This is a genomic window from Streptomyces sp. CNB091 (assembly GCF_000377965.1).
The window spans coordinates 1-112954 of record NZ_KB898993.1; the positions used below are offsets into that span (position 1 = coordinate 1).

The following is a 112954-nucleotide window of genomic DNA, read 5'->3' on the forward strand; positions in this document are numbered from 1 at the left end:
GTGAGAGTCGACGCCGCCGAACACGTCCTGGTCCGCGGTGTCGTCCTCGATCGCTGATGTCATGCTGATGCTGCCTTCCCAGCCGAAGGTGGGCGCCGGCCGGGTGGCGCAGACAGGACATTGAGGGGGCTTCTGACCAAGCTCCTATCAGGTCATGTTCCGCCCGGCCGGAGCCATGAGAACAGGTCCCGGCAGCCGGACAGAACAGCACGAGGACAGCCCAGCAGGGCGTCAGTCAGTGGTCGAGCCACGACCACCGGGACCTGAGTACCAGCATCAATGTCAGTGGTGGCACGTAAGCTGTGCGCATGGCTTTACTCCCGGACAGCTCCCGCCCCGCAGACCGCCCCGCGCCCGCCGCCGAGCACGCCAACGAGGCAATCCGCGCCCTCGTCGACGCCTCCGGACAGGACTGGTCCGAGGTGGAGGCGGCGACCTACGAAGTGCTGCTCATCGAGTGGGCGGCGGCGACCCGGGGCGGCCCCGACATCATCGAAGCCGCTTGACCCGCCCCTGCCACGCTCCGTCCGCTCAGCTTGTTCTTCGACCTTCCGCCCCAGGAGAAGGAATCGGCGCCGTCCTCGTCCACAGGTCGTGACCGTAGCGGTCGGTCGCCAACGCTCATAACCTCGTCGTGGAAGTCGAATCCGGGAGTCGGACCAGGAGGGCCGGGAACGGGTGTCGGGGCACCGTCCCCGCACAGTGAGCCAATCAGGGGTACCCGGAGGTGCCGCAGACGTTTCCGGTGCACACTGGGCACCAAGAGGCGTCGAATCCTCTCTGGAGGCGGAAGAGTGAACGCCGGCAGTGGTAGACGGCGCCTGCCCGGCCGGGGCTCCGCCGGGCGGCGCTCGGCCGGCGCGAACGTGCGGTTCCGCCGGAGCAGAGGCGTCCTGCCACCGGACCGGTTCACCACGCGCAGCCGTCTCGCCTGGCTGAATTCCGCCAGCTCCCGCATCGGCACGACCCTGGACCTGGAGCGCACCGCACAGGAACTCGCCGAGTTCACCGTGCCCAGTTTCGCCGACGGGGCGGCCGTGGACATCCTCGAGAGCATCCTGCGGGGCGACGAGGGCTCCCGGAAGACCGAGCCCGGCGTCCCGCAGATGCGGGCCACGGCGCTGTGCGCCATCGAGGAGCTCTCCAACCTGGAGCCGACCCCGGTGGGCGAGATCTTCGTGCACGCCGAGCAGTCGCACGAGACGCTGCTCCACCGGTACGTCCTCCGGCAGGGCAAGCCGGTGCTGCTGAGCAGGGTGCGCGACGACGACTTCATCCACGTCGCACCCACCGCGAGCGCCGCCGCGCAGTTGCGTGCCGCCGGCGTGCACAGCTACCTGGCCGTGCCCCTGATCGCCCGTGGGCTGCTGCTCGGCAGCGCCGACTTCGTGCGCGGCCGCGGAACCCCGCCGTTCTCCACCACCGACCTGGCGCTGGCGGAGCAGCTCGCCTCCAAGGCGGCGGTCTTCATCGACAACGCGCGTCTGTACGGGCGGGAGCGCGAGCACGTCGTCTCGTTGCAGCGCTCCCTGCTGCCGCGCGTCACCCCGGCGACGCCGGGCCTGCTGGTGCACTCCGAGTACGCGCCCGCGGCGGCGTATCACGGCGTGGGCGGGGACTGGTACGACGTGATGGCCCTGCCCGGCGGACGGACGGCCCTGATGGTGGGCGACGTGATGGGGCACGGGCTGCCCGCCGCCGCCACCATGGGGCGCCTGCGGACGGTGGCCCGCACGCTGATGACCCTGGACATGGCCCCCGAGCGGATCCTCGCCCGGCTCGACCTGGCCACCCGCGACCTGGAGGACGAGCAGGTATCCACCTGCCTGTGCGCGGTCTACGACCCCGCCGACTCCTCCTACACCCTGGCGAGCGCCGGGCACCTGCCGCCGCTGCTCCTCGACGGGCAGGGCGCCGCCGAACTCGTCCCGGTGCCGACCGGCGCGCCGCTGGGGGCGGGCGTGATCCCGTACGACCCCCTGCGGCTGCGCGTCCCGGACGGCGCCCACCTGGTCATGTACACGGACGGCCTGATCAAGTCCCGGGACGAGGACGTGGACGCCCAGTTGGACCGGCTGCGTGCGGCGGCGCTGAGCCTGCCGCCCGGGTCGCTGGAGAAGGGCGGTCTGGTGGAGCGCGCCCCGGCCGCCGCCGCCCGGTTCGACGAGGCGGTGCTCCTCGTCACCACGAGCGCCGCGGTCCCGGCGGGGGACCTGCGGGTGTGGGAGCTGCCGCAGGACGGCCGGGCCGCCTCGGTCGCCCGTGGTCTCGTCACCGGCCAGCTCGCCGCATGGGGGCTCGATGAACTCGCCGACGTCTCGGAGCTCGTCGTCTCCGAACTGGTCGGCAACGCACTGCGCTACGGGAACGGCCCCGGCGAGCTGCGGCTGCTGCGCGGGGAACGCTTCGTCGTGGAGGTGTCGGACACCGGCCCCGACCTGCCCCAGATCCAGCACGCGGGCCTCAGCGACGAGGGCGGACGGGGCCTTCAGCTCATCAACATGCTGTGCCGCCGCTGGGGTTCGTCCCGCACGGTCACCGGCAAGGTGGTCTGGGCGGAACAGAACATGCCGTCCTCGGTCTCGGACCGCAGCTCATAGCGGTGGGCCCGGTCTCGCGCCGAGTATTCAGTCCGCGTACGCCTCGCGCAGTTCGATCTTGCGGACCTTCCCGCTCACCGTCATCGGGAAGGTCTCCAGGATCCGCAGCCTGCGCGGGATCTTGTAGTGCGCGAGCCGCTCCCGGCAGTACGCGGAGATCTCCTCCAGGGTGGGCGGGTCGGCGGGGTCCCTGGGGATGACGCAGGCCAGGATCTCCTCGCCGTAGCGCTCGTCCGGCACCCCGACCACCTGGACGTCGGCGACCTTCGGATGGCCGTACAGGAACTCCTCGATCTCCCGGGGGTACACGTTCTCGCCGCCCCGGATGATCATGTCCTTGATCCGGCCGACGACCTGGACGTATCCGTCCTCGCGCATCACCGCGAGGTCCCCCGTGTGCATCCACCGGCCGGCGTCGACGACCTCGGCGGTGCGGTCGGGCTGGTCCCAGTAGCCGAGCATCACGCTGTAGCCGCGGGTGCGCAGCTCGCCGGCGGTGCCGCGCGGCAGTGTGACGCCGGTGACGGGGTCGACGACCTTGACCTCGATGTGCGGCAGCGCGCGGCCCACCGTGCCGGTACGGCGGTCCAGGTCGTCGTCGCGACGGGTCTGGGTGGAGACCGGGGACGTCTCCGTCATCCCGTAGCAGATGGACACCTCGGCCATGTGCATCTCGGCGACGACCCGCTTCATCACCTCGACCGGGCAGGGCGAACCGGCCATGATCCCGGTGCGCAGCGAGGAGAGGTCGTACCCGGCGAAGTCCGGCAGGTTCAGCTCGGCGATGAACATGGTGGGCACGCCGTACAGCGAGGTGCAGCGCTCCTGCTGGACGGCGGTCAGCACGGCTGCGGGCTCGAAGGACGGACCCGGGATCACGATGCAGGCGCCGTGCGAGGTGCTGGCGAGGTTGCCCATCACCATGCCGAAGCAGTGGTAGAAGGGGACCGGGAGACAGACCCGGTCGGCCTCCGTGTACGCGATCGTCTCCCCGACGAAATACCCGTTGTTGAGGATGTTGTGGTGGGAGAGCGTCGCCCCCTTGGGGAAGCCCGTGGTGCCGGAGGTGTACTGGATGTTGATCGGGTCGTCGCAGGACAACTCCGCCTCGCGGGCGGCCAGTTGCTCCCGGGTGACGGCGGGCGCGGCCGCGGTCAGCTCGTCCCAGGTCGGGTCGCCGATGTAGTGGACGGCGCGCAGGTCGGGGCAGGCGGACCGGACCTGTTCGACGAGGGCGCGGTAGTCGCTGGTGCGGTGGGAGAGGGAAGCGACCAGCAGGGAGACGCCGGCCTGCTGGAGGACGAACTCCACCTCGTGGGCGCGGTAGGCGGGGTTGATGGTGACCATGACGGCCCCGATCCGGGCCGTGGCGTACTGAACGAGCACCCACTCCGGGCAGTTGACCGCCCAGATGCCGACCCGGTCGCCCTTCGCCACCCCCGACGCCATCAGGGCGCGGGCCAGCACGTCGACCTCCGCGATGAGTTCGGTGTACGTCCAGCGCCGGCCCGAGGCCACGTCGACCAGCGCCTCGCGGTCGCCGTGTGCCGCGGCCGTCCGGTCGAGGTTGCGGCCGATGGTGTCGCCGAGCAGCGCGGTGTCGCCGACGCCGTGCGCGTACGACTGGGTGCTCATGTGAGGTCCCCCTCGTCGAACTCGGCGCCGGAGCCCAGGGCGGTGCGTTCCCGCAGTTCGATGCGGCGGATCTTGCCCGACACGGTCTTGGGCAGCTCCGCGAACTCCAGCCTGCGGATGCGTTTGTACGGGGCGAGGACCGCCCGGGAGTGCTCGAAGAGGACCTTCGCGGTGTCCGGCCCGGGGTCCCAGCCCTCCGCCAGTACGACGTACGCCTTCGGGACGGCGAGGCGAAGCGGGTCGGGGGCGGGCACGACGGCGGCCTCGGCGACCGCCTCGTGCTCCAGCAGGGCGCTCTCCAGCTCGAACGGGGAGATCTTGTAGTCGGAGGCCTTGAACACGTCGTCGGCGCGGCCCACATAGGTGATGTAGCCGTCCGCGTCCCGTGCGCCGATGTCCCCGGTGCGGTAGTAGCCGCCCGCCATCGCCTCGGCGGTGCGGTCCGGGTCGCCGTGGTAGCCGGTCATCAGGCCGACGGGGTGGTCGGCCAGATCGAGGGAGATCTCGCCCTCGGCCGCCCCGGGCCGGCCGGTGACCGGGTCGAGCAGTTCGACGGTGAAGCCGGGACTCGGCCGGCCCATGGAGCCGGTCTTGAGGAGCTGGCCGGGGGTGTTGGCGACCTGGACGGCGGTCTCCGTCTGGCCGAACCCGTCGCGGATGGTGACGCCCCACTCCCGCCGGACCGTCTCGATGACCTCGGGGTTCAGCGGCTCACCGGCCGCGACGACCTCGCGCGGCGGGGCCTGCAACTGGCTCAGGTCGGCCTGGATGAGCATGCGCCAGACGGTCGGCGGGGCGCAGAAGCTCGTGATGCCCGAGCGGTCCATCTCGGCCATCAGGCGGCCCGCGTCGAAGCGGGTGTAGTTGAAGATGAAGACGGTGGCCTCGGCCGTCCACGGGGCGAAGAGGTTGGACCAGGCGTGCTTGGCCCAGCCGGGCGAGGAGATGTTCAGATGGACGTCGCCCGGCCTGAGCCCGATCCAGTACATCGTCGACAGGTGGCCCACCGGGTAGGACACATGGGTGTGCTCGACCAGCTTGGGGCTGGCGGTGGTGCCGGAGGTGAAATAGAGCATCAGCGGCTCGTCCGCGTCCGTCTCCCGGCCCGGTGTGAACGTGGCGGACGCCTCGGCCACTCCCGCGTACGGCAGCCAGCCCGCCACCTCCTCGCCGACCGCGATCCGGGTGTAGTTCCCGGGGACCTCGTCGAACTTCGCGGTGTCCGCGTCCCGCACCAGCACATGGCGCACCCGGCCGCGCTCCACGCGGTCGCGCAGGTCGGCGGGGCCGAGGAGCGGGGTGGCGGGGATGACGACGGCGCGCAGCTTCATCGCGGCGAGGGCGGTCTCCCACAGCTCGACCTGGTTGCCGAGCATCACCAGGACGCGGTCGCCCGCCCGTACGCCCTGTCCCTTCAGCCAGTTGGCGGCCCGGTCGGAGCGCTCCGACATCGCCGCGAAGGACACCTCGGTGCGCCGGCCGTCCTCCTCCACGATGTGCAGGGCGGTGCGGTCGTTGTCCTCGGCGATGACGTCGAACCAGTCCAGGGCCCAGTTGAAGTGGTCCGCACGGGGCCAGCGGAAGCCCGCGTAGGCCCGCTCGTAGTCCTCGCGGTGCTCCAGCAGGAAGTCCCGGGCGGCCCGGAACGTCTCGGTAGCGCTGGTTGCCGACATGTGCCCTCCTCATTACGGACCGGTCGCCTAACATCATGTAAACAGTGACCCAGGTCTCACCACCCCCGGACGGGGGTGGTCCGCTCCCCCGTGCGGGGGAGAGCGGCACGGGCCGGGTGGGAGGACGTCGGAGTGCCGGAACCGGTCGACGCGGTCGAGATGCAGGCCGCGCTGTTGAGGCTGCGCCGCACGAGCGGGCTTCCCGTGGTGTTCGGCGGCCTGCTGTCCGACGCGCGCCATGCCCGGATCGCCGAGCTGAACGGGGCGCAGACCAGTGCGCTGCGGGGGCTGGTGATCTCCGCCGGGAGCGGTCTGGGCGGCAAGGCCATCGCGCTGTCCCGGCCCTGTGCCGTGACGGACTACGCCTCTTCGCGCCACATCAGCCACGAGTACGACGCGGCGGTTGCGGCGGAGGGGCTGCGCTCGGTCGTCGCGGTCCCCGTCGTCGTACGGCGTTCGGTGCGGGGCGTGCTGTACGGGGCGCTGCGCACGCCGGTCACGCTGGGCGACCGGACGTTCGACGCGGTGGTGGCGGCGGCCCGTGACGTGGAGCAGTCGCTCGCGGTGCGGGACGAGGTGCGGCGGTTGCTGGCGGCGGGCCGGGAGCAGGTGACCGATCCGGACACGGCGCCCGGCGTTTGGGAGGACGTGCGCGAGGCCCACCGCGAACTGCGCGCACTGGTCCCGAGGGTCCTGGACCCGGCCCTGCGCGACGAGTTGCTGGACGTCTGCGGGCGGCTGGCCTCGGCGGCGGGGGCCAAGGTGCCCGCGGCCCGGGAGGTCCGCCTCGCACCGCGCGAGGTGGACGTGGTGGCGTGTGTGGCGGCGGGCGCGACGAACGCGGCCGCCGCCGAGCGGCTGGGGCTGCGGCCGGAGACGGTGAAGGGGTATCTGCGGTCCGCGATGCGGAAGTTGGGGGCGCACACGCGGCTGGAGGCCGTGGTGGCGGCCCGCCGGGCGGGGCTGCTGCCCTGACCCCTGCCCCCTGACCTGCGGGCACACGGGGCCACGGGGCCGCAGGGCTCAGTCGCCGTAGTCCAGGAACGTGCCGAACCGGACGTCGTGGTCCGTCGCGTCCGTCATCACGGTCAGCATCCGCGCCGCCTCCTCGGTGATCTCCGCGCGCTCGGCGCGGACCAGGCTCCGCAGCGGCTGGACGGTCAGGATCGCGGTTGCGCCCTCGCGTTCGACGCGCCAGACCGCGTCGAAGAAACCGTCGATCAGCACGGACCCGTATGCCTGGTTGCCGACCCCGTTGCGCCCCTTGTTCGCCGCGGGAATCACCCGGGTGCGGTCGGCGTGGCCGAGGAGAAGGTTGTCGAACTCGGGCAGGAGGCGCGGCGGGGCCGGGGTGCCGGGGTCGGGGCGCGGGGCGTCCGGGAGGTCGAAGAGCTCGACGCCCCTCTCGTCCCGGAAGGTGAGCAGCCGGGGCCTGAGCCGTTCGAAGACCTCCTTCGTGCGGGTGAGGCCCGCCCATGACTGGAAGTCCATCACCGAGGCGGGGCCGAACGCGCCCAGGTAGCGCAGCACGGTGGCGTCGGGTGCGGGCACCGGTTCGGCGGGCCGGCCCAGCCAGTGCTCCACGGTGGTCAGGGCGACCTGTCCACCGCGTCCCCACAGTCCACGTGGGGTGACCTGGACCAGGGGCAGCAGACAGCGGGCGGCGACGGTGAGGGCGAGGGGGTCGGCGTCCGGCCAGCGGGCGAGGAGCTCCTCCCGCAGCTCCTTCACCGGACGCGGGCGCTCCACGACCAGCTCCTCGGCCACCGCGGCGAGCCGGTCCAGGTCCACTCCTGCCAGCCCTCGCCGGAAGGTCTTCAGCTCCCGCTCGCGCGCGGCCTGCACCAGGGGGCGCAGGGTGAGCGCGTCGTCCGCCGTATGGGTGTGGAGGGTGGAGCGGAGGGTGACGATCCGGACCACCTCGCGGGACGCCATCAGGGCGGAAAGCTCTTCGGGGTCGAAGTCCGCGAGCCGGGCGTACAGCTGGAAGTACGGGGGCTTGGTGTTCTGGGCCTGGAGCCCGAGGAGGTGGGCGACGGCGTCCTTCGCGGACATCGGCGACCGGTGCAGCAGGAGCTGTCGGTCCAGGGTCGCCCGGTTCAGCGCCCGCGCGGAGAGGACGGTGGGCTGTGCGGCGGTGCGGTGCGTCTTCGCTGCCATGGTCCGCACGGTACCGGGGCTTGCGGACAGCTACGGTCCGCCAGGACCCGGTCCTCCTGATCCGCCGGACGCGCCCAAGGGGTGACGGGCGCGCGTCCACGTCCGCCGGACCCGTGCGCCGGGAGCCCCGGTCAGGCGGCGGCCACCGGGGTGACCCGCTCGCCCGGGGGCACCGGGCCCGGGGGTGTGCCGTCGCCGAAGGGGCGGCCGCCGAGTTGTTCGCGGTGGTGCGGAGCGGTCCAGCCGGAGAGGTCGGGGCCGGCGGGGACGATGCCGGTGGGGTTGATGCCCGTGTGCACCTGGTAGTAGTGCCGCTTGATGTGGTCGAAGTCGACCGTGTCGCCGAATCCGGGTGTCTGGTAGAGGTCGCGGACGTAACCCCACAGGACGGGGTCCTCGGTCAGTTTGTTCCGGTTGCACTTGAAGTGGCCGTGGTAGACGGCGTCGAAGCGGACCAGGGTGGTGAAGAGCCGGATGTCGGCCTCGGTGATGGTGTCGCCGACCAGGTAGCGGCGGTCCGCGAGGCGGGCGGAGACGAGGTCGAGGCGGCGGAACAGGGCGGCGTACGCCTCCTCGTACTCCTCCTGGGAGCTGGCGAACCCCGCGCGGTACACGCCGTTGTTGACGTCCCGGTAGACGCCCTCCATGACCTCGTCGATCTCGTCGCGCAGCGGTTCGGGGTAGAGGTCGGGGGCGCCGGGGCGGTGCAGGGCGGTCCATTCGGTGGCGAGGTCGAGGGTGATCCGCTGGTAGTCGTTGGTGACCAGTTTCCCGCTCGGTACGTCCACGATCGCGGGCACGCTGACGCCTCCGGGATAGCCGCGCTCCCGGGCGTCGTAGGCCTCGCTCAGATAGTGGATGCCGAGGACCGGGTCCTTGCCGCCCGGGTCGAGGGTGAAGCGCCAGCTGCGGTCGTCCTGGATCGGGTCGGCCACGGCGAGCGGCAGCGATTCTTCAAGGCCGAGGAGCCGCCGGGAGACCAGCGCGCGGCTCGCCCAGGGGCAGGCGCGGCTGACGACGAGGCGGTAGCGGCCCGGCTCCACGGGCCAGCCGTCGCGTCCGTCGGCGGTGATCCGGTCGGCGAAGTGGCTCCGGGACCGTTTGAAGGGCTTGTGGCCGTAGGAGGTGTTGCCGTCGCTCCCGGCGCTGTCCGCTGTCGTGTCGCTCATGCCGCGCTCCTCGATGCTTCGTTCGGTTCGTGTGCTGTGCGTCGTCTGCCCCGTCGGTCGGCTCCGACCTCCGCCAGCGCCACGATCAGGGCGGCCAGGACGAAGGCGACGGAGACGACGAGCCCGTGGTCGTAGGCGTCGGCCCAGCCGTCCGGGCCGACCTGGGCGAAGAACACGGCGCCGACGGCGGCGATCCCGATCGCGGAGCCGACCCGCTGGCCGGTCTGCAGGGTGCCCCCGGCGCTGCCGGCCCGGTTCACCGGGACCTCCGCGAGGGTCAGCGTCTGGTTCGGGGCGATGACCAGGCCGCTGCCGATTCCGGCGAGGAGCAGCGGGGCGGCCATCGCCCAGCCCGCGCCGGTGCCGGGGACCAGGTGGACGGCGAGGGCGGTGCCGGCGAGGCCGAGCGCGACCATGGCCAGGCCCGCCACCACGAGGGGGCGGCCGAAGCGCCCGACGAGCCGGCCGCCGATGGACGCGGCGACGCCGGAGCCGAGGGCGAAGGGGGTGATGGCGAGTCCGGCCAGGAGGGCGGAGTAGCCCAGACCGGACTGGAGGTAGAGGGTCGTGACGAAGAAGATCGAGGTGAACCCGGCGAAGTAGAGCAGGATCAGCAGGCAGCCCAGCCAGTAGGTGCGCAGCCGGAACAGCGACAGGTCCAGGACCGGGTGGGTGCGTCCGCCCGTGCACCGCGACTCCCAGACCATGAACGCGGTCAGTAGGGCCCCGGCCAGGACGAGCAGCAGCCACTTTCCGTTTCCGGGCCACTGCTGGGCCTGGACGAACGGCAGCAGCAGCGCGAGCAGTCCGGCCCCGAGCAGGGCGACGCCCACCGGGTCCAGGTCGCGTGGCCTCACCCGGCCGGCCGACGGGGTGTCCGGGAGCAGCCGGTGGGCGAGCAGGAGGCAGACGGCGCCGAGCGGGAGGTTGACGTAGAAGACCCAGCGCCAGCCGTGGTCCGGTCCGGCGGCCTGGATGAGGAGGCCGCCGAGCAGCGGACCCACGGCGGTGGAGATGCCGACGACGGTGCCGAACATGCCGAACGCCCGGCCGCGCTCGCGCCCGGAGAACATCTGCTGGATCAGGGCGGAGATCTGTGGGGAGATCAGACCGCCCGCGATGCCCTGCACCAGGCGGGCGATCACCAGCCACAGGCTGGACTGGGCGGCCCCGCAGGCGGCGGAGGCCAGGGTGAAGAGGGCGAGCCCCGCCATGAAGACCGCCCGGCGGCCCCGCGCGTCGCCCAGGCGTCCGGCGGGGATGAGGAAGAGCCCGAAGGCGAGGGCGTAGCCGGAGAGCACCCATTGGAGGTCGGACTCGGGGGTGTTCAGGCCCTCCCGGATTGAGGGAAGGGCCACGTTGACGATGGAGACGTCCAGCAGGGTCATGAAGCCCGCCACCAGGCAGACGGCCAGGGCCCGCCAACGCCGGGGGTCGGGTCCGTCCGGGGCGGCGTCGCCGCCGGCCGGCCCGGGATGCTCCGCGCTCCGTGCCATGGTTCGCACCTTAGGTCGCGTGGGGTGATTCCTCATCCGGGACGCGTCCGCACCGGTGGCCCGGATTCCGGATTCCCGGGCGGGCCCGTGGCGGCGTGGCAGCGCCCGGTGGGGGTACTGGTTCCCGCATGACTGTGGAGAAAACGAGCGTCCTCGTCCTTGACTGCGCCGAACCCATCGAACTGGCCGAGTTCTACGCGGCTCTGCTCGACGCGGAGATACGGATCGGCTCCGACCCCGATTTCGTCGAGATCGTCGGCAACGACGGCGTCCGGCTGGCGATCCGCCGCGACCACGGCTACGCCCCGCCGAGCTGGCCGCGCCCGGAGGACTCGCAGCAGGCGCATCTGCGGATCCTGGTCGGTTCCGAGAACATCGACGAGGCCGAGCGGGAGGCGATCGGGCTGGGGGCCCGGCCCGTCGACACCGGCGACAGCAACAGCGGCCCCCGGGACGTGAGGGTGTACGGGGACCCGGCGGGCCACTCGTTCTCGCTGGCGGTCTACCCGCTGCCCCAGGGCTGAGCGGTCCGGGAGGGCCGGGCGAGAAACGGGACACGGGCATATCGGCGCACAAGGGAGCGCGCTCGGCGGAAGGTCCCAACAGGCCCTTCCGCCAAGCGCGTTAATAGGCAGGAAAGTTTCCCAACGCTGTTGACGACAATTGGAAGGAAGCTTTACTTTCAGTTCTGCCGACATGGCGCCTCCCACCCCCTCCGAAGGGAGCACCACCATGCACCAGCGCACCACTCCCCCCACCGGTTCCACCCCCACGACCGGCCGACGCGGAATGGCCCGCAAGGCCCTGCTCGCCGCGTCCGCGCTCGGTGTCGTCACCGCACTCATGGCTCCCGTCCGGGCGGGTGCCGCCCCGGCCCCCGTCTCCCCCACCGCCGCCACCCCGCTCGCCGCCAACGGACAGCTCTCCGTCTGCGGCCGCCAGCTCTGCAACGACTCCGGCCAGGCCGTCGCCCTCAACGGGATGAGCACGCACGGCACCCAGTGGTACGCCCAGTGCGTCACGGACGGATCGCTCAACGCCCTGGCCCAGGACTGGCGCGCCGACGTACTGCGCGTCTCCACCTACGTACAGGAGGGCGGGTACGAGACCGACCCGGCCGGATTCACCGCCCGTGCGCAGAAGTTCGTCGACGCGGCGCACGCACGCGGCATGTACGCGGTCATCGACTGGCACATGCTCTCCCCGGGCGACCCGAACGCCAACCTGGCGCGGGCGAAGACCTTCTTCACGGCGATGGCGAAGAAGTACAGGAACCACCCGGGTGTGCTCTACGAGATCGCCAACGAGCCCTCGGGGGTGAGCTGGTCGCGCATCAAGTCGTACGCCGAGCAGATCATTCCGGTGATCCGGGCCCAGGACCCCGACGCGGTGGTCCTGGTCGGGACGCGCGCCTGGTCCTCCTTCGGTGTTTCCGAGGGCTCCGACGAGTCGGAGGTCGTGAACAACCCCGTCCGCGCCTCGAACATCATGTACACCTTCCACTTCTACGCGGCCTCGCACCGCGAGGAGTATCTGAGCGCGCTCGACCGGGCCTCGAACAAATTGCCCGTGTTCGTCACCGAGTTCGGCACGCAGAACTACGCGGGCGAGGGTGCCAACGACTTCGCCATGTCGCAGCGTTACCTCGACCTGATGAAGCGCAAGAAGATCTCGTGGACCAACTGGAACTACTCCGACGACCACCGTTCCGGGGCGGTCTTCAAGACCGGCACCTGCGACGGGACCAACTGGACGGGGACCGGGGTCCTGAAGGAGGCCGGGGTCTGGATCCGCGACCGCATCCGCCAGTGACCCCGGCCGTCCGGCCGGGACGCACACGCTCATGACCCGCCCGGTGCGGTCCTCCCCCGGACCGCACCGGGCGCCGGTTCGCGGTGCTCACCCGGGATACGCCCGGAATTAACCTCCAACGCCTTGTCATGCCTGTTCTACGCGCATAGCTTTTGCCCCTCCTACTCAGTTCAGTTGGGGGCACCTCCCGTGCAGATACACAGATCCGGTTCCGTTCTGCTGACCGGCGCCGTCGCCGCCGCTCTCGCGGTGACCGCCCTGCCCGCCGCCCAGGCGGCCCCGTCGGCCACCGCCGTCATCTCCGAGGTGTACGGCGGCGGGGGCAACTCCGGCGCGACGCTGACCCGGGACTTCGTCGAGCTGGCCAACGCCGGCTCAGCGCCCTTCGAGGTCGGCGGCCTCAGCGTCCAGTACCTGCCGGGCAGCCCGTCGGCCGGCTCACGGTGGCAGGTCTCCGAGCTGTCCGGGTCGATCGCGCCCCGCGGCCGCTACCTCGTCGCCCAGGCCGCGGGCACCGGTGGAACCGTCGCGCTGCCCACCGCCGACGCCACCGGCACGGTCTCCATGGCGGCGGGGAGCGGCACCGTCGCCCTGGTCTCCGGAACGGCCCCGCTCACCTGCAAGTCGGCGGCGGACTGTGCGGCGGACACCCGGATCGTCGACCTGGTCGGTTACGGTTCCGCGGTCGTCCGGGAGGGCGGCGGCCCGGTCCCCGGCGCGTCGGCCACCGCGTCCGTCGCGCGGGCCGCCTCGCTCGCCGACACCGACGACAACGCGGCCGACCTCGCCGCGGGCGCACCGACGCCGGTCAACGCCCAGGGCGAGACGTCCGGCGGCGGGCAGGAGCCGGAGGAGCCCGGCCCCACCGAGCCCGGCGACGTACGGATCCACGACATCCAGGGCACCACCCGGGTCTCCCCGCTCGACGGCACGGCGGTGACCGGCGTCCCGGGCGTCGTCACCGGAGTGCGGGCCAGTGGCTCGCGGGGCTTCTGGATCCAGGACACGGCCCCCGACGGCGACGCGCGCACCGGCGAGGGCCTGTTCGTCTACACCGGGTCCACCGCGCCCGCCGTAAAGGCCGGCGACGCGGTCCTGGTCAGCGGAAAGGTAGCCGAGTACTACCCGGGCACCGGCACCCAGTCCCTCACCCAGATCACCGCGCCCCGCACCACCGTGCTGTCCTCCGGCAACGCGCTGCCCGCCCCGGTCGTCCTCGACGCCCGCTCGGTGCCCGGCCGTTACGTGCCCTCGGCGGGCGGCGGGGCGATCGACGCGCTGCCCCTGGACCCGTCCCGGTACGCCCTGGACCTGTACGAGGCGCTGGAGGGCTCCCGGGTCGAGTTCGCCGACACCCGGGTGACCGGGGCGACGACCGCGTACGACGAGATCTGGGTGACCGTGAAGCCGCGGGAGAACCCGACCCGGCGCGGCGGCACGCGCTACGCCTCGTACGAGGACCAGAACACCGGCCGCCTCAAGGTGATGTCGCTGGACCCGGCGCGGCCGGTCCCGACGGCGAACGTCGGGGACGTGCTGGAGGGCCGCACCACCGGCGTACTCGACTACGCGAGCTACGGCGGATACAACGTGCAGGCCACCGCGCTGGGCACGGTCGTCGACAACAAGCTGCGGCGCGAGGTGACCCGCAAGCAGAAGAAGAACGAGCTGGCGGTCGCCACGTACAACGTGGAGAACCTCGACGCGGGCGACGACCAGGCGAAGTTCGACACCCTGGCCGAGGGCGTCGCGGTGAACCTGTCCTCCCCCGACATCGTCTCGCTGGAGGAGATCCAGGACGACAACGGTGCGGTGAACGACGGCACGGTGGGCTCCGAGGCGACGCTGAAGCGTTTCGCCGACGCGATCGTCGCGAAGGGCGGGCCGCGCTACGCCTGGCGCTACATCGCCCCCGAGAACAACGAGGACGGCGGCCAGCCCGGCGGCAACATCCGCAACGTCTTCCTCTACAACCCCGAGCGGGTGTCCTTCACCGGCCGCGCGGGCGGCGACGCGACCACGCCGGTACGCGCCGTCGACACCTGGAAGGGCGTCGAGCTCTCCGCCTCCCCGGGCCGGATCAACCCGGCGAGCCCGGCATGGGACGACAGCCGCAAGCCGCTGGTGGGCGAGTTCGTCTTCCGGGGCAGGCCCGTCTTCGTCATCGGCAACCACTTCGCGTCCAAGGGCGGTGACCAGCCGCTGCACGGCCGACACCAGGAGCCGACGCGTTCCTCGGAGACCCAGCGGATCCAGCAGGCCGCCGAGGTCAACGCCTTCGTCGCCTCCCTGCTGAAGGCGGACAAATCCGCGCGGGTCATCACGCTCGGGGACATCAACGACTTCGAGTTCTCTCCGACGATGAAGGCACTGACCAGGAACGGGGCGCTCAAGCCGCTGATCACGACGCTTCCCCCGTCGGACCGGTACAGCTATGTCTTCGACGGCAACTCGCAGACGCTGGACCACATCCTGACGAGCCCCGGCGTCCGGCGCCCCGACTACGACGTGGTGCACATCAACGCCGAGTTCGCCGACCAGGCGAGCGACCACGACCCGCAGGTGGTGCGGATCAAGGTCGGCGGCTCCTGGCACTGACATGACGGCGCAGCCCCCGGCGGGGCGGACCGGGGATCTCCGGTCCCCCCGGCCGGGGCCGCTCAGGTCCCTGCGACCGGGGCCCCGCTCAGGACCGCCCGGCCGGGGCCCCGCTCAGGTCCGCCCGGCCGGGGCGCCCGCCTGGCGCGGCAGGGTGACGGCAGCGGCCTCGTCGGCCACCGGCTCCCGCCCGGTGAGGAACCGGGAGACCAGTGCGGCCACTTCGTCGGCCCGCTCCAGGATCACCCAGTGGTCGGACTCCCCGATCGTCAGGAACCGGCTGCCCTCGATCGTCTCGGCGAACTCCCGCTGCCGCGCGGGTGGCGTCACCGTGTCGTGCTCCCCGGCGAAGACCAGTGCCGGTACGCCGGTGAGACCGCCGGAGAAGTCGGGCCGGTCGGCCAGCGCCCGGTAGAGCGAGTCCGCCACGTGCGGCGAGTGGGTGGCCACGTGAAGGAAGGAGCGCCGCACATAGCGGCGGGCCAGCTCCCGGCGGTGTACGGCGCGTTCCGGGTCCAGGCACATCAGGGCGTCGGCAGCGGTCGCGGCGAACCCCTCGCGGTCTCCTGCGGCCAGCAGCTGCCTGGCGTGCTCCCAGGCGGCGACCTGGACCGCGTCGATGTGGACCGGGACGCCGCCGAGGGCGAGGCGTGCCACCCGTTCCCGGTGGCGGCGGGCGAAGCCGAAGGCGATGGCGGTGCCGTAGGAGAAGCCGAAGATGTTGAGCCGGGGTGCGCCGAGGTCGTCGGCGATGCCGAGCACGGCCCGGCGCAGCAGGTCGGCGCTGGGGCCGGGCGGGAGCGGGTCGGCGCTGCCCATGCCGGGCAGGTCGGCGGTGACCACGTCGGTGGCAGGGCCCAGGTGGTCGTCCATCTGGGGCCAGCCGTACATGCCCTGGAGCGCGCCGCCGAGAATGAGCGTCGGTTCGGTGGCCGGGGGCTCGCCGGGGTGGGCGCCCGGCAGGACGCGGTAGCTGTAGCGCACTCCGTCGACCGACAGGGTCCGGATGATCTCCTCGGGCATGTGCTCCTGCGTTCCCTTCCGTTCAGGTCCTGGTGAGGACGAGTGCCGCGTTGTGGCCGCCGAAGCCGAGCGAGGTCTTGACGGCGCAGTCGAAGGTGGCGCCGCGGGCTTCCTTGGCCACCACGTCGATCGTGATCTCCGGGTCGGGTGCGTCCAGGTTGACGGTGGGCGGCACCAGTTGGTGCTGGAGGGCGAGCACGGTGAGCGCGGTCTCGATGCCGCCCGCCGCGCCGAGGGTGTGGCCGGTCATCGCCTTGGTGGAGGTCACCAGAGGGCTCTCGCCGAGGACCCGGCGGAGCATCGTCGCCTCGATCAGGTCGTTGGAGAGCGTCGAGGTGCCGTGCGCGTTGACGTGCCCGACGTCGGCCGGGGAGAGGCCCGCGTCGGCGAGCGCGGTGCGCAGGGCGCGCTCGATACCGAGGCCCTCGGGGTCGGGGGCGACGGCGGAGTGGGCGTCGCTGGAGGCCCCGTACCCGCTGACATGGGCGCGGACGGCGGCGCCCCGGGCGCGGGCATGGTCCGGGTGTTCCATGACGATCAGCCCGGCGCCCTCGCCGACGACGAAGCCGTCGCGGTGGGTGTCGAAGGGCCGGCAGGCGGCCGCGGGGTCCTCGCGGCGGGTGGAGGCGGCCTTGAGGCTGCAGGCGCTGGCGATCAGCAGGCGGGTGCAGGTGGATTCCGCGCCCCCCGCGATGACGATGTCGCAGGCCCCGGAGCGGAGCATCTGGTGGGCGGTTCCGATGGCGACGGTGCCGGAGGAGCAGGCGGTGGAGACGGCCTGGCTGGGCCCGTGGACGCCGAGGTCCAGGCTGACGCTGCTGGCCGCGCCGTTGACGACGCTGAGCGGGGCGAGCTTCGGGGAGACCCGGCGGGGCCCGCGCCCGGCGAGCGCGGCGTGCTGCTCGTCGTAGAAGGGCAGCCCGCCGTGGGCGGAGCCGACGACGACGCCGACGCGGCCGCTGTCCCAGACGGACGGGTCGAGTCCGGCGTCGGCGACGGCCTCGCGGGCGGCGATGACGGCGAGCTGGGCGAAGCGGTCCATCAGCCGCTGGGCGGCCACCCCGAGGACGGCTCCCGGGTCGCAGTCGGTGACGGAGTAGAAGAAGTCGCAGGGCAGCCCGTCCAGTTCGGGTCGCGGGCCGGCGGAGGGCGCGAGGCCCTCGGTGACGCCGTGCCAGGCGGCGTTCGCTCCCGTACCGGCCGCGGTGACCAGGCCGACGCCGGTGACGGCGGCGGCGAACGGGGCGAGCGGCGCCCGGCGGTAGGGCCGACCTGGGGCCGCGCTCATGCGGAGACCTTCCCGTCCACGGCCTCGACGAGGCGGTCGAAGGTGTCGCGCGAGGTGAGCGTGACGTCCTCCAGGTCCACGTCCAGCCGGTCCTCGATGTGCAGCCGCAGCTCTTCCAGCGCGAGGGAGTCCAGCCGCAGCCGGTGCAGCGGAACACCGGGGCGGATGGCCCCGGGGTCGGTTCCGAACTTCGCTACCAGCAGGGCGCTGATCTCTTCCGAAGTGCTCATTGGCGCTCCTGGGATCGGTGACGCGGTGACGCCGGCCGCGTGAGGGAGGTGGGGGGAGGGGCCATCGGGGGACGCCGGCTGCTCCGGAAGGACCCTTTATACGCCTTCCCGGGCGGGTTCCCGGCCCGCGTTCCCCCGTGCGGTGGGAGGGCTGTCCAGGTGTACGAATCCCGGGGGCGACTCGGGTGGGTGCCAGGATGGGGGCGCAGCCCGTACGGGACGGCACGAGAGAAGGAGAAAACCATGACGGCCGAGCAGGACGCCAACGCGGAGGTCGCGCTGAGCCCCGCCGACTGGGTCGCCCGGCAGGCCGAGCTGTACGAGTCCTCCGGCGGCACGAAGGGCACCACTCAGCTGGGTGTGCCCTGCCTGCTGATGGACTACGTCGGCCGGCGCAGCGGGACGGTGCGGCGCACGGTGCTCATGTACGGGCGGGACGGCGAGGACTATCTGATCGTGGCGTCCAACGGCGGCTCGGACCGCCCGCCGCTGTGGTACCTGAACCTCCAGTCCACCCCGGAGGTCGAGCTCCGCGTGAACACCGAGCGGTTCGGGGCCGTCGCGACGACGCTCCCGGCCGAGGAGAAGGCGCGGGTCTGGCCGGGGCTGGTGGAGCTGTTCCCGCGCTACGGGGAGTACCAGGCGGGCACCGAGCGGGACATCCCGGTGGTCCGGCTGACGCGGCGCTGACCCGTCGTCCGGCTGACGCGGCGCTAACCCGTCGTCCGGCTGACGCGATGCTGACCCGTCGTCCGGCTGACGCGGCGCTGACCCGTCGTCCGGCTGACGCGGTGCCGAGTCGTGGGGGCCAGGGGTGTCCGTCATGTCCCCGCGCGGAGTGTGTCAGACACCCCTGGGCGCGCCGGTCCGTGCCGAGCGCCGGGTTCACCGCTCCGGGAGCAGGTGGGCGAGCAGCAGCTTGATCACCAGGACGGGGGCGAACCAGGCCAGCTCGCCGGGGACGGCCACCGAGGTCGTCACGGCGGTGATCGCCAGGGCGGAGACGGCGAAGGCGACCGGTCGCCGGAGCTCCGCGGGGGTGATCAGGACGCATGCCGCCCCGGCGAGCGTGAGGGCGTAGACGACGCCGGCGGAGATCCAGCCGAACCCGGGGACGAGCAGGGCCAAGGCGAACGGCTGGATGTGGGCGGCCACGAACGCGAAGTGGTGGCGCCGGGAGCGCCCCGGCCGGTGGAACCGGCGCTTGGCCGACCGGGTGGCGTTGACGACCGTGCCACCGAACAGATCGAAGGCCACCACGGCGATCACGGTCAGCGTCGGCCACGCGTACGGGCCGCGCAGGGCGAGGGCTGTCGCGAACACGGCGCCGGCGAGCGCCCCCGCGTAACAGATGATCCGCTCGCCCCGCTCGGCGTCCGGGGCCACCAGCAGCGCGTCGAGCCGACGGGCCGCCGTGACCCCCGCGGCCCTCATTCCGCTCCCCCGCGGCGCAGCCCCTCGACGCACACGTCGAGGAGAGGCTCCGTCAGCTCCGCGACCGGCAGGGTGGGGTCGACGATCCACTGCACCAGACAGCCCTCGATCGCCCCGACGACGACCACCGCGTGCCCCGCGCCCACCCCGGCGCGGCAGACCCCCTCGGCCTCGGCGTCGGCGAGCAGCTCGGCGATCACCGCGCGGTACTCCCGGTACACGGCCGCGATGTCGACGCCGGCGGGGGCGCCCTGCCGTCCGGCGGCCCACAGGTCGATGAGGATCCGGGCGAGTTCGGGCTCGGCCACGACCATGTCCAGCACCGACCGCACCAGCCGGGCGAGCCGCTCCAGTCCGTCTCCCGGACCGGTGCGGGCCTGCTGGAGCACCGCCCGCGCGTGGGCCCTGTACTCCTCGAAGGCGGCCGTGAGCAAGGCGTCCCGGCTGTCGAAGTGGAGATAGACGCTGCCCTTGGCGACGCCCGCTTCTCCGGCGACGTCGTCCACCCGGGTCGCGGCGAACCCCTGCCGGGCGAACACCCGCACCGCGGCCTTCAGGATCAGGTCCCGGCGCGCCGCCGGGTCGGCTCTCCTGGCCATGCCGTGGCCCCTCTGTCGAATGACTGACTGGTCAGTCATTGTAGGGCACCGCGCGACGCCAACCGCCGCCATCGCAGCGGAGATCGGGCCGGGCCGCACCTTCGCACGCAGGGTGGGAGACACCGGCGGAGGAGCCCGCCTAAACTCCGCGATCATGACCATGGAAACGGTTCAGGCCGACCCGTCCGCCCTCGGCGGCCCCGCTCTCTTCGACACCATGTCCACCATGCGCGCCATGCGCCGCCTCAAGCCGGACGCGGTGCCGGACGAGACGATCGAGCAGCTGATCCAGGCCGCCGTCTGGGGACCCAGCGGCGGCAACATGCAGTGTTACGAGTACGTGGTGGTGACCGACCGCCAGGTGATGGCGCGGCTCGCCCCGCTGTGGAAGCGGTGCGTCGACGCGTATCTGGCGACGACCGGGAAGTACGCCCCCGCGGGCATGGACGAGGCGGCGTACGGCCGGATGGTCGCGGCGATCGAGCATCAGCGCGACCACTTCGCCGACACCCCGGTGCTGATCGTGCCGTGCTACCGGTTCCCGGAGCCGCGCCTGGACGAGGAGGGGCTGGCCGCGTCGGCGCGGGCGCTCGGCCCGGCGGGCACGGAGCACATGATGAACACGCAGACGCGTTTCCAGGCGCTGGCCGAGGGCTCCTGCGTCTATCCGGGAGTACAGAACCTGCTGCTCGCGGCCAGGGGGCTGGGGCTCGCGGCGAACATCACCATCTGGCACCTGATGCTGGAGCAGGAGTGGAAGCGGGAACTGGGCATCCCGGAGGAGATGGCGACGTTCGCCGCCGTGCCGGTGGGGTGGCCCGCGGGCAACTTCGGCGCGGTCCGGCGCCGGCCGGTGGCGGACGTCATCCACCGCGACCGCTGGTAGGGCGTCTTTCGAAAGCCCCGCCCGCTGGGCGGCGTCCGGCCCGCACCGCCCTCGCCGGCACCCCCTGTCGGGTGACACTCGACATCACCCGACGGGGCGGCGGCGGCTCACAACTCCCGTAATTTTGCAGGATGTTGCCAGCAGAATCACCCCCTCGACTCTTTGTCATGCCCACTCCATCTCGATAGCCTGACCGTGTTCGGCATCCCTCTGGCCCGCCCCGGGCCCGAGGGCTTTTCTCTTCCCTCCACGCCCACCCCACAGAGCAGGAGCCCTCATGCCCCTACGCACCGCCGCCCGAACCCGGGCCCGCGCCTGTGCCGTGGCGGCCGTCATGGCCACGGCCCTCCTCGCGGCCGGGCACCCGGCGACCGCCGCCCCGCGAGCGGACACGCCCGACCCGATGAACCGCGCGTTCGCCGAAGCGGCGGACGCGTACGGCGTACCGCGCGATCTGCTGGCCGCCGTCGGCTACGGCGAGAGCCGTCTCGACGGCCACGCGGGCGCGCCCAGTCAGGCGAACGGCTACGGCGTGATGCATCTGGCGAGCAACCCGGCCAACCGCTCCCTGGAGAAGGCCTCCGAGCTGACCGGCGAGAGCGCGGCCCGGCTGCGCCGGGACACGACGGCCAACATCCTCGGCGGCGCGGCCGTCCTGCGCGACCACGCCGACGCGCTGGGCCTGGACGCCGCCGAGCGCCGGGACGTGAACTCCTGGTATCCGGCGGTGGCCCGCTACAGCGCCGCCCAGGGTCCGGCCGCCGCGCTCTACGCGGACGCGGTCTTCACGTCCCTCGCCGAGGGCGTGTCCGCCACGGCGCCCGGCGGCGAGGAGGTCCTCGTACCCTCCCGGCCGGTCGACCCGGACAAGCGTGCGCTGGCGGCGTCCGACGGCTACGCCGCGAGCCCGGACTACCCCTCGGCGCGCTGGGTTCCCGCGTACTCCGGGAACTTCGTCGTCGGCCGCAAGGCCGCCATCGACAAGGTGGTCATCCACACCACCCAGGGGTCGTACGCCGGTTCCATCAGCTGGTACCAGAACCCGGCCTCGGAGGTCAGCGCGCACTACACGATCCGCTCCTCGGACGGTGAGGTGACCCAGTCGGTCCTGGAGAAGGACACCGCCTGGCACGCCGGCGGCACCAACTCCTCGTCCGTCGGGATCGAGCACGAGGGCTACGTCGACAACCCGGCCTGGTACACGGAGGCGATGTACCGGTCCTCCGCCGCCCTCACCAAACACCTGGCGGCGCGGTACGGCATCCCGAAGAACCGGTCGCACATCATCGGCCACAGCGAGGCGCCCGGCGCCGACCACACGGACCCCGGCCCCAACTGGGACTGGAACCACTACATGGAGCTGATCGACGGCGACCCGGGCAGCGGCGGCGACGGCCTGACCTTCCCCACGTACACGACCCAGCGGTCCGGCTCCACCGGCCCGCAGGTCAAGGCCGTGCAGACGCTGCTCAACGCGCAGGGTTACCAGGCGGGCGCGGCGGACGGCAGCTTCGGGCCCACCACGCAGAGCGCGGTGCAGGCGTTCCAGCGGGCCCGCGCACTGGAGGCCGACGGGGTGGTCGGCCCGAAGAGCTGGACGGCCCTGCTGTCGGCGGGCACGACCCCGGCCCTGTCGCGGGGCAGTTCGGGCGACGCGGTGAAGCGGCTCCAGCGGTCCCTGACGGCGGCGCTCGGGACCACCGTCGGCGTGGACGGCGGTTTCGGCCCGGCCACGGAGACGGCGGTACGCGGCTACCAGACCAACCGGAAGCTCTCGGTCGACGGCAAGGTGGGCCCGGCCACGTGGAAGGCGTTGCAGAGCGGGAAGTGAGCGCGGGCCCGGGCGGGCCCTCCCCTGCTCCGGAGGGGCCGCCGGGGCCTGCCGGGCCGCGCCCGGGGCCGGTACCGTCGTGGTGTGTGCTACTACGCGATGACGCACTACAAGCTGCACTTCGCCTGCGTTCCCTGCCGCGTCAGCTTCAAGCGGCATCCCTCGGGCGACCGGGAGCAGCCGTGCCCGAACTGCGGTCGCGCCCTCGTCTGCGCGGGCCACGACTTCGCACCCCCGCCGCACCGTGACACCGCGGCCTGGGGCGCGGTGGCGGCCGTCCTGGGGGCGGGCCTGCGCTACGAGGGGCTGGAGCCGTGCGGCTGCGGCAAGCTGCCGCGTTTCCGGCCCCGGAGGCGCGCGGAGGTCCGGGCCCGGCTGGCCGTGGCGGCCCGGACGGGTCTGCCGGTCGCCGAGGCGCTGGCCCGCCGCGACCCGGCGACCCCGGAGGCGGACTGACCGCCACGGGCACGAGGCGCACGGCGTCCGGGGCGCGGCCTACTCCCCCGTGCCGACGGGGTACCCGATCTCCTTGACGTCCTCGGCCAGTTCGGCGGGGATCCGCTCGGGGGCGAGGGCGGCGATCACCTCGTCGGTCAGCGGTCGCAGCGCATAGACGTGGCGTACGGCTTCGAGGTCCACGGAGACCTCGAAATGGTCCTCGGCCCACTCCTGGTAGGACTCGGGGGTGCCCGTGACGAGGAGCTGGAAGAGCCAGTCGGCCCCGTCCGAGTCCTCACCGTCCTCCGGGAAGTCGACGGCGCCGGCCCGCCAGCGGTCGTCGTCGCTCGCGCGCCAGAGGCAGGCGGTGACGACGGGCATGCCGAACTCGTCGGTGAACGAGGGCTCGTCGACGTAACGGCGGAACACGGCGGGCACCTCGTCGAGCACCCCGGGCCAGGGGCCGTCGTCCACGTACGGGCTCATCGGCGACTCGTGGTCGAAGCCGCGCGCGTACGCCCCGTCGGCGGAGAAGACCACGGAGTACTCGCCGCCCGAACCGTCCCGCATCGAGGCCATCGCCTCCGTCGGCGACCAGTGCGCGTCGTAGCTGTGCCAGCGGTGGTCCCACTCGGGACACAGGATCGCGTCGAGCATCGCCAGGGAACGGCAGAGGTCGGTGAGGGCGGATATGCCCGGCAGCCTGCGGGCCACGTCGTGAACGCTCATGGTCATATCCAACCGCACCGGCCCGGCGGGGCCGTTCGCACGCTCCCCCGAACACCCGCCGGGCGGACGGCGCCCCCGCGCCGGGGTCAGGGGCGCCAGTCGAAGGGGAAGTGCTTGCTGGATCCACCGCGGTACTCGTGCGAGAAGTCGAACCCTTCCGCGCGATCACTCTCGACGACGCCCCACGTGGCGATCTGTCCGGGGCCGACCTCGGAGCCCGGAGCGTTGACCAGCTGAACGCGGCGGGAGGGGTCGGCCGTGGGACCGGTGAGGGCGGTCGCGCCGACGGAGACCTTGTCGTCGACCCGGGCCCGCCAGTACGAGAGATCCTCGGCGGCGTCGAAGTGGACCGGTGCGTGCCGCACCTCGCGCAGTTCGCTGATGAGCGAGCCGAACTGGCCCGGCCAGCCGCCGACATGACCGGCGAAGATCTGCTCCAGCGCTCCACGCTGGGCCTGGTCGCCCTTGGCGTCGATGTAGAGCATCACCTTCATCGTGGCCTCCGGGTCGCCCACCCACATGTTCCCGGCGAACTCGCCCAGCGCCACCACGCCCAGGCCGTCCAGGGAGACGTCCCCGAAGTGCCCCTCGTGGACCTGCCAGACCAGCGTGAAGAGGCAGTCTCCATGGGTCGGCGTCTGGGCGAACGTGCAGGGGCAGGGCAGCGCACAGCTGCACACGTCGAACCATTCACCCCGCAGGTGCCAGTCGGGGAGCGTGCCGTCGTTCGTGCCCGCCCGGACGACGGCGGGGGCGCTCTGCGATGCGGCGGAAGTGGTGCACATGGGGGTCCCTCCAGATCATGTATCACGTATACCCCTAGGGGGTATCTTGCTCACAAGGGAGAGACTAGAGTCCGACCCGCTTCCTGGTCAACTACCCCCATGGGGTATACAAATCGACTCACTGACGCATGTTGGTCCCGCACTCCGGAGGAGGGAGTGCGGGACCACGTCAGCAGGTCACTTCAGGCCGAAGGCCCGGATGATCTCCTGGTCGACGACGAGCCCGCCGGGCCCCTCCGCGTGCGCCTTGAGCGAGACCGAGGTCGCGCCCTTCGACGGAGTGCGGAACGTGGCGGTCCACTCGCCGGTCCTCTTCTTGCGGAGGTCCACCTTCGTCCAGTGCTCGCCGTCGTCGTAACTGACGGACATCGAGGCCTTGTTGGCCTTCACCGCGCCCGGCAGCCACTCCTGGGTGGTGGAGGAGAGGCCGATCTCCGTCGTACGGCCGGCCCGGACGTCGCCCGCCAGGTCGGTGTCGACGGCGTAGTCCAGCTGGAGCATCGGGATGTCGGCCTGGGACGGGCCGTCCTCGTCCAGAGCGCCCGAGACGAAGCCCCACTCGGAGTGGGTGCGGGTCGACGTCTTCCAGGTCTCCGCGTCCCGCTCCGAGTCGATGACCAGGCGGTACGGGAGCTCCTCGGCGGGGAGGTCCCAGACGTATCCGGCCCTGCCCGCACCCTTCTTCAGCTCCTTGTCGCCCTGGTAGACGGCGTAGGAGGTGGTGTCGTACTCGTCCTCGGGCATCGCGCCGGAGTGGCCCGCGCCCGCGTCCGTCCACGGCGTGACGTTGAACTGGACGTCGTTGGAGACCGTGCGGAACGGACCCCAGTAGCCGGTGCCGAGACGGGGGCGGACCACCGGGGCGAACCACTCGGCGCGGTACTCCTCGCCCGCCCGGTAGTCCAGATCGGCGCTGCGCATCTCGTGCGCCCGGCCCGACTGCTCCGCGTCCAGGACCGCGTGGCTCTCGTACCAGAAGGAGTCGCCCGGCAGCGGGTTGACCCATTCGGTGCGGACGTCCGGGAACTGCTCGTACTCCTCGAAGCCGAGGCCGGGCCCGTACTCCGGGATGTCGTAGCGGTAACCGCCGCCGAGCGTCTTCTCGTGGCCGTAGAACGTGTTCTCCACCTTGGCGAGCTGACGGGGCGAGGGGGCGAACGTCAGCGAACGGTCCGGGATCGTGCCGTCGTGGCGGTCCACCAGGTCGTACAGGTAGTCCGCGAACTTCTTCTGGTCGACCTGGACCTTCTTGCCGCGCTGCGCCGCCCTGATCAGGCTCTCGCCCGCGGAGGCCTGGACCGAGGCGACCGGGATGGTGGTCTCCTCGCCGTACGGGGTGTAGCTCTCCATCGCCACGCCACGCTCGTCGTTGACGACGAACAGGGCCTCGGCGCCGGCCGCCAGCGCCGCCGCGAGACGTTCGGCGGGAGCGACGTCGGCGCTGCGGGTGATGACCACGGCCTTGCCGCGCGCGTTCACACCCCGGTACTCCGCCGGCGCGCCCTGGCCCGCGTACACCGCCTTCAGCTTCTGCCTGCTGTCCTCGGCGACGGCCGCGCCGCCCTGGACGTAGACCGGCACGTCCCGGCCGTCGGCTTCGACGTCGATCAGCTCCTCGCCCTGTCGCCAGCGGGTCAGGAAGCTGAAGCTGCCCTGCGTGACCTTCTCGGTGGGGCTCGCCCACAGCTGGTCGTACGTCAGCGGGATTTGGTACGCGTCACGCTGGACGGTGCCGTCCGGGGCGGTGCGCGCCATGTCGTAGCGGAGCTGGCGGGTCTCGGTCTCCTTGGGCGTGCGCACGTCGATCCTGCGGGCCTCGGAGGCGTCGAGGGTGACGGTGGTGGAGCCGGTGAGGATCGTCTCGGGGGCCGCGAGGAACGCGACCGCCCTGGAGTCGGGGCGGTCGCCGTCGATGTCCACGGTGGCCCAGGTGGTGTAGTTGCCGGGCGGCAGGCGCAGGGTGGTCTCGCCGCCGCTGACCTGGACGAGGCCGAGCTGCGGGTCGCCCAGCTCGGCGAGGACGACGACGCCGTCCATCGGCTTGCCCGACCGGTCGCGGAGCTTCACCGTCAGGTCGTGCAGCTCCTTCTCCTTGGTGAGCGCGAAACCGGTGTGCGCGACCGTCGTGCCCGCCGCGTCGGTCGCGACGACCTGGCCGGAGAAGGTGGTGTCGTTGGCGACCTTCGCCGGGTCCAGTGACAGGACGGCCTCGGCGGTGCCGCCCGCCGGGACGGTCAGCGTGTCGGTGGACAGCGTGTACGCGGCCTCGTCCGTGTCGGTGGCCAGGTTCAGCGTGATGTCCGTGTCACCCGCGTTGCGGTAGGTGACGGTGCGCTCGGCGACCTGGTCGGACGGGCTGTGCGGCCAGTCGTAGGAGGCGACCTCGACCGAGCCGGTGGCCTCGATCGTCGTGTCGATCGCCGCCTTCACATCCAGCCGGCCGGTGCCCTGCTCGTACGGGGTGTAGGCGTCGAGCTTCCTGGACGAGGTCATCAGCGCGTTCTTGATGCGCTGACCGGACCAGTCGGGGTGACGCTGTTTCAGGATCGCCGCCGCGCCCGCGACGTGGGGCGTGGCCATCGAGGTGCCGGACAGCGACTGGTACATGTCCTCGATGCCGGGGATCGACTGCGAGGCCGCCGCGCTGATGTCGACTCCGGGGGCCGACAGGTCGGGCTTCAGGCCGTGGGAGCGGACCAGCGGTCCCATCGAGGAGAAGGGGGCCCGGCCGTCCTGTTTGTCGACGGCAGCGATGGTGAGCGCCTGCTCCGCCGAGCCGGGCGAGCCGATGGTGCCCGCCCCGTACGCGTTGCCCGCCGCGATCACGAACAGCGGACCGCCGGCCGCCGAGAGGGAGTTAACCGCCTGGGACATCGGGTCGGTGCCGTCGTCGGGCACCGGGGAGCCGAGGCTCATGGAGACGACGTCGGCCCCTTCGGCCTTGGCCCACTCCATGGCCTCGATGATCCCGGAGTCCGCGCCGGAGCCCTCGTCGCCGAGGACCTTGCCGACGAGCAGTTCGGCGGCCGGGGCGACGCCCTTGTTGGCGCCGTCGGAGGCGGCGCCGGATCCGGCGATGGTGGAGGCGACGTGCGTGCCGTGACCGTTCTTGTCGTCGACCTCCTCGCCCGGGACGAAGCTGCGGGCGCCGACGACGCGGTCCTTGACGTCCGGGTGGTCGGCGTCGATGCCGGTGTCCAGGACGGCGACCTTGGCGCCCTTGCCGTCGAAGCCGTCGGCCCACGCCCGCGGAGCGCCCACCTGCGGCACCGACTCGGTCAGCAGCGCTTCGGAGCGGCCGTCCAGCCAGAGCTTCGCGATCCCGCCGTCGAGCGAACGGGCCTTGCTCGAACGGGTGATGGAGCTCCAGAACGTCCGCGCGTCGTCCTTGTCGGCCGTGAGCGCGGTCCCGTTGACGGATGCGAGGGTGCGGACCTTCTTCGCGCCGCGCGGGGCCGTGGGCAGGGCCTTGGCGCGGGCGGGCGGATAGGTGGCGATGAGCGGGACGGAGCCGGTGCCCTCGTCGTCGTAGCCCATCCGCACCAGGGCCGAGACGTTGAACAGCCGCCGGTCCAGGACGCCGGACGCGATCAGCGTGGTGGCCTCGTCGGGCAGGACGTACACGTCCTCGCCCGCCTGCTGGACGCGGACGCCGCCGTCGGCGCCGTGGGGGCGGTCCACGGTGACGGTGTCCTGGTCGCCGGGGCCGTCCCCGTAGCGCACGACGTCACCGGTGATCAGGGTGACGGTGTGGCTCTCGGTTCGTACGTCGGAGCGCGGAGTTTCGGCGCGGGGTGCGGGGGCGGCGCCGGCGGTGCCCGCGAAGGGGACCAGCATGCCGCCCAGCAGGGCCGCCGAGGTCGCCAGGAGCAGGGCTCTGCGTCCCGGGCGAGCGGGTCTCGCCCGGCCGAGAACGGAGGAGGGGGAAGAAGTCATGCAGCTGATCTACCGGCAAATCCGGGGCGACCGCTGCGTATCCGACGGGCGGGAAACCGCCGTGGCGGCAACCCGCCCGGGACGGACGGGGTGTTGACGGGAGGTTGACGGACGTTTCAGGCCACCGAGACGAGCGGCTGTCCGCTGCTGTCGTGATGGATGGGGGTATGCGCCCCGGTGAGCGGTACGCCGCTGCCGCCGCGCCGGACCGCGACGATCTCGGCGGCGATGGACAGCGCCGTCTCCTCCGGCGTACGGGCGCCGAGGTCGAGGCCGATCGGCGAGTGCAGCCGGCCCAGTTCACGGTCGGTGAGGCCGGCCTCGCGCAGCCGGTCGTTACGGTCCAGGTGGGTGCGGCGGGAGCCCATCGCGCCGACGTAGGCGACCGGGAGGCGCAGGGCGGCCTCCAGCAGCGGAATGTCGAACTTGGCGTCGTGGGTCAGGACGCAGAGCACGGTACGCGCGTCGGTCGCGGTCGTGGCGAGGTAGCGGTGGGGCCAGTCGACGACGATCTCGTCGGCCTCGGGGAAGCGGGCCGCGGTGGCGAAGACCGGGCGGGCGTCGCAGACGGTGACCCGGTAGCCGAGGAACTTCCCGGCACGGACCAGCGCGGCGGCGAAGTCGATGGCGCCGAACACGATCATGCGGGGCGGCTCCACGCTGGACTCGACCAGCAGCTCGATGGGCCGGCCGCAGCGGGAGCCTTCCGCGCCGATGGCGAGCGGCCCGGTGCGGCCCGCGTCCAGCAGGGCGCGGGCCTCGGCGGCGGCGGTCCGGTCGAGCGCCGGATGGCCGCCGAGCCCGCCCTCGTGGCTGCCGTCGGCGCGGACCAGGAGCGGGAGTCCGAGCAGTTCCGCGGGTCCGTCCGTGACCCGCGCCAGCGCGGCCGCCGTCCCCTCCGCGGCGGCCGCGAGCGCGGCGGCGAACACCGGGCGGGCGGGGTCGTCCGCCCGTACCGGTGTCACCAGGATGTCGATGACGCCGCCGCAGGTCAGACCGACCGCGAAGGCGTCCTCGTCGCTGTAGCCGAAGCGCTCGCGGACGGATACCCCGTCGTCCAGGGCCTGTTGGCACAGTTCGTAGACGGCCCCCTCCACGCATCCGCCGGACACCGAACCGATGGCCGTGCCGTCGCGGTCGACGGCGAGGGCGGCTCCTGGCTGCCGGGGCGCGCTGCCGCCGACCGCCACGACGGTGGCGACGGCGAACTCGCGTCCCTGCGAGACCCACCGGTGCAGCTCTTCGGCGATGTCCAGCATGGCGTATCTCCTTAGGCGGGAAGGGGGCCCGGGCGTCAGTGGACGCCCAGCCAGCTCTCGATCGGGTTGAGGGCGAAGAAGACGATGAAGATCACCGTCAGCCCCCACATGAAGGCCCCGACCTCGCGGGCCCGGCCCTGGGCGAGCTTGATGGCGCTGTACGCGATGACGCCCGCGGCGACACCGGTGGTGATGGTGTACGTGAAGGGCATCAGGACCACGGTCAGGAAGACCGGGATGGCGACCGATCGGTCGCTCCAGTCCACGTGCCGGGCGTTCTGCATCATCATCGCGCCGATGACGACGAGGGCGGCGGAGGCCACCTCGGTCGGCACGATCGCGGTGAGCGGGGTGAAGAAGAGACAGGCGGCGAAGAAGAGTCCCGTGACGGCGGAGGCGAGCCCGGTCCGGGCCCCTTCGCCGACGCCGGTGGCCGACTCCACGAAGACCGTCTGGCCGGAGCCCGATGCGACACCGCCGATGACGCCGCCGGCGCCGTCGATGAACAGCGCCTTGGACAGGCCCGGCATGCGGCCCTTGTCGTCGGCGAGCTTGGCCTCGGTGCCGACGCCGATGATGGTGGCCATCGCGTCGAAGAAGCCGGCCAGCACCAGGGTGAAGACGATCATGCCGACCGTCATCACACCGACGTCGCCCCAGCCGCCGAACTCGACGTTCCCGAAGAGCGAGAAGTCGGGGGCGGAGACCGCGCTGCCCTCCAGCTCCGGCGGGCCGCTGCTCCACTTCTTGGGGTCGATGTCGACGATCGCGTTGATGACGATGGCGACCAGGGTGCCGACGGCGATGCCGATCAGGATCGCGCCGGGGATGTTGCGCGCCTGGAGCATGAAGATGAGCAGGAGGGTCACGCAGAAGATCAGGACGGGCCAGCCGGCGAGTTCACCGGCCGGACCGAGGGAGACCGGGGTCGCCGCGCCCTTGTGGACGAACCCGGCCTTGTAGAGGCCGATGAGGGCGATGAAGAGCCCGATGCCCATGGTGATGCCGTGCTTGAGCGCGAGCGGAATCGCGTTCATGATCAGCTCGCGGAGGCCGGTGACCACCAGAAGACAGATCACCACACCGTAGATCACACACATGCCCATGGCCTGCGGCCAGGTCATGTTGGGCGCGACCTGCGAGGCGAGTACACCGGAGACGCTGAGCCCGGCGGCGAGCGCCAGGGGCACCTTCCCGACGAAGCCCATGAGCAGGGTCGTGGCGGCCGCCGCGAACGCGGTCGCGGTGATCAGGCCGGGCTGGCTGAGGAGGTTGCCGTTGACGTCCTCCCCGCCCAGGATCAGCGGGTTGAGCAGGAGGATGTACGCCATGGCCATGAAGGTCGTGACGCCGCCGCGCAGCTCGCGCGCGACGGTGGATCCTCGTTCGGATATGTGGAAGTACCGGTCGAGCCATGATCTTCCGGCGGGAACGCGCGAGCCTGGGCCCGCACCTTCCGGACTGGTCTTCGGTTCCACTGACTGCTGGGTCATGATGCCTGACTCCCAAGGTTCACAGGGGCACCCGCTTGGAGATTCCTGAATGCGGGATTTGGGATGACTGCGTCGGCTGCACGACCCGGGGACGGCCGGGACGGACTGTTGAAGCAGAACGGATGTGCCGGCGGCACGGATGGTCCGTGAGGCGTTGCCGTGCGCTCGGCACGGCGAAGAACCGCGAGCGGTGCGGTACTTGGTGCCTCCGGACGGTGCGGGGTGCGGAAAGGTGTGACGTTCTCGGCGCTGCGCACCGCCCGGAGAGTTCGGGGGGCTGCTCGGAGTCCGGGGCCGCTCGGAGTCCGGGACTGCTCGGAGTCTGCCGGGCGACGACCGGTGGGAGGTCGCCCGGCAGGTCTCTCAGGTGCTGGTGAGGTGTTCGGGCCGCACCGGCGTCCTGTTGAGCTCAAGACCCGTCGCGTTCCGGATCGCCGCGAGGACGGCCGGGGTGGACGACAGGGTGGGGGCCTCGCCGATGCCGCGGAGCCCGTACGGGGCGTTCTCGTCGGCGAGTTCGAGCACGTCGACCGGGATCGTCGGCGTGTCGAGGATGGTGGGCAGGAGGTAGTCCGTGAAGGACGGGTTGCGCACCTTCGCGGTCTTCGGGTCGACGATGATCTCCTCCATCACGGCGACCCCCATGCCCTGGAGGGTGCCGCCCTGGATCTGGCCGAGGACGGAGAGCGGGTTGAGCGCCTTGCCGACGTCCTGGGCGCAGGCCAGTTCGATGACCTTGACCAGGCCCAGTTCGGTGTCGACCTCGACGACCGCGCGGTGCGCGGCGAAGGAGTACTGGACGTGGCCGTTGCCCTGTCCGGTGCGCAGGTCGAACGCCTCGGTGGGCCGGTGGCGCCACTCCAGCTCGATGTCGATCGCCTCGTCCTCCAGGACGTCGGCGAGGTCGGCCAGCACCTCGCCGCCGTCGGTGACGACCTTGCCGCCCTCCAGGAGGAGTTCGGCGGTGGCCCAGGCCGGGTGGTAGGTGCCGAACTTGGTGCGGCCCAGCTCCAGGACCTTCTCCCGTACGGCTTCGCAGGAGTTCTTGACCGCGCCGCCGGTGACGTACGTCTGGCGGGAGGCGGAGGTGGATCCGGCGGAGCCGACCCGGGTGTCGGCGGGGTGGATGGTGACCTGGTTGACGCCGAGTTCGGTACGGGCGATCTGGGCGTGGACGGTGACGCCGCCCTGGCCGACCTCGGCCATCGCGGTGTGCACGGTCGCGACCGGTTCGCCGTTGATGACCTCCATCCGGACCCGGGCGGTGGAGTAGTCGTCGAAGCCTTCGGAGAAGCCGACGTTCTTCAGGCCGACCGCGTAGCCGACACCCCGCACGACGCCTTCGCCGTGGGTGGTGTTGGAGAGCCCGCCGGGCAGCGCGCGGACGTCGACGGAGGTGCCCTCGCTGCCTGCCGCCAGCCACTGCTGTTCGGGCGGCAGCGGCCGGGACTTGACCCGGCGCAGCAGTTCGGCGACCGGGGCCGGCGAGTCGCAGGGCTGTCCGGTGGGCAGCAGGGTGCCCTGTTCCATGGCGTTGAGCTGCCGGAACTCCACCGGGTCCATGTCCAGCTTCGCGGCGAGCTTGTCCATCTGCGCCTCGTAGGCGAAGCACGCCTGGACCGCGCCGAAGCCTCGCATCGCGCCGCAGGGCGGGTTGTTGGTGTAGAGCGCGATCGCCTCGATGTCGACGTCCTCGATGACGTACGGGCCGACGGAGAGCGAGGAGGCGTTGCCGACGACCGCCGGGGAGGCGGAGGCGTAGGCCCCGCCGTCCAGGACGATGCGGCACTTCATGTGCGTGAGCTTGCCGTCCTTGGTGGCGCCGTGCTCGTAGTGGAGCTTCGCCGGGTGCCGGTGGACGTGGCCGAAGAAGGACTCGAACCGGTTGTAGACGATCTTGACCGGCTTGCCGGTGCGGAGCGCCAGCAAGCAGGCGTGGATCTGCATCGAGATGTCCTCGCGGCCGCCGAAGGCCCCGCCGACGCCGGAGAGCGTCATACGGACCTTCTCCTCGGGCAGGCCGAGGACGGGGGCGATCTGGCCGAGGTCCGAGTGCAGCCACTGGGTGGCGACGTACAGCTCGACGCCGCCGTCCTCGGAGGGCACCGCGAGGCCGGACTCGGGGCCGAGGAAGGCCTGGTCCTGCATGCCGAAGGTGTAGTCGCCGGTGACGATGACGTCGGCGCGCTTCGCGGCCTCGTCGGCGTCGCCGCGGATGATCGGCTGGCGGTGCACGATGTTGGGGTGCGGGACGTGGCCGATGTGGTGGTCGTCGCGGCCCTCGTGGACGAGCACGGCGTCGGGAGCGGTCGCCGAGGCCTCGTCGGTGACGAGGGGCAGCTCGCGGTACTCGATCCTGATCTTGGCGGCGGCGCGGCGCGCGGTCTCCGGGTGGTCGGCGGCCACGATGGCGACCGGCTCGCCGTGGTGACGGACCTTGCCGTGGGCGAGAACCGGGGTGTCCTGGATCTCCAGGCCGTAGTTCTTCATCTCGGCGGGCAGGTCGTCGTAGGTCATCACGGCGTAGACGCCGGACGTCGCCAGCGCCTCGGAGGTGTCGATGGAGACGATCTCGGCGTGCGCGACGGTGGAGCGCAGCGTCTGGCCCCACAGCATGTCCTCGTGCCACATGTCGGAGGAGTACGCGAACTCACCGGTGACCTTGAGGGTGCCGTCGGGGCGGAGCGTGGACTCGCCGATGCCGCCCTTGGTGGGCGACCCCTGGGTGATCTTGGTGGGCGTCCCGGCCGGTACGGTCCGGTCCTTGGGGGGCGTCGTCATGACTGGACCGCCTCTTCCTGACGGGCGGCCGCGAGGCGGACCGCGTCGAGGATCTTCTCGTAGCCGGTGCAGCGGCAGAGGTTGCCGGAGAGCGCCTCACGGATGTCCTGGTCGGACGGCGAGGGGGTGTTCTCCAGCAGCTCGTCGGCGGCGACCAGCAGGCCGGGGGTGCAGAAGCCGCACTGGACGGCTCCGGCGTCGATGAACGCCTGCTGGATCGGGGAGAGTTCGACGGCCTCGCCGGTCTGGCCGTCGGTGGGCCTGGACTGCCAGCGCTTGGCGGCGTCCAGGCTGGTGCCGCAGGCGCCGGAGGCGCAGCCGCCGCCGGGGTGGGCGTCCTCGCGGTGCTTGGCGTAGTCGGCCAAGCCCTCGACGGTGACGACCTCGCGGTCCTGCACCTGGCCGGCGGCGACGAGGCACGCGCAGACCGGGACGCCGTCGAGGCGGACGGTGCAGGATCCGCACTCGCCCTGCTCGCAGGCGTTCTTGGAGCCGGGCAGGCCCATGCGCTCGCGCAGGACGTACAGGAGGGACTCGCCCTCCCACACGTCGTCGGCTTCCTGCTGACGGCCGTTGACCGTGAAATTGACTCGCATGGTTACGCAGCTCCTTCCAGCGTGCGGCCCGCGCCGCGGTACTGCTCCCAGGTCCAGCCGAGCGTGCGGCGGGCCATGATGCCGACCGCGTGCCTGCGGTACTTCGCCGTGCCGCGCACGTCGTCGATCGGGTTGCAGGCGCCGGACGCGAGGGTGGCGAACTGCTGGGCGATCGCGGGGGTGATGATCTTGCCGTTCTCCCAGAACCCGCCCTCTTCGAGCGCGGCGTTCAGGAACTCCTCGGCCTCCTTGGCCCGGACCGGGGTCGGGGCGGCCGAGCCGATGCCGGTGCGCACGGTGCGGGTCTCGGGGTGCAGGGCGATGCCGAACGCGCAGACGGCGATGACCATGGCGTTGCGGGTGCCGACCTTGGAGTACTGCTGGGGTCCGTCGGCCTTCCTGATGTGCACCGCGCGGATCAGCTCGTCCGGCTCCAGGGCGTTGCGCTTGACCCCGGTGTAGAAGGCGTCGATGGGGATCAGCCGCGTTCCGCGTACGGATGCGGCCTCGACCTCGCAGCCGGCCGCGAGCAGGGCCGGGTGGGCGTCACCCGCCGGCGACGCGGTGCCGAGGTTGCCGCCGACGCCGCCGCGGTTGCGGATCTGCGGGGAGGCGACGGTGTGCGAGGCGAGCGCCAGGCCGGGCAGCTCGGTGCGCAGGTGCTCCATGATGCCGCTGTACGGCACGGAGGCGCCGAGCCGCACGCTCTCCTGGCCCACCTCCCACTCGGACAGCTCACCGATGCGGTTCAGGTCCAGGAGGTACTCGGGCCGCCGGTGGTCGAAGTTGATCTCGACCATCACATCGGTGCCGCCCGCGATGGGCACAGCGGTGGGGTGCTCGGCCTTGGCGGCGAGCGCCTCCTCCCAGCTGGCGGGGCGAAGGAAGTCCATGAGTGGCTCTCTTCTTCTCAATCGGTTCGTTCGCCGGGGCTGGGGACGGCCGGCCCTCGACTGGCTCGTTCATGTGGTGTTCACGTGGTGTGTGGCCCAGTACACAAGCCCTGCTCCTACCGGTGCAGTCACCGAAACACTGAAGGAGTTGGCTGGTGTCCGTCCTCGTCTTGTAGATTCGAACGAATGGCGGGAATCAGTAACCTCGCCGCAATCAACAGATACCCGTATCCCTCACGGCTCCCCCCACCTCACGGCCTCCTTCACCCACTGCCACCCCCACCTGCTCCTTCACGAACTTCACCTGCTCCCCCTACGGAAAGATCGGCGGCGACGAGATGCGGCTGCGCGCACTGCTGGAGAACGACGCGCTGGGCCTGCGGCTGCTCGGCGGCGAGGACGAGCTGGACCGCTCGGTCCGGGGCGTCATGACGACCGACCTGCGCGATCCCAGCCGCTACCTCTCCGGCGGGGAGCTGGTGCTCACGGGCCTCGCCTGGCGCCGGGACGCCGCGGACTCCGAACCGTTCGTCCGGATCCTGGCGGGCGCCGGGGTGGCCGGCCTCGCGGCCGGTGAGGCGGAGCTCGGCGACATCCCCGGCGATCTGGTCGAGGCGTGCGCGCAGCACCGCCTCCCCCTCTTCGCCGTGAACGAGACCGTTGCTTTCGCGACGATCACCGAGTACGTCGTCCGCCAGGTCTCCGGGGAGCGGGCGGGCGACCTGGCAGCCGTGGTGGACCGGCACCGACGGCTGATGACCTCGGGCCCGGCGGGCGGCGGCCCCGAGGTGGTCCTGGACCTCCTCACCTCCGACCTGGACCTGCGGGCCTGGGTCCTCTCCCCCACCGGCCGCCAGATCGCGGGGGCGGGCGCCCCGCTGCCCGGACCGCTGGGCGCGGCGCTGGCCGGGCACCACCTGGCCGCGACCCGTACCGGCCGCCGGGGCCCGCACCGGGCGGCGGTCGCCGGCACGACGTATTCGCTCTTCCCGATCCGGAACACCGGGAGGGGTGCGGTGCCGGCCGCCCGCGACGTACGGGAGTCGGTGCTCTCCGACTGGCTGCTGGCGGTCGAGGCGGACGCCTCGGACTGGCCCGCCGCCCGGCTCGACCTGCTCCAGGGCGTCACCCAGCTGATCGCGGTCGAGCGCGACCGCCGCGACGCGGCCCGTACGGTACGCCGCAGGCTCGCCCAGGAGGTCCTGGAGCTGGTCCAAGCGGGCGCCGCCCCCGCCGAGATCGCGGCCAGGCTGCGGGTCGCCGCACCGGTCCTGCTGCCCGGCCTCGGCGTGGCCCCGCAGTGGCAGGTCGTGGTGGCCCGGGTCGACTGGAGCGCCGGGGGCCAGGCGGCCGCCGCGGGCGGCATCGCGAGCGGTCCGGTGGCCCAGGCGCTGCTGGAGGAGATCCTCGTCGACCCGGCGGTCAGCGGCCCCGACTCGGCCGACCGGATCGCCGTCGCCCACACGGGCGAGGAGGCCGTCGCCCTGGTGCCGCTGCCCACGGCCACCACCGCGACCGCGGGCTCCGGGGAGGGCGCTTCGGGCGAAGCCACGCGGGCGGACGTCGAGGACGCCGACGCCCTCGACGAGGAACCCGGGCTGCACGCCGACGCGCTGCTCGACTCCGTGCGCGAACCGCTCTCCGCGGGACTCGCCGACGACGGCCGGCTGACACTGGGTGTCAGCGCGGCCGTGCATTCCGCCGAAGGCCTGCGCGGCGCGCTGGAGGAGGCCCGGCACGCCCGCCGGGTGGCCGCGGCCCGTCCGGGGCGGGTCTGCGCGGCCGGGCACCACGAGCTGGCCTCGCACGTGCTGCTGCTGCCGTTCGTCCCCGACGACGTCCGGCGTGCCTTCACCGCCCGGCTGCTGGACCCGCTGCGCGACTACGACCGGCGCCATCGGGCGGAGCTGATCGAGACGCTGGAGGCCTTCCTGGACTGCGACGGGTCCTGGACCCGCTGCGCGGCCCGGCTGCACCTGCACGTCAACACGTTGCGCTATCGCGTCGGGCGAATCGAGCAGTTGACGGGGCGTGACCTTTCGCGCCTGGAGGACAAGCTCGACTTCTTCCTCGCCCTGCGCATGAGCTGACCTTCGGGCCGCGCGGCGGGGCCCGGCGGGCCCCGTCGCGCCCCGGCCGATTGTGAAATCTTTCACCTGACATTGTCCGGACCCCTTGGCCCGGCGTGCCAATCCGTGCTGAGATGCGCCGTACCCAACAGCACAATGGCGCGCTCGGGGAGGGCAATGTGGCGCATACCGCCATGTCTGGTTCCGGAACGACAGCAGATGACGATCCTCCGCTCCAGACCGCGGTATGGCGGCTGCGCTCACGCGCCTGCTGGACGGACGCGGCCGCACTGCTGGAGCACGACGCGAGCACGGAACCGGCAGCCGCTCTCCAGCGCACCGCGCTGCTGACCGAGCGGTGTCTCTACACGGGAGAGGGCTGGACCGACGCCGAGGACGCCCTGCGCACGGCGGAGGCCATCGCCCGCACCGACGACGAGCGCGGGTCCGCCGCCTCCGAGCGGGGCCATCTGGCGTACGCCTCGACCCTCCTGGCGGTACGGGACCGGGCCGACGAGGCGAGCGTGGCGCTGAGCCGGTCGGCGGCCCTGCTGGCGCCCGCTTCCCCGGCCCGGCCGCTGCTGGACTTCCGGCGCGGGCTGATCGCCCAGAACATCGCGGAGTCGCCGGAGTCGGCGCGCGCCGCGTTCCGCCGGGCGCACGCCGGTGCGGCGAACCGGGGCGACGAACTGCTCCTCTCGTCCACCTGGCGGCATCTGGCGGCGCTCGCCCTGCGCGAGGGGGAGCTGGCCGAGGCCCGGCACGGCTTCGCGGAGTCCCTGCGGATCCGGGAGGAGCTGGGGTTCCTGGTCGGTACGGCCCCGGCGCTGATCTCCCTCGCGAAGACGGAGGAGGAGCCGGAGGCGGCGCGGCTGCGGGCCGAGGCAGGCCGGCTGTTCCGGCTGCTGGGCGGCGTGCCCACCTGGCTGGCGCCCCACCTGGGCCCCCCGGCCCCGCGCACCGCCGGGGCGAGCTGAGGCAGCGGCGGCCCCAGCATCCCGGGGCCGCGGACACCGCCCCGCTCAGCCGTCGGCGCCGGCGAAGTGTTCGCGGACCAGGGCCTGGACGACGGCGAGGTCCTGGGAGACGAGGGCGTCGAGCAGGGCGGTGTGCTCGGAGGCGTCGGCCAGCAGGTCGGCCCGCCTGGTCGCGGGGCCCGAGACCAGGGGCCACTGGGAGCGCCGGTGCAGTTCGTCGGCGACGGTCACGAGCTGCTCGTTGCCCGACAGCATGAGGACCGCGCGGTGGAAGGCCCGGTCCGACTCGGCGTAGGCGGCCCGGTCGCCGACGGCCGCCGCGGTGACCGTGGCCTCCGCCAGCGGGCGCAGGCCGCTCCAGCGGTGCGCCGGGACCGTACGGGCCAGGCTCAGCATCACCGGGACCTCGATCAGCGCCCGTACCTCGGCCAGTTCGGCCAGTTCGCGGGGGCCGCGTTCGCTGACCCGGAAGCCGCGGTTCGGCACGACCTCGACGGCTCCCTCGACGGCCAGCCGCTGCATGGCCTCGCGCACCGGCGTGGCGGAGACCCCGAAGCGGGCGCCGAGGGCGGGGGCGGAGTACACCTGGCCGGGCACCAGCTCACCGCCGACGAGGGCGGCGCGCAGGGCGTCCAGGATCTGGCCGCGGACGGAGTGGCGCTGGACGACGGCACGCGGCGCGGGCGGCTCGCTGTGGGTGTGTTCGCCCCGGGCCGCCTGTTCCCCCTCGGCCGGTCGCCCGCCGGTCCGCCGGGCTCCCGCCTGCTCGCATCCGGCCTGCTCGCCCCGGGCCTGTTCCGGCACCCGGCACTCCGGCATCCGGCCTTCCGCCGGGGTGCGCGGGAACGCTCCCAGGGCGTACGCCGGACGTGCGCTCTCGCGCGCGCTGCCCTGCTCCACCCGGACCTCCTCCGCCTGCCACGGGCCGACTCGCGTGCGCCGGACCTCCTGTGCACGATAGAGGGAGGAGGCTGCGGTTCAAACATCGATGGCATCGGGTAAGGTAAGCCTTACCTGCAAACGATCCCGATTCGGTGGTCCCCTGCATGACCCTCTCCCCGCCGTTCACCGGCACCGCGACGTCCCCCGTGACCGCCGCGTACACCCGCCTGACCGAGGTGTTCCCCGGGCTGCGGGCCGACGTGCTCGACGGCGACGCCGTGGCCCCGTCCGGAGCGGGCTGGGTCGGCGCGGCGGAGCTGGCCGCCGGTGGCCCCGCCGTGGACGCCTTCCTCGCCTGGGACAATGCCCAGGTGCTGCGCGACTACGGTCAGCAGGCCCGTCCGGACGTGGTGGCGAGCTTCGGTCTCCACCGGTACGCCTGGCCCGCCTGTCTGCTGGTGACCGTGCCCTGGTTCCTGCAGCGCCGGGTGCCACGGATCCCGGTCGAGGACGTTGCCTTCCAGCGGGCGCTGGGGCATCTGACCGTGCGGGTCCGGGAATTCGCCTGCCTGCCGGACGACCCGGCCGCCACCCTGCCCGGGGCCCGGGTCGTCGCGGACGAGGCGGCGCTGCGGGCCGAGGTCCTGACCTCCCTGACCGAGCACCTCGGCCCGGTACTGGAGGGCTTCGGGCCGCGCATGCGGCGCGGGAAGCGGGCCCTGTGGGGGATGGCGACCGACGAGATCGTCGAGGGCCTCTGGTACATCGCGCATCTGCTCGGCGAGGAGCGCCGCGCCATGGCCGAGCTGGAGCTGCTGCTGCCCGGCACGACCAAGCCGTACGTCGGCACCGCCGGCTTCCGCGAGCTGACCGGACCCGACGGCCGGTCGCTGCCGACCCGGGACCGGGCGAGCTGCTGCCTCTTCTACACCCTGCGCCCCGAGGACACCTGCGTGACCTGTCCGCGTACCTGTGACACGGACCGGGTGCGGAAACTCGCCGCGGCTTCCTGATCCACACCGCCCGTCCGGATGACGCGGAATCGAACGCGACCCGCCTCGACCGAGCGGCCGTTCGAGAAGATTCCACCCATCGATAGCCTCTCCCACCCCCATGGCGTGCTCTTGTCCCGAAACCACCGGAGCGGGACGGGAATTCCGTCACGATGGCGCACGAAACGCCCTACGTGACGCAAGGGACCGCGCATGAGACTGACCGACATATCGCTTGACTGGCTGCTTCCGGGCGCCGTACTGCTCGTGGGGGTCATGGCGGCGGTGACGGTGGTCGCACGCGGCAAGCGTGCCGCCGGCAAGGCCGCGGCCGACGACTCCTGGGAACGCAGCGAGGAGCGCCGCAGACGCAAGGAAGCGCTGTACGCCACCGCCAGTTACGTCCTGCTGTTCTGCTGCGCGGCGGTCGCCGCCGCGCTCTCCTTCCATGGGCTCGTCGGCTTCGGCCGGCAGAACCTGAACCTCACCGGAGGCTGGGAGTATCTGGTCCCGTTCGGGCTGGACGGGGCCGCGATGTTCTGTTCCGTGCTGGCCGTACGGGAGGCGAGCCACGGAGACGCGGCGCTCGGCTCCCGGCTGCTGGTGTGGACGTTCGCCGGGGCCGCCGCCTGGTTCAACTGGGTGCACGCCCCCCGGGGCATGGACCACGCGGGCGCTCCGCACTTCTTCGCGGGGATGTCCCTCTCGGCCGCGGTGCTCTTCGACCGCGCGCTGAAGCAGACCCGCCGCGCCGCGCTGCGCGAACAGGGCCTGGTGCCCCGGCCGTTGCCGCAGATCCGGATCGTCCGCTGGCTGCGGGCGCCCAGGGAGACCTTCGGCGCCTGGTCGCTGATGCTCCTGGAGGGCGTCCGCACCCTGGACGAGGCGGTGGACGAGGTGCGGGAGGACCGCAGGGAGCGTGAGCGGGACCGGCTCCGCCGACGCGACCAGGAGAAGCTGGACCGGGCCCGTATCAAGGCCCTGAACCGGCAGAACCGGGTCTGGGGGCGCGGTGGACGGGGCGACCGGCAGCTGGACGTGCCCGCCATCGCCGCGGGCGGCGCGGCGCCGGCCGTCGCGGAGCCCGCCATAGCAGAGCCGGGTCAGCTGCCTCTGCGACCCCGGCCATCCCTGCAAGCCGTCGGCCCGAAGCGGGCGGACGGTTCGAGCTCGAAGAACCTGGACGCTTCGAGCCGGGGAAGTGACCCGCGGACCGTCGACCTCACCGCCGAGGACGACCCCCAGACACTCCCCCGGCTCGACTCGCTGGAACAGAAACTGAAGGATCTGGAGCAGCAGTTCGGCTGAGAGCGCCGTGCGGCGGAGGGCCCCTCAGGGGCTTCCGCCGTGCAGCTCGAACCAGACGACCTTGCCCAGGGCCTGTGCCTCCACGCCCCAGGCGTCGGCCAGGCTCCGGACCAGGATCAGGCCCCTGCCGTGCGTACCGTCGTCGGCGTTCGGTACGTACGGCGCGGGCAGATCCTCCGAGGCGAAGTCCTGGACCTCCACCCGCAGTCGGGCCGGCGTCGCCGTGGCGGTGACCACGGCCCCGTGGCGGGTGTGGATGAGAGCGTTGGTCACCAGCTCGCTCACCAGCAGCTCCGCCGCCTCGGTCCGCTCCTCGTCGGAGCTGTCCCGGAGGAACTCCCGCAGCTCCCGGCGCACTTCGCCCACCGCCGACCGTTCGGCGTGGCCCACCCTGCGGCGCATCCGGGTCGGCGGTGGCCCCTCGCCCGGTCTCCGGCCACGGGGGCCACGCCCCTCGATGACCGCGGTCCTTCTCTGACGCTTCGCCATTTCCCCCGCCCGCACAGTGGACCGACCTCCTCTGATCCGGCCGCTCGTCGAACAGCCTCACGAGATGCATGCCCCTGTACGTACACGGTCACGCTTGTCGACTCGTCAAGAGGTGAACGGTCAGGAGCGGCGAGGGGCGCACGGAACATCCCACCCGCGCACGCCATCACCGCGTAGGCGCAGCTCCGGTCAACGTGCGGCCCGTGCACCTGAGTTGGCATGGGCACCGGCCCCACGGGGTCGGGCCGGCCCCCGCCGACTCAAGGACGGGGAACGTTACGGAGGTTGGAGCGGGCCATCTGGAGCATCCGGCCCACTCCGCCGTCGAGCACGATCTTGCTCGCGGAGAGCGCGAAGCCGGTGACCATGTCCGCGCTGATCTTCGGCGGGATGGAGAGCGCGTTCGGGTCGGTGACCACGTCGACGAGCGCGGGTCCCTTGTGCTTGAAGGCGTCCTTGAGCGCGCCCTGCAACTGCTTGGGCTTCTCCACGCGTACGCCGTAGGCGCCGGCCGCACGGGCGATGGCGGCGTAGTCGGTGTTCGCGTGTCCCGTCCCGTACGACGGCAGGCCCGCCACCAGCATCTCCAACTCGACCATGCCGAGCGAGGAGTTGTTGAACAGGACGACCTTCACCGGCAGGTCGTGCTGGACCAGGGTGAGGAAGTCGCCCATCAGCATGGAGAATCCGCCGTCCCCGGACATCGCGACGACCTGCCGGTTACGGTCGGTGAACTGGGCGCCGATCGCCTGCGGCAGGGCGTTGGCCATCGAGCCGTGGCTGAACGAACCGATCACCCGCCGCTTGCCGTTGGGCGTCAGATAGCGGGCGGCCCACACGTTGTTCATGCCGGTGTCGACGGTGAACACGGCGTCCTCGTCGGCCATCTCGTCCAGCACCGAGGCGACGTACTCGGGGTGGATCGGGACGTGCTTGTCGACCTTGCGGGTGTAGGCCTTGACCACGCCCTCCAGGGCGTTCGCGTGCTTCTTCAGCATCCGGTCGAGGAACTTGCGGTCGGACTTGGGCTTCACCCGGGGCGTCAGGCAGCGCAGCGTCTCACGCACATCGCCCCAGACCGCGAGGTCGAGCTTGGAGCGGCGGCCGAGGTGCTCGGGGCGCACATCGACCTGGACGATCTTCACGTCGTCCGGGAGGAAGGCGTTGTACGGGAAGTCCGTGCCGAGCAGGACGAGGAGGTCGCACTCGTTGGTCGCCTCGTACGCGGCGCCGTAGCCGAGCAGCCCGCTCATCCCGACGTCGTACGGGTTGTCGTACTGGATCCACTCCTTGCCGCGCAGCGCGTGCCCGACCGGGGACTTGATCTTCTCGGCGAACTCCATGACCTCGGCGTGCGCCCCGGCCGTGCCGCTGCCGCAGAACAGTGTCACCCGTTTGGCCTCGTCGACCATGCGGCAGAGCTTGTCGATCTCGTCGTCGCCGGGCCGTACGGTCGGCCGTGCGGTGACGAGGGCGTGCTCGATGCTCTTCTCGGGGGCGGGCTTGGAGGCGATGTCGCCCGGCATCGAGACGACGCTGACGCCGCCGCGCCCGATGGCGTGCTGGATCGCCGTCTGGAGCAGCCTCGGCATCTGCTCCGGGTTGGAGATCATCTCGTTGTAGTGGCTGCACTCCTGGAACAGCAGCTCCGGATGGGTCGCCTGGAAGTAGCCGAGACCGATCTCGCTGGAGGGGATGTGCGAGGCGAGGGCCAGCACCGGGGCCATCGAGCGGTGCGCGTCGTACAGGCCGTTGATGAGGTGCAGGTTGCCCGGCCCGCAGGAGCCGGCGCAGGCCGCGAGCTCGCCGGTCACCTGCGCCTCCGCACCGGCCGCGAAGGCGGCGGTCTCCTCGTGGCGGACGGGGATCCAGTCGATGGCCGGGTTACGCCGGATGGCGTCCACGACGGGGTTCAGGCTGTCGCCGACGACGCCGTACAGGCGTTTGACGCCTGCCCTGGCGAGGATGTCGACGAACTGCTCCGCCACGTTCTGCTTGGCCATGGGTGCGCGCCCTTTCCTTGCCCGTGCTCCGTGCACTTCGGTTGTCCGGACTCCGGAGCCCGAAACACCGTGTCGCCCGGCTCCGGAATCCATCAACCCACGGTGTGCGCGGTTACGCCTCCCAGACCGCGGCGCAGGTGCGGTCGTCGGCGTACCCCTTGATCCGGAGCTGGGTGTCGGCGAGGAAGGCGGGCAGTCCGGGCGGTCCGGCGCTCCCCCAGCGCTCGGCGAGCTCGCCGGGGAGCGCCGGCTCGCCGCGCATCGGCTCGGCGAGTCCGTCGCTGCACAGCAGCAGCGTGTCGCCGGGGCGCGCCACGGAGGCCCGGAAGCGGAAGGGCTCGGCGGGCTGCCGGACGGGGCCGTCCGCGTGCGGGGACGGAGGTGTGGCGATCTGGAGATCCATGGTCAGCCGGTCCCCGTCCGGACCCTCCTCCTCCTCATCACCCGCCGACGGGCCGCCGCCCTCCGGGACGTGGGGCTCCAGGTCCTGCCAGCGTCCGTCGCGGAGGCGGAAGAGGCCGCCGCTGCCGACGCCGAAGAAGACCCGGGTGCGGCAGTCCGGGTCGGCAGGCAGCAGGAGGCACCGGAGGCTCGCGGTGTACGCGTCCGGTGCCACGCCGAGTTCGGCGGCGCGGGCGCGCAGCTTGCCGTACGTACGGTCGGTGAGCCGGTGCAGCCCGGCCCTCAGGTCGTCCCGGCGGCCCGCTCTTATGTCCTCGGAGAGCCGGAGATGGCTGCGGGCGACGGCACCGCCGATCCAGCGGCAGGCGTCGGCCGCGGCGAGGTGCGCCGCTTCGCCGGCCCGGTCGCCGCCGGCCACGGCGACGAGGACGAGGGCGCTCTCGGCCGCGCCGAAGCGGGCGGTGAGCAGCCCGTCGCGCCGGGGTTCTCCGCGGAAGCGGGCGGAGTCACCGCGTACGGAGGCGGTGCGCAGGGTGTACGTTCCGTACCGCGCGCCGTCCAGGACGGTGTCGGGGGCGAGGCCGTCCAGGTTCTCCGAGGTGGCGGAGGGCAGGGCGGCGGGCTCGGCGTCGTAGGTCGGCGGCCGGTCCCCGAGGTGCCCGACGGACGGCCGGCCGCCGGTCGCTTCGTCGTCGGCGGGATCCGGCGGAAGTGCGTGCAGGGCGCTGGGGTCGGGCGCGAGGGCGGGCGCGGGCGCTTCCGGCACGCGCGGCGCGGCGAACGTCCGGGGCCCCGGCTGCCCGACGGGCGCCTCCCAGGGGGCGGGAACGGCGGTGGTGCGGGGGGCGGCCGGCTCCGGCTGCCGGTCGCGCTTCGCGTACGGGTCCTCGTGGCGGTCCGCGTCCGGCTCCTCGTAGCGGTCGGCGTAGGGGTCCTCGTACGCGTCGCCGTACCGGTCCCGGACGGTCTCGCCCACGGGGTCCCGGTGGTCGCCCGCCGGGGTGCTCAGCGTGTCCGACACGGAGTCGAAGCGGTCGTCGAGGCTGTCGGCCGCACGGCCGGGACCGGTGTCGTACGCGGTCTCGTCGTACAGCTTGCGCCACCAGTCGTCCTCGTGGGCGGCGGGCTTCTCCCCCTGCTGACTCATGCCCCTATAGTCCACCGCGAAGGCGGCCCGAAAACGGGACATCGGGAAAATGTGGCGCGCAGATGGGGAGTGAGCGGCGTCCCGGCGTTACGGCCGTTCGTACGACCGGCCGATCGCCGGTTCAGTCGATATCGGGCGCATCGCTCTCCCCAGGTCAATCCGGCACGAAGCAGCCCAAGGGGCCGCATCCCGGCGGTAGTTGGTGCTGCGGTGGCGTCACAGTGGCAGAGGGGCCGGGGGTACAGGGGATGATGTGGGCGGCGGGTTTGCGCCGTGGCCTCTTCCCGCCACCCGGGACCCGTCGCAGGGGCGCCTCGATGCGCGATCACCACACCCGGGGAGGTCGGAGAATGCTGGGGGCCATAGGTCTCGACGAGAGACAGGAAACCGCGTACCGCGCGCTCGTCGCGGCGGGAGCCGCGGAGCTCGCCGATCTCGCGCACCGGCTGGCGCTGACCGAGGCGGACACCGAACGGGTGCTGCGGCGGCTGGAGCAGCAGGGCCTGGCCGCACAGTCCTCGGCCCGGCCGGGCCGCTGGGTGGCGGCGCCGCCCGGTGTGGCGCTCGGTGCGCTGCTGATCCAGCAGCGGCACGAGCTGGAGCAGGCGGAGCTGGCGTCCGCGCTGCTCGCCGAGGAGTACCGGGCCGAGGCGAGCGAACCGGCGGTGCACGACCTGGTGGAGGTGGTGACGGGCGCGAGCGCCGTCGCCCAGCGCTTCCACCAGTTGCAGCTGGGGGCGGTGTCGGAGGTGTGCGCCCTGGTGACGGGCAAGCCGATCGCGGTGACCGGGATGGAGAACGAATCCGAGGAGCGGGCGACGTCGCGCGGGGTGAGCTACCGGGTGGTGGTCGAGCGTGAGGTGCTGTCGACGCCGTTCGGGATCCTGGAGCTGTCGGCGGCGCTGAGCCGGGACGAGCAGTGCCGGGTGGTGGACCGGGTGCCGACGAAGCTGGTGGTGGCCGACGGGAGCCTCGCGATGGTCCCGCTGACCGCTCGGGGCGCGGAGCCCGCCGCTCTGGTCGTGCACGCCAGCGGTCTGCTGGAGTCGCTGATGGGCCTCTTCGAGGCGGTGTGGCGAGAGGCGATGCCGCTGCGGCTGGGCGAGGGCGGCGGCGGGGTGCGCGAGGACGAGGTCGGGCCGGATCCGACGGATCTGGAGATCCTGTCGCTGCTGTTGGCGGGGCTGACGGACGCCAGCGTGGCCAAGCAGCTGGATCTGGGGCTGCGGACCGTGCAGCGCCGCGTCAAGGGCCTGATGGAGCTCACGGGGGTCTCGACGCGGCTCCAGCTGGGCTGGCACGCGTACGAGCGTGGCTGGGTGGCCCGTACCGGGTCGGCCTGATACCGCGTCGGCGCAGGTCGACGCGGGTGGGCGGGGTGCGCTGACGGGCGGAGCGGGGCACTCTCCGGCAGGCTGGTCAGATGAGTGTGTGGCAGCTCGTCGCCGTGGGCCTGGTCATGCTGCTGGGCCTGGTCGGGGTGCTGGTGCCGGGCGTGCCGGGTCAGGCGATCGTCTGGGCGGCGGTGCTGTGGTGGGCGCTGACGGACATGACGCCGGCCGCCTGGGGCGTCCTGATCGGCGCGACGGCGCTGATGCTGCTGAACCAGGCGCTCAAAGCGCTGCTGCCACCGCGCCGCCCGGGTGAGTCCGGGGCGCCTCGCCGGACCTTGATGATCGGCGGGGTCGCCGGGATCGTGGGCTTCTTCGTCGTGCCCGTGGTCGGCGGGGTCCTCGGGTACGTGGGGGCCATCTTCGGCGCCGAGCGGCTGCGGCTGAGGAGCCGCGGCGCGGGGTGGGCGTCGGTGCGCTCGGTCATGCGGGCGACGGGCTACGCGGTGCTGGTGGAGCTGTTCTGCTGTCTGCTGGTGGCGGGCGCCTGGCTGGGCGCGGTGCTCTGGGGCTGACCGGAGCGCCCCGGGGCCCGGGTCAGCCGGGGACCGCCGCCCACGCCTGCTCCGGGGCCCCGGTCAGCCGGGGACCGCTGCCCCCGCCGCCTCCAGATGACGTACCGCGTAGGAGCGCCAGGGCCGCCACCTTTCCGCGCCCGGCGTTCCGTACGGGTCCACGTCGGGGTCTCCGAGCGCCCGCATCCGGATCAGGGCGGCGGTGCGGCGGCCGATCCCGGGCAGGGTCAGCAGCGTCCGTTCCGCCTCGTCGCGGTCGGCCCCGGCGTCCAGCCGCAGCCCTCCGTCGGCGAGCGCGGCGGCCAGGGCGGCGAGGGCCGGGTCATCGGCGGAACCGGCGAGCGCGTCCGGCTCCGGAAACACATGGGTGAGCCCGCCGCACGGCACGTCCAGCGCCTTCCCGTACCGCTCGACCAGCTCCCCGGCGGCCTCGCGCCCGACCAGGGTCCGCACCGCGGCCTCCTCCGGGTCGGCCGCGCCCGGCGACCGCAGCCCGGGGCGGGCGGCGACCAGCGGGGCGAGCCGGGGGTCGGCGGCCAGCGCCTCGTCCACGGCGTACGGGTCGGCGTCCAGGTCGAACAGGCGGCGCACCCGCTGGACGGCGGTGGTCAGGTCGCGGAGGTCGGTGAGCTGGATCCGGGCTTCCAGCCAGGGGCCGCCGGGCGAGGCCTCGTCGACCGCGACGAGCCCGGCCCCGTACGGCAGTCGCAGGGTGCGCCGGTAGACGCGGCGGCCGGGCGGGCCCGTCACCTCCTCGACCCGGGCGACCGCGCCGGCGGCCAGCAGGTCGAACAGGGCGGCGGTGGCGTACGGGCCCCGGTGGGCGAGCCGCAGCGGGATTCCGGCCCTGGTCCCCTCGCGGCGTGCGCCGCCGAGTCCCGTACCGGCCTCGGCGCGCAGGGCGCTGGGCGTGCGGGCGTAGATCTGCCGGACGGTGTCGTTGAACTGCCGGACGCTGGCGAACCCCGCGGCGAAGGCGATCTCGGTGACCGGCAGCCCGGTGGTCTGGAGGAGCACCCGGGCGGTGTGGGAACGCTGGGCGCGGGCGAGCGCGACGGGTCCCGCGCCCAGCTCGGCGTTGAGCTGGCGCTGGACCTGCCGGGCACTGTAGCCGAGCCGCCCGGCGAGGCCGGGGACGCCCTCGCGGTCCACCACGCCGTCGCCGATGAGGCGCATGGCCCGGCCGACGATGTCCGCGCGGACGTTCCAGTCGGCGGAGCCGGGCACGGCGTCCGGCCGGCAGCGGCGGCAGGCCCGGAAGCCGCCGGCCTGGGCCGCCGCCGCGGTCGGGTAGAAGCGCACGTTGGCGCGTTTGGGCGTGACGGCGGGGCAGCTCGGCCGGCAGTAGATGCCGGTGGTCACGACGGCGAAGAAGAACGCGCCGTCGAACCGCGCGTCGCGGCTGCTGACCGCCTCGTACCTGGTCCGTTCGTCCATCACACCGTCCAGTGTGCGGCAGCCGGGGTCGCCGCACTCGCGGTTTTCGGACGTCGAACCGGTCGCTCCGGGCTACCGCACCCGGCCGCGCTTGGCCTGCATGGCCGCGCGCCCCTCCGCGCCCTTGCGCTTCCAGTCCCGCAGGATCTCGGAGCGCACCCGGGCGTCGGTCTTGGCGACGATCCGCTGGTTCTCGCGGATCAGTTTGCGGTAGCTGTCGAGCCGCCGCTCGGGCAGGACCCCGTCCGCCAGCGCGCCGAGGACGGCGCACCCCGGTTCGGACTGGTGGGCGCAGTCGTGGAACCGGCATCGGGTGGCCAGCTCCTCGATCTCGGAGAACACCTCGCCGACCCCGGTCCCGGCGTCGTACAGGCCCACTCCGCGGAGCCCGGGGGTGTCGATGAGGACGCCCCCGTGCGGCAGGACGAGCAGGTTGCGGGTGGTCGTGGTGTGCCGGCCCTTGCCGTCGACGTCCCGGGCGGCCTGTACGTCCATGACGTCCTGGCCGAGCAGGGTGTTGGCCAGGGTCGACTTGCCCGCGCCGGAGATGCCGAGCAGCACGCTCGTACCACCGGAGACGACGGCGCCGAAGACGTCGAGCCCCTCGCCCGTGGTGGAGCTGACCGGCAGCACCTGGACCCCGGGGGCGATCGCCTCGACGTCCCCGACGAGGTGGGCCAACGTGACCGCGTCGGGCAACAGGTCCGCCTTGGTGAGCAGCACGATCGGTTCGGGGGTGTGGCCCGCGCCCCGGCCGTCACCGAGCAGGGCGGCGCCGCTGGAGCTGGAAAGGGCGAGCGCGAGGAAGCGCTCCAGGCGGCCGAGGTCCAGCTCGACGGCGAGCGAGACGCAGATGGCGATGTGGTCGATGTTGGTGGCGAGCACCTGCCCCTCGGACCGCTGGGAGGAGGTGGAGCGGACGAAGGCGGTGCGGCGGGGCAGCAGCGTACGGACGAAGCGCGGATCGCCGCCGGCGTCGAGCGCCACCCAGTCACCGGTGCAGACGATCCGCATGGGGTCACGGGGCACGACGAACGCGGTGTCGGCGCGGACGGTGCCGTCGGCGGTGATCACGTCGCACTGACCGCGGTCCACGCGCACGACGCGTCCCGGCACGAGCCCCTGCTCGGCGTACGGGGAGAAGGCGGCCGCCCAGTCCTCGTCCCAGCCGTACGGAGTCAGCGGGTGCGAGGAGGAACGAGCGGTGAGGAACGAGAAAGACAAGGGAAACCCTTCACAGGGTGGCCCCGGCGCGCGCGCTCGGCGCGGGAGTGAGGGAAGTCGGTCAGCCGGTGGCCACGGGGATGAGGACGATGCTCTTCCGGTTGTGGGCAGTGCCCATCGCAACGACAGTCATCAATGTCCTCACCTCCTGGTTCTTTCCGCTTCCATGCCGCGGGCGTCATGGCGACGCCCGGAACAGTGGCCAGATTAGCCGGACCTCAGGGAGCGGCGTCAACAGCTTTTCCGCGCACCTCCGATGGAGGCGGCCCGGCCGGGGTGTTCGCCGGAGTTGGGCACAGATCTCCCTCGATCGGGTGATACGCATGCATAGAGCCTGGTCCGGGGCCGTTAGGGTGCCGAGCATGACCACACCCCAGGCCTCCACCGGCACGTTCACTCAGGCCCAGTTGGGCACGCAGATCCTGATCGGCTGGAGCGGCCGGCAGCCCGACGCCGACCAGGACACCGCCTTCCTCCTCGCCTATTCGCTGGGCGACGGGCAGGACGGCCCGGTGGTCGGCCGCGAGGCCATGCGCGCCATGCTGGAGCGCGCGGGCCTCCGCGTCGGCGGCCCGATCCAGGACGCGGGCGAGACCCCGGCCATCCAGGCGAAGCTCCTCGTCCAGGCGGGGCAGGCCGTCCTGACGCTTCCTCACCTCTCGGCGCAGTACCCGGCCCCCGAGGAGTGGCTGGCCGCCGCGCAGGCACAGGGCCAGGTGTACGGGATGTTCGCCACCAGCCCCTGGCCGGACGCCGTGCCCGGGCAGCCGGTCAGCGAGGACCGGCTGCGGGCCTTCGCCACCGACGTGGAGGTCGTCCGCACCGCCGCCCACTGCCTGCTCCCGGTCCGCTCCCTGGGCTGAGGAGCCCTTCCGCCGCCCCGGACACACGACGAGGCCCACCACCCCCGTGGAGTGGTGGGCCTCACCCGTACGGTGCGCGACGCGCGGCGCCCGAGGGGGCCGTTGCCGCGAAACGGGGACGGGCGGCCCGGAGTGTGATCTCCGGACCGCCCGCACTCAACACCTCAGGCTGTGGTGCGTCAGTTGTTGCCGACGCCGTTGCCCGAGAGGACCGGGATGTCGTCCAGGATGTGCGACAGCGGCTCGTCGCCCTTGGCCTGGGTGGAGTTGTCGGTGCACTGCTGGTTCTGCGGGTTGGACAGGACGTTGATGTCCTGGGCCGTGATCGGCACGACGCCGATGAGCGAACCGACGTTGGCCTTGAGGGGCAGGCCGACGCAGAGCTTGTTCAGGGTGCCCTGGACGAGCTGGTTCTGCGGGCTCCAGTTGCCCTCCGTCTCGGCGTTGCCGATCTCCGACTCGGCACCGTTGCCGTTGACCGTGGTGGTGCCACCGTCGTTGCCGATCGCCATGGCCGTGGGAGCCGCGACTGCGGACAGACCGAGCAGGGACACGGCCACTGCAGCGCCGGCCATCATCTTCTTCATCAACTTCACCTTTCGGAGCGTCCCGTTGTGGAACGTACTGATCAACTGCCACCACCCCTGATCGGTTGCGCAGCACCACTCAAATGGGTTCGTTCCGGCGCAAGGTCGACGCCACTCCCCGGTGCGCGGGGCCTCATCCTCCAGCGGCCTCCGGTCCGGAGCCCTCGTCCGACGTGCGCGCCGCCGGCACGAAACCGCCGCACCGGGGCGCCTGGTCCCGGTGCGGTTCCGGCAGGCGGCGAACGCCTCCGGCCGCCTGCCACTCGGCGACGAGCCGGTCGTAGATCGGTGTGCCGCCCGACGCGGGCGACCGCTCTCCGCCCTGGGGGGTCTGACTGTCGTACGGATCCATACGGAGGCCCTACCCGGCCCGGACCGGATCGTCAGCCGGCGCTGCGGCATCCGGCCCAACGGGACAACCCGGCCGGAGGCGTTGGCACACGACGAAGGGCCAGCCCACCCGGTCCGGCGAAGAACGATCGCCGTACGGCTGGACTGGCCCCACGCGGGTCGGCCGGAGCAGACCCGGTCTACCCGGTCTCAGTTGTTGCCGGCGCCGTTGCCGGAGAGGATCGGGATGTCGTTCAGCAGGTGCGACAGCGCCTCGTCACCCTTGGCCTGGGTGGAGTTCTCGGTGCACTGCTGGTTCTGCGGGGAGGACAGGACGTTGATGTCCTGGAGCGAGATCGGCACGACGCCGATGAGCGAGCCGAGGTTCGCCTTGGCCGGCAGGGCGATGCAGGGCTTGTTCAGCGAGCCCTGGATCAGCGCGAACTGCGGGCTCCAGTCACCGTGGGTCTCGGAGTTGCCGTACGCCTGCGAGGCGCCGTTGCCGTTGACCGTGGTGGTGCCGCCGTCGTTGGCGATGGCCATGGCGGGTGCGGCGGCAGCGGCGGAGACACCGACGATCGAGGCGGCAACGGCGGCCGAGGCCATGATCTTCTTGAACATGAAGGAGCCCTTCTGAGGGAGTGATACGGATCGGTGAAAGAACCAAATGGAAAGGGTGTGCTGCGGCGGTCAGCCGCCGAGGGGAACTCCGCCCAGCAGCGGAGCGGCGCCCTCGGCCACCCCGGTTGCCTGGCCCGCCAGCTTGCCGACCGTGCCGTCCTTCGAGACCGTCTCGGCGGTCTCGGCGACCGCGCCCACCACCGGGTCCACGACCTGCGGGGCGCTGGCCATCACCTGGTTGAGGCCGCTGTCGAGGCTGAAGTTGGGGGCCGTGGGCGTAGTGACGGCGAAGGCGGGGGCGGCCGCTCCGAGGGCAGCCACGGAACCGGCAACAAGGGCGGCGGTCTTCGCGTACTTCACTTTTCTGGTTCCCTTCTGCGCGGCATCTGTTTCGGTCACGTTCCCGTGCCGCACACAAGCTTTCTTTACCTGTGACTTCTGCCGCTTTCTCCCTGATCAACGATCCGGTCGCATGCGGGAAACTGCGGTGGGACGACTTTCTCCGGCGCCTTCCGCGATTCCGATCCCCCTAAGGGCTGCGAAAGGGTCCAGGACGGTATCCACCGTCCGGGGCCCACCGATTGCGGGCACGGGGCCCGGCCGCCCAGGGGGTTACTTGTTGATGCGGGGAAACCCGTGCGCGTGTCCCGGAACGGCGACGGGCCCGAGCCGCTCGGTGGAGGAACTCCGAGGACTCGGGCCCGAGTAGGGCGGCTGCGGATCAGTTGTTGCCGGCGCCGTTGCCGGAGAGGATCGGGATGTCCTCCAGGATGTGCGACAGCGCCTCGTCACCCTTGGCCTGGGTGGAGTTCTCGGTGCACTGCTGGTTCTGCGGGGAGGACAGGACGTTGATGTCCTGGACCGTGATCGGCACAATGCCGATGAGCGAGCCGAGGTTCGCCTTGGCCGGCAGGGCGATGCAGGGCTTGTTCAGCGAGCCCTGGATCAGCGCGAACTGCGGGCTCCAGTCACCGTGGGTCTCGGAGTTGCCGTACGCCTGCGAGGCGCCGTTGCCATTGACCGTGGTGGTGCCGCCGTCGTTGGCGATGGCCATGGCCTGCGTCGAGCCGAGACCGAGGATGGAGGCGGCGACAGCGCCCGTAGCCAGAACCTTCTTGATCACGATTAACCCTTCTCGTACCGATCGCCCCGTAGCGGAGCCCCCTGGTCAACTCGCCGCCCGGCATTAGGTTCTGCCCATTCACCCGAATGCCGGACGCGGGACCGCCCCCCCATATCTGTTCGTACGACCCCCTGTTCGTGAAGGAATTGCGCACACCCCTCCGGCGCTCCTCGCCCGAACGGGCGGACGGGCGGACGGGCGGACGAGGGCGAGCGGCTCCGAGGCCGTGGCCTCTACGGAAGAGGGCACTTCTCTGCCGTCAACACGTGCGATAGCCCATGCAGGTGGCGGCGAATCGTTTCTCTCCATCCGTGAAACGGGATGCTCGGGGTTCGACGGCACCACCCGTTCAGGTGATTACACAATTTCCACGCACATCCGAGTTTCCCACCTGAACCCGGGTCGTTATGGCAGTCGTCCAGCGCGCACGTCTTCATCACTTTCACCATGGCTTCACCGCAGGGTCCGGCTGTGCCGCGGCTCCTCCCGACGGCTGCCCGTCATCCCCGCGCGAAGCACCCACGCGAAGTCCTCGCGAATGTCCTAAGGAAGGGCAAGTAATGCGACAGGTCTTGAACAAGAGCGTTATCGTCATGGCGGCCGCATCCGGTCTCCTGGCGGCGGTCGGCGGCACCGCGCACGCCGACGCGTCGGCCGAGGGCGCGGCCGTCGGTTCACCGGGGGTCGGTTCGGGCAACGCGGTGCAGGTGCCGGTGCACGTCCCGGTCAACGTGTGCGGGAACACCGTCAATGTGATCGCTCTGCTGAACCCGGCCTTCGGCAACAAGTGCGTGAACGCCGACGGGCCGAAGCACAACCACCCGCCGGTGGACAAGCCGCCGGTGGACAAGCCGCCGGTCGACGAGCCCCCGGTCGACGAACCGCCGGTGGACGAGCCCCCCGTGGACGAGCCCCCGGTCGACGAACCGCCGGTGGACCAGCCGCCCGTCGATGAGCCGCCCGTGGACAAGCCCCCGGTGGACGAACCGCCGGTGGACGAGCCCCCCGTGGACCAGCCCCCGGTCGATGAGCCGCCGGTGGACCAGCCGCCCGTTGACGAGCCGCCGACCGGCACGCCCGGTACCGACACGCCCGGCTCGGGTACGCCCGGGTCCGGTACGCCCGGGTCCGGGGGCCCGGGCGCGCACCTGGCCGACACCGGTGCCGCCGACCTGGGCCTGGCCGCCGGCGCGAGCGCCGCGCTGCTGCTCGGCGGTGCGGTGCTGATGCGCCGTACCCGCAACGCACGGGACTGACAGACCTCCTGCGGGAGAACGAGGTCCGGCCGGACAGCGGGGACTGTCCGGCCGGACCTTTGCGTCTGCGCCTGCGGCAGTCGTTTCGACGTGGTCGGGTTACGGGCCCAGACTCCAGAGAAGGTCGCGCAGCCCGTCCGGATCTCGCCCCGAGCCGCTCTGCACGTGCCGCCGTTCAGCGGTGATCCTCGCGCACTGCACGTAGCCCTCGCCCGATCGGGAGCTCAGGCGGACGATGACGAAGGAATCTCGCCACTTCTCGTCCACACCCGAGCTGTCGAAGACTTCCCGGAACTCTTCCTCGTCCACGGAACGCAGCTGCAACGCCTCGTAGCGCATGGCGAGCCGCATGGCAGCGACTCCTTCGAAAAGGATGTCCACCCCTTCGCCCTCGGACTCGTCCGAGGCGGATCGAAGCAGAAGCTGCGAGTGTCCGATCCCGTACTTCCACACCCGGAACGTGAGGTCGGATGCGAAGATCACGGCAGCCGGATCGTTGTTGCCCAAGGGATTCCTGTCCTTCAGTCCGCGATGCGTTCGAAGATCGCGGCGAGGCCCTGGCCGCCGCCGACACACATCGTCTCCACTCCGTACCGGCCCTCGCGGCGGTGGAGTTCGCGGGTGAGGGTGGCGAGGATGCGGGCTCCGGTGGCGCCGACCGGGTGGCCCAGCGAGATGCCCGAGCCGTTGACGTTGATCCGCTCGTCGTGATCCTTCTCGCCGAGGCCCAACTCCCGGGTGCAGGCCAGCACCTGGGCGGCGAACGCCTCGTTCAGCTCGATCAGGTCGAGGTCGGCGAGGGTGAGGCCTGCCCGGTCGAGCGCGGTGCGGGTGGCGGCGACGGGGGCGATGCCCATCGTCGCGGCGGGCACCCCCGCGCGGGCGAAGGAGACGAGGCGGACGAGCGGGGTGAGGTCGAGGCGTTCGGCGGTCGCGGCGCTGGTGACCAGGCAGGCGGCGGCCGCGTCGTTCTGGCCGCTGGCGTTGCCCGCGGTGACCGTGGCGTCCGGGTCGGATTTCGCCATCACCGGCCGGAGGGCCGCGAGTTGTTCTGCGGTGGTCTCGGGCCGGGGGTGCTCGTCGGCGGTGACGGTCGTCTCGCCCTTGCGGGTGCGTACGGTGACGGGCATGGTCTCCGCGTCGTAGCGGCCCTCGGCGGCGGCGCGGGCGGCGCGCTGCTGGGAGCGCAGGGCCAGGGCGTCCTGGTCGGCCCGGCTGATCCCGTACTCCCGGCGCAGGTTCTCCGCCGTCTCGATCATGCCGCCGGGCACCGGATGGTTGACGCCTCCGGCGGTGACGCGGCCCCGGGCGAGCGCGTCGTGGAGCTGGAGGCCGGGGCCCTTGATGCCCCAGCGTCCGTCGTGGGTGTAGTAGGGGGCGGCGCTCATCACGTCGACGCCGCCCGCGATCACCACGTCGCTGAATCCGGCCCGGATCTGCATCGCCGCGTCCAGCACCGCCTGGAGTCCGGAGCCGCAGCGGCGGTCGATCTGGGAGCCGGTGACCGTGGCGGGCAGTCCGGCGTCCAGGGCCGCGACCCGGCCGATGGCGGGGGCCTCGCTGGTGGGGTAGGCGTGGCCGAGGATCACCTCGTCGACCCGGGTGGGGTCGACGCCGGTGCGGGCGACGATCTCCGCGATGACCTGTGCGGCCAGCGCGGCCGGGGTCTGCTGGGCGAAGGCCCCGCCGAACCGGCCGATGGGGGTGCGCAGGGGTTCGCAGATGACGACGTCGAGCGGCACGGCGGGGCCTTTCCTTCAGGGCGACCAGGGCGACCAGGGCGGCGGGAGGGGCGCGGGTGGTGGGGTGACCTTCGCATCCGGTGACTGAGCGGGTCCAATACCGGATGTGCCCCCTTTTCAGAGGCCCGGCGTCTCAATCGGTCCTCCGCCCGGTCCGCGTACGGGGGTCGGCAGGGCGGCCCGGGCGACGGCGAGCACGGCGTGCAGGGCGGCGGAGGGGTTGTCGGCACGCCAGGCGAGGGCCGCCTGGCGGCGGATGGGCGGTCCGGTGAGAGGCCGGTAGACCAGTCCGCTCTGCTGGATGTGGCGTACGGAGGTGACCGTGAGGGTGACGCCGACCCCGGCGGCGACGAGCGCCATGATCGTGTACGAGTCGGGGGCCTCCTGGACGACACGCGGGGTGAACCCGGCGCTCTCGCAGGCCTCGGTCATGGCGTCGCGCACGGTGGAGCCGGAGTTGGCGGGGAAGGAGACGAACGGTTCGTCCGCCAGCGCGCCGAGCGGCACCGCCGTGCGCCGGGCGAGCGGGTGGTCGAACGGCAGGGCGCACAGCAGCTCCTCCTCGTCGATCACCCGGTGCTCCACTCCGGGCCGGGTCACCGGCAGCCGGACGAAGCCCAGGTCGAGGGAGCCGTCACCGACCCGGTCCAGCGCGACGTTGGCGTAGGTCTGACCGGTCATGACCAGTTCGAGGCCGGGGTGTGCGGCGCGCACGGCGCGGGTGAGGCGGGGCAGCGTCTCGTGGCTGGAGGCGCCGGCGAAGCCGATGGTCACCCGGCCGTACTCGCCCCGGCCCGCCGAGCGGGCGGCCCGGACGGCGGTGTCGAGGTCGTCGAGGACGGTCCGTACGGGGTCGAGGAAGGTCTCCCCCGCGCCGGTGAGCCGGACGGAACGCGTGTTGCGGCGGAACAGCTGGACGCCGAGTTCCTTCTCCAGCTGCCGGATCTGCTGGCTCAGGGGCGGCTGTGCCATCCGGAGGCGTTGGGCGGCCCGGCCGAAGTGCAGCTCCTCGGCCACGGCGAGGAAGGCCTTCAGGTGGCGCAGTTCCATGGACACCCCCTCGCTCCATTGATATGCCCCGGGTCTTGATCCGACCCTAATTCGGTATTGGACAGCCATCAATGGGTGCTGACACCGTGGGGTCCGCGGATGCGGACGATGAGGAGAACCGTGGACCGGACGGCCGGCAAGGTCATGTCGATGAGGGAGGCCGTCGCCGCCTTCGTCCGCGACGGGGACACCGTGAGCCTCGAAGGGTTCACCCATCTCATCCCGACCGCCGCCGGTCACGAGATCATCCGGCAGGGCCGCCGGAATCTCACGGTGGTCCGGATGACGGCGGACATCGTGGTGGACCAGATGCTGGCGGCCGGGTGCGTGACGCGGCTGGTCTCCTCCTTCGTGGGGAACTCGTCCGCCGGTTCGCTCGGGGAGCTCCGGCGGCGGATCGAGCACGCCGACCCGGAGCCGCTGGCGTTCGAGGAGTACAGCCACTACGGGATGGTGTGCCGCTATCTCGCGGGGGCGCAGCGGCTGCCGTTCTACCCGCTGCGCTCGTACGCGGGCAGCGACCTGCCGTCCGTCAACCCCGGCATCCGCAAGGTCGTCTCGCCCTACCCGGCCGCCGACGGGGGCGCCGAGCAGATCTACGTCGTACCGCCCGTCAACCCGGACGTGACGATCGTCCACGCGCAGCGCGCCGACCGCCGGGGCAACACCCAGGTCTGGGGGCTGACCGGCGTCCAGGCGGAGGCGGTGTACGCGGCGGAGAAGGCGGTCGTGGTGGTGGAGGAGCTGGTGGCGGACGAGGTGGTCCGCTCGGACCCGAACCGCACACTGGTTCCGGCCCACGCGGTCAACGCGGTGGTGGTCTGCCCGCGCGGGGCGCACCCCTCGTTCGCGCAGGGCTACTACGACCGGGACAACGCCTTCTACCGCTCCTGGTCCGCGATCAGCAAGGACCCGGCTCGGCTGCGGGCGTGGCTGGAGGAGTGGGTGTACGGCACCGCCGACCACGCCGAGTACGTGGCGAAGCTGGGCGAGAAGTTCTGGGCGGGGCTGGCGGTCGGCGAGGCGCTGAGCGAGCCGGTGAACTACGGGAGGCGGCTGTGAGCGAGCAGGACCCGAAAGCCACGCGGCCCGTCACCTCCTCGGAGTTGCTGTCGGTCATCGCCTCGCGTGAACTGGCCGGACGCCACGCGGTGTTCGCGGGGATCGGGCTGCCGACGCTGGCGGCCGAGCTGGCGCGGCTGACCGTCGCGCCGGGCATCGAGGTGGTGTACGAGTCCGGGGTCTGCGGGGCGCACCCTTCCCGGCTGCCGGAGACCATCGCGGACGCCGTCCTGATCACCGGGGCCGAAGCGGTGGTGTCGATGCCCGCCCTGTTCGGCTCGGTGCTTCAGGGCGGGCACATCGACGTGGGTTTCCTGGGTGCCGCGCAGATCGACCGGTGGGGCAGCCTCAACACCTCGGTCATCGGGGACTGGGACCGCCCGTCGGTCCGGCTGCCGGGTTCCGGTGGGGCGGTCGAGGTGATGGCGAACGCCCGGGAGGTGTTCGTGGTGATGCGCCGCCACACACCGCGCTCGTTCGCCGAGGCCCTCGACTTCTGCACCACGCCGGGGCCGGACCGGGCGCTGGCGGACGGGATCCGCCCGCTGGGCGTCGGCGTCACCCGGGTCGTCACCGAACTGGGCGTCCTCGCCAGGGAGGGGGTCGGCGACGAACTGCGGCTGGTCGCCGTCCATCCCGGGGTCACCGTCGAACAGGTGCGGGCCGCGACCGGGTGGGAGCTGAGGACGGCCGGCTCGGTGGCGACGACGGCCCCGCCGACCGCCGCCGAGCTGCGGCTCCTGCGGGAGGATGTCGACCCCGACCGCGTCTACCTCCGCTGAGGACGGCGTCCGCCCCCGTGGAGGCACCGTTTCTGTCCCCCGTCGGCCAACCGCCTCTGTCCCCGTCGAAGAAATGTCTCTGTCTCCCGTTGAGAATCGTCTCTGTGTCTGTCTCCGTCTCCGTCTCCGTCTCCGTTGAGAATCGTCTCTGTCGCCGCTGAAAGGGCTCCCACCGCCATGCGTATCAGGATCGTCGGAGCCGGGGCCATGGGCCGCGGCATCGCCCAGTGGGCGGCGAGCGCCGGTCACACCGTCGAGCTCGGGGACGTACGGCCCGAGGCGGTGACGGACGCCCTGGACTTCGTCGCCTCGATGCTGGACCGGGCCGTCGCCAAGGGCAGGATGCCGGCCGCCGAGCGGGACGCGGCCGTGGCCCGGCTGGTGCCGCTCGCCGAGCCGTGGGCGGCGGGCCCGGAGGTGGAGCTGGTGATCGAGGCGGTACGGGAGGACCTGGCGACCAAGGCCGAGGTGTTCGGGAAGCTGGAGCGGGCGCTGCCCTCCTCCGCCGTCTTCGCGACCAACACCTCCTCCCTGTCGGTGACCCGGATCGCCGCTACGCTCCGGGACCCCTCGCGCCTGGCCGGGCTGCACTTCTTCAACCCGGTGCCGCTGATGAGGATCGTCGAGGTGGTGCCGGGCGCGGCCACCCGACCGGAGATCCCGGCCCTGCTGACCGAACTGGTGGAGGGCTGCGGACACCGGGCGGTGACCGTCGCCGACACCCCCGGCTTCCTGGTCAACCACGCCGGGCGGGGGCTGGTGACCGAGGCGCTGGCGCTGCTGGAGGAGTCGGTGGCGGACCCGGCGGAGATCGACCGGATCGCCCGGGACGTGCTGGGGCTGCGGATGGGCCCCTTCGAGCTGATGGACCTGACCGGTCTCGACGTGACGGCCGCGGTGATCGACTCGATCTGGGAGGGCTTCCGGTACGAGGACCGGCTGCGTCCGTCCTTCCTGACCCCGAACCGGGTGGTGGCGGGGCTGCACGGCCGTAAGACGGGCCGTGGCTGGTACGCGTACGGCGAGGGGGCGTCCGGCCCCGCGCCGGAGAGCGCGGTCACCGGGGACGCGGAGCGCCCGGTGTTCCTGGTCCGGGGCGGGCGGCCGGAGACCGTCGCGTACGAGGAGGCCCTGGCCGGGTCCCTGGAGGCGGCGGGGGTCCGGGTCGAGCGGGGCGCGGGGCCGTCCGCGCGGGCCGTGGTGCTGGTGCCCGTCTGGGGGACGCCGGTGTCGGCGGCGGTCGCGGAGGGCGCGTGGCCCCGGGAGCGTACGTTCGGCGTGGAGGTGCTTCCCCCGGCGGGGCGGCGGCGGGTCCTCGCGGTGACGGCGGCCGGCGACCCGGTGGCCGCCCGGGACGCGCGGGCGGTGCTGGCGCGGGCCGCCGAGGGCGACGATCCGTACGCGGTGTCGGTGGTGCGGGACACCGCGGGCACGGTCGCGCAGCGGCTGCTGTCCTCCGTCGTCGCGGTCGGCTGCTCGATCGCGGAGCGCTCGCTCGCCGCGCCCGGTGACATCGATCTGGCGGTGACGACGGGGCTCGGCTATCCGTGCGGGCCGCTGGCCTGGGGTGAGCGGGTCGGGGCGGCGAGGCTGCTGGAGCTCCAGCGGTCGCTGCACGCGACGACGGGCGACCCGCGCCACCGGCCGACGCGGTGGCTCACGGAGCGGGCCGCCCTGGGCCTGGCCGTGACCGACCCGGGGACCTCTCCGGCCGACTGCCTGGGGTGAGGTCCCGGCGCGGGCGACCGATTCGTACAAGACCATCGGGGCACCGCGTGCGTACGGTCGGGGCATGACTCCACGACTTGACGCGATCAGCATCATCACGGCGGACCTGGCGGCCTCGCTCGCCTTCTACCGCAGGCTCGGCCTCGACATCCCCGAAGGGGCCGAGTCCGCACCGCATGTCGAAGTGACCCTGCCGGGCGGGCGGCGGCTGCTGTGGGACACGGAGGAGGTCATCGCCTCGTTCGATCCGGACTGGAAGCGCCCGGCGGGCGGTGAGCGGGTCGGCCTGGCCTTCGTCTGCGACAGCCCGCGGGAGGTGGACTCGGTGTACGCGGAGCTGGTCGACGCCGGGTACACCGGGCATCTGAAGCCCTGGGACGCGGTGTGGGGGCAGCGCTACGCGGTCGTCCTGGACCCGGACGGCTGCGGGGTGTCGCTGTTCGCTTCCGCGTCGCCCGCCGAGAAGTAGGCCCCGAGCGTCGTCCCGGCGAGGGCGCGCATCTCGCGGGCCAGGTGCGCCTGGTCGACGCAGCCCGCCGCGCAGGCCGCCTCGGCGTACGGCAGGCCCGCGCGGACGAGGGACAGGGCGCGCTGGAGGCGGAGGATCCGGGCCAGGGTCTTGGGGCCGTAGCCGAAGGCTGCCAGGGAGCGGCGGTGCAGTTGGCGGGCGCCCAGGCCGACCTCGGCGGCCGTCGCCGCGACGGAGCCGCCGCGCCGCAGCCGGTCGGCGACCGCCGCCGTGAGCGGGTCCGGGGGGCCGGTCCCGGCGGCCAGGCCCAGGGCGTAGTCCTCCAGGGCGGCCGCGGGGTCGGCGGCCCGGTCGATCCGGTCGACGAGCCCGCGGACGGCGGCCCGGGGCCAGAGGTCGGCGAGCTCGACCCGGTGGTCGCGCAGTTCGTCGGCCGGTACGCCGAGGAGGCCGGGGGCGGTACCGGGCGGGAAGCGGATCGCGGCGCAGGAGGCGCGGTCGCGGGGGTCGACCCGGAAGGCGTGGGTGTCGGGTCCGGCGACGACCAGGCGGCCGGCGGACCAGATCAGGTCCATGCAGCCGTCGGGAAGGACGGACCGGGCGGCGCCCGGCGGTCCGGGCGGGACGTCCAGGGTCCAGACGACGGCCCCGGCCAGCCGGGACGGCCGTTCCTGGTAGTGCTGCCGTTCCTGGTAGTGCTGCCGTTGCTGGTCGCGCTGATGTCGCTGGTTTCGCTGGTGTTCCCGGGGCATGCTTCCACGCTAAGGGCTGTCCCGTCCGGCCTCTCGGGGCCGCCCTCCGGGCGACGACGGGAGTTCGACGACAGGGCCTAACGCGGCCGGCGGGAGGAGGGGTCCTCCGACGACGTGGGCTCCTTGGACTCCTTGGGCTCCCTGCTCTCCTTCGTGTCCCTGGGATCCTTCTCCCAGGTCGCGTGCAGCCGGGACTTCACGTCGTCGGGCGGCAGGAAGCGGGACCAGCGCTCGGGGAACTCGGAGGGCATGTACGCGGGGCCGTCGTCCTCGTCTTCCTCGTCGTCCGCTCCGGCATGGGCGGCCGAGCGGGTACGGGCGACGAACTCGGCGGCCTGCGCGGCCCGGACGCGTTCGGTGGCCTCGCGGGCGGCGGCCGTGGCGAGCGAGGGCCACACCCGGTCGATGGCCGCGTTGACCGCGGCGCCGACCAGGACCGCGAAGGCGGAGATGCCGATCCACAGCAGGACGGCGATCGGCGCCGCCAAGGAGCCGTAGATGGTGGGGCCTTCGACCGTGTTGGTCAGGTAGATCCGGAGCAGGAAGCTGCCGAGGACCCACATGCCGAGCGCCATCAGGGCCCCGGGGACGTCCTCGATCCAGGGCGAACGCACCGGCACGGACACGTGGTACAGCGTCGTGAGGAAGGCGACGCCCAGCAGGATCACGAGCGGCCAGTACAGGACGGCTATGACCTCGGTGCCCCACGGCACCAGCTGGACCACCCGGTCCGGGCCGACGACCAGCAGCGGCAGCACCACCGCACCGATCAGCAGGGCGACGACGTACAGCAGGAAGGCGAGCAGCCGGGTCTTGACGATGCCGCGGTGGCCGTCGAGTCCGTACATGACGGTGATGGTGTCGATGAAGACGTTCACCGCGCGGGAGCCGGACCACAGGGCGATGGCGAAGCCGATGGAGATGATGTCGGGGCGGGCCCCGGTCGTGACGTCGGCGAGCAGCGGTTTGGCGAAGTCGTTGACCCCGCGCTCGGACAGCACCGTCTGTGCGGCGGAGAGGATGTTGCGCTCGATGGAGGCGACGGTGGTGGTCGTGGTCCACTCGTCGACGTAACCGAGCAGTCCGATCATGCCGAGCAGCAGCGGGGGCAGGGAGAGCAGGGTGAAGAACGCCGCCTCGGCCGCGAGTCCCAGAATGCGGTACTCGATGCACGAGTTGACGGTGTCCTTGAGCAAGTGCCACGCCATCCGTCGTTTGGAGACGTTGCGGTAGAGCACTCGCGCCCGGTGGAGCCGGCCCGGTGGCCGCTCGGGTGTTTCATTTGCTGCCTGCACGTCCTTACCGTATCGGCATGGCAGCCACCCCCCGCACCGTGACCGTTCAGGTTCCACCGCTGGTCGGCCATGACGTCTTCGCCGCGGACCGGGGCCTGTGCGAGGCCGTTGGACGGCATGTCGCGCCCGGGGTCCTGCCCGTGGCGCTGGAGGCGCTCGGCGAGCTCGGCCGGGCGTCGGTGGTGACACGGGCCCGGCCGGGAGTCGCGTAGCGAGGGAGGGTGGGAAGCGACGGAGGGTGGTGCTGCGCCGACACGGCACCACCCTCCATGCTTCTGCGACACCGGGCGACCGGGACGGGCCCGGCGCACAGTGTTCCTGCCACTCTTGTACGGAGCCGCGGGATCTGGCCAGAGTTGCAAAGGGTTGCAACGATTATGTGGACTGAGTGGACTGAGTGGACTGATCGGCGGTCCGGCCAGGTGACCGGCAGGATGGGCCGGGCGGGAAGCGTTCGGGGGGAACGGGGACCATGACGGAGACAGGTTCTGCGGGGGTGGTGCGGGTGACGGGCCAGGGGGCGGGCCGCCAGGCGACCCGGTCGCTCCACCGGGCGCGGGAGGCGCGGCTGGCGGGGGCCCGGTCCGAGGTCGCGCCCCGGGTGGAGATCGACGCCTCCTGGGACCGGGTGGTGCGCAGCGGTATCGACCCCGACCAGTCGCCGGAGAGTGAGCTGTTACAGGCGGACGAGATCGAGCACCGGCGCCACAGCACGGCGCTCGGCGAGCTGATGCCGTTGCTGCGGGCGGGGCTGGCCTCGATAGCGGATGCCGCGCAGCAGATCCTGGTGGTGACCGACGCCGAGGGCCGTGTGCTGTGGCGGCAGGGCCATCCGGGGGTGCTGCGCCGGGCCCACGCCATCTGCCTGGAGGAAGGGGCGGACTGGGCCGAGGCGGCGACCGGGACGAACGCGATCGGGACGGCGCTGGCCGCCCGGGTCCCCGTCCAGGTCCACTCGGCCGAGCACTTCATCCGGGCCCTGCACGGCTGGACCTGTGCGGCGGCCCCGGTCCGGGATCCGCGCGACGGCCGGCTGATCGGGATCGTGGACATCAGCGGTCCGGCGTCCACGTTCCATCCGGCGACGCTGGCCCTGGTCGATTCGGTGGCCCGGCTCGCCGAGGGTGAGATCCGCACCCGTCACCTGGCGGAGATCGAGCGGCTGCGCGCGGTGGCCGCGCCGATCCTGTGCCGGATCGGCGGGCGGGCGCTGGCTGTGGACGTGCACGGGCGGCTGGCGGCGGTGACGGGGATGGCTCCGGTGGACCGGCTGCCGCTGCCGAAGTCGCTGGGGCCGGGTCCGGTGTGGCTGCCCTCGCTCGGTATGTGCCGGGTCGAGCCGCTGCCGGGCGGCTGGCTGGTACAGGTGGACGACGGCGGCACGGAGGGGGCGCCGCGACGGGTGGTGCTGGACCTGAGCCGGCCCCGGGCTCTCGTCGTGCGGGTGACCGGTCCGCTGGGGAGCCGCACCGAGCGGCTCTCGCCGCGTCACGCGGAGCTGTTGTACGCGCTGGCGGTGCACCGGCAGGGGCGGTCGGCCTCGGAGCTGGCGCGGGACATCTTCGGGGACGGGACCCGGACGGTGACGGTCCGGGCCGAGGTCTCCCGGCTGCGGCGTCAGCTGGCGGAGGTGCTGGCCCACCGCCCGTACCGCTTCGGGGACGGGGTGGAGGTGGAGGTGATCCACCCGGAGGACCGCGCGGATCTGCTGCCGCACTCCAGGGCGCCCGTGGTGACGGAGTCCCGCGCGGCGGCTCCGCTCGCCTGAGGGGTGCGGCCGATGGGGGCGTGCTGTCCCCGGGCGGGGGCTTCCCGGGCGGGGCTTCCCGGGCGGGGCTTCCCGGGCGGGGGCCGCCGTGCGGGAGTGGGCGGCGGCATGGTTCTCTGGCCGTCATGAGCGATACCCCGCAGCCCGCAGCCCCGACCACCGAGGTGACCGTCTGGTCGCTGGAGCAGACCTCTCCCGACGATCTCCGTCCCGCCGCCGTACCGGAGGGCGATCTGCGCATCGTCCGGTCCGAGGTGGTGCTGCCGGAGTTCAGCCGGTTCCTCTACTCCGCCGTGGGCGGCGACATCCAGTGGACCGACCGGCTGGGCATGACGTACGCCCAGTGGCAGGAACTCCTTCAGCGGCCCGGGGCGGAGACCTGGGTGGCGTACGAGAACGGGACGCCGGCCGGGTACGTCCAGTTGGACGCGCAGGACGACGGCGTGGTCGAGATCATGTACTTCGGGCTGATCCCGGCGTTCCGGGGGCGGCGGATCGGCGGGCACCTCCTCAGTTACGGGGTGGCGCGCGCGTGGGACCTGGCGGAGCGCTGGCCGGAGCGGCCGGCGACGAAGCGGGTGTGGCTGCACACCTGTTCGAAGGACGGCCCGCACGCGATGGACAACTATCTCCGGCGCGGTTTCCGGCTCTTCGACACGAAGACCGAGGTGGAGCCGGACGTGGCGACGCCGGGGCCCTGGCCCGGGGCGTACTCCTGATCACCCGTGACCTCTGAGGGCGGTGGAGCGGTGGCTCCACCGCCCTCAGGGCTGCCAGGTGGGTGTTTTGTCGTCATTACGGGTGCCGTACTCCGTGACCAGCACCACATCGTCCCATGCTTCGAGACTCAGTCGTCCACATAGCGGATAGTGGTGGACTGCCCCGAGATGCGCGTGACACGCTTCCGCCATGCCTGGAACTGGAATTGCCTTGGTGAGTCGACGCCACGTCGACCTCTGCCGCATGTCCAGCGCCATCTGTCCGGCGAGCTGAGAGTCCCAGCGCCGCCGCCCCCTCTCTCCCTCTGAACCGCCCCGCGCACCGCCGCGCCTCAGCGCGAGTGTGCCGCTCAGAGCCGCCCTCCCGCAGTCCCGAAGGACGTATTGTCATGGCCGCTACCCCGGAACAGCCTGCGACCACCACGCCCCGCCGCAAGGCCGGACGCCACCGCGGCGAGGGCCAGTGGGCCGTGGGCCACCACACCCCCCTGAACGGGAACGAGCAGTTCAAGAAGGACGACGACGGTCTCAACGTACGGACACGTATTGAGACGATCTACTCCAAGCGCGGCTTCGACTCCATCGACCCGAACGACCTGCGCGGACGCATGCGCTGGTGGGGGCTGTACACCCAGCGCAAGCCCGGCATCGACGGCGGCAAGACGGCCGTGCTGGAGCCGGAGGAGCTGGACGACGAGTACTTCATGCTGCGCGTCCGCATCGACGGCGGCCGGCTGACCACCCAGCAGCTGCGGGTGATCGGGGAGATCTCCCAGGAGTTCGCGCGGGGCACCGCCGACCTCACCGACCGGCAGAACGTGCAGTACCACTGGATCCGCATCGAGGACGTGCCGGAGATCTGGCGGCGGCTCGAAGAGGTGGGCCTGTCCACCACCGAGGCCTGCGGTGACACGCCCCGCACCATCCTCGGCTCGCCCGTCGCGGGCGTTGCGGAGAACGAGATCATCGACGGCACGCCCGCCATCGACGAGATCCAGCGGCGGTTCATCGGCAACCCCGACTTCTCCAACCTGCCCCGCAAGTTCAAGACGGCGATCTCCGGCTCCCCGCACCTGGACGTGGCGCACGAGATCAACGACATCGCCTTCGTCGGCGTGAACCACCCGGAGCACGGGCCCGGCTTCGACCTCTGGGTCGGCGGCGGTCTCTCCACCAACCCGAAGCTCGGGGTGCGGCTCGGCGCCTGGGTGCCGCTCGACGAGGTGCCCGACGTGTACGGCGGGGTCATCGCGATCTTCCGCGACTACGGCTACCGGCGGCTGCGCACCCGCGCCCGTCTGAAGTTCCTGGTCGCGGACTGGGGCCCGGAGAAGTTCCGCCAGGTCCTTCAGGACGAGTACCTCAAGCGTGAGCTGATCGACGGCCCCGCGCCCGAGGAGCCCGCCCAGACCTGGCGCGACCACCTCGGGGTGCACCGGCAGCAGGACGGCCGCTTCTACGTCGGCTTCGCCGCGCGGGTCGGCCGGGTCGACGGATCCACGCTCACCAAGATCGCCGAGCTGGCCGACGCGCACGGCTCCGGCCGGGTGCGGACCACCGCCGAGCAGAAGATGATCGTGCTCGACGTGGCCGAGGAGCAGGTGGAGTCCCTGGTCTCCGGGCTGGAGGCGCTCGACCTCAAGGTCACCCCGTCCCCGTTCCGGCGCGGCACGATGGCCTGCACCGGCATCGAGTTCTGCAAGCTGGCGATCGTCGAGACGAAGGCGCGCGGAGCCGCCCTCATCGACGAACTGGAGCGCCGAATCCCGGAGTTCGACCACCCGATCACCATCAACATCAACGGCTGCCCGAACGCCTGCGCCCGCATCCAGGTCGCGGACATCGGCCTCAAGGGCCAGTTGATGCTGGACGAGAGCGGCAACCAGGTCGAGGGCTACCAGGTGCACCTCGGGGGGGCGCTCGGCCTGGAGGCCGGGTTCGGCCGCAAGGTCCGAGGCCTGAAGGTCACCTCGGCCGAACTGCCCGACTACGTCGAGCGGGTGCTCGGCCGCTTCCAGGAGGAGCGCGAGGACGGCGAGCGCTTCGCGACCTGGGCGGCCCGGGCCAGTGCGGAGTCGCTGTCATGAGCGAGCGAGCCGCCCCGTTCCACTGCCCGTACTGCGGCGACGAGGACCTGCGCCCCAACGAGACCGGTCACGGCGCCTGGGAATGTGCTTCCTGCAACCGTGCGTTCCAGCTGAAGTTCCTGGGTCTGCTGGCCCGGGGCGTTCGGCGCAACGACGGTGAGGGAGACGGGATATGACGGACGCTCTGCTGATCGGACAACTCGGCGACGAGGACCTCCGGGATCTGGCCGAGGAGGCCGGACGGGAGTTGGAGGACGCCTCCGCACCTACGATCCTGAAGTGGGCGACCGACACCTTCGGGCCGCGCTTCTGCGTCACCTCCTCGATGGAGGACGCCGTGGTCGCGCACCTGGCCTCACGGGTGATGCCGGGCGTGGACGTGGTCTTCCTGGACACCGGCTACCACTTCCCGGAGACCATCGGGACCCGGGACGCGGTGGACGCGGTGATGGACGTCAACGTCATCACGCTCACCCCCCGGCGCACCGTGGCCGAGCAGGACGCCGAGCACGGCGCGAGGCTGCACGACCGCGACCCCGACCTGTGCTGCGCGCTGCGCAAGATCAAGCCGTTGGAGGACGGCCTGACCACGTACGCCGCGTGGGCGACGGGCCTGCGCCGCGACGAGTCCCCGACCCGGGCGAACACCCCGGTCGTCGGCTGGGACGCCAAGCGCCGCAAGGTGAAGGTCTCCCCCATCGCCCGCTGGACCCAGGACGACGTGGACGCCTACGTCGCCGAGCACGGGGTGCTCACCAACCCGCTGCTGATGGACGGTTACGCCTCCGTCGGCTGCGCGCCCTGCACCCGCCGGGTGCTGGAGGGCGAGGACGCACGGGCCGGCCGCTGGGCCGGACGGGGCAAGACCGAATGCGGGCTGCACGGCTGATGACGACTGATCAGGAGAGTTCGATGAGCGTGACGGAGACAGGAGCCACGATCTGGCTGACCGGTCTGCCGAGCGCGGGCAAGACCACCATCGCGTACGAGCTGGCGGGCCGGCTGCGGACCGAGGGACACCGGGTGGAGGTGCTCGACGGCGACGAGATCCGCGAGTTCCTCTCCGCGGGCCTCGGCTTCTCCCGCGAGGACCGGCACACCAACGTGGCCCGGATCGGCTTCGTCGCCGAGCTTCTCGCCGCCAACGGCGTGAAGGTGCTGGTCCCCGTCATCGCCCCGTTCGCCGACAGCCGCGAGGCCGTCCGCAAGCGGCACGCCACCGAGTCCACGACGTATCTGGAGGTGCACGTCGCGACCCCCGTCGAGGTGTGCTCCGTACGCGATGTGAAGGGGCTGTACGCCAAGCAGGCGGCCGGCGAGATCAGCGGTCTCACCGGGGTCGACGACCCCTACGAGGCGCCCGAATCGCCCGACCTGCGGATCGAGTCGCACCAGCAGACCGTGCAGGAGTCCGCAGCGGCGCTCCACGCGCTGCTCACCGAGAGGGGCCTGGCGTGAGCACCGTCGCCACCGTGCCGGAAGGCACCGTCAACCCGTACGCGCTCAGCCACCTGGACTCCCTGGAGTCGGAGGCGGTCCACATCTTCCGTGAGGTGGCGGGAGAGTTCGAGCGGCCGGTGATCCTGTTCTCCGGCGGCAAGGACTCCATCGTGATGCTGCACCTGGCGCTCAAGGCGTTCGCGCCCGCGCCGGTGCCGTTCACCCTGCTGCACGTGGACACCGGGCACAACTTCCCCGAGGTCCTGGAGTACCGCGACCGCACGGTGAAGAAGCACGGGCTGCGGCTGCACGTCGCCTCCGTGCAGGAGTACATCGATGCCGGGAAGCTCCGCGAGCGCCCCGACGGCACCCGCAACCCGCTCCAGACGGTCCCGCTCACCGAGGCGATCCAGCAGCACCGCTTCGACGCGGTCTTCGGCGGCGGGCGGCGCGACGAGGAGAAGGCGCGGGCCAAGGAGCGGGTCTTCTCGCTGCGCGACGAGTTCTCCCAGTGGGACCCGCGCCGGCAGCGGCCCGAACTGTGGCAGCTCTACAACGGCCGGCACGCCCCGGGCGAGCACGTCCGCGTCTTCCCGATCTCCAACTGGACCGAGCTGGACGTCTGGCAGTACATCGAGCGCGAGGGGATCGAGCTCCCGGAGATCTACTTCGCCCATGAGCGCGAGGTCTTCGACCGCAACGGCATGTGGCTGACCGCCGGGCACTGGGGCGGCCCCAAGGAGCACGAGTCCACCCAGACCCGTCTGGTGCGCTACCGCACGGTCGGCGACATGTCCTGCACCGGCGCCGTCGACTCCGACGCCACCACGCTGGACGCCGTGATCACCGAGATCGCCGCCTCCCGGCTCACCGAGCGGGGCGCGACCCGCGCCGACGACAAGATGTCCGAGGCCGCGATGGAAGACCGCAAGCGCGAGGGGTACTTCTAACCATGACCACGACCACCGAGCAGTTCGCCGACGTGTCGGCCACCACCCTGCTGCGCTTCGCCACGGCCGGGTCGGTCGACGACGGCAAGTCCACCCTCGTGGGACGGCTGCTGCACGACTCCAAGTCGATCCTCACCGACCAGTTGGAGGCCGTCGAGCAGGCCTCGCTGAAAAGAGGTCAGGAAGCGCCGGACCTCGCGCTGCTGACCGACGGGCTGCGGGCCGAGCGCGAGCAGGGCATCACCATCGACGTCGCCTACCGCTACTTCGCCACCGCCCGCCGCCGGTTCATCCTCGCCGACACCCCGGGCCATGTGCAGTACACCCGCAACATGGTGACCGGCGCCTCCACGGCGGAGCTGGCCGTGGTCCTGGTGGACGCCCGTAACGGCGTCGTCGAGCAGACCCGCCGGCACGCCGCCGTCGCCGCGCTGCTGCGCGTCCCGCACGTGGTGCTGGCGGTCAACAAGATGGACCTGGTCGACTACGCGGAGCCCGTGTTCGCCGCGATAGCCGAGGAGTTCACCGCGTACGCCGCCTCGCTCGGCGTCCCGGAGATCACCGCGATCCCGATCTCGGCGCTGGCCGGGGACAACGTGGTGGAGCCCTCCGCGCACATGGACTGGTACGGCGGGCCGACCGTCCTGGAGCACCTGGAAACGGTGCCGGTCAGCCACGACCTCACCGCCTGCCACGCGCGCTTCCCCGTGCAGTACGTGATCCGCCCGCAGAGCGCCGAGCACCCCGACTACCGGGGCTACGCCGGTCAGATCGCGGCCGGGGTGTTCCGGGTGGGCGAGTCCGTCGCCGTGCTCCCCTCGGGGCGCACCACCACGATCACGGGCATCGACGCGCTCGGGGAGAGCGTCGACACCGCCTGGGCCCCGCAGTCGGTGACGCTCCGGCTGGCCGACGACATCGACATCTCGCGCGGCGACCTGATCGCCCCGGCCGACGACTCCCCCGACGTCACGCAGGACGTCGAGGCGACCGTCTGCCACGTCGCCGACCAGCCGCTGTCGGTGGGCCAGCGGGTGCTGCTCAAGCACACCACCCGCACGGTCAAGGCGATCGTCAAGGACATCCCCTCCCGGCTCACCCTGGACGACCTCTCCCAGCACCCGGCCCCCGGGCAGCTGGTCGCCAACGACATCGGCCGGGTCGTCGTGCGCACCGCCGAGCCGCTCGCGCTCGACGCCTACGCCGACTCCCGGCGCACCGGTTCGTTCCTCCTGATCGACCCGGCGGACGGTACGACGCTGAGCGCCGGCATGGCGGGCGCCTCGTTCGCCGCGGTCGCCGAAGCCGCCGCCCCGGCCGCCGACGACGACGCCGAGTGGGACTTCTGATGGCCACCGACTTCTTCTCCACCTTCGCGAAGGAGGGCGGCCGGGTGGGCAGCGGCGCCCTGGGAAGTGGTCAGGGCGGGGTCGGGCGATGTGCGTGATGACGTACGCGCACCGCTCGCGCGCCCTCCCGCACCGTCCGTACCGCCGAAGACCTGCCGACCTCCCGGCCGCGCCCCCCTGACCAGACAGCGGGACGCGAGCGCCGGGCCAACGAGAGGAAAGCCTCCCGTGCCTGCCCCCCGTTCCACCGTTCGCCGCTCCATCGCCGCCGTCGCGGCGCTGCCGCTGCTCGCCCTGGCGGCCACCGCCTGCGGCTACGGCTCCGAGGCCAAGGACGACGACGCCAGGAAGGCGAACGTCTCCGCCAAGGGGAAGAAGCTCTCCTCGGACACCGTGAAGATCGGCTACTTCCCGAATCTCACGCACGCCACCGCCCTGGTCGGCATCCAGGAAGGCACCATCCAGAAGGAACTGGGCGGCACCCAGGTCGAGTCCACGACCTTCAACGCGGGCCCCTCCGAGATCGAGGCACTGAACGCCGGCTCCATCGACATCGGCTTCATCGGCCCCTCCCCCTCCATCAACGGCTTCAGCAAGTCCCAGGGCAAGGGGCTGCGGATCATCTCCGGATCGGCCTCCGGCGGGGTGAAGCTGGTCGTCGACCCGGACAAGATCAAGACCCTGGACGACCTCAAGGGCAAGAAGATCGCCACCCCGCAGCTCGGCAACACCCAGGACGTGGCCTTCCTCAACTGGATCTCCGAGAAGGGCTGGAAGGTCGACGCCCAGAGCGGCAAGGGCGACGTCTCCGTGGTCCGCTCGGACAACAAGGTGACGCCCGACGCCTACAGGTCCGGTGACCTGGACGGCGCCTGGGTGCCCGAGCCGACCGCGTCCAAGCTGGTCTCCGAGGGCGCGAAGGTGCTCCTCGACGAGAAGGACCTGTGGCCGGACAAGAAGTTCGTGATCACGAACATCATCGTGTCGCAGAAGTTCCTCGACGAGCACCCGGACGTGGTCGAGGCGGTACTGAAGGGTTCGGTCGCCACCAACAAGTGGATCAACGCCAACCCCGAAGAGGCGAAGGCGTCCGCCAACAAGGCGCTGGAGAACCTGAGCGGCAAGCCGCTGCCCAAGGAGATCCTCGACCCGGCGTGGGAGTCGATCGAGATCACCGACGACCCGCTGGCCGCCACGCTCAAGACGCAGGCCGGGCACTCGGTGAAGTCCGGTCTGCTCAAGGAGCCGGACCTCCGGGGCATCTACGACCTGGGCCCGCTGAACAAGATCCTCAAGGCCGAGGGCAGGCCCGAGGTCGCCGACGCCGGTCTCGGCGTCAAGTAACCCGCCCATCCGTACCAGGAACCAGAAACCAGGATTCCCAGGAGGTGACGACCATGGCGACCACCACCCTCACCAAGGCCGAGGACCGTACGACGGTCGAGCACGCCGCCCGTCTCGCGCACGTCTCGAAGTCCTTCGCCGGACCCACCGGTCAGCAGCTCGTCCTGGACGACATCACGCTCGATGTCGCGCCGGGCGAGTTCGTCACCCTCCTGGGAGCCTCCGGGTGCGGAAAGTCGACGCTGCTCAATCTGGTGGCCGGACTCGACCGCCCGTCCAAGGGGTCCATCGAGACCCCCGGCGGGCGGCCGGCCCTGATGTTCCAGGAGCACGCCCTCTTCCCGTGGCTGACCGCGGGCAAGAACATCGAACTGGCCCTGCGGCTGCGCGGGGTGCCCAAGTCCGAGCGGCGCACCGAGGCGGAGCGGCTGCTCGAACTCGTCCGCCTGGGCGGGGCGTACGGCAAGCGGGTGCACGAGCTGTCCGGTGGTATGCGGCAGCGCGTCGCGATGGCCCGCGCCCTCGCCCAGGACAGTCAACTGCTGCTGATGGACGAGCCGTTCGCGGCGCTCGACGCCATCACCCGCGATGTGCTGCACGACGAGCTGACCCGGATCTGGCGGGAGACGAACGCCTCGGTCCTCTTCGTCACGCACAACGTGCGGGAGGCCGTACGGCTCGCCCAGCGCGTCGTGCTGCTCTCGTCCCGGCCGGGCCGGATCGCCCGGGAGTGGACGGTCGACATCGAGCAGCCGCGCCGTATCGAGGACACCGCCGTCGCGGAGCTGTCCGTCGAGATCACCGAAGAACTGCGTGGGGAGATCCGCCGACATGGCCAGCACTGACATCACGTCGAGCCGGAAGCGGCCGGACGGGGCAGCCGGACCGGGCGGCGGGAAGCCCGACGATCTGGCGGGCCTGGAGGCCGGGCTCGACGCCCTGGACGCCGTGCAGATCAACCGCACCCCGGTGCGTGAGGTCCTCCTGCGCAAGGTGCTGCCGCCGGTCGTGGCGGTGGCGCTCGTCCTGGTGATCTGGGAACTGTTGGTCCGCGCCCAGGTCACAGAGGTCTACAAGCTGCCGCCGCCCTCCGCGGTGTGGAACAGCGCGCGGGAGATGTGGCTCGCGGGCACGCTGCTGGAGGTCGTCTGGACCAGCGTCTCGCGCGGTCTGCTCGGCTTCCTCCTCGCGGTCGCCATCGGTACGCCACTGGGGCTGCTGGTCGCCCGGGTGAAGCTGATCCGGGCCGCGATCGGCCCGATCCTGTCCGGGCTCCAGTCGCTGCCGTCGGTGGCGTGGGTGGCCCCGGCGGTGATCTGGCTCGGGCTGAACGACCAGATGATGTTCGCGGTGATCCTGCTGGGCGCGGTGCCCTCGATCGCCAACGGGCTGGTCTCCGGCGTCGACCAGGTGCCGCCGCTGTTCCTCCGGGCCGGCCGCACGCTGGGCGCGACCGGGCTGCGCGGGACCTGGCACATCGTGCTCCCGGCGGCGCTGCCCGGCTATCTGGCGGGCCTCAAGCAGGGCTGGGCGTTCTCCTGGCGCTCGCTGATGGCCGCCGAGATCATCGCCTCCTCCCCCGAACTGGGTCTGGGGCTCGGGCAGTTGCTGGAGAACGGCCGCAGCAACTTCGACATGCCCGGGATCTTCCTCTCGATCCTGCTCATCCTGTTCGTCGGCATCGCCATCGACCTGCTCATCTTCAGTCCGCTGGAGCGGTGGGTGCTGCGCAGCCGCGGTCTCCTCGTCAAGAACTGAGCCCTCCCATGACGCACCCCACGCTCCTCGTCATCGCCCACGGCAGCCGCGACCCGCGGCACGCCGCGACCGTGCACGCGCTCACCGAGCGGGTCCGGGCCGAGCGGCCGGGGCTGCGCGTGGAGACCGCGTACCTGGAGTTCAACGCCCCTTCCGTGCCCCGGGTGCTGGAGCGCCTGGCGGCGGCGGGGACGGATCAGGTCGTCGCCCTTCCGCTGCTACTCACCCGGGCGTTCCACGCCAAGACCGACATCCCCTCGGTCCTGTGCGAGGCCCGCGCCCGGCTGCCGCGGCTGCGTATCCGGCAGGCCGACGTGCTCGGCCCGTCGCCGCTGCTCAACGCCACCCTGGGGCGGCGGCTGCGGGAGGCCGGGATCCGTCCCGGCGACATCCCCCGGACCGGGCTAGTCCTGGCCTCGGCGGGATCCACAGACCCGGAGGCGATCGCAGTGATCGCTGAAATCGCGCGGGAGCTGCGGCACACCGGTTGGTGCGCCGTGCGGCCTGCGTTCGCCTCCGCTGTTCATCCCGGTGGCATATCCAGCACCGAGGAAGCCGTACGGGCGCTGCGCGCCGACGGCGTGCACCGGGTGGCGGTGGCCCCGTACGTCATCGCGCCCGGCCGGCTCCCCGACCGCATCGCGGCGGGCGCCGAGGCGGCCGGGGCTGACGTACTGGCCGATGTGCTGGGCCCCGCACCGGAGTTGGCGCGGCTGCTGCTGGCCCGGTACGACGAGGCGCGGGTGACGGAGCGGGCCTCGCTGTCGGCCTGAGGGCCGGGAACGGCCGCCGGGGTGTCATCGCCCCGCCCACCTGCCTGCCTCGACCGACCGGCTCGCGGGTGGCCCCGGCCGGTCAGTCGTAGGAGAGGCCGCCGGACCGGGCGCGCTTGAGCTCGAAGAAGCCGTCGCCGTGGGCGGCGGCCGCGCGCCCGCGAGCGGGGCCGACCAGGAGATGTCCTGCCGGTCATCGGCGTCGTAGGCTCTCCCGGAGGACCAGGGCCCGACACTGCGGGCCGGAGCAGAGCGGGAAGGGCCGAACCATGCGGGTCGAGTACGACGCGTCGACGAATATGGCGTACCTCTACCTGGTCGACGACATCGGCCCGGGAGAACCCGTCCGGCAGGTACCCGCCGAGGACGACTCGGCGATACTCGACTACGACGCACACGGACGGCTCCTGGGTATCGAGCTTTTCAGCGCCACACGCCGGTTGCACCCGGAACTGCTGGCCGGCGCGGAGAAGACCGGCCGTGAGCCGCGCACGCGGTGATGGCACGGCCATGGCCGTGCGGCGGGACGCGCCCGGGGATCAGGCCTCGGCGAAAGGGCTGTCGAGGGGGCTGCCGGGCGGGCCGTCGTCGAACGGCGTCGCCTGGTGGAAGTAGAGCCGCCAGCCCGGCGCGGTCAGCCGCCACAGGGAACTGCGGTGCGAGTGGACCCCCTTGGACTCGGTGTCGAAGGTGAGGTGCACCAGGTCGGCGCAGAGCTGCGCCCCCCGCATGCGGGAGGCGGTGAGCGGACCGGGGCGTGGGGCGTCGTCGGCGGTGAGCGAGGCGATGATCGTCTCCCTGGTCCAGAGCCGGCCGCTGGTGCCGATCTCCCGGAACTCGGGGTGCAGCAGCGAGGCGAGGAGTTCGGCGGAGGCCCGTACCACGGGGTCCAGCAGGCGCAGCTCGCCCTCGATCGCTGCGGCCACGGCGGGCGACGGCTCAGCCACGGGTCAGCTCCACGAGTTTCGCCACGGTGTTCCAGTTGCGGCTGGTGGCGGTGAGGCCCTTGACGTGGCGGGGGCGTCCCAGCGCGACCGCCAGCTTGGAGCGGCCGAGTCCGTCGGGGGCGTACAGGTACAGACAGCGGTCGCCGAGCCGGAACTCCTCCGGCAGGAAGTCCCCGGCTTCCAGGCCCGCGAAGCGGTCCGCGTCCACGGGCCGGTCGAAGAAGGTGACGTGGAGCTGTTTGCCCTCCAGCTCGGCCGCGGGGAAGGGGCAGGCCTCGGCGACGGCGGCGAGATAGGCGGCGTCGCGGACGAGGCAGTCGACGGCGAATCCGAACCGCCGGTGCAGGGCCCGCTCCAGGGCGGCGGCCAGCACGTCCTCGTCGTCGGTCTCGCTCCGGAAGACGGCGTTGCCGCTCTGCAGATGGGTGGCGATGCCGGTGTGCCCCAGTTCGGTGAGCACGGTGCGCAGTTCGGGCATGGGGACCCTCTTGCTGCCGCTCACGTTGATCCCCCGCAGCAGCGCCGCGTACGTCGTCGTCATGGCCACTCACCCTAGGCCCTCGCGCGGGGATCCGGCCGGATTGGCCGGATCGGGGTGGGCCCGGGCGATCGTCGGGGCCGGCCGGAAACGGCGTAGCCGCCGCGCCCCGTGGGGGAGAGCGCGGCGGCCGCTGTGCGCGGGGGCCGGGCGGCGGGGGTGTGACCACCGCCGCCCGGCGTCCGGTCGGAACCGGGGTACTACTCGACGACCTTGAGGAGCTTGTTGGCCGTGCCCTCGGTGGCGTTGCTGATGGCGTCCGGGGTGGCTCCCTCGGTGAGCGCCGTGGCGACGGCCTCCGGGGTCGCGTCCTGGTTGCCCGCCAGGTAGACGGCGGCCGCGCCGACGACGTGTGGGGTGGCCATGGACGTACCGGAGATGGTGTTGGTGCCGGTGTCGCTGTCGTTCCAGGTGGACGTGATGTCCGAGCCCGGGGCGTAGATGTCGACGACCGGGCCGTAGTTGGAGAACGACGACTGCTCGTCGGCCTCCGTGGACGAGGCGACGGTGATCGCCTCGGGGACGCGGGAGGGCGAGCCCTGTCCGGCGTCGCTGGACTCGTTGCCGGCGGCCACACCGAAGGTGATGCCCGCGGCGATGGCCTTCTGCACGGCCTCGTCGAGGGCGGGGTCGGCGCCGCCGCCGAGGCTCATGTTGGCGACGGACGGGCCCTTGGCGTTGGCGGCGACCCAGTCGATCCCGGCGATGACCTGCTCGGTGGTGCCCGAGCCGTTGTCGTCCAGGACGCGGACGGCCACGATGTCCGCCTTCTTGGCGACGCCGTGCGCTGCCCCGGCTATGGTGCCCGCCACGTGGGTGCCGTGCCCGTTGCCGTCGTCGGCGTCGTCGTCGTTGTCGACGGCGTCGAAGCCGGAGGTGGCCCGGCCCTCGAAGTCCTCGTGGGTGACGCGGACACCGGTGTCGATGACGTACGCGGTGACGCCCTCGCCCCCGGCGTCCGGATAGGTGTAGGCGTTGTCGCCCGCGGTCCCGGTCTGGTCGATCCGGTCCAGGCCCCATGACGGCGGGTTGTCCTGGGTGGCGTCGATGCTGAACTTCTTGTTCTGCACCACCTTGGCGACGGCCGGGTCGGCGGCGAGGCGCTTGGCCTCGGTCTCCGAAAGGCCGCTGGCGGAGAAGCCGTTGATGCTGGAGGAGTAGGTGCGCTTGAGCTTGCCGCCGTACTCCTTCGCGAGCTCGGACTTGTCGGCCTTCTTCTCGTCCAGCATCACGATGTAGCTGCCGGACACGGCGGTCGCGGCGTCCGTGCCGTAGACCGTGCCCATGGGGGCCGGTGCGGCTCCGGCGAACGAGGTGCCGAGAAGGGTGACTCCGGCGGCGGCCGCCACGGCGGTGATCGCGGCGGTCAGCTTGGTGCGACGGGTGCGCTGGTGCTTGGCCATGAAGAGGGGTCTCCTCGTCAAACTCTGTGGGGGGATTGGCCCTCGGCCGGAAGATCTCCGGGGGCTGGCTCGAAACCCTGACCGATTGACGAGCACAGATCAAGGCCTTCATGAGGGTGTGACTTGCTCAACAAGGTTCTGTAATAAGAAATCAGCCATGGCTGGTCACAACGGCCGCAGAGTGCCGACCGATATCCGGCCCGCCCGGATCGCGCGGTCGGGGGCCGCCCGGCGAAAGCACACCGTCTCGCATATCGCCTGCTCAGAGCCGCACTTGAAGCGTCGAACACCGATGGCCCGGCCGCCGCCGGGGTGCCGCAGAGGCCTGTGGGGCGGGAGTGACCGGACGTGAAGACCCGTGAAGGCCCGTGAAGGTGTGCGCGAGAGGAGTGAACACCCGGCCCCTGGTGTGAAATCGCGAGGGCGTGCGTGCAGATGCGCCGACCGGATCCGGGGCGACAGGGGCTTCACAGAGCCGGAACACGGACGTCCCGCCCCGGAGAACCGCTGGTCGCGGCGGTCGGGGCGGGACGGAGAACGTCCGGATAGCGCTCAGGCGATTCCGCTCAGCGCGACAGTTCGGCCTCGATGAGGTCGGCGGCCCGCGGGGTGCCGCCCTCCCGTGCCATCTGCTCGCTCAGCCGCTCGCACCGGGCGGCCACTTCGGGGTCGTTCACCAGAGTGAGCACGGCCTCGCGCAGGCTCGCGGCGTCGGCCTCCTCCATCGGGAGGTGCCGGGCCACCCCCAGCGACTGGAGCATGTCCGCGTTGCCGAACTGGTCGACGGCCTGGGGGACGGCGACCATCGGGGTGCCGGTGGCGAGCCCCTCCTGGCTCCCGCCCGCGCCGGCATGGGTGATGAAGGCGTCGGCCTGCTTGAGGACGGCCAGCTGCGGCACCCAGGTGCGTACCTCCACGTGGTCCGGTACGTCTCCGAGTTCGGCGGGGTCGACGTGGGCGCCGATCTGGAGCACCACGTGCCAGCCCGGCAGGCCGCGAGAGGCCTCGACGCACTCCCGGTAGAACGCGGGCTGCTTGGTGAACGAGGAGCCCAGCGACACCAGGAGCACCTTCTCCGCCCCGGCGGGCCGGGCCCACTCCCCCTGGTCCGCGCGGTCGCCCTGGCAGGCCCCGACGAAGGTGTACATCTCGCGGTTCACCCGGTCCGCGTTCGGCTGGAGCGCCTCGGGGATCAGCACGATGCCGAAGCGGGGGCGGGCCACGAAGTCGTCGCTGGGAACATGGCCGAGGCCGTTCTCGGCGAGCCAGTCGTCGAAGCGCGCGTAGTACGCCTTGCCGCGCTCGGTCTGCTTCAGCTCGGCGGTCATCGGCTCGCCCACCTCCTCCTCGTACCCCTCCCAGGGGACCAGGTTGGGCCAGAGGGAGACGGCGGGGACGCCCCATCGGTGGGCGAGGACCCGGGCGGGATAGGAGGTGATGTCGTGCAGGACGAGGTCGGGCTCGTCGCCCGCGAAGGCCTCGGCGAGCTGCGGGAGCGCCTGGAGCGCGTCGTCGAGGAAGGGTTCGATGTTGTCGATCAGCTCGGTGCCCCAGGCCTCGGGGTCGTCGTCGGTCGGCAGGGTAGAGGTGTAGATCACCGGCCGGGCGCCGGTGGCGGCGACCTTCTCGGCGAAGGAGGCCGGGATGGCGTAGCTGACGCGGTGTCCACGGTCGACGAGTTCGCGGATGACGTCGAGGCTCGGGTTCACATGTCCGTGGGCGGCGATGGAGAACATGGCGATGTGGGCACGCGGGGATTCCGTCATGCCGCACACCGTAAGCGAGACGAGACGTCTCGTGCAACCTGAATTCCCGACCAGGATCAGCGCTGGTAGCGGGCCAGCACCCGGTTTCCGTCGTCCACCAGCCGTTTCCGCAGCTCGTCGGTGCCGATCGCGCCGCTGTAGTACTCCTGGAGGGCGGGGGTGGCCACCTTGTCCTTCCACTCGGGGTAGCCGCGCACCGACTGGGCGGGGGCCGGGCGCAGCCCCTGCGCGAGCGCGGTGCCGACGGCCCAGCCGTGCTCGCTCCCCCGCAGCGACGGGTCGGCCAGGGCCTCCGTACCGGTGGGCAGCATCCAGTCGCCACGGGCGAGGCGCACCATGTTCGGTGGGCGCAGCAGGAAGTCGATGAACGCGACGGCCTCCTTCTTGTGCGGGCTCTCCTCGGCGACCGACAGCGTCTGCGGGCTCACGCCCTGGACCGCGCCGCCGGCGCCCGCGGGCATCGGCAGAACCGTCCAGTCGAACCCCTCGGGTGCCTGCTGGATGATCTGCTGGCGGTAGGAGAAGCCGAGCGGGAGCATCGCGTACTTGCCGCCGAAGAACCCGGGCAGCGCGTCCGACCCGCCCATGCCCAGCGCGCCGCGGGCCGCGCTCCCGTCGGTGTTGACCTGGTCACGGATGGTGCCGGTCACCACGCCGTCGCCCGGCTCGAAGCGCAGGACCGCCTTGCCGTCGTCGTCGCGGTGGAAGAGCTGTCCGCCGCCGGACAGGCCCAGGTTGAGTGTGACGGAGACCGGCTCTTTCAGCGGCCAGGCGACCCCGTACCGCCCTTTGCCCGTCAGCTCGTCGGTGACCTGCCGGAACTCCTTCCAGCTCCAGGGGCGCTCCGGGGTCGGGACGCGCGCGCCCGAGTCCTTCAGCAGCTTCGTGTTGGCGATCAGCACCCGGGGCTCCTGGAGGAAAGGCACCCCGTACACGCCCTCGCCGAACGTGGTGGTGCGCCAGGACTGTTCGGGGATGTCGGCCTTGAGCCGGTCGGGGAGAAGGGGGCGCAGGTCGGCGAGGTAGCCCCCGTACGCGAAGTCGGCCAGGTCGTCGGAGGCGTCGTGGATGACGTCGGGGGCCTCGCCGCCCTCGAAGGAGGTGAGCAGCTGGTCGTGGACGCTGTCCCAGCTGCCCTGGACGTAGTCCACCTGGACATCGGGATGGGCCGCGTTCCACTCCTTCACCAGTTGCCTGTTGGCGTCGACGGACTCCTTCTGCCAGGCCAGCGACTGGAACCGGAGCCGGATCGTGCCGTCCGCGTCCCGCCCGTCGTCGCCGTCGCCGGAGCAGCCGGTGAGCAGCAGGGCCAGTACGGCTACGGCGGTCGCCGCCCGCCGGGCCGCGGCGCGCATCAGTTCTTCACCGCCCCGGCCGTCATCCCGCCGGTGATCCGCCGCTGGATGAAGGCGAAGAGGACGAGGGAGGGGAGTGTGGCGAGGAAGGCGGCCGCGGCGAGGGGGCCGAGGTCGGCCACGCCCTCCGCGCCGAGGAAGTGGGTGAGGACGACCGGCAAGGTCTGCTTCTCCGGGGTCTTGAGCAGGACGAGCGCGAAGAAGAACTCGTTCCATGCGGTGATGAACGCGAACAGCGCGGTGGCGACGATCCCCGGGGCGAGCAGCGGGGCCACGACCGAGACGAGCGTCCGTACGCGGCCCGCCCCGTCGACGGCGGCGGCCTCCTCCAGCTCGGTCGGCACGGCCCGTACGTATCCGGCGAGCATCCAGAGCGCGAAGGGCAGCGACCAGACGACGTAGACCATGATCAGCCCCCACAGGGTGTTGATCAGGTGCAGGTTCTTCAGGATCAGGAAGAGCGGGATGATCACCAGGACGAACGGGAACGCCTGGCTGACGACCACCCAGCCGGTCGCGGCGGTGGCGAGCCGGCCCCGGTGGCGGGCCATCACATAGGCCATCGGGGTGGCGATCACGACGGCGATCACGGCCGCGCCGACGGCGGCGATCAGGGAGTTGGCGGCGGCCTGGAGCAGCGGCTGCTCGTCGAAGGCCTGCCGGAAGTTGTCCAGGGTGGGCTGCTCGGGGACCCAGGTGGGGTGGAGCGAGCCCAGTTCGCGGGCGGGTTTGAAGGCGGTCGAGATCAGCCACACGAACGGGAACGCGAGGAAGACCAGGTACGCCAGGAGCGCCAGGTACTGAGCGGCCCGCCCGGGCGCGCTGGTGCGCAGCCCGGTCGACTCCCGCCCCGCCGGTCCACGCCTCGCGAGCCCGGCCCCCGCCGGCTTCCGTCCCACCGGTCCGCGCCCCGCCGGTCCGCGCCTCATCGGTCCTCGCCTCCCCTGAGCCGGCCGACGAGGTGGAAGGCGAGGAGCACGGAGATCACCGCGACCATCACGAAGCCCATCGCCGCGGCGTACCCGAACTGCCCGTACCGGAAGGCCTCCTCGTAGGCGAAGAGCATCGGCAGCCGGGTCCGGCCGCCGGGTCCGCCGCTGGTCAGGACGTAGACCAGGGCGAAGGAGTTGAAGTTCCAGATCAGGTTGAGCGCGGAGATCGCGAGCGCGATCGGTTTCAGCGCGGGCCAGGTGACGGTACGGAAACGGCGCCACGCGCCCGCTCCGTCCAGGGCGGCCGCCTCGTGGAGTTCGCGCGGGGTGTTCTGGAGTCCGGCGAGCAGGGCCACGGTGGTCTGGGGCATGCCCGCCCAGATGCCGACGAGGATCACGGCGGGCAGCGCGGTGGCGAGGCCGGTCAGCCAGTCCCGGCCGTCGCCGAGTCCGAGGTCGCGGACGGTCTCGTTGAGGATGCCGGCGTCCGGGTTGTAGACGAGCCGCCACATGATGCCGACGACGACCTCGGGCATCGCCCAGGGGATGATCGCCAGCGCCCGGGCCAGCCAGCGCATCCGCAGGTTCTGGTTGAGCAGCAGGGCGAGGCCGAGCGCCAGGAGGAACTGCGGGACGGTCACGCCGACCGCCCAGAGCAGGCCGATCCGGAACGAGTCCCAGAACAGGGTGTCGTGCAGCAGGTCCTGGAAATTCAGGGTGCCGATCCACTGGGTGGAGCGGGTGCGGCCGGACTGCGCGTCGGTGAAGGCGAGAGCGAGGCCGTAGAGCAGCGGTCCGACGCTGAGGAGCAGGATCGGGATGAGCGCGGGCAGCACCAGGAACCAGGCGGCCCGGTCCCCGAACGCCTTGCGTTCCGGACGGCCCGGCCTTCCCGGACGGCCGGAGCCCCCCGCACGTCCGCCCCGCCCGCCCTGCCCGTCCGGTCCGTCGCGCCCGCTGTGCGGGTCGTCAGGTCCGGGCCGCTTCGCCGCGGTCACCGATGTCACGAAGTAGACCCCTTTGCCCCGTATCTCCCAGATGCGCCTGAGACGGACTTCATCCCGTTCCTCCTGCCCGGGAGGCCTCCGTCATCGTGCTGACGGGGCATCGGTTCGTCAAGGTGGCCTGCGGGGATGCAAAATCGCACCCATGGACGAGATGCGAGCGCGCGAGGTGCTGACGGCCGCCGGCGTTCCCGGCGCGGCGGAGCTGCTCGCGCTGGGCGAGAACGCGGTCTTCGCCGCCGGCGACCTGGTGATCAAGGTCGGCCGGGACGCCACCGGCCACCCCGAGCTGCGCGAGCGGGCGGAACGGGAGGTGGCCCTCGCCGACTGGCTCGCCGCGTCCGGCGTCCCGGCCGTCCGCGCGGCCGAGCGGGGGCCGCGCCTGGTCGAGGGCCACCCCGTGACGCTGTGGCACCGGCTTCCCGACCCCGTACGCCCCGCCGAGCCGCGCGACCTCGCACCGCTGCTCTCCCTGGTGCACGCGCTGCCCGCCCCGGCCGGCTTCACCCTGCCGCGCCGCGAGCTGCTGGGCGGGGTGGAGCGCTGGCTGAGCCTGGCGGGAGAGGCGATCGACCCGGCGGACGCCGACTACCTCCGCGAGCGCCGCGACGGCTTCGCGGCCGCGGCCGCCGCGCTCGTTCCGCATCTGCCGCCGGGACCGATCCACGGCGACGCGCTCCCGCGCAACGTCCACGTCGGGCCCGACGGCCCGGTCCTGGTCGACCTGGAGACGTTCTCCGCCGATCTGCGCGAGCACGACCTGGTCGTTCTCGCCCTCTCCCGCGACCGCTACGGCCTCGACCCCGCCGCCTACGACGCCTTCACCTCCGCGTACGGCTGGGACGTCCGGGAGTGGGAGGGGTGCGCGGTGCTGCGCGGCGCCCGGGAGACGGCCAGCTGCGCCTGGGTCTCCCAGCACGCCCCGGCCAACCCGAAGGCGCTCGCCGAATTCCGCCGCCGGGTGGCATCGCTGCGCGAGGGGGACGCGGCGGTTCGGTGGTATCCGTTCTAGCGCTCGACGACTCCCGTGGTTCCGGTTCGGGTTCCAGTAACGGTTTCGGTTCAGGCTCCAGTACCGGGTCCAGTACCGGTTCCGGTTCCGGTACCGGCTCCGGTTCCGGTCGGGTCGGCGACGGGAGGATCGGATGATGGACGGCGTCGCGGCTCAGGCCATCGTGGGCGACATCGTCGATCGGCTCGGCGTCCGGGTGAACGTCATGGACGATCACGGCATCATCATCGCCAGCAGCGACCGGTCCAGGGTGGGCGGCCTCCACGAGGGCGCGCTGCGTGTGCTGCGGACGGGGCGGCTGTTCGCCGTCACCAGCGAAGAGGCCCACGCCCTGACGGGGACGCTCGCCGGAGTCAATCTGCCGTTGCGGCTCGGCGACGAGATCGTGGGCGTCGTCGGTGTGAGCGGCGACCCCGCGCGTGTGGGCGAGATCGCCCGGGCCATCGCGAGGATGGCCGAGCTCATGGTCGCCCAGCAGGCGTTTCTCGGAGAGGCCGGCTGGCGCCACCGCGTGCGGTTGCAGCTGATCGAGGACCTGCGCACCGGAGGTCTGACCGGGGCGGGCTGGCGGCAGCGGCAGCAGCTCGCGGGCTGCCGGGTGGAGCCTCCGTACCACCTGTTCGTGATCGACGGCGTGACGGGACGGCCCGGCCGCGGCCCCCTGGGCGATCCGGAGGACCCCGCGGAGCGGTACCGCCGGCTGGAGGCGGACGAGGCCGCCACCATCATCGCGCCGGACACGAACGGTGTCCTGTGGGTGGTGGCCGGCGGGTCCGCCGGAGTCGGGCTGCGGCACCGGATCTCGCTGCTGTGCCGGGCGGAGAGCGACATCGGATGCCTGGACGCGGGGCGCGCCGATGACTTCCCGACGCTCCTCGAACGGGCCGCGCAGGCCGGGTTCGCGCTGCGGCGGCGGCTGCGCGGTGTGGTGCACCTGTCGAGTCTGGAGCTGCCGGTCCTCCTCGCCAGGCTCGACCCCGGGACCCGGCGCGGTGCGGCGGCACGCATCGTGGGCGCGCTGCCCGAGGAGCTGCGCCACACCCTGCGGGTGTACTTCACGCACGACCGGAACGTGGGCGACGCGGCGACCGCTCTGAACGTCCACCGCAACACCCTGGCCTACCGCCTCGGACGCGTGGAGCACCTCACCGGCCGCGACCCGCGCGCCTTCCAGGACGCGGTGGTCCTCCAGGTCGCACTGCACCTGCAGGAGCTGTCCGAGCCGGAGTGACCGGGATGGCGAGGTTCCTTCCGCGGGCGCTTGTGCACATGCACAGAGACGCCCGGCCAGGACCGGGGGAACTTCGTCTGCCGAGCCGATGTCCCGCGGGTGGGGCGATTCCTACAGTGCTCTCACGGACCGTTCGTTTCCCGAGTGTTCCGGTTTCCACCCAAGGAGTCCCATGAGCACCGCAGGACCGTCCCTGCTCGTCGCCCTCGCGATAAGCATCGTCTTGATCATCGTTCTGTGCGGCCGGTTCCGGCTGCACCCCTTCCTGGCCATCGTCATCGCCACGTACGGCTTCGGCCTCGCGGCGATGGGCATCGGGGCGGCGACCGGGGCGGACAAACCCTTCGTCGACGACCTCGGAGCCACCATCGCCGAGGGGTTCGGCTCCATTCTGGCCAGTATCGGCCTGGTGATTCTGTTCGGGACGATCATCGGCAAGGTCCTGGAGCGCACGGGTGCGGCGGTCACCCTCGCCGAGGCCGTGCTCAAAGGTCGTGGGCAAACGGCATCCGGCGCTCGCCATGTCGGTCATGGGCTGGGTCGTCTCCATTCCCGTGTTCTGCGACTCCGGCTACGTGGTGCTGTCCCCGCTCCAGCGGTCGATCGCCCGCAGGACCGGCAAGAACCCGGTCGTCCTGGGCACGGCGCTGGCCACCGGCCTGTACGCGTCGCACACCTTCGTACCGCCCACACCGGGTCCCATCGCCGCGGCGGGGAACGTGGGCATCGGGTCGGACGGACTGGTGTGGGTCATCCTCTTCAGCATCCCGGTCTCGTTGGTCGCCGCGCTGGCCGGACTGGTCTGGGCGCTGCGTCGTACTCAGGACCTGCGGAGTTCGCTGCCCGACGTCGAGGAGTCCTTCGAGGAGTACAAGGAGCAGTTCGAGCGGCTTCCGGGGCTCGGCCGGGCGCTGGCTCCGATCCTCGTCCCGATCGTCCTGATGGCCACCGGCTCGGTCGCGGCCTTCCCCTCAGGTGACTCCACGCTCGTCGACGGCGCCCTCGGAGCCCTGCTCACGGACCTGGGCTCCCCGGTGAACGCCCTGCTGATCGGTGTCGTCCTGGCACTCGCGCTGCTCCCGCCGCGGCGGGACGCCAAGGCGCTCACCACCTGGGTCGCCGAGGGCCTGGTCGACGCGGCGCCGATTCTCGTCATCACGGGGGCGGGCGGCGCGTTCGGCGCGGTGATCAAGGGGACGCCGCTGGCCGACTACATCGGCACCCTCATCGGGGACGGCTCGGCGCTGAGGGGAGTGACCGCCCTCCTGGTGCTGTTCGGGATCGCGGCGCTTCTCAAGACCGCGCAGGGCAGCAGCACCGCCGCGCTCATCATCACCTCCACCCTCGCCCACCCGCTGCTGCCCACGCTGGGCCTGGACGGAACGCTCGGCTCGATCCCCATCGGCCAGGTGATGGCGGTGCTGGCGATCGGCGCCGGCGCCATGGTGGTGAGCCATGTCAACGACTCGTACTTCTGGGTCGTCACCCAGTTCTCCGGAATGGACGTCAAGACCGCGTACCGGGCGCACACGGCGGCCACCCTGGTCCAGGGCCTCAGCGCGCTGGCCGCCGTACTCGTGCTCGGCGCCGTGCTGCTCTGAACGGCCGACGCCCTCCGGCGGCCTGCCGGCCGCACGGTGCCACGTATGCTTCCGCCGACTGTCCCGCACCTTGCGAAACGGAGCCTTCCCATGCCCATGGCCCGCTCGACCGCAGTGACGTGGAGCCTCTCGGCCCTGGCCGCCGGAGCGCTGCTCGTCGGCTGCTCGGCCTCGGCCAGTGTGGGGAGTTCCGAGTCGAAGCTGTCCAAGGACAAGCTGTCCGCCACGGTCGCGAAGAAGCTCGCCGAGACGACGGGCCAGCCGGAACCGGACGTCACGTGCCCCGAGGACCTCGCCGGGAAGGTCGGCACCGAGACCCGCTGCACCCTCACGGCGGGCGACGGCAGCACCCTGGGCGTGACGGCCACCGTCACCTCGGTCGACGGCGATCAGATCAACTTCGACATCGAGGCGGACGACAAGGCCTCCCCCGCCGCGAACTGACGCGGGGGCTTCCGTCCCGCCCGCCCCGGCTCAGCGGCTGCGCGGAATCACCGGCTGCGCGGGATCACCGGCCAGGACGCCTCGACCACGGCCGTCGGGTCCGAGCGGCGCAGGTAGGCCTGGAGCGAGGCCGACTGCTCGGCGGCCGCCCGGATCTGAAGGGCGTGCAGTTCGGCGGGCGGCAGGGTGCCGACGGGGCGGTGCCGCTCTCCCATCCGGCGCACCACGCGTACGGCGGCCACCGCGTCGGCGCTCGCCTCGTGGGCTCCGTCGAGCGTGACCCCGTAGTGGTCGCAGAGTGCTTGGAGGGCCCGCTTGCCCCTGCGGTACTTGTCGACGTGCTTGTCGATCACCAGCGGGTCGATGACGGGCGAGGGCGCTCCGCCGACCCGCTCGTCGACCGACGGCAGCCCGTGCCTGCGGCACTCGCGGTCCAGCAGCGAGAGGTCGTAGCGGGCGTTCATCACCACCAGCGGGACGCCCGAGCGCAGCACCTCGGCGACCGCGTGGGCGATCTCCTCGACCGCCGGTGCGGCCCGCGACCCGTGCCTGCGGGCGTGGTCGGTGCCGATACCGTGGATCGCGGAGGCCTGTTCGGGTATCGCCACCCCCGGGTCGAGCAGCCAGGTCCGCTGCTCGGCGACCGTCCCGTCCGCGTCCAGCCGGACCAGTGCGGCGGTGACGATGCGGTCGTTCTCGACGTCGGTCCCCGTCGTCTCCAGGTCGAAGCCGACCAGTGTTCCCCGGTGCCAGCTCATCCCGATACCTCCTTCGTGGTGCGCTCCCCCATGTGCTGACCACCTTCGCACGGGCCACTGACAGCGCCCCGGGGAGGGCCGCGGGCGGCCACGGCCCGTCAGAAGTCCGGGCGTGCCCGCGAGGAGACCGGGCCGGCCGGTGAGGAGAGCAAGGGCGGGCCCGCCGGCTCAGGAGACCGGCCGGGAGTCCGTCCAGACCGATTCGAACTCCTCGCGGTACGTCTCGAACAGGCCGTGCTCGCTGTCCTGCCCCGCCCGCACCACCGTCCGCCGGCCCCCGCCGCGCAGCACCAGGACGGGCGCCTCCATGCCCCGGGCCCGCCGCAGATAGGGCTGGACGACGCCCACGGCGTCCGGGCCGTCGCCGTCCACCAGGTAGGCGGTGAAGCGCGGGGTCTCGTCGAAGACCTGGATCTCGAACGCGCCCGGGTCGCGGAGCTTGGAGCGCACCCGGCGCATGTGCAGGATGTTCATCTCCACCGAGCGGCTCAGCTCGCCCTTCTTGAGGCCGAGTTCCCGCTCCCGGCGGCGCACCGCGCTGCTGGCCGGGTTGATGAACAGCAGCCGGACCCGGCAGCCCGATTCGGCGAGCCGGACGAGCCGGCGGCCGGAGAAGTTCTGGACGAGCAGGTTGAGCCCTATGCCGATGGCGTCGAGCCGCCGTGCCCCGCCGAAGAGGTCCTCGGCAGGCAGCTGGCGCTGGAGCCGGACCCGGTCGGGGTGGACGGAGACCACGTCCGCGTACCGGTCGCCGACCAGCTCCTCCACCGCGTCGACCGGCAGCCGGTCCGCGGAGGGCACCCCCGCCCCGCTGCCGAGGATGTCCAGGAGCCGGGCGGAGGCGCGCTCCGCCTGGGCGAGGACCGCTTCGTTCAGCGCGCGGTTGCGGGAGACGACGTTGCGCGCGACCTCCAGCTCGTCCAGGGCCAGCTCGACGTCCCGCCGGTCGTCGAAGTACGGCTCGAAACAGGGCCAGTGCTGGACCACCAGCTCACGCAGCTGCGGCAGCGTCAGGAAGCTGAGGACGTTGTCGTCGGCCGGGTCCAGCAGATAGCCCTTGCGGCGCGAGACCTCGCGTACGGCGACGGCGCGCTGCACCCACTCCTGCCCGGCCGGTCCGGCCGCGGCCACCACCCACTCCTCGCCGTGCACCGGCTCGTAGATCGGCCGGAGCACCGCGGCGACGACGGCCCGCAGACGTTGTTCGACCAGATTCAGCCAGATATAGGCGCGTCCGGCCCGCTGGGCCCGGGTGCGCACCTCGTTCCAGGCCTCCGAGCCCCAGTCCAGCTCGGCGCCGATCTCCATGGGCTGCGCGAGGGACACCGCCCCGGGCGGGGCATCGGTCGATTCCCCCTCGTGACCTGCGTCACCTGGGGGCAGCTCGAACCCTCCCGAGCTCACCCGCGTACCGCCTTCCACTCCCCCACCCAACGATCAAGGAAGGGTACTCCGGGACCACGATCCGACGCAGCCCGATGCGCAGGCGACTTTCTCAACTCCCCTGCGCATACGGCTTGTTCCTTGCGGCGAGATCGGGTGGAGTGAGCGGATTCATAGTGATTCGGGCCCCTGCCCCGGGGCGGGAACCGGACGCCCACCGGGTGACGGGGCCCGGAAGCGCGTCCGGGGCGGCACAGGAGTGTCCGAAGTTGACCGGTGCGGCCGGGGCTCGGCGACGGGACCCGGCCGCACCGGGCGACGTCCTAGGTGAGCACCGTGTTTTCGGGGAGTATTCGGGAAGTACCGGGCCGAGGAAAGCCACCGCACCCGGATCAGAAGTGGGAAGAGTCTTCATCATGCAGGTCTGGCCGGGACACGCTTACCCCCTCGGCGCCACGTACGACGGCGCCGGCACCAACTTCGCGGTCTTCTCCGAGGCCGCCCACCGGGTCGAACTGTGCCTGTTGCACGACGACGGTTCGGAGACGGCGGTGGAGCTGCGCGAGACCGACGCCTTCGTGCGCCACGCCTATCTGCCCGGGGTGATGCCGGGTCAGCGGTACGGCTTCCGGGTGCACGGCCCCTACGAGCCCCAGCGCGGGCAGCGGTGCAACTCCGCGAAGCTGCTGCTGGACCCGTACGCGCGCGCGGTGGCCGGAAAGATCCAGTGGGGCGAGGAGGTGTACGGCTATCCGTTCGGCAGGCCGGACGCCCGCAACGACCTGGACTCGGCCCCGCACACCATGAGCTCGGTGGTGGTCAACCCGTACTTCGACTGGGGCGACGACCGCCGCCCCCGGACGGACTACCACCGCACGGTGATCTACGAGGCCCATGTGAAGGGCCTGACGATGCTGCACCCCGGCCTCCCGGCCGAGCTGCGCGGTACGTACGCGGGGCTCGCGCACCCGGAGGTGATCGCCCATCTGACCGAACTGGGGGTCACCGCGATCGAGCTGATGCCCGTTCACCAGTTCGTGCAGGATCACCGGCTTTCGGACATGGGGCTCGCCAACTACTGGGGCTACAACACCATCGGCTTCTTCGCCCCGCACAACACGTACGCCTCCTGGGGCGACCGCGGCGAGCAGGTGCTGGAGTTCAAGCAGGCGGTGAAGGCGCTCCACCAGGCGGGGATCGAGGTCATCCTCGATGTCGTCTACAACCACACCGCCGAGGGCAACCACCTCGGTCCCACGCTCTCCTTCCGCGGCCTCGACAACGCCTCGTACTACCGGCTCACCGACGACCAGCGCTACTACATGGACACCACGGGCACCGGGAACTCCCTGCTCATGCGGTCCCCGCACGTCCTCCAGATGATCATGGACTCGCTGCGGTACTGGGTGACCGAGATGCATGTGGACGGCTTCCGCTTCGACCTCGCGGCGACGCTCGCCCGGCAGTTCCACGAGGTGGACCGGCTCTCCTCGTTCTTCGACCTGGTGCAGCAGGACCCGGTGGTCAGCCAGGTGAAGCTGATCGCCGAACCGTGGGACGTCGGCGAGGGCGGCTACCAGGTGGGCAACTTCCCGCCGCTGTGGACCGAGTGGAACGGCAAGTACCGCGACACGGTCCGCGATCTGTGGCGGGGCGAGCCGCGCACCCTGGCGGAGTTCGCCGGGCGGCTCACCGGCTCCTCCGACCTCTACCAGGACGACGGCCGCCGCCCGCTCGCCTCGATCAACTTCACCACCTGCCACGACGGCTTCACCCTGCACGACCTCGTCTCGTACAACGACAAGCGCAACGACGCCAACGGGGAGGACAACCGGGACGGCGAGAGCCACAACCGTTCCTGGAACTGCGGCGCGGAGGGCGAGAGCGACGATCCGGAGGTCCTGGAGCTGCGGGCCCGCCAGATGCGGAACTTCATCGCCACGCTGATGCTCTCGCAGGGCGTGCCGATGCTGAGCCACGGCGACGAGTTCGCCCGTACGCAGAACGGCAACAACAACGCCTACTGCCAGGACAACGAGCTGGCCTGGGTGCACTGGCCCGATCCGGACGAGAAGGCCGACGCCCCCGCCTCGACGCTGCTGGAGTTCGCCCGGGCCATGGTGTGGCTCCGTCGCGACCACCCCGTCTTCCGGCGCCGCCGCTTCTTCCACGGACGGCCGGTGGAGGGCACCCACGACGAGCTCTCCGACATCGCCTGGTTCACCCCGGAGGGCGAGGAGATGAAGCAGCGGGACTGGCAGGCGGCCCACGCCAAGGCGATGACCGTGTTCCTGAACGGGCACGCGATCTCGGAGCCGGGGCCGCGCGGCGAGCGGATCTTCGACGACTCGTTCCTGCTGATGTTCAACGCGAGCGCCGAGACGCTGGAGTTCGCCGTTCCGGTCGGCCACGGGGAGCAGTGGCAGGTCGTCGTCGACACCGCGCGGCCGGAGGGGGTGGAGCCGGGGGCGGGACCGAAGGTCGCCGAGGGCGAACGGGTCACGCTGATCGGGCGCAGCCTGACCGTGCTGAAGCGGCCCGCCTGAGGCCTGGCAGGCCGGGAGCGGGAGTGAGTGTTCCGCCCGGGGTGAGACGGACCGCCCCGGGCGGGGTACGTAGGAGTCCATGACGCCCACCGCCACGTACCGGCTTCATCTCCAGCCCGACTTCCCGTTCGCCGCCGCTGAGAAGGCCGTGCCGTATCTCGCCGCGCTCGGCGTCTCGCACCTCCACCTGTCGCCCGTCCTGGAGGCGGTCCCCGGCTCCCCGCACGGCTACGACGTCGTCGACCACAGCCGGGTCCGGGCGGAGCTGGGCGGGGAGGAGGGGCTGCGCTCGCTCGCCTCGGCCGCCCGGGAGCACGGGCTCGGCCTGGTCCTGGACATCGTGCCCAACCACATGGCGGCCGCGCCCCGGTACAACCGCCGGCTGTGGGACGTGCTGCGCGAGGGCCCGTCCTCCCCGTCCGCCCGCTGGTTCGACATCGACTGGGCGGCCGGCGGGGGCCGGGTGCTGCTGCCGGTGCTCGCCGGGCCGCTCGGCGGAGAGCTGGAGCGCCTCTCGGTGGACGGGGAGGTGCTGCGCTACGGCGAGCTGGAGTTCCCGTTGCGCGCCGGGACGGCGGGCCTTCCCCTGCCGGAGCTGCTGGACGCCCAGCACTACCGGCTCGGCTGGTGGCGCCTGGCCCGTACCGAGCTGAACTACCGGCGGTTCTTCACCGTCTCCGAGCTGATCGGGGTCCGCGTCGAACACCCGGAGGTCTTCGACGCCACCCACGCCAAGGTCCTCGAACTGCTCCGCGACGGGGTGCTCGACGGGCTGCGGGTCGACCATCCCGACGGCCTCGCCGCGCCCGCCGCCTATCTGGAGCGGCTGAACGAGGCCACCGGCGGTCGCTGGACGGTGGTGGAGAAGATCCTCACCGGCGACGAGCGGCTGCCTGCGGAGTGGGCGGTCGCGGGCACCACCGGGTACGACGCGCTGCACCGGATCGACGGGCTGTTCACCGACTCGTCCGGCGCGGCGGAGCTGCTCGCCCGCTACCGGGAGTTCGCGGGCCCGCCGGGCGACCGGGGCGGCGACTGGACGGCGACGGTGCGCCGGGCCGCGTACCGGGTGGTGACGCACGAGCTGGCCGCCGAGACCGCGTGGCTGACCCGGCTCGCGGCCGGGATCTGCGGCCGGGATCCCGCGCTGCGCGACCACGCGCCCTGGGCGCTGGAGACGGCGGTCCGGGAGCTGTTGGTGCGGATCCCGGTGTACCGCCCGTACGTCACGGCGGGCGGTACACCGACGCGGTTCGCCGAGGAGACGCTGACCGACGAGGCGGTACGGGAAGCGAAGGCGGTGTTCTCCGTCCCGGAGGAGGCGACGGCCGTCGACGTCGTACGGGATCTGGCGCTCGGGCGGCTCGGTGACGGGGAGGAACAGGCGGCGTTCTCTGCCCGGTTCGCGCAGACCGCGTCCGCGCTGCACGCCAAGTCGGTGGAGGACACTGCGTTCTACCGTTACGTCCCGCTGGTCTCGGCCACCGAGGTGGGCGGGGACCCGGGGCGGCCCGCGGTGTCGCCGGAGGAGTTCCACGCCTTCGCGGCGCGGATCGCGCGCGACTGGCCCGCCACCGGCACGGTCCTCACCACGCACGACACCAAGCGCAGCGCGGACGTACGGGCCCGGATCGCGGTGCTGTCCCAGTGCCCGGAGCGGTGGGCGGCGCTGGTGGCGGAGCTGTCGGCGGTGGCCACCGCGGCGGCCCCGGATCCACAACTGGCTTGGGCCGCCTGGCAGTCGGCGTTCGGCTGCGCTGAGCTGCCGGCCGAGGAGCTGTCCGAGCGGCTGGGGCCGGCGCTGTTGAAGGCGGTGCGGGAGGCGGGCCTGTTCACCAGCTGGACGGAGCCGGACCCGGTGTACGAGCGGGCGGTGACGGACTTCGTCGCCGCCGGTCCGGGCGCCGGGGCGGGCGCGGCCCGGACCCGGGTCGCGGAGTTCGCCGACGCGCTCGCCCCGCAGGTGCGGGCCCAGGTGCTGGGGGCGGCGCTGGTGCAGCTGACGATGCCGGGGGTGCCGGATCTCTACCAGGGCACGGAGTGCGAGTACCTGGCCCTGGTCGACCCGGACAACCGGCGGCCGTTCCGGCGGCCGGAGACCGGGGGCGAGAAGCAGGCGCTGACGGCGGTCGCGCTGGGGCTGCGGCGGGAGCTGCCGGAGGTGTTCGGGGAGTCGGGGACGTACGCGCCGCTGACGGCCCGGGGCCCGGCCGCCCCGCACCTGGTGTCCTTCTGTCGGTCGGGCGAGGTGGTCACGGCGGTGACCCGGCTGTCTCTGCGGCTGGCGGAGGACGGGGGCTGGCGGGACACGGTACTGGAACTGCCGGACGGGGGCCCCTGGCGGGACCTGCTGTCGACCTCGCCGGGCCGGGAGTTCACGGGCGGCGCGGTGGCGGCGGCCGAGCTGTTCGCCGAGCGGCCGGTCGCGCTGCTGCGGCGGGTGCGGGACTGACGGGCGGGGGCCGTGGCGGTCAGAACGGGCGTACGAGCAGGGTGCGCGGGCCACGGGTGAGCAGGCCGCCCGCCCGCGGGCGGAAGCCGTCGGCCCAGCGGATGCCGGGCATCGCCGTCAGCAGGGCGCGCAATCCGTGTTCGGCCTCCAGCCGGCCCAGGAGCGCCGCGGGGCAGCCGGCCGGGCCGATGAGCAGCGGGTCGGCGTCGGCGCGCAGCGGGTCGAAGCGGTCGGGCGCGCCGAACCGGGCGGGGTCGCGGCCCGCCGCGCCGATGAGGCAGGCGACGGGTGCGTCGGCGGGGAGCGTGCCGCCGCTGACGGCCACCTCGGTACGGGTGCGGCGCAGCACGATCTGGACGGGTGGGTCGCGGCGGAGCGTCTCGGCCCAGGCCCGCCCGAGCAGCGTGGCGGCCCCTTCGCCTGCCGTCGCGGCGGCCAGCAGGCCGGGATGGTCGAGCATGTTGGCGAGGAACGAGGCGAGGGCGTGCTCGCGGAGGGCGGTGGACCCGGCGCAGTCATCGGGTCCGCCGCCGGTCCGCCGGTGGGCGGCGCCCCGGGGCAGGGTGCTCAGGTCCGGGTAGGAGCGCCCGGCCGCCGCGGCGGCGGCGCCGGCGGGCAGCCAGCGGCAGAAGTCGGCGACCAGGTCCGCCCGGTCGCGCCCGGCGATCCGGCGGGCCAGGACGTACGCGGTCCGCTCGACGGCGGGCTCGGCGGTGCGGTGGGGCACGGCCGACGGGACGCAGACCAGGCTGCCCCGGCAGAGGCCGAGCGGGACGGGGGCCCGCCCGCGCGGGGCCCCGTCGTGCGGGTAGCCGGTGAACCGGGGGTCGGTGAGGGCCAGGGCCACATCCGCGTACCGGCTCAGCAGCCAGGCGCCGAGGCCCGGGTCGTAGCCGAGGGGGTAGTGGGTGCGCAGCAGGCGGTAGAGGCGCAGCCGGTACGGGTCCGTGGTGGCCCCGGGCGCCAGCAAGCCCGGCTGGCCGCCCGCCAGCCGGTGCGGGCGGCGTGCGGCGGGCAGGGCGTCGGGGCGGTCGGCCGGCATCCCGCGCCCCCCTGTAAGTCGGTGCGCCGGCGGTCGGCGCGCGCCCTCTCAGCCGACCACCGCCGGGGGCGTACCGCAGTCGGCGTGCGGCCGTTCGGGTGAGAGCGTGGCGGGGCTGGGGCCTGTCGTCAGTCTGCCGTCGCCGCCCGGCAGGCGGCCGTTCGACGACCGGCCCCGGGCGGGCGGATCCCGGCGGTGGGCAGGGAGCCGAGCAGTTCCGTGAAGGCCGCCGCCGCCCCGGTCAGCGCCACCCGGGAGAAGACGCCCATGGGTCGCAGCCAGGGCGGGTCGACGCCGAGCACCGCGCAGTCCTCGCCGATCGCGCTCCGGACGAGGTGGGCGGCGGCCGTGGACACACCGACGCCGGCCGCCGCCATCCGGACGGCTGTGGAGGTGTGCTCGGTCCACACCGCCGTACGGGGCACGAAGCCGGCCGCCTCGCAGACTCCTTCCAGGAAGGGGCGGCCGTCGATGAGCGGCTCCATGGCGCACCGCACCCAGAGGCGGTCGGCGAGCTCGTGGAGGGCGACCGAGGAACGCCCGGCCAACGGGTCGTCGAACGGGACGACGAGGACGATCTCCTCCTCCCCCACCGGGACGACGGGGCCGGTCCAGCGCGCCGGCAGCGGTCCGACGGCCAGGTCGGCGACACCGCGCTCCACCTCGTCCTCCAGGGCGTCGGTGGTCGCGTACTCGTGGAGGACGAGGCGCACGCCCGGATGGGCACGCCGCCAGTGGGCGAAGACGTCGGGGAGGATGCCGACGGCCACCGAGTGCACGGTGGCGATGTGCAGTTCGCCGCCCTCCGCCCCGGCGGCGGCGCGGGCCGCGCGGCGGGCCTGCGCGGCGCTGCGGACGGAGCGTTCGGCGTGCGGCAGGAAGGCCCGGCCCATCTGGGTGAGCAGGACGCCGCGCGGCAGCCGCTCCAGCAGCTCTCCCCCGACGGTCCTCTCCAGCGCCTTGATCTGGTGGGAGAGGGCGGGCTGGGTGACGTGGAGCCGTTCGGCGGCGCGGGTGAAGGAGGACTCCTCGACCACCGCGACGAAGTACTCCATCTGACGCAGGCTCATTCACCGCACCTTTCCTGGGACTTCACGCGCCACGTCCCATGAACGTTGTGCATCGACTCCACACGCATTCTGCCTTGGACGCATGACCGGGGCCGGGGCGAGGGTGGGACCCATGACGCTGACGAACGCGGAGAAGATCCACAGGAGCGGAACCACCCCGGACGTACTGGTCATCGGCGGCGGGACCGGCGGCTACTCGACGGCGTTGCGCGCGGCGGCCCTGGGGCTGAGCGTCGTGCTCGCCGAGCGGGACGCGGTCGGCGGCACCTGTCTGCACCGCGGCTGCATCCCGAGCAAGGCGATGCTGCACGCCGCCGAACTCGTCGACGGCATCGCCGAGGCCCGGGAGCGGTGGGGGGTGAAGGCGACGCTCGACGCGGTGGACTGGCCCGCCCTGGTGGCGACCCGGGACGACATCGTGGCCCGCAACCACCGCGGAGTCGAGGCGCAACTCGCGCGGGCCGGGGTCGAGGTGGTGCGTGGCAGCGCCGAGCTGACGGGCCCGCGCTCGGCCCGGATCGACGGGTTCGGGGAGGTCGTCGCCCGGCGCGGCGTGGTGCTGGCGACCGGGTCGCGGCCCCGGATGCTGCCGGGGCCGGCGGTGGACGGGCGGCGGGTGGTGACGAGCGACGACGCGCTGTTCGCGCCGGGGCTGCCCGGGTCCGTGCTGGTGGTCGGGGGCGGGGCGATCGGCGTGGAGTACGCCTCGTTCCACCGGTCGATGGGGGCCGAGGTCACCCTGGTGGAGGCCGCGGACCGGCTGGTCCCGCTGGAGGACGCTGAGGTGTCGCGGCACCTGCTGCGGGGGCTGCGGAAGCGGGGCGTCCGGGTGGAGGCGGGGGCGCGGCTGCTGAAGTGGGCGGTGGTGGAGGAGGGGGTGCGGGCCGTCGTGCGGACCTCCCGGGGCGAGAGCGTCACGGTGGCGGCCGAGCGGCTGCTGGTCGCGGTGGGCCGGGAGCCGGTGACGGAGGGGCTGGGGCTCGCGGCGGCGGGGCTGGCCACGGACGGGCGGGGCCATGTGGCGCCCGCCGACTGGTCGCGGCTGGAGACGGCGGTGCCGGGCGTCCACGTGGTGGGCGACCTGCTGCCGCCACCGTCGCCCGGACTGGCCCACGCCTCTTTCGCCGAGGGGCTGTTGGTGGCGGAGACACTGGCCGGGCTGCGTACCTCCCCGATCGACTACGCCACCGTTCCCCGGGTCACGTACTCCTCGCCGCAGACGGCCGCGGTGGGGCTGACCGAGGCGCAGGCCCGGGACGCGGGGCACGACGTGGTGGTGAACGCCCTGCCGCTGACCGCCGTCGCCAAGGGCATGGTGCACGGCAGGGGCGGTCTGGTGAAGGTGGTGGCGGAGCGGGCGGGCCGGGTGCTGGGCGTGCATCTGGTCGGCCCGCACGTCTCGGAGATGATCGCGGAGAGTCAGCTCGTGGTCGGCTGGGACGCCGAGCCCGCCGATGTCGCCCACCACATCCATCCGCATCCGACGCTCTCGGAGGCGGTCGGGGAGGCGTTTCTCACGCTGGCCGGGCGCGGGCTGCACCAGCAGCACTGACCGGGCGGTCAGGCGGGCGGGTGACCGGGGTGGGGCGGCGGCAGCTCGGGCGGGTGGGCGGACGGCCGGGGCGCGGGCGGGTGGGACGGGAGTTCGGGCCGACGGTCGGCCGCCGCCCGAGGCGCGGGCGGCGGAAGCTCGGGCGGGCGGGGGGCCGGGGCGGTGAGGCGGAAGCTCATCCGGCCGAAGCTCACCTGGTCCCCGTCCCGCACCGGGATGGAGCCGACGAGCCGCTGGCCGTTGACGCAGGTGCCGTTGGTGGAGCCGAGGTCGCGCAGCACCCAACGGCCGTTCCGCGCGGAGAGTTCGGCGTGCAGCCGGGAGACCGTCTCGTGGTTGAGGCGCAGGCCGTTGGCCGGGTCGCGGCCGATGAGCAGGGGGTACGGGCCGGGGGCAGGGAGCAGCAGTTTGGGGAGCCGCTCGGTCTGCCAGGCGCGGCGCAGCCGCCCGGGGAAGGCCGATAGCCCGCCCACCGCGCGGACCAGTCCCTGGGACCAGCCGCTGCCCGCTTCCAGGTCGGAGGTGAGGGCCGCCAGCTCCTCCGGGCGCCGGGCCACCAGGGCGAGCTCCATGCGCCGCATGAACGTGTCGTGCGACAGCTTGCCCTGTGCCGCACCGTCTCTGAGCACGCCGAGGACACGGTCGCGCTGGGCATCCGAAAGCCGCGCGGGACTCGTGTGGAACTCGAAGGAGGACGTCACACCGACGATTGTCGGGCCGAGGGGCCCGGGGTGTCCAGAAGAGGCCGTGTTTCCTCCGCCGCTGACCTGCGCCGCGCCCCGGCGGAGCCCCTTGCTGGGGTCTGCCGCTCATCCGTCACGAGGAGGTGCTGTGCCCCCTGTCCTTCGAGCGCCTCGGGTACGTCGACTGCGAGCGGGCGTTCAACATGGTCTGGGACGCGCCCCGTTGAGCCCCACCGCTGATCCGGCCCGTTAATCCGGTGGACGGCGGGCGCGGGGGCGGTTACGGTCGGCACCGACATCGGAACCGGTCGTGGAAGGAGGCGGGACACGTGCGCAGGAACATCCGCACCACCATTCGCAGTACGTCACTTTCGCGCTCCCGCCCCGTCCGCCGGGCGGTGTCGGACCTCGTCTGACCGGGAGCGCGGCATTCCGTCCCGGAGGACATTTCCATGACCGATCCGGTCATCCGCGCGCTCACCCCGAGCGACGCCGCACTCTTCACCACGTTCGAGGACAGCCCCTTCGTCGGCCGGGCCGCCTTCGGCCACGCGTACACCTCGACGGCCGACGGCGGCGAGTACCGCCCCGACTGGTCCTGGGTCGCCCTGCGCGACGACACCGTGATCGCCAGGGCCGCCTGGTGGGGCGGGCCCGACGACACCGAGCCCGTCGTGCTCAACTGGTTCGACTTCGCGGACGGGGAGGCGGAGGCGGGCGCCGAACTTTTGCGCCGCGCCCCGTTCGACAAGGAGTACGAGGTCATCGCACCCGCCGGGTGGCGGGACGACCCGGCGGTGCGGGCCGCCGTCGAGGCGCGGGTCGCCGCCGCGACGGCGGCCGGCATGAAGCCGCTGGTCGAGCGCTACCGCTATCGGTGGACCCCCGACTGCCCGCTGCCGGAGCGGACAGGGCGGCTCACCTTCCGCCCCGAGCCGGACGACGCGGTCGTCCTCGATGTGCTGCGCCGGGTCCACTCGGCCACGCTGGACGCCCACGCCCGCAAGGCCATCGAGGGCCCAGGAGGTCTGGAGGCGGCGGCCCAGGAGGAGTTGGACTTCTTCCACTGGTGCCCATCGCCGAGGGAGTGGTTGCGGCTGGCCTGCACGCCGGACGGCGAGGTGGCGGGCATCCAGGTGCCCGCGCACAACCCGTCGGGGCCGTGCGTCGGCTTCATCGGGGTCGTCCCCGAGGCGCGCGGGCACGGCTACGGCTACGACCTGCTGGTGGAGTGCACGCGCTTCCTGGTCGAGCAGGGAGCCGAGTTCGTCGCCGGCGCGACGGACCAGGGGAACGTGCCGATGGCCGCCGCGTTCGCCCGCGCCGGGTACCCGGTCACCCAGGAATGGGTCCATCTGGCGTGAGGGCCCCGGCCTCCTCGGCCAGCCACTCCAGCCGGAGGCGCTGCTCGGCGGGGATCGTCGCGTCCTCGCCGCGCGGCCCCACGTTGAGCAGGACGTTTCCGCCGTCGGCCGCCGTGTCGCGGACCAGTGAGGTGAGGGCTTCGCGGCCGATGAAGGCGTCGGCCCCCGAGGCCCGGTTGTAGCCGAAGCTGCGGTCGACGCCCCGGGTGATCTCGTACGGGTCGGAGCCCTCGTAGCGGGCGTACTCCGGGGTGCGGAAGTCGAAGACGGGCGGTGTGCGCGGGACGAAGCCCTCGCCCTGCGCCACCGTCCGGCGGTCCCACCAGTTGTACAGCGCCTTCGCGCCGGGCAGGTTCAGGCCCCGCCAGTGCGGTGCGTAGGGCAGCAGCCGGTCGTTGACGACGCCGTGCGGGACGGTGAAGCGGTAGAAATCGACCAGGGAGCGGATCTCGCCGGCGGAGGCGGGCCAGGCGATGTCGTTCCAGAGGATGTCGGGCCGGTAGCGGCGGATCAGCTCCCGCAGCTGGGCGTCGGCGTAGGCGGGGTAGCTCCCGCGCGGGACGGCGGAGAACATGTCGGCGGCGGTGCCGATGGGCCGGTCGTCGAAGGTCCAGTCGAGCCCGCCGGAGTAGTAGACCCCGAAGCGCAGGCCCTCGGCCCGTACGGCTTCGGCGAACTCGCCCACCACGTCCCGGGTGGTGTGCCAGCCGGAGCGGTGCGGGTTCTCCGTCTCCGAGGGCCAGAGGCAGAAACCGTCGTGGTGCTTGGTGACCAGGACCGCGTAGCCGGCCCCCGCCTCGCGGAACGCGCGGGCCCAGGCGGCCGGGTCCCAGCCGGCGAGCCCGTCCTCGAAGTCGCGGCCGAACTCCGTGTAGGGGCGCTTCCCGTAGGTGGCGCGGTGGTGGGCGGCGACCGGGGAGCCGGGGAAGCGGAGCGCGTTCTCGTACCACTCCGCGTACGAGGTCCAGCCCAGCGGGGCACGCCGGCCCGCCGCCGGGAGTTCGGCGGCGGGGACATAGGGCGGGGCCCAGCCGGGAACGGATGCGGGTGTCCAGTGGACGAAGATCCCCAGTTGGGCCCGGGACCACCATGAAGCGACCATGGCGGGAGTATTGATCATTCGGGGGGAGCTGCGTAAGCCCCCTCGACCGCCGGATTCCGCTTCTGTGCCCCCTGTGCCCCCTGTGCCCCCTGTGCCCCTTGTGCCTTCTGTGCCTTCTGTGCCTTCTGCGCGCGGATCAGGTCGCGGTACCAGGCGTAGGACCGCTTGGGCGTACGGGTCAGGGTCTCGTAGTCGATGTGGACCAGGCCGAACCGCTGCGAGGCGCCCTCCGTCCACTCGACGTTGTCGGTGAGCGACCAGGTGAAGTAGCCGCGCACGTCCACCCCGGCGTCCATCGCCGCGCGCAGGGCTCGCAGGTGGCTCTCCAGGTAGGCGATGCGGCGGTCGTCCGCGTGGGGCTCCTCCAGGGCGCAGCCGTTCTCGGTGATGTACAGCGGCGGGAGGCGGTCGCCGTAGCGGGTGTGGAGCGCGGTGACGATCTCGGTCAGCCCCTCCGGGACGACGGGCCAGCCGAAGCCGGTCTTCTCGTACCCTTCGATCTCCCGTATGCCGAAGGGGAGTTCGGCGGGCATCGTGAAGCCGGAGAAGGTGTCGAGCGCTTCCGGCCTGGGTGCTCCGACGAGGGTGGGGTTGTAGTAGTTCACGCCGTACCAGTCGAGCGGGGTGGAGATGACCTTGAGGTCGTCGGCGACCGGGCCCGGCATCAGGGCGGCGAGGTTCTCGTCCGGGTAGCGGCCGGTGAGGACCGGGTCGGCGAAGAGCCAGTTGGTGAGCGTGTCGTACAGCTCCGCTCCGAGGCGGTCCTCGTCGGTGTCACCCGCCGTCCAGACCGGGGCGTGCGAGAGCGCGGCGCCTATATTGTCCGCGCCCGCAGCGCGCAGGGCGCGGACGGCGAGGCCGTGGGCGAGGAGCTGGTGGTGGGCGGCGGGCAGGGCGTCGAGGAGCAGGGTGCGGCCGGGGGCGTGCTCGCCCAGCGCGTAGCCGAGCAGCGTGACCTCGGCGGGCTCGTTGACCGTGATCCACATGGGGACGCGGTCGGCGAGGCGTTCGGCGACGATGCCCGCGTACTCGGCGAAGCGGTAGGCGGTGTCCCGGTCGAGCCAGCCGCCCGCCTCCTCCAGCGGGAGCGGGGTGTCCCAGTGGTAGAGGGTCGGGGCGGGGGCGATGCCGTGGGCGCAGAGCTCGTCGACGAGCCGGTCGTAGAAGTCGAGCCCGTCGGCGTTGACGGCTCCGCTGCCGCCTGGCACCACGCGGGGCCAGCTGACGGAGAACCGGAAGGCGTCGGCGCCGAGTCCGGCCAGCAGGGCGACGTCCTCGCGGTAGCGGGCGTGGAATCCGGTGCCCCGGGTGGTGTCGGTGCCGTCCTTGATCCGGCCGGGCTGCGCGGCGAAGGCGTCCCAGCCGGAGGGGCCCTTGCCGTCCGCGTCCACCGCCCCCTCGGTCTGGAAGGCGGAGGCGGAGGCTCCCCAGAGGAAGCCGGGAGGGAACATCGGCAGGGTCATCGCGGCCTCCAGCAGCCATACGTAGGAGCTAAAACCAGTACGTGTCAGCAGAACCAGTACGTGTGAGCGGAATCCGTATGAGCGGGCGCCTCGCCGGGCAATGATCAGGACCAGACCTTAATCGCCGGTGGCGGGCGGCAACAGAGCCTGTCGCGTGGATCGTGGAGCCCGCCTACGGGCGGCCGCGCGCCCCGCCCAGGGACGAGGAGTGGTGGATGCAGTTCGAGGTGTGGGCCCCCGAGGCGGACTCGGTCGTGCTGGAGGCGGCGGACGTCCGGTGCCCGATGGAGCGTGACGCGGGGCGCGAGGGGTGGTGGACGGCCGAGGCGGAGGCCTCGGACGGGGTCCGGTACGGGTTCCGGCTGGACGAGGGCCCCCTGCTGCCGGACCCCCGTTCGCGGCGTCAGCCGGACGGGCCCGACGGCCCGAGCGCGGTCGTCGACCAGGAGGCGTACGCCTGGCGCGGGGCGTGGGCGGGCCGTCGGCTGAACCGGGCGGTGTTGTACGAGCTGCACGTGGGGACGTACACCCCCGAGGGCACCTTCGACGCGGCGGCGGCGCGGCTGGGCCATCTGGCCGAGCTGGGCGTCACCCATGTGTCGCTGATGCCCGTCTGCCCGTTCCCGGGCGTCAACGGCTGGGGGTACGAGGGCGTCTCGCTGTGGGCGGTGCACGAGCCGTACGGCGGACCCGAGGGGCTGAAGCGCTTGGTCGACACGGCGCACGGGCTGGGGCTCGGGGTGGTCCTGGACGTCGTCCACAACCACCTGGGCCCGTCCGGGAACCACCTGCCCGCCTTCGGCCCGTACTTCACCGACACCCACCACACCCCGTGGGGCGCGGCGGTCAATCTGGACGCGCCGGGCTCCGACGAGGTGCGGGCGTACCTGCTGGGCAGCGCCCTGGCCTGGCTGCGTGACTACCGGCTCGACGGGCTGCGGCTCGACGCGGTGCACGCGCTGGCCGACACCCGGGCGCTCACCTTCCTGGAGGAGCTGTCGGCGGCGGTCGACGCGCTGGCGGTCGAGGTGGGCAGGCCGCTCGCGCTGATCGCCGAGTCCGACCTCTGCGACCCGCGTACCACGACCCCGCGTCCGGCGGGCGGCCTCGGGCTGCACGCCCAGTGGAACGACGACTTCCACCACGCCCTGCACACCGCGCTCACCGGCGAGTCCCAGGGCTACTACGCCGACTTCGCCCGCGCTCCGCTCGCCGCCCTCGCCAAGACGGTGACGTCCGGGTTCTTCCACAACGGGACCTTCTCCTCCTTCCGGGGCCGCACCCACGGCCGCCCGGTCGACGTGACGCGCACCCCGGCCCACCGCTTCGTGGCCTACGCGCAGACGCACGACCAGATCGGCAACCGGGCGCTCGGCGAGCGGCTGGCCACCTCCCTGACCTCCGGGCTCCAGGCCTGCGCGGCGGCCCTGGTGCTGACGGGCCCGTTCACGCCGATGCTGTTCATGGGCGAGGAGTGGGGGGCGCGGACCCCCTGGCAGTTCTTCACCGACCACACGGATCCGGAGCTGGCCGAGGCCGTACGCGACGGCAGGCGGCGGGAGTTCGGCGCGCACGGCTGGGCTCAGGAGGAGATCCCCGACCCCCAGGACCCGGCGACCCGGGACCGGTCCTGCCTCGACTGGTCGGAGCCGGAGCGCGAACCGCACGCGCGGCTGCTCGCCTGGTACCGCGAACTGATCGCGCTGCGGCGTACGTTGCCGGATCTGCACGATCCCGACCTGGCCTCGGTGAAGACGGCGTTCGACGAGGACGCGCGCTGGCTGGCGTACCGCAGGGGCGACCTGCGAATCGCGGTGAACCTCGCGGCCGAGCCGGCCGCGATCCCGCTGGGCTCCGGCCGTCACCGGCGGGCCGACGGAAGGGTGTTGGCGGCGTGGGAGCCGGTGGAGGTCCCGGGGGCGGACGGGGTCCTGCGTCTGCCGCCGGAGTCGTGCGTGGTCCTGGCCGACGACTGAGCGATACCGAACACGCTGGTGAAGGCGGGCAAGGTCCGCTACCTCGGCGCGAGCAACGTCTCCGCCTCCCAGCTCCAGCGCTCCCAGGACCTCGCGGACCGGAACGGCTGGGAGCGGTACGTGTCCCTCCAGCCGCTCTACAACCTGCTGGCGCGCGAGATCGAGTGGGAGCTGGTCCCCAGTGGGAGCTGGTCCCCGTCAGCGCGGCGGAGGGCGTCGGCATCATCCCGTGGAGCCCGCTCCAGGGCGGCTGGCTGACCGGCGAGCACCGGCGCGGCATGACCGCCGCCGCACCGGGCACCCGCGAGGCCCGCTACCAGGAGGAGCTGGGCCGGGAGGCCTGGCGGGAGCGGGACAGCGAGGAGACCTGGCGGGTCGTGGAGGCGGTCGTCGCGGTGGCCGGGGAGGCGGGCCGCACCCCCGCGCAGACCGCGCTGCGCTGGCTGCTCGGCAGGCCCGGCGTCACCGCACCGATCGTCGGGGCCCGGACGCCGGAGCAGCTGGCCGACAGTCTCGGCGCGGCGGGCTGGGAGCTGACGCCGGAGCAGGCCGAGCGGCTGGACGCGGCGAGCGCCCGGCCGCTGCCCTACCCGTACGACGTCCTGCACCGCTTCCGTGACCGGGAGCCGCGCGACGACTGAGCCGGGGAGCCCGGGAGACCCGGGGCCTCGACGACTGAGCCGGGGAGGCCCCGGGCCTCGACGACTGGGCCGGGGAGGCCCGGGCCGTCCAAGGGCTGCCCCGGGGCAGCCCTTACTCCACGACGGCCAATTCGCGGGCGGTGGTGTTGAGCCGCCGCCCGCCGTCCTCGGTGACGGCCACGATGTCCTCGATCCGGACGCCGAAGCGGCCCGGGAGGTAGATGCCCGGCTCCACGGAGAAGCACATGCCGGGCACCAGCGGCTGCTCCTCGCCCTCGATCATGTAGGGCGGCTCGTGGGTGGTGACGCCGATGCCGTGGCCGGTGCGGTGGATGAATCGTTCGCCGTAGCCGAATTCGGTGATCACCGCGCGGGCGGCCCGGTCGATCTCCTGGCAGGCGACGCCGGGCCGGACGGCGGCGCAGCCCGCCTGCTGGGCCTCGCGGACGATGTCGTGGACGCGCTGCTCCTCGGCGGTGGGCTCGCCGACGTGGACCGTACGGGAGGTGTCGGAGCCGTAGCCGTGCTTGAGGCCGCCGAAGTCGAGGACGACCATGTCGCCGCGCTCGATGGTGCGTGGCCCGGCCTCGTGGTGCGGGTTGGCCCCGTTCGGGCCGGAGCCGACGACGGTGAAGTCGACCTGGGAGTGTCCGAACTCGCGGAGGAGGGCGGCCAGATCGGTGGCCACGTCGACCTCGCGGCGGCCGGAGAAGCGCACCTTGAGGATCTCCTCGTACGTGGCGTCCGCGGCGGCCCCGGCGGCGGTGAGCCGTTCCAGCTCGGCGGCGTCCTTCACCGCGCGGAGCATCGGGAGCGCTTCGGTGAGCGCGGTGTAGGAGGTGCCGGGGAGCTCCCGCTGGAGGCCGAGCAGATGCATCGCCCAGGCGTTGTCGCTGACGCCGAAGCGGCCGTCGGCGTCCAGCAGCGGGGCGGTCACCGCGTACGGGTCCTTGCCGTCGGTCCAGTCCCGCAGGGTGAGGGCGGGCGCCCCGGTGGCTGCGGCCGCGTCGGGGGCCTCCAGGGTCGGGACCACCAGGACCGGGTCCTGGCCGGCCCGCAGCACGAGGAGCGTGAGGCGTTCGGTGCTCACGGGGCGGTAGCCGGTGAGGTGGACGAGGTCGGGGCCCGGCGCGACGATCACTCCGGCGAGCCCGGCCTCGGCGGCGGACTCGGCGGCGCGCGCCATCCGGGCCCGGTAGTCGTCGGCGGTGAAGGACGGCGGGGCGGGCTGGTGGGCGGACGGGCTCGGGCTGGACATCAGGGCCTCCTGGCGGTGCGACACGGCACACAGCATCCTGCCCGCCCGGCGGGGCGTGCGCGACCGGCTTGCGGGAGTGTGTCGGGCCTCGGCGACGTCCGGCGGGTCGTCGGCGGGGCCCGGCGGACCGTCGGGAACGACCAGCGGGCATCGTCGGAAACGCCCAGCGGGCGCCGTCGGAAACGACCGGCCGGTCAGACGCGCACGATCAGGTCCGCCCGGTCCCGGCCCCGCTCCACCAGCCGGGCGTTCGCCTCGTCGGACCGGGCCACCCACTCCTCCGCGCCACGCCGGGGCCGTCCGTGGCGGACATGGCGGTCGACGAGCCGGCGCACCCGCACCTCCGGGTCGAGTTCCAGGAACCACACCTCGTCCAGCAGAGCGCGCACCGGGGCCCAGGGGCCGTCGTCGAGCAGCAGGTAGTTCCCCTCGGTGACGACGAGCGGGACGTCCGGCGGTACGGGCAGCGCACCCGCGACCGGCTCCTCCAGGGACCGGTCGAAGGCCGGGGCGTAGACCGCGTGCAGCGGGTCCGGTGCGCGCAGCCGTCGCAGCAGGGCCGCGTACCCGGCCGCGTCGAAGGTGTCGGGGGCGCCCTTGCGGTCGGCGCGGCCGAGGCGCTCCAGCTCGGCGGCGGCGAGGTGGAAGCCGTCCATCGGGACGAGGGCGGCACGTCCGTCCAGCGCCGCGACGAGCCGTTCCGCCAGGGTGGACTTCCCGACTCCGGGCGGGCCCGCGATCCCCAGGACACGTCGTCCTCCGGTCTCGACGAGGGCGCGGGCCCGGTCCGTCAGCGCGGCCCGGCCGCCGGTGGTCGTGCCGTCCAGGATGTCCATGCGGGGCATTGTGCGCCGGCGGGGGCCCCGGCGTGAGCGGGACGGCGTTAGCGTTACGTAGGCCACCCGGCTGGGCGGCCACGCGTTGAAAGCCGGAAGCCACGCCGTCACCAAACTGGCGGCCCTGACCGGCCGGGCCGTCGACGTCGGGGCCAAAGCCACGGTGAAGGCCGGTGCCATCGGGCTCAAGTCGACCGTCGGACTGCCCGTATACGGCCCGCTGGCCTACCGGGCCGCTACCACCGCAGCAGCAGCGCTGCCCGGACAGGTCACCGGTGCCGCGAACTCGGCCAGCCGAGCGGTGGGCCGCAGGGTGGCGTGCCGTTAACGAGTGCCGAACCAGGTGACAAGTAACCCGCCAGTAGTTTTTGAATCGAAGGCGCGCACCTCAGAGGACCCCGGCCGTGGCCGGGGTCCTCTGAAGTTCTGGGGTCGGACTATGCGGCGGTCGGCTCGGGGTCTGGCTCCTGCGGGACGGGCTGGGCGAGCTGAAGACGGCGGCCATATTCAGCCGTACCTCGCCCGGCGGACCGAGCCGTCGGGGGCGCCGAGCGAGGCGGCGGCGATCTTTCCGAGGAGTCCGGACTTGCCGCGGACCTTGGTGAACTCGGCGACGAACGCCTCGGTCACCTTCTTCTCCGCCCGCGCGTTGATGCGGTGCACGGTGGAGTTCAGCAGCTCCACGAGGGTGTCGGTGATCTCCCGCTGACGCTGGAACAGCAGTGCGGCGAGCAGGACGTGCCGCACCTCGGGGGAGAAGCGGCGCAGGTGGCTCGGGGCGGCGGCTGAGGCTCTGGCCCGCCAGGCGTTGATGACCTGGACGCCGATGCCGGTGAACGCCTTGGCCGGGATACTGACGGCGCGGACCTGCTTGAGTTTGGAGATCTCGTCCAGCAGTGAGTTGAGGCTGACGTTGCCCGGATGGGACTTGATGTCGGAGAGCTTCGACTCCAGCTCTTCGTCCGACCGTCGCCGTCCACGGACGCGGTGTCGTCATCCTGCTCGCTGTCGCCGGTCGGATCCGTGAAGACCAGCGCGTCCAGCCGGCGGGGGCAGTCTTCGCGCGCGAGGCGTCAGAAACTTCAGCTGGACGGCGAAGCCCAGCCTCGTGGCGCCACTCTTGTTCCGTAACCAGCCCGCCTCGTCGCCGGACAGGGTGAAGTGGTCCACCACCCCGTCCAGACCCAAATCCCGCCCCACAGCTCGGTCCCTTCCACAAGTTCCGTGATCGACCTTCGGGCTGGACGGTAGGGGCGCTGGTGTACGGCTGGCGCGGGTATCGGCGAAGTGCTCGGAAGGGACGGGGTGACCTGGTACAGCTACCGGCTTGTCGCAGGGGCGGCGTCCACGTCGCCGGTGCAGACGAAGACCTGCGCGGCCTGACCGCGCTGTTCTGGTCGAACGTCAACCCGTACGGGACGGACGTTCCGGCTCGCCATGGACAAGCGGCTCGACCTGGTTCCCGTGACAGCTCCCCGGCCCTGGTAATTCGGTGCAGCCGACACGGCACGCGGGAGGCGATGAGCGCCCCGAGTGTCAGACGGCCTTTCGGGGGCGGGTGGTGCCGAGGCGTTCCCAGAGGCCGACCAGATGCGCGTGCAGGACTTCCTCGGCTTCCTCTGCGGTCAAGTGGCCTATGAGTACATGGGTGGTGAGGCCATCGGCGAGGGCGAGCAGAGTGCAAGCCTCGTACTGCGGGTCGGGCGGCATTGTGCCTTCGTCGGCCGACCTGCTCTCGGCTGCCTCCGTGATGAGGCGGACGAGGAGGTTCTGGAGGGCCGCGTAGCTGGTTCTCAGCGGGCCGGCCAGTGGCTCGCTGACAGCGGCCTGAGCGACGAACGCGAGCCAGATCCGTGCTTCGGCGCGGTGTTCTTCGCGGAGCAGGGCAATCTCGTTGGCCGCGTGACCCAGGGCGGTGGCGGCCGACTGGGCCGGGCTTGCGGCCAGACGTGCCCTCACACGTTCCGTGATGCGGTCGCCGACGTGGTCGACGGCGAAGAGGAGCATCTCCCCCTTGCTGCGGAAGCAGCGCTGAACGGCGCCCAGAGAGACCTGCGCACGGGTGGCGACGTCGCGCATGCTCACTCCCTCCGGCCCGTGTTCGTCGGCGAGGAGGCAGACGGCCTCGGCGATCCGGCGGCGTCGGCTTTCGTAGTCCACCTGTTTGGGCATGCGCGGTCGGCCTCCTTATTCCGATACGAGCGTATCGCTTCCGGGCTATGGTTCCGACACAAGCAGTTCGGCATGGGGATGGGAAGCACGATGATCAGGCAGGACGCCCTGTGGGCAATGACGGCCGCCGACCAGGCGCAGGCGGTCAGAGGCGGAGAGATATCGGCGGTCGAACTGGTCGCCAGCCACCTGGAACGCATCGCCGAGGTCAACCCACAGGTCAACGCGGTCACGCAGCTGTTGGCTGAGCGAGCCCGCGAGGCGGCGGCGCACACGGATCAGCGGCGAGCAGCGGGCGAAGTACTCGGGCCGCTGGCCGGCGTGCCGTTCACGGTGAAGGAGACCACTGCTGTCGAAGGGGTGCCGACCACGCTCGGAACGGCACGCTTCCGCGACCTGGTGGCTCCGGCCGACGCGCCCCCTGTGGCCCGGCTCCGCGCGGCGGGAGCCATACCGATCGGCCACAGCAACATGCCCACCCTGGTCCTGGCCGGGATGCACACCCGCAGCGAGTTGTTCGGCGACACCGTCAACCCGTGGGACCGGAGCCGGACCCCGGGCGGCAGCAGCGGCGGTGACGGAGTGGCCGTCGCCACCGGCATGGCCGCGCTCGGTCTCGGCAACGATTCCGGCGGATCGGTACGGATCCCGGCCTCGTTCTGCGGCGTGGCGGGGCTGAAGCCGACCACCGGGCGGTTCCCTGCCGACCACCGTGTCCTCGGCCCGGAAGACCCGGGACCAGCCTCACAGATGCTGGTCACCGACGGGCCCCTCGCCCGTATGGTCGCCGACCTGCGGCTGGCGTACGAGGCGCTGGCCGGGACCGACCCGCGGGACCCGCGGGCCGTGCCCGTGCCCCTCTACGGCGAACCGCTGCCCGGACCGGTCAAGGTCGCGGTCGTGGCCGACCCCGGAGGCCACGGCGTTCATCCCACGGTCCGCGCGGCTGTCACGGCCGCGGCCGACGCGTTGCGCGACGCCGGGTACGACGTGCGGGAGATGGCGGATGTTCCGCGGTTGGACGAGGCACTCGAGGCATACGGCCGGATCACCGTGACCGAATTCGCGCCGACCTGGCCGGCGGTGCGGAAACTGCTCGGCGAAGGCGGAGACCGCTACATCCAGATCGCCATGGAGAAGACTCCTCCTGCGAACGCCGCAGAGCTCACGAAGCTGATGGGGACCTGGCTCGGCATCCGCCGCTCCTGGGCGGAGTTCCTCGACGAGTACCCGCTACTGCTCGGACCGGTGTTCACCGAGCCACCCGTCGAGCCGGGACTGGAGTCACGCGACGAAGCGGGACGGGAACGAGTAGCCGAGGGCATGCGTCTGTGCACGGTGACCAGCTTTGTGGGCGTTCCCGCGGTCGCCGTGCCGACCGGAGTCAGCGACGGCCTGCCGACCGGCGTGCAGATCATCGGGCGCGCGTTCCGGGAAGACCTGTGTCTGGCCGCTGCCCAGGAGATCGAGGACCGCCTCGGCGTGCTCACGCCGATCGACCCTCGCCCCGAAGTGCCGGCTGCCGCTCGATAGGCGTAGCTACGACAGAGAGGGCAGAGACGGCCCAGGGGTCGACGAGCGGCGCGGAGGAGGCAGCATCCGTGCCACGCCGCTCGCGGGCCTCTCCCGGGCGAAGTGTCGGCAAACGACGGCACCCTCAAGTGATCAACGCACCACTCGCAGATGATCACGTGATCGTGGAGGCACAGGTGCGTGACTACGGGTTTTCGCCAGCTCAGCAGGACGAGATCTGGAGACGCTGGCGCGAAGGGCAGTCGTTCAGCTTGATCGGGCGGGCACTCGGGGCCCCGATGACACGTTGAAGGTCACCCGGCTCGACCGGCTCACCCGCTCCGTGCTGCACCTGGTGACCCTCGGCGCCGAGCTGCGCGAGCGTGGGATCGGGCTGCACGTCATCGAGCAGGGCATCGACACCTCCACCATGGAAGGCCGGGCCATGTTCGGAATGCTCAGCGTGCTCGCGGAGCTCCAGACGGGGTGAGCACGTGGGATGCGGGAAACCTAAAGTCAGGAACTATCGCCATCTCCTGCTCATGGACATTCCCCATGCCCGGCATCAAGAACGACCTACTCGAAGCTGATGTCCGGTACAACACAGCCGACCACAACTTCACCAACAAGCCGACCAGCTCCTGTTCCACCAAGTACGACGTCCGCTCCGTGGGGACCCATGAAGCCGGCCATGTCTTCGGCCTGGGACACGTCGGTTCAGGACACCAGAACCTCACCATGTACAAAAACTCGTTCACCTGCACCACGAAGGCAAGGACCCTCGGCAAGGGCGACATCCTCGCCCTTCGCAGCATCTACTGAAGGAGCACGCCCATGAGCTGGTCCAAACGATCTGCGGGCGCACTACTGGCGGCAGCCATGG

At 72.3% G+C, this 112954-nt stretch carries 104 protein-coding genes and 2 pseudogenes (1 of these 106 cut by a window edge); 54 read left to right on the top strand and 52 right to left on the bottom strand.

Features of this window, described 5'->3' with window-relative positions; genetic code table 11:
• Positions 1-308: 308 nt before the first annotated feature.
• Positions 309-506 carry a hypothetical protein gene (locus D581_RS0108195; RefSeq protein WP_018956753.1) on the top strand — a complete coding sequence of 66 codons (198 nt, stop codon included), beginning with the start codon at positions 309-311 and terminating at the stop codon, positions 504-506.
• Positions 507-794: 288 nt separating this feature from the next.
• On the top strand, positions 795-2600 hold the full coding sequence (locus D581_RS0108200) for a SpoIIE family protein phosphatase (RefSeq protein ID WP_018956754.1): 1806 nt from the start codon (positions 795-797) through the stop codon (positions 2598-2600).
• A 27-nt stretch (positions 2601-2627) separates the two neighbouring features.
• On the opposite strand, the gene D581_RS0108205 is transcribed toward D581_RS0108200, so the two are convergent.
• Together D581_RS0108205 and D581_RS0108210 are read right to left on the bottom strand one after the other, a co-directional pair.
• Positions 2628-4235, bottom strand: coding sequence for an AMP-binding protein (locus D581_RS0108205; RefSeq protein ID WP_018956755.1), 1608 nt, complete (start codon positions 4233-4235; stop codon positions 2628-2630).
• Positions 4232-5908: an AMP-binding protein gene (locus tag D581_RS0108210; protein WP_018956756.1), complete on the bottom strand. Its 1677-nt coding sequence runs from the start codon at positions 5906-5908 to the stop codon at positions 4232-4234. Before D581_RS0108210 ends, D581_RS0108205 begins: the two co-directional genes overlap by 4 nt.
• Before the next feature lie 132 nt (positions 5909-6040).
• Here D581_RS0108210 and D581_RS0108215 point away from each other — a divergent pair, with 132 nt between their 5' ends.
• A complete protein-coding gene (locus tag D581_RS0108215; protein WP_018956757.1) occupies positions 6041-6883 on the top strand; it encodes a response regulator transcription factor in 843 nt (280 codons plus the stop codon).
• Positions 6884-6931: 48 nt separating this feature from the next.
• On the opposite strand, the gene D581_RS0108220 is transcribed toward D581_RS0108215, so the two are convergent.
• The 3 genes from D581_RS0108220 to D581_RS0108230 form a co-directional block, all read right to left on the bottom strand.
• A complete protein-coding gene (locus tag D581_RS0108220) occupies positions 6932-8068 on the bottom strand; it encodes a winged helix DNA-binding domain-containing protein (RefSeq protein ID WP_018956758.1) in 1137 nt (378 codons plus the stop codon).
• Between the two features lie 131 nt (positions 8069-8199).
• Positions 8200-9237, bottom strand: coding sequence for a glutathione S-transferase family protein (locus tag D581_RS0108225; protein ID WP_018956759.1), 1038 nt, complete (start codon positions 9235-9237; stop codon positions 8200-8202).
• Positions 9234-10733 (bottom strand): MFS transporter, encoded by a 1500-nt coding sequence (locus D581_RS0108230; protein WP_018956760.1) that lies wholly within the window; start codon positions 10731-10733, stop codon positions 9234-9236. The genes D581_RS0108225 and D581_RS0108230 overlap by 4 nt, the downstream gene beginning before the upstream one ends.
• 128 nt (positions 10734-10861) lie before the next feature.
• Here D581_RS0108230 and D581_RS0108235 point away from each other — a divergent pair, with 128 nt between their 5' ends.
• From D581_RS0108235 to D581_RS0108245, 3 genes are all read left to right on the top strand, one after another.
• A complete protein-coding gene (locus D581_RS0108235) occupies positions 10862-11257 on the top strand; it encodes a VOC family protein (protein ID WP_018956761.1) in 396 nt (131 codons plus the stop codon).
• A gap of 208 nt (positions 11258-11465) precedes the next feature.
• Entirely contained in the window at positions 11466-12545 is a 1080-nt protein-coding gene (locus D581_RS0108240; RefSeq protein WP_026290327.1) for a glycoside hydrolase family 5 protein, read from the top strand.
• A 189-nt stretch (positions 12546-12734) separates the two neighbouring features.
• Positions 12735-15143 (top strand): endonuclease/exonuclease/phosphatase family protein, encoded by a 2409-nt coding sequence (locus D581_RS0108245; protein WP_018956763.1) that lies wholly within the window; start codon positions 12735-12737, stop codon positions 15141-15143.
• A gap of 114 nt (positions 15144-15257) precedes the next feature.
• Here D581_RS0108245 and D581_RS0108250 read toward each other — a convergent pair whose 3' ends face one another.
• From D581_RS0108250 to D581_RS0108260, 3 genes are read right to left on the bottom strand one after another with little or no spacing between them, the layout of a single operon-like run.
• A complete protein-coding gene (locus D581_RS0108250; RefSeq protein ID WP_018956764.1) occupies positions 15258-16166 on the bottom strand; it encodes an alpha/beta fold hydrolase in 909 nt (302 codons plus the stop codon).
• Between the two features lie 22 nt (positions 16167-16188).
• A complete protein-coding gene (locus D581_RS0108255) occupies positions 16189-17454 on the bottom strand; it encodes a beta-ketoacyl-[acyl-carrier-protein] synthase family protein (protein WP_018956765.1) in 1266 nt (421 codons plus the stop codon).
• The gene (locus tag D581_RS0108260) at positions 17451-17684 is read right to left on the bottom strand and encodes an acyl carrier protein (RefSeq protein ID WP_018956766.1); all 234 of its coding nucleotides are present in this window, start codon (positions 17682-17684) and stop codon (positions 17451-17453) included. The genes D581_RS0108255 and D581_RS0108260 overlap by 4 nt, the downstream gene beginning before the upstream one ends.
• A gap of 243 nt (positions 17685-17927) precedes the next feature.
• Between D581_RS0108260 and D581_RS0108265 the strand changes: the two genes are divergently transcribed.
• On the top strand, positions 17928-18374 hold the full coding sequence (locus D581_RS0108265; protein ID WP_018956767.1) for a nitroreductase family deazaflavin-dependent oxidoreductase: 447 nt from the start codon (positions 17928-17930) through the stop codon (positions 18372-18374).
• Between the two features lie 195 nt (positions 18375-18569).
• Here the strand turns inward: D581_RS0108265 and D581_RS0108270 are convergent, their stop codons facing one another.
• Both D581_RS0108270 and D581_RS0108275 read right to left on the bottom strand, forming a co-directional pair.
• Complete coding sequence (locus tag D581_RS0108270; RefSeq protein WP_018956768.1) at positions 18570-19118, bottom strand: hypothetical protein; 549 nt, start codon at positions 19116-19118, stop codon at positions 18570-18572.
• Positions 19115-19717, bottom strand: a complete 603-nt coding sequence (locus tag D581_RS0108275; RefSeq protein ID WP_018956769.1) for a TetR/AcrR family transcriptional regulator — start codon at positions 19715-19717, stop codon at positions 19115-19117. The genes D581_RS0108270 and D581_RS0108275 overlap by 4 nt, the downstream gene beginning before the upstream one ends.
• Positions 19718-19871: 154 nt before the next feature.
• Here D581_RS0108275 and D581_RS0108280 point away from each other — a divergent pair, with 154 nt between their 5' ends.
• From D581_RS0108280 to D581_RS0108290, 3 genes are all read left to right on the top strand, one after another.
• Positions 19872-20603, top strand: coding sequence for a nitroreductase family protein (locus tag D581_RS0108280; protein ID WP_018956770.1), 732 nt, complete (start codon positions 19872-19874; stop codon positions 20601-20603).
• A gap of 277 nt (positions 20604-20880) precedes the next feature.
• The gene (locus D581_RS0108285; RefSeq protein WP_018956771.1) at positions 20881-22434 is read left to right on the top strand and encodes an amidase; all 1554 of its coding nucleotides are present in this window, start codon (positions 20881-20883) and stop codon (positions 22432-22434) included.
• A gap of 84 nt (positions 22435-22518) precedes the next feature.
• On the top strand, positions 22519-22890 hold the full coding sequence (locus D581_RS0108290; RefSeq protein ID WP_018956772.1) for a hypothetical protein: 372 nt from the start codon (positions 22519-22521) through the stop codon (positions 22888-22890).
• A gap of 39 nt (positions 22891-22929) precedes the next feature.
• Here D581_RS0108290 and D581_RS0108295 read toward each other — a convergent pair whose 3' ends face one another.
• From D581_RS0108295 to D581_RS0108330, 8 genes are all read right to left on the bottom strand, one after another.
• A complete protein-coding gene (locus D581_RS0108295) occupies positions 22930-23601 on the bottom strand; it encodes a hypothetical protein (RefSeq protein WP_026290328.1) in 672 nt (223 codons plus the stop codon).
• An 86-nt stretch (positions 23602-23687) separates the two neighbouring features.
• The gene (locus D581_RS0108300; protein WP_018956774.1) at positions 23688-24386 is read right to left on the bottom strand and encodes a DUF1326 domain-containing protein; all 699 of its coding nucleotides are present in this window, start codon (positions 24384-24386) and stop codon (positions 23688-23690) included.
• Positions 24387-24563: 177 nt separating this feature from the next.
• Positions 24564-28223 (bottom strand): S8 family serine peptidase, encoded by a 3660-nt coding sequence (locus tag D581_RS0108305; RefSeq protein WP_018956775.1) that lies wholly within the window; start codon positions 28221-28223, stop codon positions 24564-24566.
• Positions 28224-28438: 215 nt separating this feature from the next.
• Positions 28439-29581, bottom strand: coding sequence for an XdhC/CoxI family protein (locus tag D581_RS0108310; protein WP_018956776.1), 1143 nt, complete (start codon positions 29579-29581; stop codon positions 28439-28441).
• Between the two features lie 35 nt (positions 29582-29616).
• The gene (locus tag D581_RS0108315; RefSeq protein WP_026290330.1) at positions 29617-31074 is read right to left on the bottom strand and encodes an NCS2 family permease; all 1458 of its coding nucleotides are present in this window, start codon (positions 31072-31074) and stop codon (positions 29617-29619) included.
• 363 nt (positions 31075-31437) lie between these two features.
• Positions 31438-33855 (bottom strand): molybdopterin cofactor-binding domain-containing protein, encoded by a 2418-nt coding sequence (locus D581_RS0108320; RefSeq protein WP_018956778.1) that lies wholly within the window; start codon positions 33853-33855, stop codon positions 31438-31440.
• The gene (locus D581_RS0108325) at positions 33852-34451 is read right to left on the bottom strand and encodes a (2Fe-2S)-binding protein (RefSeq protein ID WP_018956779.1); all 600 of its coding nucleotides are present in this window, start codon (positions 34449-34451) and stop codon (positions 33852-33854) included. Before D581_RS0108325 ends, D581_RS0108320 begins: the two co-directional genes overlap by 4 nt.
• Positions 34452-34453: 2 nt before the next feature.
• Positions 34454-35344: an FAD binding domain-containing protein gene (locus tag D581_RS0108330; protein WP_018956780.1), complete on the bottom strand. Its 891-nt coding sequence runs from the start codon at positions 35342-35344 to the stop codon at positions 34454-34456.
• A gap of 338 nt (positions 35345-35682) precedes the next feature.
• Between D581_RS0108330 and D581_RS0108335 the strand changes: the two genes are divergently transcribed.
• Positions 35683-37434 carry a PucR family transcriptional regulator gene (locus D581_RS0108335; protein ID WP_018956781.1) on the top strand — a complete coding sequence of 584 codons (1752 nt, stop codon included), beginning with the start codon at positions 35683-35685 and terminating at the stop codon, positions 37432-37434.
• A 173-nt stretch (positions 37435-37607) separates the two neighbouring features.
• A complete protein-coding gene (locus D581_RS0108340) occupies positions 37608-38390 on the top strand; it encodes a hypothetical protein (RefSeq protein WP_018956782.1) in 783 nt (260 codons plus the stop codon).
• Positions 38391-38435: 45 nt separating this feature from the next.
• Here the strand turns inward: D581_RS0108340 and D581_RS0108345 are convergent, their stop codons facing one another.
• Positions 38436-39290, bottom strand: coding sequence for a GntR family transcriptional regulator (locus tag D581_RS0108345; RefSeq protein WP_018956783.1), 855 nt, complete (start codon positions 39288-39290; stop codon positions 38436-38438).
• Positions 39291-39436: 146 nt separating this feature from the next.
• On the opposite strand from D581_RS0108345, the gene D581_RS0108350 reads away from it, so the two are divergent.
• Both D581_RS0108350 and D581_RS0108355 read left to right on the top strand, forming a co-directional pair.
• Positions 39437-40285 (top strand): (2Fe-2S)-binding protein, encoded by an 849-nt coding sequence (locus D581_RS0108350; protein WP_018956784.1) that lies wholly within the window; start codon positions 39437-39439, stop codon positions 40283-40285.
• Positions 40286-40477: 192 nt separating this feature from the next.
• On the top strand, positions 40478-41572 hold the full coding sequence (locus D581_RS0108355; RefSeq protein WP_018956785.1) for a DUF2637 domain-containing protein: 1095 nt from the start codon (positions 40478-40480) through the stop codon (positions 41570-41572).
• 24 nt (positions 41573-41596) lie between these two features.
• Here the strand turns inward: D581_RS0108355 and D581_RS0108360 are convergent, their stop codons facing one another.
• The 3 genes from D581_RS0108360 to D581_RS0108370 all read right to left on the bottom strand — a co-directional run bounded on the left by D581_RS0108360 (position 41597) and on the right by D581_RS0108370 (position 45613).
• On the bottom strand, positions 41597-41962 hold the full coding sequence (locus D581_RS0108360) for an ATP-binding protein (protein WP_018956786.1): 366 nt from the start codon (positions 41960-41962) through the stop codon (positions 41597-41599).
• Positions 41963-42321: 359 nt separating this feature from the next.
• The gene (locus D581_RS0108365) at positions 42322-44064 is read right to left on the bottom strand and encodes a pyruvate dehydrogenase (RefSeq protein WP_018956787.1); all 1743 of its coding nucleotides are present in this window, start codon (positions 44062-44064) and stop codon (positions 42322-42324) included.
• 112 nt (positions 44065-44176) lie between these two features.
• On the bottom strand, positions 44177-45613 hold the full coding sequence (locus D581_RS0108370) for a protein phosphatase 2C domain-containing protein (protein ID WP_018956788.1): 1437 nt from the start codon (positions 45611-45613) through the stop codon (positions 44177-44179).
• Positions 45614-45963: 350 nt separating this feature from the next.
• Between D581_RS0108370 and D581_RS0108375 the strand changes: the two genes are divergently transcribed.
• Complete coding sequence (locus D581_RS0108375; protein ID WP_018956789.1) at positions 45964-46956, top strand: helix-turn-helix transcriptional regulator; 993 nt, start codon at positions 45964-45966, stop codon at positions 46954-46956.
• Positions 46957-47036: 80 nt separating this feature from the next.
• Positions 47037-47519, top strand: coding sequence for a DUF456 domain-containing protein (locus D581_RS0108380; RefSeq protein WP_018956790.1), 483 nt, complete (start codon positions 47037-47039; stop codon positions 47517-47519).
• Between the two features lie 63 nt (positions 47520-47582).
• Here the strand turns inward: D581_RS0108380 and D581_RS0108385 are convergent, their stop codons facing one another.
• Together D581_RS0108385 and rsgA are read right to left on the bottom strand one after the other, a co-directional pair.
• Positions 47583-48956: a DNA-3-methyladenine glycosylase 2 family protein gene (locus D581_RS0108385; RefSeq protein ID WP_018956791.1), complete on the bottom strand. Its 1374-nt coding sequence runs from the start codon at positions 48954-48956 to the stop codon at positions 47583-47585.
• 72 nt (positions 48957-49028) lie between these two features.
• Entirely contained in the window at positions 49029-50180 is a 1152-nt protein-coding gene (rsgA, locus tag D581_RS0108390) for a ribosome small subunit-dependent GTPase A (RefSeq protein ID WP_018956792.1), read from the bottom strand.
• A gap of 362 nt (positions 50181-50542) precedes the next feature.
• Between rsgA and D581_RS0108400 the strand changes: the two genes are divergently transcribed.
• On the top strand, positions 50543-51043 hold the full coding sequence (locus D581_RS0108400) for a DUF5949 family protein (RefSeq protein WP_018956793.1): 501 nt from the start codon (positions 50543-50545) through the stop codon (positions 51041-51043).
• A gap of 179 nt (positions 51044-51222) precedes the next feature.
• Here the strand turns inward: D581_RS0108400 and D581_RS0108405 are convergent, their stop codons facing one another.
• The 5 genes from D581_RS0108405 to D581_RS0108425 form a co-directional block, all read right to left on the bottom strand.
• Positions 51223-51630 carry a rodlin gene (locus D581_RS0108405; protein WP_018956794.1) on the bottom strand — a complete coding sequence of 136 codons (408 nt, stop codon included), beginning with the start codon at positions 51628-51630 and terminating at the stop codon, positions 51223-51225.
• A 133-nt stretch (positions 51631-51763) separates the two neighbouring features.
• Positions 51764-51982, bottom strand: coding sequence for a hypothetical protein (locus tag D581_RS1000000141995; protein WP_018956795.1), 219 nt, complete (start codon positions 51980-51982; stop codon positions 51764-51766).
• 188 nt (positions 51983-52170) lie between these two features.
• Positions 52171-52581 (bottom strand): rodlin, encoded by a 411-nt coding sequence (locus D581_RS0108415; RefSeq protein WP_018956796.1) that lies wholly within the window; start codon positions 52579-52581, stop codon positions 52171-52173.
• A 69-nt stretch (positions 52582-52650) separates the two neighbouring features.
• A complete protein-coding gene (locus D581_RS0108420) occupies positions 52651-52941 on the bottom strand; it encodes a hypothetical protein (protein ID WP_018956797.1) in 291 nt (96 codons plus the stop codon).
• A gap of 361 nt (positions 52942-53302) precedes the next feature.
• Positions 53303-53704, bottom strand: coding sequence for a rodlin (locus D581_RS0108425; protein WP_018956798.1), 402 nt, complete (start codon positions 53702-53704; stop codon positions 53303-53305).
• 560 nt (positions 53705-54264) lie between these two features.
• Between D581_RS0108425 and D581_RS0108430 the strand changes: the two genes are divergently transcribed.
• Positions 54265-54960, top strand: coding sequence for a chaplin family protein (locus tag D581_RS0108430; RefSeq protein WP_018956799.1), 696 nt, complete (start codon positions 54265-54267; stop codon positions 54958-54960).
• Positions 54961-55059: 99 nt separating this feature from the next.
• Here D581_RS0108430 and D581_RS0108435 read toward each other — a convergent pair whose 3' ends face one another.
• The 3 genes from D581_RS0108435 to D581_RS0108445 form a co-directional block, all read right to left on the bottom strand.
• A complete protein-coding gene (locus D581_RS0108435; RefSeq protein WP_032752616.1) occupies positions 55060-55467 on the bottom strand; it encodes a hypothetical protein in 408 nt (135 codons plus the stop codon).
• 14 nt (positions 55468-55481) lie between these two features.
• On the bottom strand, positions 55482-56702 hold the full coding sequence (locus D581_RS0108440) for an acetyl-CoA C-acetyltransferase (RefSeq protein WP_018956801.1): 1221 nt from the start codon (positions 56700-56702) through the stop codon (positions 55482-55484).
• A gap of 117 nt (positions 56703-56819) precedes the next feature.
• A complete protein-coding gene (locus D581_RS0108445) occupies positions 56820-57752 on the bottom strand; it encodes a LysR substrate-binding domain-containing protein (RefSeq protein ID WP_018956802.1) in 933 nt (310 codons plus the stop codon).
• 108 nt (positions 57753-57860) lie between these two features.
• On the opposite strand from D581_RS0108445, the gene D581_RS0108450 reads away from it, so the two are divergent.
• From D581_RS0108450 to D581_RS0108465, 4 genes are all read left to right on the top strand, one after another.
• A complete protein-coding gene (locus D581_RS0108450) occupies positions 57861-58814 on the top strand; it encodes a CoA-transferase (protein ID WP_032752617.1) in 954 nt (317 codons plus the stop codon).
• The gene (locus D581_RS0108455) at positions 58811-59596 is read left to right on the top strand and encodes a 3-oxoadipate--succinyl-CoA transferase subunit B (protein ID WP_018956804.1); all 786 of its coding nucleotides are present in this window, start codon (positions 58811-58813) and stop codon (positions 59594-59596) included. The genes D581_RS0108450 and D581_RS0108455 overlap by 4 nt, the downstream gene beginning before the upstream one ends.
• A gap of 177 nt (positions 59597-59773) precedes the next feature.
• Positions 59774-61324, top strand: a complete 1551-nt coding sequence (locus D581_RS0108460) for a 3-hydroxyacyl-CoA dehydrogenase (RefSeq protein ID WP_026290331.1) — start codon at positions 59774-59776, stop codon at positions 61322-61324.
• 64 nt (positions 61325-61388) lie between these two features.
• On the top strand, positions 61389-61793 hold the full coding sequence (locus tag D581_RS0108465) for a VOC family protein (RefSeq protein WP_018956806.1): 405 nt from the start codon (positions 61389-61391) through the stop codon (positions 61791-61793).
• On the opposite strand, the gene D581_RS0108470 is transcribed toward D581_RS0108465, so the two are convergent.
• Positions 61721-62545, bottom strand: a complete 825-nt coding sequence (locus D581_RS0108470; RefSeq protein WP_018956807.1) for a DUF6597 domain-containing transcriptional factor — start codon at positions 62543-62545, stop codon at positions 61721-61723. The two genes, D581_RS0108465 and D581_RS0108470, sit on opposite strands and share 73 nt — an antisense overlap.
• Positions 62546-62622: 77 nt before the next feature.
• On the bottom strand, positions 62623-63783 hold the full coding sequence (locus tag D581_RS0108475) for a YihY/virulence factor BrkB family protein (RefSeq protein WP_018956808.1): 1161 nt from the start codon (positions 63781-63783) through the stop codon (positions 62623-62625).
• Between the two features lie 74 nt (positions 63784-63857).
• Here D581_RS0108475 and D581_RS0108480 point away from each other — a divergent pair, with 74 nt between their 5' ends.
• The 15 genes from D581_RS0108480 (at position 63858) to D581_RS0108545 (ending at position 76528) form a co-directional block, all read left to right on the top strand.
• Positions 63858-64052 carry a hypothetical protein gene (locus D581_RS0108480; protein WP_018956809.1) on the top strand — a complete coding sequence of 65 codons (195 nt, stop codon included), beginning with the start codon at positions 63858-63860 and terminating at the stop codon, positions 64050-64052.
• A gap of 260 nt (positions 64053-64312) precedes the next feature.
• Positions 64313-65608 (top strand): helix-turn-helix domain-containing protein, encoded by a 1296-nt coding sequence (locus tag D581_RS0108485; RefSeq protein ID WP_032752618.1) that lies wholly within the window; start codon positions 64313-64315, stop codon positions 65606-65608.
• 125 nt (positions 65609-65733) lie between these two features.
• Positions 65734-66327 (top strand): GNAT family N-acetyltransferase, encoded by a 594-nt coding sequence (locus D581_RS0108490; RefSeq protein WP_018956811.1) that lies wholly within the window; start codon positions 65734-65736, stop codon positions 66325-66327.
• Between the two features lie 190 nt (positions 66328-66517).
• Positions 66518-66601, top strand: coding sequence for a putative leader peptide (locus D581_RS1000000142000; protein ID WP_310738857.1), 84 nt, complete (start codon positions 66518-66520; stop codon positions 66599-66601).
• A 115-nt stretch (positions 66602-66716) separates the two neighbouring features.
• Complete coding sequence (locus D581_RS0108495; RefSeq protein ID WP_018956812.1) at positions 66717-68414, top strand: nitrite/sulfite reductase; 1698 nt, start codon at positions 66717-66719, stop codon at positions 68412-68414.
• Complete coding sequence (locus tag D581_RS0108500) at positions 68411-68590, top strand: hypothetical protein (RefSeq protein WP_018956813.1); 180 nt, start codon at positions 68411-68413, stop codon at positions 68588-68590. Before D581_RS0108495 ends, D581_RS0108500 begins: the two co-directional genes overlap by 4 nt.
• Positions 68587-69303, top strand: a complete 717-nt coding sequence (locus D581_RS0108505; protein ID WP_018956814.1) for a phosphoadenylyl-sulfate reductase — start codon at positions 68587-68589, stop codon at positions 69301-69303. Before D581_RS0108500 ends, D581_RS0108505 begins: the two co-directional genes overlap by 4 nt.
• Before the next feature lie 23 nt (positions 69304-69326).
• Positions 69327-69872 carry an adenylyl-sulfate kinase gene (gene cysC / locus D581_RS0108510; protein WP_018956815.1) on the top strand — a complete coding sequence of 182 codons (546 nt, stop codon included), beginning with the start codon at positions 69327-69329 and terminating at the stop codon, positions 69870-69872.
• Positions 69869-70804 (top strand): sulfate adenylyltransferase subunit CysD, encoded by a 936-nt coding sequence (gene cysD, locus D581_RS0108515; RefSeq protein ID WP_018956816.1) that lies wholly within the window; start codon positions 69869-69871, stop codon positions 70802-70804. Before cysC ends, cysD begins: the two co-directional genes overlap by 4 nt.
• Before the next feature lie 2 nt (positions 70805-70806).
• Positions 70807-72153, top strand: coding sequence for a GTP-binding protein (locus D581_RS0108520; RefSeq protein WP_018956817.1), 1347 nt, complete (start codon positions 70807-70809; stop codon positions 72151-72153).
• Positions 72154-72381: 228 nt separating this feature from the next.
• Positions 72382-73497, top strand: a complete 1116-nt coding sequence (locus D581_RS0108525; RefSeq protein ID WP_018956818.1) for an aliphatic sulfonate ABC transporter substrate-binding protein — start codon at positions 72382-72384, stop codon at positions 73495-73497.
• Between the two features lie 53 nt (positions 73498-73550).
• Complete coding sequence (locus D581_RS0108530) at positions 73551-74342, top strand: ABC transporter ATP-binding protein (RefSeq protein ID WP_018956819.1); 792 nt, start codon at positions 73551-73553, stop codon at positions 74340-74342.
• A complete protein-coding gene (locus tag D581_RS0108535; protein WP_018956820.1) occupies positions 74329-75255 on the top strand; it encodes an ABC transporter permease in 927 nt (308 codons plus the stop codon). The genes D581_RS0108530 and D581_RS0108535 overlap by 14 nt, the downstream gene beginning before the upstream one ends.
• Before the next feature lie 8 nt (positions 75256-75263).
• Positions 75264-76028 (top strand): sirohydrochlorin chelatase, encoded by a 765-nt coding sequence (locus tag D581_RS0108540; protein WP_018956821.1) that lies wholly within the window; start codon positions 75264-75266, stop codon positions 76026-76028.
• 269 nt (positions 76029-76297) lie between these two features.
• The gene (locus D581_RS0108545) at positions 76298-76528 is read left to right on the top strand and encodes a DUF2283 domain-containing protein (protein ID WP_018956822.1); all 231 of its coding nucleotides are present in this window, start codon (positions 76298-76300) and stop codon (positions 76526-76528) included.
• Between the two features lie 39 nt (positions 76529-76567).
• Here D581_RS0108545 and D581_RS0108550 read toward each other — a convergent pair whose 3' ends face one another.
• From D581_RS0108550 to D581_RS0108580, 7 genes and pseudogenes are all read right to left on the bottom strand, one after another.
• Positions 76568-76975 carry a nuclear transport factor 2 family protein gene (locus D581_RS0108550; RefSeq protein ID WP_018956823.1) on the bottom strand — a complete coding sequence of 136 codons (408 nt, stop codon included), beginning with the start codon at positions 76973-76975 and terminating at the stop codon, positions 76568-76570.
• Positions 76968-77516 (bottom strand): DUF1697 domain-containing protein, encoded by a 549-nt coding sequence (locus D581_RS0108555; protein ID WP_018956824.1) that lies wholly within the window; start codon positions 77514-77516, stop codon positions 76968-76970. The genes D581_RS0108550 and D581_RS0108555 overlap by 8 nt, the downstream gene beginning before the upstream one ends.
• Before the next feature lie 197 nt (positions 77517-77713).
• Positions 77714-78916: a S8 family peptidase gene (locus D581_RS0108560; protein WP_018956825.1), complete on the bottom strand. Its 1203-nt coding sequence runs from the start codon at positions 78914-78916 to the stop codon at positions 77714-77716.
• 566 nt (positions 78917-79482) lie between these two features.
• Positions 79483-80719, bottom strand: a pseudogene (gene mgt, locus D581_RS0108565) (macrolide-inactivating glycosyltransferase).
• Between the two features lie 19 nt (positions 80720-80738).
• Entirely contained in the window at positions 80739-82037 is a 1299-nt protein-coding gene (locus D581_RS0108570; protein WP_018956827.1) for an ABC transporter substrate-binding protein, read from the bottom strand.
• Positions 82037-82966, bottom strand: a complete 930-nt coding sequence (locus tag D581_RS0108575; protein WP_486585819.1) for a carbohydrate ABC transporter permease — start codon at positions 82964-82966, stop codon at positions 82037-82039. The genes D581_RS0108570 and D581_RS0108575 overlap by 1 nt, the downstream gene beginning before the upstream one ends.
• Complete coding sequence (locus D581_RS0108580) at positions 82963-83976, bottom strand: carbohydrate ABC transporter permease (RefSeq protein WP_026290333.1); 1014 nt, start codon at positions 83974-83976, stop codon at positions 82963-82965. The genes D581_RS0108575 and D581_RS0108580 overlap by 4 nt, the downstream gene beginning before the upstream one ends.
• 142 nt (positions 83977-84118) lie before the next feature.
• Between D581_RS0108580 and D581_RS0108585 the strand changes: the two genes are divergently transcribed.
• The 5 genes and pseudogenes from D581_RS0108585 to D581_RS0108600 all read left to right on the top strand — a co-directional run bounded on the left by D581_RS0108585 (position 84119) and on the right by D581_RS0108600 (position 88261).
• Positions 84119-84985, top strand: a complete 867-nt coding sequence (locus tag D581_RS0108585) for a phosphotransferase enzyme family protein (protein WP_018956830.1) — start codon at positions 84119-84121, stop codon at positions 84983-84985.
• A 136-nt stretch (positions 84986-85121) separates the two neighbouring features.
• Complete coding sequence (locus tag D581_RS0108590) at positions 85122-86216, top strand: sugar diacid recognition domain-containing protein (RefSeq protein ID WP_158688587.1); 1095 nt, start codon at positions 85122-85124, stop codon at positions 86214-86216.
• A 172-nt stretch (positions 86217-86388) separates the two neighbouring features.
• Positions 86389-86640: pseudogene (locus tag D581_RS1000000142005) on the top strand (GntT/GntP/DsdX family permease); the annotation flags it as partial.
• A gap of 70 nt (positions 86641-86710) precedes the next feature.
• A complete protein-coding gene (locus D581_RS1000000138540) occupies positions 86711-87817 on the top strand; it encodes a GntT/GntP/DsdX family permease (protein ID WP_018956833.1) in 1107 nt (368 codons plus the stop codon).
• Positions 87818-87907: 90 nt separating this feature from the next.
• Entirely contained in the window at positions 87908-88261 is a 354-nt protein-coding gene (locus D581_RS0108600) for a DUF4333 domain-containing protein (protein WP_018956834.1), read from the top strand.
• Between the two features lie 47 nt (positions 88262-88308).
• Here D581_RS0108600 and D581_RS0108605 read toward each other — a convergent pair whose 3' ends face one another.
• Both D581_RS0108605 and D581_RS0108610 read right to left on the bottom strand, forming a co-directional pair.
• Positions 88309-89019 carry a 3'-5' exonuclease gene (locus tag D581_RS0108605; RefSeq protein ID WP_018956835.1) on the bottom strand — a complete coding sequence of 237 codons (711 nt, stop codon included), beginning with the start codon at positions 89017-89019 and terminating at the stop codon, positions 88309-88311.
• A gap of 168 nt (positions 89020-89187) precedes the next feature.
• Entirely contained in the window at positions 89188-90423 is a 1236-nt protein-coding gene (locus D581_RS0108610; RefSeq protein ID WP_026290334.1) for an SAV2148 family HEPN domain-containing protein, read from the bottom strand.
• 395 nt (positions 90424-90818) lie between these two features.
• Here D581_RS0108610 and glgX point away from each other — a divergent pair, with 395 nt between their 5' ends.
• Both glgX and treY read left to right on the top strand, forming a co-directional pair.
• Positions 90819-92948, top strand: a complete 2130-nt coding sequence (gene glgX, locus D581_RS0108615; protein WP_026290335.1) for a glycogen debranching protein GlgX — start codon at positions 90819-90821, stop codon at positions 92946-92948.
• Between the two features lie 79 nt (positions 92949-93027).
• The gene (treY, locus tag D581_RS0108620) at positions 93028-95400 is read left to right on the top strand and encodes a malto-oligosyltrehalose synthase (RefSeq protein ID WP_018956838.1); all 2373 of its coding nucleotides are present in this window, start codon (positions 93028-93030) and stop codon (positions 95398-95400) included.
• A 19-nt stretch (positions 95401-95419) separates the two neighbouring features.
• On the opposite strand, the gene D581_RS0108625 is transcribed toward treY, so the two are convergent.
• Both D581_RS0108625 and D581_RS0108630 read right to left on the bottom strand, forming a co-directional pair.
• Positions 95420-96442 (bottom strand): cytochrome P450, encoded by a 1023-nt coding sequence (locus D581_RS0108625; RefSeq protein WP_018956839.1) that lies wholly within the window; start codon positions 96440-96442, stop codon positions 95420-95422.
• A 128-nt stretch (positions 96443-96570) separates the two neighbouring features.
• Complete coding sequence (locus D581_RS0108630) at positions 96571-97512, bottom strand: LysR family transcriptional regulator (protein ID WP_018956840.1); 942 nt, start codon at positions 97510-97512, stop codon at positions 96571-96573.
• A gap of 112 nt (positions 97513-97624) precedes the next feature.
• Here D581_RS0108630 and lpdA point away from each other — a divergent pair, with 112 nt between their 5' ends.
• Positions 97625-99064 (top strand): dihydrolipoyl dehydrogenase, encoded by a 1440-nt coding sequence (gene lpdA / locus D581_RS0108635; protein WP_018956841.1) that lies wholly within the window; start codon positions 97625-97627, stop codon positions 99062-99064.
• 8 nt (positions 99065-99072) lie between these two features.
• On the opposite strand, the gene D581_RS01000000137010 is transcribed toward lpdA, so the two are convergent.
• A complete protein-coding gene (locus tag D581_RS01000000137010) occupies positions 99073-99765 on the bottom strand; it encodes an FHA domain-containing protein (RefSeq protein ID WP_018956842.1) in 693 nt (230 codons plus the stop codon).
• 434 nt (positions 99766-100199) lie between these two features.
• On the opposite strand from D581_RS01000000137010, the gene D581_RS0108650 reads away from it, so the two are divergent.
• On the top strand, positions 100200-101111 hold the full coding sequence (locus tag D581_RS0108650) for a GNAT family N-acetyltransferase (protein WP_018956843.1): 912 nt from the start codon (positions 100200-100202) through the stop codon (positions 101109-101111).
• On the opposite strand, the gene D581_RS0108655 is transcribed toward D581_RS0108650, so the two are convergent.
• Complete coding sequence (locus D581_RS0108655; RefSeq protein ID WP_018956844.1) at positions 101083-102213, bottom strand: alpha-L-fucosidase; 1131 nt, start codon at positions 102211-102213, stop codon at positions 101083-101085. The two genes, D581_RS0108650 and D581_RS0108655, sit on opposite strands and share 29 nt — an antisense overlap.
• Positions 102214-102227: 14 nt before the next feature.
• Positions 102228-103676 (bottom strand): GH1 family beta-glucosidase, encoded by a 1449-nt coding sequence (locus D581_RS0108660; protein WP_018956845.1) that lies wholly within the window; start codon positions 103674-103676, stop codon positions 102228-102230.
• A 215-nt stretch (positions 103677-103891) separates the two neighbouring features.
• Between D581_RS0108660 and treZ the strand changes: the two genes are divergently transcribed.
• Genes treZ through D581_RS1000000138545 form a run of 3 tightly spaced genes read left to right on the top strand, consistent with a single transcriptional unit; the run spans position 103892 to position 106293 of the window.
• Complete coding sequence (gene treZ, locus D581_RS0108665) at positions 103892-105652, top strand: malto-oligosyltrehalose trehalohydrolase (RefSeq protein WP_018956846.1); 1761 nt, start codon at positions 103892-103894, stop codon at positions 105650-105652.
• A gap of 18 nt (positions 105653-105670) precedes the next feature.
• A complete protein-coding gene (locus D581_RS1000000142010) occupies positions 105671-105910 on the top strand; it encodes a hypothetical protein (protein ID WP_469225880.1) in 240 nt (79 codons plus the stop codon).
• The gene (locus D581_RS1000000138545) at positions 105817-106293 is read left to right on the top strand and encodes an aldo/keto reductase (RefSeq protein ID WP_018956847.1); all 477 of its coding nucleotides are present in this window, start codon (positions 105817-105819) and stop codon (positions 106291-106293) included. Before D581_RS1000000142010 ends, D581_RS1000000138545 begins: the two co-directional genes overlap by 94 nt.
• Positions 106294-106405: 112 nt before the next feature.
• On the opposite strand, the gene D581_RS0108675 is transcribed toward D581_RS1000000138545, so the two are convergent.
• Together D581_RS0108675 and D581_RS0108680 are read right to left on the bottom strand one after the other, a co-directional pair.
• Positions 106406-107551, bottom strand: a complete 1146-nt coding sequence (locus D581_RS0108675; RefSeq protein ID WP_026290338.1) for a M24 family metallopeptidase — start codon at positions 107549-107551, stop codon at positions 106406-106408.
• A 194-nt stretch (positions 107552-107745) separates the two neighbouring features.
• Positions 107746-108387, bottom strand: a complete 642-nt coding sequence (locus tag D581_RS0108680) for a nucleoside/nucleotide kinase family protein (RefSeq protein ID WP_018956849.1) — start codon at positions 108385-108387, stop codon at positions 107746-107748.
• An 85-nt stretch (positions 108388-108472) separates the two neighbouring features.
• On the opposite strand from D581_RS0108680, the gene D581_RS0108685 reads away from it, so the two are divergent.
• Positions 108473-108715 carry a hypothetical protein gene (locus D581_RS0108685; RefSeq protein WP_018956850.1) on the top strand — a complete coding sequence of 81 codons (243 nt, stop codon included), beginning with the start codon at positions 108473-108475 and terminating at the stop codon, positions 108713-108715.
• 179 nt (positions 108716-108894) lie between these two features.
• Here D581_RS0108685 and D581_RS0108690 read toward each other — a convergent pair whose 3' ends face one another.
• The gene (locus D581_RS0108690; RefSeq protein ID WP_018956851.1) at positions 108895-109134 is read right to left on the bottom strand and encodes a hypothetical protein; all 240 of its coding nucleotides are present in this window, start codon (positions 109132-109134) and stop codon (positions 108895-108897) included.
• 789 nt (positions 109135-109923) lie between these two features.
• The gene (locus tag D581_RS0108695; protein WP_018956852.1) at positions 109924-110559 is read right to left on the bottom strand and encodes a TetR/AcrR family transcriptional regulator; all 636 of its coding nucleotides are present in this window, start codon (positions 110557-110559) and stop codon (positions 109924-109926) included.
• A gap of 90 nt (positions 110560-110649) precedes the next feature.
• Here D581_RS0108695 and D581_RS0108700 point away from each other — a divergent pair, with 90 nt between their 5' ends.
• The 4 genes from D581_RS0108700 to D581_RS0108715 form a co-directional block, all read left to right on the top strand.
• Positions 110650-112092, top strand: a complete 1443-nt coding sequence (locus D581_RS0108700) for an amidase (RefSeq protein ID WP_026290339.1) — start codon at positions 110650-110652, stop codon at positions 112090-112092.
• Between the two features lie 286 nt (positions 112093-112378).
• On the top strand, positions 112379-112561 hold the full coding sequence (locus D581_RS0108705; RefSeq protein WP_018956854.1) for a recombinase family protein: 183 nt from the start codon (positions 112379-112381) through the stop codon (positions 112559-112561).
• 65 nt (positions 112562-112626) lie between these two features.
• A complete protein-coding gene (locus D581_RS0108710) occupies positions 112627-112893 on the top strand; it encodes a matrixin family metalloprotease (protein WP_018956855.1) in 267 nt (88 codons plus the stop codon).
• Positions 112894-112905: 12 nt separating this feature from the next.
• Positions 112906-112954: the 5' end (the start) of a DUF6281 family protein gene (locus tag D581_RS0108715; RefSeq protein WP_106434359.1), read on the top strand. It continues 344 nt past the right edge of the window; the window shows 49 of its 393 coding nt (coding positions 1-49); it begins with the start codon at positions 112906-112908; its stop codon lies beyond the right edge, outside the window.

Bases quoted from the DNA above. Each gene is read 5' to 3' on its own strand.
- D581_RS0108195 (WP_018956753.1), top strand. From the start codon at position 309: ATGGCTTTACTCCCGGACAGCTCCCGCCCCGCAGACCGCCCCGCGCCC.
- D581_RS0108205 (WP_018956755.1), bottom strand. From the start codon at position 4,235: ATGAGCACCCAGTCGTACGCGCACGGCGTCGGCGACACCGCGCTGCTC.
- D581_RS0108210 (WP_018956756.1), bottom strand. From the start codon at position 5,908: ATGTCGGCAACCAGCGCTACCGAGACGTTCCGGGCCGCCCGGGACTTC.
- D581_RS0108220 (WP_018956758.1), bottom strand. From the start codon at position 8,068: ATGGCAGCGAAGACGCACCGCACCGCCGCACAGCCCACCGTCCTCTCC.
- D581_RS0108225 (WP_018956759.1), bottom strand. From the start codon at position 9,237: ATGAGCGACACGACAGCGGACAGCGCCGGGAGCGACGGCAACACCTCC.
- D581_RS0108230 (WP_018956760.1), bottom strand. From the start codon at position 10,733: ATGGCACGGAGCGCGGAGCATCCCGGGCCGGCCGGCGGCGACGCCGCC.
- D581_RS0108235 (WP_018956761.1), top strand. From the start codon at position 10,862: ATGACTGTGGAGAAAACGAGCGTCCTCGTCCTTGACTGCGCCGAACCC.
- D581_RS0108240 (WP_026290327.1), top strand. From the start codon at position 11,466: ATGCACCAGCGCACCACTCCCCCCACCGGTTCCACCCCCACGACCGGC.
- D581_RS0108250 (WP_018956764.1), bottom strand. From the start codon at position 16,166: ATGCCCGAGGAGATCATCCGGACCCTGTCGGTCGACGGAGTGCGCTAC.
- D581_RS0108255 (WP_018956765.1), bottom strand. From the start codon at position 17,454: ATGAGCGCGGCCCCAGGTCGGCCCTACCGCCGGGCGCCGCTCGCCCCG.
- D581_RS0108260 (WP_018956766.1), bottom strand. From the start codon at position 17,684: ATGAGCACTTCGGAAGAGATCAGCGCCCTGCTGGTAGCGAAGTTCGGA.
- D581_RS0108265 (WP_018956767.1), top strand. From the start codon at position 17,928: ATGACGGCCGAGCAGGACGCCAACGCGGAGGTCGCGCTGAGCCCCGCC.
- D581_RS0108270 (WP_018956768.1), bottom strand. From the start codon at position 19,118: ATGAGGGCCGCGGGGGTCACGGCGGCCCGTCGGCTCGACGCGCTGCTG.
- D581_RS0108275 (WP_018956769.1), bottom strand. From the start codon at position 19,717: ATGGCCAGGAGAGCCGACCCGGCGGCGCGCCGGGACCTGATCCTGAAG.
- D581_RS0108280 (WP_018956770.1), top strand. From the start codon at position 19,872: ATGACCATGGAAACGGTTCAGGCCGACCCGTCCGCCCTCGGCGGCCCC.
- D581_RS0108285 (WP_018956771.1), top strand. From the start codon at position 20,881: ATGCCCCTACGCACCGCCGCCCGAACCCGGGCCCGCGCCTGTGCCGTG.
- D581_RS0108295 (WP_026290328.1), bottom strand. From the start codon at position 23,601: ATGAGCGTTCACGACGTGGCCCGCAGGCTGCCGGGCATATCCGCCCTC.
- D581_RS0108300 (WP_018956774.1), bottom strand. From the start codon at position 24,386: ATGTGCACCACTTCCGCCGCATCGCAGAGCGCCCCCGCCGTCGTCCGG.
- D581_RS0108305 (WP_018956775.1), bottom strand. From the start codon at position 28,223: ATGCTGGTCCCCTTCGCGGGCACCGCCGGCGCCGCCCCCGCACCCCGC.
- D581_RS0108310 (WP_018956776.1), bottom strand. From the start codon at position 29,581: ATGCTGGACATCGCCGAAGAGCTGCACCGGTGGGTCTCGCAGGGACGC.
- D581_RS0108315 (WP_026290330.1), bottom strand. From the start codon at position 31,074: ATGACCCAGCAGTCAGTGGAACCGAAGACCAGTCCGGAAGGTGCGGGC.
- D581_RS0108320 (WP_018956778.1), bottom strand. From the start codon at position 33,855: ATGACGACGCCCCCCAAGGACCGGACCGTACCGGCCGGGACGCCCACC.
- D581_RS0108325 (WP_018956779.1), bottom strand. From the start codon at position 34,451: ATGCGAGTCAATTTCACGGTCAACGGCCGTCAGCAGGAAGCCGACGAC.
- D581_RS0108330 (WP_018956780.1), bottom strand. From the start codon at position 35,344: ATGGACTTCCTTCGCCCCGCCAGCTGGGAGGAGGCGCTCGCCGCCAAG.
- D581_RS0108335 (WP_018956781.1), top strand. From the start codon at position 35,683: ATGCGGCTGCGCGCACTGCTGGAGAACGACGCGCTGGGCCTGCGGCTG.
- D581_RS0108340 (WP_018956782.1), top strand. From the start codon at position 37,608: ATGTCTGGTTCCGGAACGACAGCAGATGACGATCCTCCGCTCCAGACC.
- D581_RS0108350 (WP_018956784.1), top strand. From the start codon at position 39,437: ATGACCCTCTCCCCGCCGTTCACCGGCACCGCGACGTCCCCCGTGACC.
- D581_RS0108355 (WP_018956785.1), top strand. From the start codon at position 40,478: ATGAGACTGACCGACATATCGCTTGACTGGCTGCTTCCGGGCGCCGTA.
- D581_RS0108365 (WP_018956787.1), bottom strand. From the start codon at position 44,064: ATGGCCAAGCAGAACGTGGCGGAGCAGTTCGTCGACATCCTCGCCAGG.
- D581_RS0108370 (WP_018956788.1), bottom strand. From the start codon at position 45,613: ATGAGTCAGCAGGGGGAGAAGCCCGCCGCCCACGAGGACGACTGGTGG.
- D581_RS0108375 (WP_018956789.1), top strand. From the start codon at position 45,964: ATGCTGGGGGCCATAGGTCTCGACGAGAGACAGGAAACCGCGTACCGC.
- D581_RS0108380 (WP_018956790.1), top strand. From the start codon at position 47,037: ATGAGTGTGTGGCAGCTCGTCGCCGTGGGCCTGGTCATGCTGCTGGGC.
- D581_RS0108385 (WP_018956791.1), bottom strand. From the start codon at position 48,956: ATGGACGAACGGACCAGGTACGAGGCGGTCAGCAGCCGCGACGCGCGG.
- D581_RS0108400 (WP_018956793.1), top strand. From the start codon at position 50,543: ATGACCACACCCCAGGCCTCCACCGGCACGTTCACTCAGGCCCAGTTG.
- D581_RS0108405 (WP_018956794.1), bottom strand. From the start codon at position 51,630: ATGAAGAAGATGATGGCCGGCGCTGCAGTGGCCGTGTCCCTGCTCGGT.
- D581_RS1000000141995 (WP_018956795.1), bottom strand. From the start codon at position 51,982: ATGGATCCGTACGACAGTCAGACCCCCCAGGGCGGAGAGCGGTCGCCC.
- D581_RS0108415 (WP_018956796.1), bottom strand. From the start codon at position 52,581: ATGTTCAAGAAGATCATGGCCTCGGCCGCCGTTGCCGCCTCGATCGTC.
- D581_RS0108430 (WP_018956799.1), top strand. From the start codon at position 54,265: ATGCGACAGGTCTTGAACAAGAGCGTTATCGTCATGGCGGCCGCATCC.
- D581_RS0108445 (WP_018956802.1), bottom strand. From the start codon at position 57,752: ATGGAACTGCGCCACCTGAAGGCCTTCCTCGCCGTGGCCGAGGAGCTG.
- D581_RS0108450 (WP_032752617.1), top strand. From the start codon at position 57,861: ATGAGGAGAACCGTGGACCGGACGGCCGGCAAGGTCATGTCGATGAGG.
- D581_RS0108460 (WP_026290331.1), top strand. From the start codon at position 59,774: ATGCGTATCAGGATCGTCGGAGCCGGGGCCATGGGCCGCGGCATCGCC.
- D581_RS0108465 (WP_018956806.1), top strand. From the start codon at position 61,389: ATGACTCCACGACTTGACGCGATCAGCATCATCACGGCGGACCTGGCG.
- D581_RS0108470 (WP_018956807.1), bottom strand. From the start codon at position 62,545: ATGCCCCGGGAACACCAGCGAAACCAGCGACATCAGCGCGACCAGCAA.
- D581_RS0108480 (WP_018956809.1), top strand. From the start codon at position 63,858: ATGGCAGCCACCCCCCGCACCGTGACCGTTCAGGTTCCACCGCTGGTC.
- D581_RS0108485 (WP_032752618.1), top strand. From the start codon at position 64,313: ATGACGGAGACAGGTTCTGCGGGGGTGGTGCGGGTGACGGGCCAGGGG.
- D581_RS0108490 (WP_018956811.1), top strand. From the start codon at position 65,734: ATGAGCGATACCCCGCAGCCCGCAGCCCCGACCACCGAGGTGACCGTC.
- D581_RS1000000142000 (WP_310738857.1), top strand. From the start codon at position 66,518: ATGCCTGGAACTGGAATTGCCTTGGTGAGTCGACGCCACGTCGACCTC.
- D581_RS0108495 (WP_018956812.1), top strand. From the start codon at position 66,717: ATGGCCGCTACCCCGGAACAGCCTGCGACCACCACGCCCCGCCGCAAG.
- D581_RS0108500 (WP_018956813.1), top strand. From the start codon at position 68,411: ATGAGCGAGCGAGCCGCCCCGTTCCACTGCCCGTACTGCGGCGACGAG.
- D581_RS0108505 (WP_018956814.1), top strand. From the start codon at position 68,587: ATGACGGACGCTCTGCTGATCGGACAACTCGGCGACGAGGACCTCCGG.
- cysC (WP_018956815.1), top strand. From the start codon at position 69,327: ATGAGCGTGACGGAGACAGGAGCCACGATCTGGCTGACCGGTCTGCCG.
- D581_RS0108520 (WP_018956817.1), top strand. From the start codon at position 70,807: ATGACCACGACCACCGAGCAGTTCGCCGACGTGTCGGCCACCACCCTG.
- D581_RS0108530 (WP_018956819.1), top strand. From the start codon at position 73,551: ATGGCGACCACCACCCTCACCAAGGCCGAGGACCGTACGACGGTCGAG.
- D581_RS0108535 (WP_018956820.1), top strand. From the start codon at position 74,329: ATGGCCAGCACTGACATCACGTCGAGCCGGAAGCGGCCGGACGGGGCA.
- D581_RS0108540 (WP_018956821.1), top strand. From the start codon at position 75,264: ATGACGCACCCCACGCTCCTCGTCATCGCCCACGGCAGCCGCGACCCG.
- D581_RS0108545 (WP_018956822.1), top strand. From the start codon at position 76,298: ATGCGGGTCGAGTACGACGCGTCGACGAATATGGCGTACCTCTACCTG.
- D581_RS0108555 (WP_018956824.1), bottom strand. From the start codon at position 77,516: ATGACGACGACGTACGCGGCGCTGCTGCGGGGGATCAACGTGAGCGGC.
- D581_RS0108560 (WP_018956825.1), bottom strand. From the start codon at position 78,916: ATGGCCAAGCACCAGCGCACCCGTCGCACCAAGCTGACCGCCGCGATC.
- D581_RS0108570 (WP_018956827.1), bottom strand. From the start codon at position 82,037: ATGCGCGCCGCGGCCCGGCGGGCGGCGACCGCCGTAGCCGTACTGGCC.
- D581_RS0108575 (WP_486585819.1), bottom strand. From the start codon at position 82,966: ATGAGGCGCGGACCGGCGGGGCGCGGACCGGTGGGACGGAAGCCGGCG.
- D581_RS0108585 (WP_018956830.1), top strand. From the start codon at position 84,119: ATGGACGAGATGCGAGCGCGCGAGGTGCTGACGGCCGCCGGCGTTCCC.
- D581_RS0108590 (WP_158688587.1), top strand. From the start codon at position 85,122: ATGGACGGCGTCGCGGCTCAGGCCATCGTGGGCGACATCGTCGATCGG.
- D581_RS0108600 (WP_018956834.1), top strand. From the start codon at position 87,908: ATGCCCATGGCCCGCTCGACCGCAGTGACGTGGAGCCTCTCGGCCCTG.
- D581_RS0108605 (WP_018956835.1), bottom strand. From the start codon at position 89,019: ATGAGCTGGCACCGGGGAACACTGGTCGGCTTCGACCTGGAGACGACG.
- glgX (WP_026290335.1), top strand. From the start codon at position 90,819: ATGCAGGTCTGGCCGGGACACGCTTACCCCCTCGGCGCCACGTACGAC.
- treY (WP_018956838.1), top strand. From the start codon at position 93,028: ATGACGCCCACCGCCACGTACCGGCTTCATCTCCAGCCCGACTTCCCG.
- D581_RS0108625 (WP_018956839.1), bottom strand. From the start codon at position 96,442: ATGCCGGCCGACCGCCCCGACGCCCTGCCCGCCGCACGCCGCCCGCAC.
- D581_RS0108630 (WP_018956840.1), bottom strand. From the start codon at position 97,512: ATGAGCCTGCGTCAGATGGAGTACTTCGTCGCGGTGGTCGAGGAGTCC.
- lpdA (WP_018956841.1), top strand. From the start codon at position 97,625: ATGACGCTGACGAACGCGGAGAAGATCCACAGGAGCGGAACCACCCCG.
- D581_RS0108650 (WP_018956843.1), top strand. From the start codon at position 100,200: ATGACCGATCCGGTCATCCGCGCGCTCACCCCGAGCGACGCCGCACTC.
- D581_RS0108655 (WP_018956844.1), bottom strand. From the start codon at position 102,213: ATGGTCGCTTCATGGTGGTCCCGGGCCCAACTGGGGATCTTCGTCCAC.
- D581_RS0108660 (WP_018956845.1), bottom strand. From the start codon at position 103,676: ATGACCCTGCCGATGTTCCCTCCCGGCTTCCTCTGGGGAGCCTCCGCC.
- treZ (WP_018956846.1), top strand. From the start codon at position 103,892: ATGCAGTTCGAGGTGTGGGCCCCCGAGGCGGACTCGGTCGTGCTGGAG.
- D581_RS0108675 (WP_026290338.1), bottom strand. From the start codon at position 107,551: ATGTCCAGCCCGAGCCCGTCCGCCCACCAGCCCGCCCCGCCGTCCTTC.
- D581_RS0108680 (WP_018956849.1), bottom strand. From the start codon at position 108,387: ATGGACATCCTGGACGGCACGACCACCGGCGGCCGGGCCGCGCTGACG.
- D581_RS0108695 (WP_018956852.1), bottom strand. From the start codon at position 110,559: ATGCCCAAACAGGTGGACTACGAAAGCCGACGCCGCCGGATCGCCGAG.
- D581_RS0108700 (WP_026290339.1), top strand. From the start codon at position 110,650: ATGATCAGGCAGGACGCCCTGTGGGCAATGACGGCCGCCGACCAGGCG.
- D581_RS0108710 (WP_018956855.1), top strand. From the start codon at position 112,627: ATGCCCGGCATCAAGAACGACCTACTCGAAGCTGATGTCCGGTACAAC.